The sequence below is a fragment of the Saccharopolyspora sp. MMCC62 genome (assembly GCF_057736575.1).
Genome location: NZ_JBYKCM010000011.1, coordinates 113,460 through 209,180 on the forward strand (window position 1 = coordinate 113,460; position 95,721 = coordinate 209,180).

The 95,721-nt window shown below is 72.8% G+C and carries 96 protein-coding genes (1 of these 96 cut by a window edge); 60 read left to right on the plus strand and 36 right to left on the minus strand.

Annotation, left to right across the window (positions count from 1 at the left end):
- Positions 1 to 294 carry the 3' portion of a MarR family winged helix-turn-helix transcriptional regulator gene (locus tag AC29IT_RS24050; protein ID WP_488220176.1) on the plus strand. 210 nt of this gene lie to the left of the window's left edge, so the window shows 294 of its 504 coding nt (coding positions 211–504); its start codon lies off the left edge, out of view; it ends in the stop codon at positions 292 to 294.
- 277 nt (positions 295 to 571) lie between these two features.
- Here AC29IT_RS24050 and cobM read toward each other — a convergent pair whose 3' ends face one another.
- Together cobM and cbiE are read right to left on the minus strand one after the other, a co-directional pair.
- A complete protein-coding gene (cobM, locus tag AC29IT_RS24055; protein ID WP_358438540.1) occupies positions 572 to 1,315 on the minus strand; it encodes a precorrin-4 C(11)-methyltransferase in 744 nt (247 codons plus the stop codon).
- The gene (gene cbiE, locus AC29IT_RS24060) at positions 1,312 to 2,526 is read right to left on the minus strand and encodes a precorrin-6y C5,15-methyltransferase (decarboxylating) subunit CbiE (protein WP_488220177.1); all 1,215 of its coding nucleotides are present in this window, start codon (positions 2,524 to 2,526) and stop codon (positions 1,312 to 1,314) included. Before cbiE ends, cobM begins: the two co-directional genes overlap by 4 nt.
- Before the next feature lie 116 nt (positions 2,527 to 2,642).
- Here cbiE and AC29IT_RS24065 point away from each other — a divergent pair, with 116 nt between their 5' ends.
- Positions 2,643 to 3,644: a zinc-binding dehydrogenase gene (locus AC29IT_RS24065; RefSeq protein ID WP_488220178.1), complete on the plus strand. Its 1,002-nt coding sequence runs from the start codon at positions 2,643 to 2,645 to the stop codon at positions 3,642 to 3,644.
- A gap of 37 nt (positions 3,645 to 3,681) precedes the next feature.
- Complete coding sequence (locus AC29IT_RS24070; RefSeq protein WP_488220179.1) at positions 3,682 to 4,083, plus strand: MerR family transcriptional regulator; 402 nt, start codon at positions 3,682 to 3,684, stop codon at positions 4,081 to 4,083.
- Positions 4,084 to 4,509: 426 nt separating this feature from the next.
- On the opposite strand, the gene AC29IT_RS24075 is transcribed toward AC29IT_RS24070, so the two are convergent.
- The 3 genes from AC29IT_RS24075 to yaaA all read right to left on the minus strand — a co-directional run bounded on the left by AC29IT_RS24075 (position 4,510) and on the right by yaaA (position 7,540).
- Entirely contained in the window at positions 4,510 to 4,926 is a 417-nt protein-coding gene (locus AC29IT_RS24075) for a pyridoxamine 5'-phosphate oxidase family protein (RefSeq protein WP_358438530.1), read from the minus strand.
- A 2-nt stretch (positions 4,927 to 4,928) separates the two neighbouring features.
- The gene (locus tag AC29IT_RS24080) at positions 4,929 to 6,482 is read right to left on the minus strand and encodes a DEAD/DEAH box helicase (RefSeq protein WP_488220180.1); all 1,554 of its coding nucleotides are present in this window, start codon (positions 6,480 to 6,482) and stop codon (positions 4,929 to 4,931) included.
- A 314-nt stretch (positions 6,483 to 6,796) separates the two neighbouring features.
- Complete coding sequence (yaaA, locus tag AC29IT_RS24085) at positions 6,797 to 7,540, minus strand: peroxide stress protein YaaA (RefSeq protein WP_488220181.1); 744 nt, start codon at positions 7,538 to 7,540, stop codon at positions 6,797 to 6,799.
- Between the two features lie 137 nt (positions 7,541 to 7,677).
- Between yaaA and AC29IT_RS24090 the strand changes: the two genes are divergently transcribed.
- Positions 7,678 to 9,426 carry a proline--tRNA ligase gene (locus tag AC29IT_RS24090; RefSeq protein WP_488220182.1) on the plus strand — a complete coding sequence of 583 codons (1,749 nt, stop codon included), beginning with the start codon at positions 7,678 to 7,680 and terminating at the stop codon, positions 9,424 to 9,426.
- Positions 9,427 to 9,472: 46 nt separating this feature from the next.
- Here AC29IT_RS24090 and AC29IT_RS24095 read toward each other — a convergent pair whose 3' ends face one another.
- The 3 genes from AC29IT_RS24095 to AC29IT_RS24105 form a co-directional block, all read right to left on the minus strand.
- The gene (locus tag AC29IT_RS24095; RefSeq protein WP_488220183.1) at positions 9,473 to 12,328 is read right to left on the minus strand and encodes a hypothetical protein; all 2,856 of its coding nucleotides are present in this window, start codon (positions 12,326 to 12,328) and stop codon (positions 9,473 to 9,475) included.
- 99 nt (positions 12,329 to 12,427) lie between these two features.
- Positions 12,428 to 13,120: a haloacid dehalogenase-like hydrolase gene (locus AC29IT_RS24100; RefSeq protein WP_488220184.1), complete on the minus strand. Its 693-nt coding sequence runs from the start codon at positions 13,118 to 13,120 to the stop codon at positions 12,428 to 12,430.
- A gap of 85 nt (positions 13,121 to 13,205) precedes the next feature.
- Entirely contained in the window at positions 13,206 to 13,616 is a 411-nt protein-coding gene (locus AC29IT_RS24105) for a YjbQ family protein (RefSeq protein WP_358438517.1), read from the minus strand.
- A gap of 309 nt (positions 13,617 to 13,925) precedes the next feature.
- On the opposite strand from AC29IT_RS24105, the gene AC29IT_RS24110 reads away from it, so the two are divergent.
- Positions 13,926 to 14,951, plus strand: coding sequence for an aminotransferase class V-fold PLP-dependent enzyme (locus AC29IT_RS24110; RefSeq protein WP_488220185.1), 1,026 nt, complete (start codon positions 13,926 to 13,928; stop codon positions 14,949 to 14,951).
- 165 nt (positions 14,952 to 15,116) lie between these two features.
- The gene (locus AC29IT_RS24115) at positions 15,117 to 16,301 is read left to right on the plus strand and encodes a hypothetical protein (protein ID WP_488220186.1); all 1,185 of its coding nucleotides are present in this window, start codon (positions 15,117 to 15,119) and stop codon (positions 16,299 to 16,301) included.
- Positions 16,302 to 16,460: 159 nt separating this feature from the next.
- Here AC29IT_RS24115 and AC29IT_RS24120 read toward each other — a convergent pair whose 3' ends face one another.
- Both AC29IT_RS24120 and AC29IT_RS24125 read right to left on the minus strand, forming a co-directional pair.
- Positions 16,461 to 16,922 (minus strand): DUF4439 domain-containing protein, encoded by a 462-nt coding sequence (locus tag AC29IT_RS24120; RefSeq protein ID WP_488220187.1) that lies wholly within the window; start codon positions 16,920 to 16,922, stop codon positions 16,461 to 16,463.
- Positions 16,919 to 17,356, minus strand: coding sequence for a hypothetical protein (locus AC29IT_RS24125; protein ID WP_488220188.1), 438 nt, complete (start codon positions 17,354 to 17,356; stop codon positions 16,919 to 16,921). The genes AC29IT_RS24120 and AC29IT_RS24125 overlap by 4 nt, the downstream gene beginning before the upstream one ends.
- Before the next feature lie 298 nt (positions 17,357 to 17,654).
- Between AC29IT_RS24125 and rimP the strand changes: the two genes are divergently transcribed.
- The 7 genes from rimP to AC29IT_RS24160 all read left to right on the plus strand — a co-directional run bounded on the left by rimP (position 17,655) and on the right by AC29IT_RS24160 (position 25,089).
- The gene (rimP, locus tag AC29IT_RS24130) at positions 17,655 to 18,206 is read left to right on the plus strand and encodes a ribosome maturation factor RimP (protein WP_358438504.1); all 552 of its coding nucleotides are present in this window, start codon (positions 17,655 to 17,657) and stop codon (positions 18,204 to 18,206) included.
- Positions 18,203 to 19,273 (plus strand): transcription termination factor NusA, encoded by a 1,071-nt coding sequence (gene nusA / locus AC29IT_RS24135; RefSeq protein ID WP_488220189.1) that lies wholly within the window; start codon positions 18,203 to 18,205, stop codon positions 19,271 to 19,273. The genes rimP and nusA overlap by 4 nt, the downstream gene beginning before the upstream one ends.
- 227 nt (positions 19,274 to 19,500) lie before the next feature.
- Entirely contained in the window at positions 19,501 to 19,767 is a 267-nt protein-coding gene (locus tag AC29IT_RS24140) for a YlxR family protein (RefSeq protein WP_488220244.1), read from the plus strand.
- 115 nt (positions 19,768 to 19,882) lie between these two features.
- A complete protein-coding gene (infB, locus tag AC29IT_RS24145; RefSeq protein WP_488220190.1) occupies positions 19,883 to 22,963 on the plus strand; it encodes a translation initiation factor IF-2 in 3,081 nt (1,026 codons plus the stop codon).
- Between the two features lie 76 nt (positions 22,964 to 23,039).
- Positions 23,040 to 23,333: a DUF503 domain-containing protein gene (locus AC29IT_RS24150; RefSeq protein ID WP_358441244.1), complete on the plus strand. Its 294-nt coding sequence runs from the start codon at positions 23,040 to 23,042 to the stop codon at positions 23,331 to 23,333.
- Between the two features lie 142 nt (positions 23,334 to 23,475).
- Positions 23,476 to 23,985, plus strand: a complete 510-nt coding sequence (gene rbfA, locus AC29IT_RS24155; protein WP_358441247.1) for a 30S ribosome-binding factor RbfA — start codon at positions 23,476 to 23,478, stop codon at positions 23,983 to 23,985.
- Between the two features lie 75 nt (positions 23,986 to 24,060).
- Positions 24,061 to 25,089, plus strand: a complete 1,029-nt coding sequence (locus AC29IT_RS24160; protein ID WP_488220191.1) for a DHH family phosphoesterase — start codon at positions 24,061 to 24,063, stop codon at positions 25,087 to 25,089.
- 17 nt (positions 25,090 to 25,106) lie between these two features.
- On the opposite strand, the gene AC29IT_RS24165 is transcribed toward AC29IT_RS24160, so the two are convergent.
- Entirely contained in the window at positions 25,107 to 25,619 is a 513-nt protein-coding gene (locus AC29IT_RS24165) for a CGNR zinc finger domain-containing protein (RefSeq protein WP_488220192.1), read from the minus strand.
- Between the two features lie 67 nt (positions 25,620 to 25,686).
- Between AC29IT_RS24165 and AC29IT_RS24170 the strand changes: the two genes are divergently transcribed.
- The 16 genes from AC29IT_RS24170 to AC29IT_RS24245 all read left to right on the plus strand — a co-directional run bounded on the left by AC29IT_RS24170 (position 25,687) and on the right by AC29IT_RS24245 (position 43,269).
- Complete coding sequence (locus AC29IT_RS24170) at positions 25,687 to 27,000, plus strand: MATE family efflux transporter (RefSeq protein WP_358441253.1); 1,314 nt, start codon at positions 25,687 to 25,689, stop codon at positions 26,998 to 27,000.
- Between the two features lie 298 nt (positions 27,001 to 27,298).
- Positions 27,299 to 28,240: a tRNA pseudouridine(55) synthase TruB gene (gene truB, locus AC29IT_RS24175; RefSeq protein WP_488220193.1), complete on the plus strand. Its 942-nt coding sequence runs from the start codon at positions 27,299 to 27,301 to the stop codon at positions 28,238 to 28,240.
- Between the two features lie 37 nt (positions 28,241 to 28,277).
- The gene (locus AC29IT_RS24180) at positions 28,278 to 29,264 is read left to right on the plus strand and encodes a bifunctional riboflavin kinase/FAD synthetase (protein WP_488220194.1); all 987 of its coding nucleotides are present in this window, start codon (positions 28,278 to 28,280) and stop codon (positions 29,262 to 29,264) included.
- Between the two features lie 131 nt (positions 29,265 to 29,395).
- Positions 29,396 to 29,881, plus strand: a complete 486-nt coding sequence (locus AC29IT_RS24185; RefSeq protein WP_358441260.1) for a helix-turn-helix domain-containing protein — start codon at positions 29,396 to 29,398, stop codon at positions 29,879 to 29,881.
- 43 nt (positions 29,882 to 29,924) lie between these two features.
- Positions 29,925 to 30,659, plus strand: a complete 735-nt coding sequence (locus AC29IT_RS24190; RefSeq protein WP_488220195.1) for a 2'-5' RNA ligase family protein — start codon at positions 29,925 to 29,927, stop codon at positions 30,657 to 30,659.
- A 434-nt stretch (positions 30,660 to 31,093) separates the two neighbouring features.
- Positions 31,094 to 31,363, plus strand: coding sequence for a 30S ribosomal protein S15 (gene rpsO / locus AC29IT_RS24195; RefSeq protein ID WP_358441265.1), 270 nt, complete (start codon positions 31,094 to 31,096; stop codon positions 31,361 to 31,363).
- Positions 31,364 to 31,597: 234 nt separating this feature from the next.
- Positions 31,598 to 33,859: a polyribonucleotide nucleotidyltransferase gene (locus AC29IT_RS24200; RefSeq protein ID WP_488220196.1), complete on the plus strand. Its 2,262-nt coding sequence runs from the start codon at positions 31,598 to 31,600 to the stop codon at positions 33,857 to 33,859.
- 122 nt (positions 33,860 to 33,981) lie between these two features.
- A complete protein-coding gene (locus AC29IT_RS24205) occupies positions 33,982 to 35,358 on the plus strand; it encodes a M16 family metallopeptidase (protein ID WP_488220197.1) in 1,377 nt (458 codons plus the stop codon).
- Positions 35,355 to 36,128 (plus strand): 4-hydroxy-tetrahydrodipicolinate reductase, encoded by a 774-nt coding sequence (gene dapB, locus AC29IT_RS24210; protein ID WP_488220198.1) that lies wholly within the window; start codon positions 35,355 to 35,357, stop codon positions 36,126 to 36,128. Before AC29IT_RS24205 ends, dapB begins: the two co-directional genes overlap by 4 nt.
- Positions 36,129 to 36,614 carry a hypothetical protein gene (locus AC29IT_RS24215; protein WP_488220199.1) on the plus strand — a complete coding sequence of 162 codons (486 nt, stop codon included), beginning with the start codon at positions 36,129 to 36,131 and terminating at the stop codon, positions 36,612 to 36,614. It abuts the gene before it with no gap.
- Positions 36,615 to 37,230: 616 nt separating this feature from the next.
- Complete coding sequence (locus tag AC29IT_RS24220; RefSeq protein ID WP_488220200.1) at positions 37,231 to 39,063, plus strand: hypothetical protein; 1,833 nt, start codon at positions 37,231 to 37,233, stop codon at positions 39,061 to 39,063.
- A 100-nt stretch (positions 39,064 to 39,163) separates the two neighbouring features.
- Entirely contained in the window at positions 39,164 to 40,909 is a 1,746-nt protein-coding gene (locus AC29IT_RS24225) for a DUF6239 family natural product biosynthesis protein (protein ID WP_488220201.1), read from the plus strand.
- Positions 40,910 to 40,944: 35 nt separating this feature from the next.
- Positions 40,945 to 42,192 (plus strand): YeeE/YedE family protein, encoded by a 1,248-nt coding sequence (locus AC29IT_RS24230; RefSeq protein ID WP_488220202.1) that lies wholly within the window; start codon positions 40,945 to 40,947, stop codon positions 42,190 to 42,192.
- Between the two features lie 83 nt (positions 42,193 to 42,275).
- The gene (locus AC29IT_RS24235; protein WP_488220203.1) at positions 42,276 to 42,479 is read left to right on the plus strand and encodes a hypothetical protein; all 204 of its coding nucleotides are present in this window, start codon (positions 42,276 to 42,278) and stop codon (positions 42,477 to 42,479) included.
- A gap of 272 nt (positions 42,480 to 42,751) precedes the next feature.
- Positions 42,752 to 42,991 (plus strand): hypothetical protein, encoded by a 240-nt coding sequence (locus AC29IT_RS24240; protein WP_488220204.1) that lies wholly within the window; start codon positions 42,752 to 42,754, stop codon positions 42,989 to 42,991.
- A 23-nt stretch (positions 42,992 to 43,014) separates the two neighbouring features.
- Entirely contained in the window at positions 43,015 to 43,269 is a 255-nt protein-coding gene (locus tag AC29IT_RS24245; RefSeq protein ID WP_488220205.1) for a hypothetical protein, read from the plus strand.
- A 293-nt stretch (positions 43,270 to 43,562) separates the two neighbouring features.
- Here the strand turns inward: AC29IT_RS24245 and AC29IT_RS24250 are convergent, their stop codons facing one another.
- Both AC29IT_RS24250 and AC29IT_RS24255 read right to left on the minus strand, forming a co-directional pair.
- Positions 43,563 to 44,054, minus strand: a complete 492-nt coding sequence (locus AC29IT_RS24250) for a hypothetical protein (protein WP_358441288.1) — start codon at positions 44,052 to 44,054, stop codon at positions 43,563 to 43,565.
- A 434-nt stretch (positions 44,055 to 44,488) separates the two neighbouring features.
- Positions 44,489 to 45,046 (minus strand): N-acetyltransferase family protein, encoded by a 558-nt coding sequence (locus tag AC29IT_RS24255; protein WP_488220206.1) that lies wholly within the window; start codon positions 45,044 to 45,046, stop codon positions 44,489 to 44,491.
- A gap of 415 nt (positions 45,047 to 45,461) precedes the next feature.
- On the opposite strand from AC29IT_RS24255, the gene AC29IT_RS24260 reads away from it, so the two are divergent.
- Positions 45,462 to 46,691 (plus strand): winged helix-turn-helix domain-containing protein, encoded by a 1,230-nt coding sequence (locus AC29IT_RS24260; protein ID WP_358441294.1) that lies wholly within the window; start codon positions 45,462 to 45,464, stop codon positions 46,689 to 46,691.
- Here AC29IT_RS24260 and AC29IT_RS24265 read toward each other — a convergent pair.
- Both AC29IT_RS24265 and AC29IT_RS24270 read right to left on the minus strand, forming a co-directional pair.
- Positions 46,675 to 47,748: a DUF4097 family beta strand repeat-containing protein gene (locus AC29IT_RS24265; RefSeq protein WP_488220207.1), complete on the minus strand. Its 1,074-nt coding sequence runs from the start codon at positions 47,746 to 47,748 to the stop codon at positions 46,675 to 46,677. The two genes, AC29IT_RS24260 and AC29IT_RS24265, sit on opposite strands and share 17 nt — an antisense overlap.
- A gap of 25 nt (positions 47,749 to 47,773) precedes the next feature.
- Complete coding sequence (locus tag AC29IT_RS24270) at positions 47,774 to 48,367, minus strand: toxin-antitoxin system HicB family antitoxin (protein WP_358441300.1); 594 nt, start codon at positions 48,365 to 48,367, stop codon at positions 47,774 to 47,776.
- A gap of 197 nt (positions 48,368 to 48,564) precedes the next feature.
- Here AC29IT_RS24270 and thyX point away from each other — a divergent pair, with 197 nt between their 5' ends.
- The 7 genes from thyX to AC29IT_RS24305 all read left to right on the plus strand — a co-directional run bounded on the left by thyX (position 48,565) and on the right by AC29IT_RS24305 (position 56,236).
- Entirely contained in the window at positions 48,565 to 49,317 is a 753-nt protein-coding gene (gene thyX / locus AC29IT_RS24275; protein ID WP_358441303.1) for an FAD-dependent thymidylate synthase, read from the plus strand.
- Between the two features lie 73 nt (positions 49,318 to 49,390).
- Positions 49,391 to 50,812, plus strand: coding sequence for a serine/threonine-protein kinase (locus AC29IT_RS24280; protein WP_488220208.1), 1,422 nt, complete (start codon positions 49,391 to 49,393; stop codon positions 50,810 to 50,812).
- Between the two features lie 80 nt (positions 50,813 to 50,892).
- Positions 50,893 to 52,296: a serine/threonine-protein kinase gene (locus AC29IT_RS24285; RefSeq protein WP_358441309.1), complete on the plus strand. Its 1,404-nt coding sequence runs from the start codon at positions 50,893 to 50,895 to the stop codon at positions 52,294 to 52,296.
- Between the two features lie 19 nt (positions 52,297 to 52,315).
- Positions 52,316 to 52,942, plus strand: coding sequence for a TIGR03085 family metal-binding protein (locus AC29IT_RS24290; RefSeq protein ID WP_358441312.1), 627 nt, complete (start codon positions 52,316 to 52,318; stop codon positions 52,940 to 52,942).
- A 225-nt stretch (positions 52,943 to 53,167) separates the two neighbouring features.
- Positions 53,168 to 54,109 carry a 4-hydroxy-tetrahydrodipicolinate synthase gene (gene dapA / locus AC29IT_RS24295; RefSeq protein ID WP_358441314.1) on the plus strand — a complete coding sequence of 314 codons (942 nt, stop codon included), beginning with the start codon at positions 53,168 to 53,170 and terminating at the stop codon, positions 54,107 to 54,109.
- The gene (locus tag AC29IT_RS24300) at positions 54,106 to 55,830 is read left to right on the plus strand and encodes a ribonuclease J (RefSeq protein WP_358441317.1); all 1,725 of its coding nucleotides are present in this window, start codon (positions 54,106 to 54,108) and stop codon (positions 55,828 to 55,830) included. Before dapA ends, AC29IT_RS24300 begins: the two co-directional genes overlap by 4 nt.
- A gap of 148 nt (positions 55,831 to 55,978) precedes the next feature.
- Positions 55,979 to 56,236, plus strand: a complete 258-nt coding sequence (locus tag AC29IT_RS24305; RefSeq protein ID WP_358441320.1) for a hypothetical protein — start codon at positions 55,979 to 55,981, stop codon at positions 56,234 to 56,236.
- 99 nt (positions 56,237 to 56,335) lie between these two features.
- Here the strand turns inward: AC29IT_RS24305 and AC29IT_RS24310 are convergent, their stop codons facing one another.
- The gene (locus AC29IT_RS24310; protein WP_488220209.1) at positions 56,336 to 57,001 is read right to left on the minus strand and encodes a hypothetical protein; all 666 of its coding nucleotides are present in this window, start codon (positions 56,999 to 57,001) and stop codon (positions 56,336 to 56,338) included.
- Positions 57,002 to 57,095: 94 nt separating this feature from the next.
- Between AC29IT_RS24310 and AC29IT_RS24315 the strand changes: the two genes are divergently transcribed.
- The 4 genes from AC29IT_RS24315 (at position 57,096) to AC29IT_RS24330 (ending at position 60,334) form a co-directional block, all read left to right on the plus strand.
- Positions 57,096 to 57,707, plus strand: coding sequence for a TetR/AcrR family transcriptional regulator (locus tag AC29IT_RS24315; protein ID WP_488220210.1), 612 nt, complete (start codon positions 57,096 to 57,098; stop codon positions 57,705 to 57,707).
- A 315-nt stretch (positions 57,708 to 58,022) separates the two neighbouring features.
- Positions 58,023 to 58,286: a hypothetical protein gene (locus AC29IT_RS24320; RefSeq protein ID WP_358441328.1), complete on the plus strand. Its 264-nt coding sequence runs from the start codon at positions 58,023 to 58,025 to the stop codon at positions 58,284 to 58,286.
- A 258-nt stretch (positions 58,287 to 58,544) separates the two neighbouring features.
- Entirely contained in the window at positions 58,545 to 60,020 is a 1,476-nt protein-coding gene (locus tag AC29IT_RS24325) for an alpha/beta hydrolase (protein ID WP_488220211.1), read from the plus strand.
- Positions 60,017 to 60,334, plus strand: coding sequence for a hypothetical protein (locus AC29IT_RS24330; RefSeq protein WP_358441333.1), 318 nt, complete (start codon positions 60,017 to 60,019; stop codon positions 60,332 to 60,334). Before AC29IT_RS24325 ends, AC29IT_RS24330 begins: the two co-directional genes overlap by 4 nt.
- 45 nt (positions 60,335 to 60,379) lie before the next feature.
- On the opposite strand, the gene AC29IT_RS24335 is transcribed toward AC29IT_RS24330, so the two are convergent.
- The 10 genes from AC29IT_RS24335 to AC29IT_RS24380 all read right to left on the minus strand — a co-directional run bounded on the left by AC29IT_RS24335 (position 60,380) and on the right by AC29IT_RS24380 (position 66,416).
- A complete protein-coding gene (locus AC29IT_RS24335; RefSeq protein WP_488220212.1) occupies positions 60,380 to 61,120 on the minus strand; it encodes a DUF4190 domain-containing protein in 741 nt (246 codons plus the stop codon).
- Between the two features lie 438 nt (positions 61,121 to 61,558).
- A complete protein-coding gene (locus AC29IT_RS24340; RefSeq protein ID WP_488220213.1) occupies positions 61,559 to 61,993 on the minus strand; it encodes a hypothetical protein in 435 nt (144 codons plus the stop codon).
- Positions 61,994 to 62,172: 179 nt separating this feature from the next.
- On the minus strand, positions 62,173 to 62,706 hold the full coding sequence (locus AC29IT_RS24345) for a hypothetical protein (RefSeq protein WP_488220214.1): 534 nt from the start codon (positions 62,704 to 62,706) through the stop codon (positions 62,173 to 62,175).
- A 101-nt stretch (positions 62,707 to 62,807) separates the two neighbouring features.
- The gene (locus AC29IT_RS24350) at positions 62,808 to 63,953 is read right to left on the minus strand and encodes a hypothetical protein (RefSeq protein WP_488220215.1); all 1,146 of its coding nucleotides are present in this window, start codon (positions 63,951 to 63,953) and stop codon (positions 62,808 to 62,810) included.
- 2 nt (positions 63,954 to 63,955) lie between these two features.
- Complete coding sequence (locus AC29IT_RS24355; protein WP_488220216.1) at positions 63,956 to 64,237, minus strand: hypothetical protein; 282 nt, start codon at positions 64,235 to 64,237, stop codon at positions 63,956 to 63,958.
- Positions 64,237 to 64,605 (minus strand): SAV_915 family protein, encoded by a 369-nt coding sequence (locus AC29IT_RS24360; protein ID WP_488220217.1) that lies wholly within the window; start codon positions 64,603 to 64,605, stop codon positions 64,237 to 64,239. Before AC29IT_RS24360 ends, AC29IT_RS24355 begins: the two co-directional genes overlap by 1 nt.
- 170 nt (positions 64,606 to 64,775) lie before the next feature.
- Entirely contained in the window at positions 64,776 to 64,964 is a 189-nt protein-coding gene (locus tag AC29IT_RS24365) for a DUF397 domain-containing protein (protein ID WP_488220218.1), read from the minus strand.
- A 99-nt stretch (positions 64,965 to 65,063) separates the two neighbouring features.
- Positions 65,064 to 65,252 (minus strand): DUF397 domain-containing protein, encoded by a 189-nt coding sequence (locus AC29IT_RS24370; RefSeq protein WP_488220219.1) that lies wholly within the window; start codon positions 65,250 to 65,252, stop codon positions 65,064 to 65,066.
- A gap of 97 nt (positions 65,253 to 65,349) precedes the next feature.
- A complete protein-coding gene (locus AC29IT_RS24375; RefSeq protein ID WP_488220220.1) occupies positions 65,350 to 65,538 on the minus strand; it encodes a DUF397 domain-containing protein in 189 nt (62 codons plus the stop codon).
- Between the two features lie 17 nt (positions 65,539 to 65,555).
- Positions 65,556 to 66,416, minus strand: a complete 861-nt coding sequence (locus AC29IT_RS24380; protein ID WP_488220221.1) for a helix-turn-helix domain-containing protein — start codon at positions 66,414 to 66,416, stop codon at positions 65,556 to 65,558.
- Positions 66,417 to 66,555: 139 nt separating this feature from the next.
- Between AC29IT_RS24380 and AC29IT_RS24385 the strand changes: the two genes are divergently transcribed.
- The 5 genes from AC29IT_RS24385 to AC29IT_RS24405 all read left to right on the plus strand — a co-directional run bounded on the left by AC29IT_RS24385 (position 66,556) and on the right by AC29IT_RS24405 (position 69,656).
- Positions 66,556 to 67,083 carry a hypothetical protein gene (locus AC29IT_RS24385; RefSeq protein ID WP_488220222.1) on the plus strand — a complete coding sequence of 176 codons (528 nt, stop codon included), beginning with the start codon at positions 66,556 to 66,558 and terminating at the stop codon, positions 67,081 to 67,083.
- Positions 67,080 to 67,301 carry a hypothetical protein gene (locus AC29IT_RS24390; RefSeq protein WP_358441365.1) on the plus strand — a complete coding sequence of 74 codons (222 nt, stop codon included), beginning with the start codon at positions 67,080 to 67,082 and terminating at the stop codon, positions 67,299 to 67,301. The genes AC29IT_RS24385 and AC29IT_RS24390 overlap by 4 nt, the downstream gene beginning before the upstream one ends.
- A gap of 264 nt (positions 67,302 to 67,565) precedes the next feature.
- Positions 67,566 to 68,219, plus strand: a complete 654-nt coding sequence (locus tag AC29IT_RS24395) for an SAM-dependent methyltransferase (protein WP_488220223.1) — start codon at positions 67,566 to 67,568, stop codon at positions 68,217 to 68,219.
- 18 nt (positions 68,220 to 68,237) lie between these two features.
- Positions 68,238 to 68,702, plus strand: a complete 465-nt coding sequence (locus AC29IT_RS24400) for a DinB family protein (protein ID WP_488220224.1) — start codon at positions 68,238 to 68,240, stop codon at positions 68,700 to 68,702.
- Between the two features lie 213 nt (positions 68,703 to 68,915).
- On the plus strand, positions 68,916 to 69,656 hold the full coding sequence (locus AC29IT_RS24405) for a hypothetical protein (RefSeq protein WP_488220225.1): 741 nt from the start codon (positions 68,916 to 68,918) through the stop codon (positions 69,654 to 69,656).
- Positions 69,657 to 69,712: 56 nt separating this feature from the next.
- Here AC29IT_RS24405 and AC29IT_RS24410 read toward each other — a convergent pair whose 3' ends face one another.
- Positions 69,713 to 71,296 carry an alpha/beta hydrolase gene (locus tag AC29IT_RS24410; protein ID WP_488220226.1) on the minus strand — a complete coding sequence of 528 codons (1,584 nt, stop codon included), beginning with the start codon at positions 71,294 to 71,296 and terminating at the stop codon, positions 69,713 to 69,715.
- A gap of 183 nt (positions 71,297 to 71,479) precedes the next feature.
- Here AC29IT_RS24410 and AC29IT_RS24415 point away from each other — a divergent pair, with 183 nt between their 5' ends.
- Both AC29IT_RS24415 and AC29IT_RS24420 read left to right on the plus strand, forming a co-directional pair.
- On the plus strand, positions 71,480 to 71,785 hold the full coding sequence (locus AC29IT_RS24415; RefSeq protein WP_488220227.1) for a hypothetical protein: 306 nt from the start codon (positions 71,480 to 71,482) through the stop codon (positions 71,783 to 71,785).
- The gene (locus AC29IT_RS24420; protein WP_358441381.1) at positions 71,764 to 71,928 is read left to right on the plus strand and encodes a hypothetical protein; all 165 of its coding nucleotides are present in this window, start codon (positions 71,764 to 71,766) and stop codon (positions 71,926 to 71,928) included. The genes AC29IT_RS24415 and AC29IT_RS24420 overlap by 22 nt, the downstream gene beginning before the upstream one ends.
- A gap of 16 nt (positions 71,929 to 71,944) precedes the next feature.
- Here the strand turns inward: AC29IT_RS24420 and AC29IT_RS24425 are convergent, their stop codons facing one another.
- On the minus strand, positions 71,945 to 72,799 hold the full coding sequence (locus AC29IT_RS24425; protein ID WP_488220228.1) for a lysophospholipid acyltransferase family protein: 855 nt from the start codon (positions 72,797 to 72,799) through the stop codon (positions 71,945 to 71,947).
- A gap of 125 nt (positions 72,800 to 72,924) precedes the next feature.
- Between AC29IT_RS24425 and AC29IT_RS24430 the strand changes: the two genes are divergently transcribed.
- The gene (locus AC29IT_RS24430) at positions 72,925 to 75,426 is read left to right on the plus strand and encodes a DNA translocase FtsK (protein ID WP_488220229.1); all 2,502 of its coding nucleotides are present in this window, start codon (positions 72,925 to 72,927) and stop codon (positions 75,424 to 75,426) included.
- A 144-nt stretch (positions 75,427 to 75,570) separates the two neighbouring features.
- The gene (locus AC29IT_RS24435) at positions 75,571 to 76,908 is read left to right on the plus strand and encodes a sialidase family protein (protein ID WP_488220230.1); all 1,338 of its coding nucleotides are present in this window, start codon (positions 75,571 to 75,573) and stop codon (positions 76,906 to 76,908) included.
- 73 nt (positions 76,909 to 76,981) lie between these two features.
- Here the strand turns inward: AC29IT_RS24435 and AC29IT_RS24440 are convergent, their stop codons facing one another.
- Both AC29IT_RS24440 and AC29IT_RS24445 read right to left on the minus strand, forming a co-directional pair.
- Positions 76,982 to 78,196, minus strand: a complete 1,215-nt coding sequence (locus tag AC29IT_RS24440; protein WP_488220231.1) for an alpha-hydroxy acid oxidase — start codon at positions 78,194 to 78,196, stop codon at positions 76,982 to 76,984.
- A 137-nt stretch (positions 78,197 to 78,333) separates the two neighbouring features.
- On the minus strand, positions 78,334 to 78,900 hold the full coding sequence (locus tag AC29IT_RS24445; protein WP_358435916.1) for a phospholipase: 567 nt from the start codon (positions 78,898 to 78,900) through the stop codon (positions 78,334 to 78,336).
- A gap of 157 nt (positions 78,901 to 79,057) precedes the next feature.
- Here AC29IT_RS24445 and AC29IT_RS24450 point away from each other — a divergent pair, with 157 nt between their 5' ends.
- Positions 79,058 to 79,786: an alpha/beta fold hydrolase gene (locus AC29IT_RS24450; RefSeq protein ID WP_488220232.1), complete on the plus strand. Its 729-nt coding sequence runs from the start codon at positions 79,058 to 79,060 to the stop codon at positions 79,784 to 79,786.
- Positions 79,787 to 79,792: 6 nt separating this feature from the next.
- Here the strand turns inward: AC29IT_RS24450 and AC29IT_RS24455 are convergent, their stop codons facing one another.
- Positions 79,793 to 80,326: an amino-acid N-acetyltransferase gene (locus AC29IT_RS24455; protein WP_358435924.1), complete on the minus strand. Its 534-nt coding sequence runs from the start codon at positions 80,324 to 80,326 to the stop codon at positions 79,793 to 79,795.
- 192 nt (positions 80,327 to 80,518) lie between these two features.
- Between AC29IT_RS24455 and rimO the strand changes: the two genes are divergently transcribed.
- From rimO to AC29IT_RS24490, 7 genes are all read left to right on the plus strand, one after another.
- Positions 80,519 to 81,961, plus strand: a complete 1,443-nt coding sequence (gene rimO / locus AC29IT_RS24460; RefSeq protein WP_488220233.1) for a 30S ribosomal protein S12 methylthiotransferase RimO — start codon at positions 80,519 to 80,521, stop codon at positions 81,959 to 81,961.
- Entirely contained in the window at positions 81,958 to 82,575 is a 618-nt protein-coding gene (pgsA, locus tag AC29IT_RS24465; protein ID WP_488220234.1) for a CDP-diacylglycerol--glycerol-3-phosphate 3-phosphatidyltransferase, read from the plus strand. The genes rimO and pgsA overlap by 4 nt, the downstream gene beginning before the upstream one ends.
- Positions 82,572 to 83,036 (plus strand): CinA family protein, encoded by a 465-nt coding sequence (locus tag AC29IT_RS24470; RefSeq protein WP_488220235.1) that lies wholly within the window; start codon positions 82,572 to 82,574, stop codon positions 83,034 to 83,036. The genes pgsA and AC29IT_RS24470 overlap by 4 nt, the downstream gene beginning before the upstream one ends.
- A gap of 190 nt (positions 83,037 to 83,226) precedes the next feature.
- Positions 83,227 to 83,724, plus strand: coding sequence for a helix-turn-helix domain-containing protein (locus AC29IT_RS24475; RefSeq protein WP_488220236.1), 498 nt, complete (start codon positions 83,227 to 83,229; stop codon positions 83,722 to 83,724).
- Between the two features lie 360 nt (positions 83,725 to 84,084).
- Positions 84,085 to 84,903, plus strand: a complete 819-nt coding sequence (locus AC29IT_RS24480; protein ID WP_358435938.1) for a PspA/IM30 family protein — start codon at positions 84,085 to 84,087, stop codon at positions 84,901 to 84,903.
- Between the two features lie 12 nt (positions 84,904 to 84,915).
- On the plus strand, positions 84,916 to 85,755 hold the full coding sequence (gene pspM, locus AC29IT_RS24485; protein WP_488220237.1) for a phage shock envelope stress response protein PspM: 840 nt from the start codon (positions 84,916 to 84,918) through the stop codon (positions 85,753 to 85,755).
- Between the two features lie 180 nt (positions 85,756 to 85,935).
- Positions 85,936 to 87,213 carry a uracil-xanthine permease family protein gene (locus AC29IT_RS24490; RefSeq protein WP_488220238.1) on the plus strand — a complete coding sequence of 426 codons (1,278 nt, stop codon included), beginning with the start codon at positions 85,936 to 85,938 and terminating at the stop codon, positions 87,211 to 87,213.
- A gap of 191 nt (positions 87,214 to 87,404) precedes the next feature.
- Here AC29IT_RS24490 and AC29IT_RS24495 read toward each other — a convergent pair whose 3' ends face one another.
- The gene (locus AC29IT_RS24495) at positions 87,405 to 88,178 is read right to left on the minus strand and encodes an Fpg/Nei family DNA glycosylase (RefSeq protein WP_488220239.1); all 774 of its coding nucleotides are present in this window, start codon (positions 88,176 to 88,178) and stop codon (positions 87,405 to 87,407) included.
- Entirely contained in the window at positions 88,178 to 89,056 is an 879-nt protein-coding gene (locus tag AC29IT_RS24500) for a ParA family protein (protein WP_358435950.1), read from the minus strand. Before AC29IT_RS24500 ends, AC29IT_RS24495 begins: the two co-directional genes overlap by 1 nt.
- Positions 89,057 to 89,158: 102 nt before the next feature.
- Between AC29IT_RS24500 and AC29IT_RS24505 the strand changes: the two genes are divergently transcribed.
- Together AC29IT_RS24505 and AC29IT_RS24510 are read left to right on the plus strand one after the other, a co-directional pair.
- On the plus strand, positions 89,159 to 89,884 hold the full coding sequence (locus AC29IT_RS24505; protein WP_358435953.1) for a class I SAM-dependent methyltransferase: 726 nt from the start codon (positions 89,159 to 89,161) through the stop codon (positions 89,882 to 89,884).
- Between the two features lie 221 nt (positions 89,885 to 90,105).
- Positions 90,106 to 90,525, plus strand: a complete 420-nt coding sequence (locus tag AC29IT_RS24510; RefSeq protein WP_358435956.1) for a DUF3040 domain-containing protein — start codon at positions 90,106 to 90,108, stop codon at positions 90,523 to 90,525.
- Positions 90,526 to 90,768: 243 nt separating this feature from the next.
- On the opposite strand, the gene AC29IT_RS24515 is transcribed toward AC29IT_RS24510, so the two are convergent.
- The 3 genes from AC29IT_RS24515 to AC29IT_RS24525 are packed head-to-tail and all read right to left on the minus strand — an operon-like array spanning position 90,769 to position 95,346.
- The gene (locus AC29IT_RS24515; protein WP_488220240.1) at positions 90,769 to 93,030 is read right to left on the minus strand and encodes a transglutaminase TgpA family protein; all 2,262 of its coding nucleotides are present in this window, start codon (positions 93,028 to 93,030) and stop codon (positions 90,769 to 90,771) included.
- Positions 93,027 to 94,277: a DUF58 domain-containing protein gene (locus tag AC29IT_RS24520; RefSeq protein WP_358435962.1), complete on the minus strand. Its 1,251-nt coding sequence runs from the start codon at positions 94,275 to 94,277 to the stop codon at positions 93,027 to 93,029. Before AC29IT_RS24520 ends, AC29IT_RS24515 begins: the two co-directional genes overlap by 4 nt.
- Before the next feature lie 4 nt (positions 94,278 to 94,281).
- Positions 94,282 to 95,346 (minus strand): AAA family ATPase, encoded by a 1,065-nt coding sequence (locus tag AC29IT_RS24525; protein ID WP_488220241.1) that lies wholly within the window; start codon positions 95,344 to 95,346, stop codon positions 94,282 to 94,284.
- Positions 95,347 to 95,721: the final 375 nt, after the last annotated feature.

The following is a 95,721-nucleotide window of genomic DNA, read 5'->3' on the forward strand; positions in this document are numbered from 1 at the left end:
GGCTCCGACTCCGCGACCATGACCCGCACCGTGCAGCGGCTGGAGCGCGCCGGATTCGTGCGCCGCACCCGCAGCGAGCAGGACCGCCGCGCGGTGCTCGTCGAACCCACCGCCGTCGGGCTCGCGCTGCGCGACCGGGTGGAGCGGATGTGGGAGGAGCTCGAACGCGCCACCTGCGGCGAGCTCACCGCCGCCGAGCAGGCCGGGGCCCTCGGCGTGCTGGAACGCCTCGAACGCAACGTCACCGACGTCGCCTGCCCGCTCGCCGCCGAAGAACAAGCCATCGGCACCTGAGCGGCCGTCCCCGCTGCTTCTGCTGCCCAGTGCTGGGGTGGCGGAACCTCGCGGACCGTCTTCGAACCTGCCCGGCGGGTCTTGGCCGTTTCCTGTCAGCGGCGAAGCCGATGAGCAGCGACCACCCGAGCAACCGGCACCGCAGCGGGTTCTCAGCGGCCCCCTCGCGAGGACAGCGTTGTCGCATGTGGCGGAGCCACCTGCGAAAACGATCCCGCAGCGAGGGAGCCGCTGAGGTTCCGCCACCCGATCACCACGCAGAACGAGCCGAGAGAGCTCAACTCCGGCAGCGCGTCGTCGAGTACAGGTGGCTGTCCGGGAAGGACGACGCCGTCAGCACCTCGCCGACCACCACCACCGCGGTCCGGGTGATCCCCGCAGCCCGCACCGCCGCCGCGATGTCGCCGAGCGTGCCGCGCAGCACGACCTCGTCGGCGCGGCTCGCCGCGGCCACCACCGCCACCGGGCAGTCCGCGCCGTAGTTCGGCACCAGCTCCGCCACCAGCGACTCGATCCGGTTCACCGCCAGGTGCAGCACCATCGTCGCCCGGCTGAGCCCCAGCGTCGCCAGGTCCTCGCCCACGGGCATCGGCGTCGCCTGCGCGGACGTGCGGGTCAGCACCACGGTCTGGCCGACGCCCGGCACGGTGAACTCGCGCCGCAACGCGGCCGCCGCGGCCGCGAACGCGGGCACCCCGGGCACCACGTCGTAGGGCACCCCGGCCGCGTCCAGGCGGCGCATCTGCTCGGCGACGGCGCTGAACACCGACGGATCACCGGAGTGCAGCCGCGCCACGTCCAGCCCGGCCTCGTGCGCGGCGACGAGCTCGGCGAGGATCGCGTCCAGGTCCAGGTTCGCGGTGTCCACCAGCCGCGCGCCGTCCGGGCAGTGCTCCAGCAGCTCCACCGGCACCAGGCTGCCCGCGTACAGGCACACCGGGGACGCGGCGAGCACGTCCCGGCCGCGCACCGTGATCAGGTCGGCGGCACCCGGACCGGCGCCGATGAAGTGCACCGTCATGCCGTCACCGTCCACTGGGTGATGCGCATCGCGGGCCGCCAGCCGGTGAACCCGCCCACGGGGGAGGCGTGCTCCGCCGCGATCCGCACCAGCTCTCCGCCGCAGCGGGCGTACCAGTCCGCCACCAGGACCTCCGATTCGATCGTCACCGCGTTCACCACGAGCCTGCCGCCCGGTCGCAGCGCGTCCCAGCACCGCTGCAGCACTCCCGGGACCGTCGCGCCGCCGCCGACGAACACCGCGTCGGGTGCTTCCAGGTCGTCCAGCGCGTCGGGCGCGGCACCGACGACCACGTCCAGGCCGGGCACGCCGAGGGTCATCGCGTTCGTCGTGATGCGAGCCGCCCGGTCTTCGCGGTGCTCGACGGCGATCGCGCGGTTCGCCGGGTCGCAGCGCATCCACTCGATCGCGATGCTACCGGCGCCCGCACCCACGTCCCACAGCAGTTCACCGGGCGTCGGGGCCAGCCGGGACACGGTGAGGGCGCGCACGTCCCGCTTCGTCAGCTGCCCGTCGTGCTGGAACGCCTCGTCCGGCAGGCCGGGCGTGCGGGGCCTGCGCTCCGCGTCGTCGTCGGGGGAGCAGTGCACGGCGATCACGTTCAACGCCGCCACGTCCGGGTGCGGCCAGCGCGCCGCCGTCGCCGCCACCCGCGACTCGCCGGGCCCGCCGAGATCGCCCAGCACCGCCATCGAGCTACCGCCGAAACCGCGCGCCACCAGCAGCGCCGCCACCCGCGCCGGGGTCTGCGCGTCCGAGCTGAGCACCACCAGCCGGCGACCCGGCTGGATCTCCGGGTGCAGCAGTTCGGCGTGCCTGCCCACCAGGCTCACCACCGACACGTCCTGCTGCGCCCAGCCCATCCGGGCGCAGGCCAGCGCCACCGACGACACCTGCGGCAGCACCCGCAGCCGCTCCGCGCCCAGCACCCGCGCCAGGGTGGCGCCGATGCCGTGGAACATCGGGTCGCCGCTGGCGAGCACGCAGATCGCGCGGCCCGCGTGCTCCTCGAACAGGCCGGGCAGCGCGGGCAGCATCGGCGACGGCCAGGCCACGAGCTCCGCGGTGCCCGACGGCAGCAGGTCCAGCTGGCGGCCGCTGCCGAACACGACGTCGGCGGCGGAGATCCGCTGCCGCGCCACCTCGGTCAGGCCGTCCCAGCCGTCCGCTCCGATGCCCACCACGTCGACCGGTTCCCGCTGCTCGTTCACCCCACCACCTCACCACGCGCGGCCGCGGCGAGCGCGATCAGGTGCGCGAGCTTGACCTTGACGCGCGGGTCAGGGGTTAGCGTCCGCGCGCTCCAGCCACGACCGGGAGGAACCCGATGTCCCGCACGTCCCGCGAGGTCCGCCTCGCCGCCCCGCCCGCAGGCCTGCCCACCGCGCAGGACTTCACCGTCGTCGAGACCGACGTCCCCGAACCGGGACCGGGGGAGGTGCTGGTGCGCAACCTCGGCTTCCAGGTGTTCGGCGCGGCCGTCACCACCGCGCTCGGGCAGGACGTGGCGAACTTCCCCGGCCTGCACCCGGGCGGCGTGCCGTTCGGCCCGGCCGTCGGCGAGGTCGTCGCGGGCGGCGGCGCGTTCGCCCCCGGCGACCTGGTCGCGCACGGCGCGGGCTGGCGCGAGTTCGCGGTGCTGCCCGCCGACCGGTGCGCGCCGCTCGGCGACGCGCTGCCCGACCCGCTGCTGCACCTCTCGCACGGCTGGACCGCCTACACCGCGCTGACCCGCGTCGCACCGGTGCGGCCCGGGGACGTGGTGTTCGTCAGCAATGCCGCCGGGGCCATCGGCTCGCTGGCCGGGCAGGTCGCGCGGCTGCTCGGCGCCGGACGGGTGGTGGGCAGCGTCGGATCCGCGGCGAAGGCCCGGCGGCTCGTCGCCGAACTCGGCTACGACGCCGCCGTGCTGCGCGGAGAGCCGCTGGACGCGCAGCTCGCGGCGGCCGCACCGGACGGGCTCGACGTGGTCGTGGACCTCGTCGGCGGCGAGCAGCTGCGGGCCGCCGTCCGGGCCGCACGCCCGCACGCCCGCATCGCCCTCACCGGCGCGCTCACCGCGCAGTACGACGCAGGCGGGCCCGCGCTGCACGCGCCGGTGGAGCTCGACCTCGCCGAGCTGATCCTCAAGAGCGTCCGCGTCGCCGGGTTCCGCGCCGACGACCACCCGGACGCCCTGCCGGAGTGGAACGAGCGGTTCGCCACCTGGCTGCGCACCGGGCGGATCGATTTCCCGCACACCCGGATCAGCGGAATCGCCCGGGCGCCGCAGGCGTTGGAGGACGTGCTGGCCGGGCGGCACGTGGGCGCCGTGCTGGTGGAACCCTAGGCCGGGTGGCGCAGTACGACGAGCACGAGGAGCGCGGATGCGGATCGGCGACGCGGCGGCAGCGGCGGGCACCACCCCGCGCACCCTCCGGTTCTACGAGCAGCGCGGCCTGCTCGACCCGCCCGAGCGCACCGCCACCGGGCAGCGCACCTACCGGGAGCGGGACGTGGCGCGGGTGCGGATCATCCGGCAGCTGCTCGCGCTCGGCCTCACCGTCGAGGACGTGGTCACGATGGCGGACCACCTGCACCTGATCGAGGGGGATTCGCTGCCGGAGCGCGGAATTCCGCTGGACCTGCCCGGTCAGGAACAGCTGCTGCGTGACGCGACCCGCGTCGCGGGTGACCGCCTCACCGCGCTGGACGCGGAGATCGCCCGCCTCAGCCGCTTCCGCGATCTCCTCGCGGCCTGCCACACCCACGTCGCTCGAACCGGTTGATCGTTCGCCCGCTCGCCTCGCTCCGGGGCGGAACCTCACTGCCTGTTCTCGCTGCTTCTGCCGCGTAGTGGTCAGGTGGCGGAACCTCAGCGGCTTCCTCGCTGCGGGATCGTTTTCACCGGTGACTCCGCCACAGGCGACAACGCCGTCCTCGCGAGGAAGCCGCTGAGAACCCGCTGCGGTGCGAGTTGCTCAGGTGGTCGTCGGCTCAGCGGCTTCGCCGCTGACGGGAAACCGGCCCGCCGGGCAGGTTCAGCGACGGGCGGTCAGCGGTGTTCTCGCCGCGGGAGCCGTGCTCGGTCGGCGGCGACGACGTTCGCGGGAATCCAGCTGCGGAACCGCGGGTGACCGGGCCGCGGCGTGGACGCCGTCGGAAGGAAGAGGACGTGCGGCCGCGAAGACCGGTGGTGCGATCGGGACGCCGCGTCAGAGGTTGCTGAGCGCCCTCGTGACGGTGATGTCGAGGACGACCCGGTTCGGGTTGGGGCGGGGCGGGCGGCCGTAGCGGGCCTCGGCGCGGGCTTCGGCGTCGGCGCGGAACTCGGGGTCGTCCCGGACCACCGCGACACCCTCCACGGTCGCCCAGCGACGACCGTCCACCTGGCACAGCGCCACCCGGGCACCGGCGGCCCCGGCGGCCCGGACGCGGCGCGCCTTGTGCGAACCGGCCGAGCACAGCACCCGGGCGGTGCCCGCCGCGAGGTCCAGCGTGGAGTTCACCGGCACCACGTGCGGCGTGCCGTCCGGGCGCACCGTCGTCAACGTGGCCACGTGCGGTTCTTCCCAGAACGAACGGAAGTCAGCGCTCGCGGTGGCGAGGTCGACGGTGCGCGAGGACGCCACGATCAGCCCGCCCAGGACTGCCGGGAGCGCTGCGGGCGCTGCCCGCCGCGGCCGTTCGGGCCGCCGCGCCTGCTTCGGTCGCCGCCGCGCTGCTCGTCGAACGACGGGCGGCCGCGCTGGTCGCCGCGGGCCGGGCGGTCCTCGCGGGCCGGACGTCCCTGGCCCTCGCGGCCGCGGCCCTGGCCGTCACCACGCGGCGGGCGCGGCCCGCCCTGCCTGCGGCCGCCGCCCTTCGGGCCGCCGCTGCGCGGGGTGTCCTTGCGCGGTTCGACGACCGCGACACCGCTGGGTTCGCGGGCGCCGGTCAGCCGCACCAGTTCCGCGTCCTGCGGGGAGATCTTCGTGGTCGTCGCGTTCACCCCGGCCTTCGAGGCCATCTGCTGGAAGGCGCGCTTCTGGTCGTCGGTCACGATCGTCACCACGGTGCCGGTGGCGCCCGCCCGGGCGGTGCGGCCCGCGCGGTGCAGGTAGTCCTTCGGGTCCGCGGGCGGTTCCACGTGCACGACGAGGCTCACGTCGTCGACGTGGATGCCGCGGGCCGCGACGTTGGTGGCGACCAGCGTTTCGGTGGTGCCCGCGCGGAACTCGTCGAGGATGCGGGTCCGCGCGTTCTGCGCCTTGCCGCCGTGCAGCGCGCCCGCGCGCACCCCGGAGGCGCGCAGCTTCTTCGTCAGCCGGTCGGCGTGGTGCTTGGTCCGCACGAACATGATGGTGCGGCCGTCGCGGGCGGCGATGCGGGAGAGCACCGAGAGCTTCTCCTCCGCGGACACCAGGAACTGGTGGTGGTCCATGCTGTCCACGCTGGCCGCGGGCGGCGCCAGCGAGTGCACCACCGGGTCGCTCATGTACTCGCGCACCAGCTTGTCCACGTCCCCGTCGAGCGTCGCGGAGAACAGCAGCCGCTGGCCGTCGGCCGGGATCAGGTCGAGGATCTCGCGGACCTGCGGTAGGAAGCCCATGTCGGCCATCTGGTCGGCCTCGTCCAGCGCGGTGCGCTCCACCTCGGACAGCACGCAGGTGCCCTGCCGCACGTGGTCGGACAACCGGCCGGGGGTGGCGACGAGCACGTCGACGCCGCGGCGCAGCGTGTCGGCCTGGCGGTTGAACGGCATGCCGCCGACGACCTCGCGCACGTACAGGCCCAGCGACTTCGCCAGCGGCTTGAGCGCGGTGGTGACCTGCGTCGCGAGTTCGCGGGTGGGCACCAGCACCAGGCCGCGCGGGTGCAGCGGGCGGGCGCTGCCGCGCTGCAGCGCCAGCAGCGGCAGGCCGAACGCGAGGGTCTTGCCGGACCCGGTCTGGCCGCGGCCGAGCACGTCGCGGCCGCTGAGCGCGTCCGGGATGGTGGCCGCCTGGATCGGGAACGCCTCTTCCAGCCCGGCCTCGGCGAGGGCGGCCACCAGCTTCTGCGGCAGGCCCAGCGAGTCGAACGGCGCCGGGTCGACCGCGGTCACGCCGACCTGGTCGAACAGGCTCGGCGCGGGTGCCGCGGCGGGCTTGGAGCCGCGACGGCGGGGGCGCCGGGAGCGGGCGGCGGGGGACGAGTCAGGACGCACTGCGAACCTCCGGGAACTGGCACGTCTCGGGGAGGTAGCGCGGTCGTGCGCTGATCACAAGGACGAGCCCGGCGCAACGACGGCGCCGCTGGTGGATGGCGGAGCACCGGAACCGGGGAGGACCGATCGGTTGCGAGGTCCTGCTTCACCCGCCGGGATCGTCCCGTGCGAGCGGTTGTCCAGTGCGGTCGCAGTCTACCCGATGTGGTCATGGAACCGGCCGAGCGGGGCGCCCTTTCAAGATCAACTAGCGTCGCGGGGCGTGCCGGTGCGGCAGCGCTCGGTGAGCGCCCCGGTGGCCGGCGGACGGGTGATCAGGCGGGGACGACCACGCACAGCGCCCGCTCGGACTCCTGCTCCACCCGCATCCCGGCGCCGCGGGCCAGCCGCAGCACGCCGTCCACATCGGCCGGTTCGTCCGCGGCGGCCGCCAGCACCCGCGCCAGCCGTCCCTTGTGGGACTTGTTGTGGTGGCTGACGACCTTGCGCGTCCCGTCCGCCGATTCCGACAGCACCCGCACCGACACCGCGCCCGGCACCCGCGCCAGCTCCGCGTACGCGCCCGAGCGCAGGTCCACCACGAACTCGTCCGAGCCCTGCAGCACCGGTTCGAGCACCGGCCGCCACACCGTGCGCAGCCCGCCGAAACCCGGCAGCGCGCTCCCGCCCGACAACCGGTACGCGGGAATCCGGTCCGCGCCGCGCACCAGCCCGAACAGCGCCGAGGCCACCGCCAGCCGCGCGTCCGCCCGGGACCGCTCCGGCGCGGCCAGCGACCGCACGTCCAGCGCGTCGAACAGCACTCCGGTGTAGCGCTCCAGGCCCGGCGCCGTCGGCGAGTCGAACAGCGCCGCGTTGCGCTCCACCTCGCCGGTCTGCCGGGCGGAGATGCCCAGCGCCGACAGGCTCGCGGGCACGTCCGCCGCCAGCGAGCGCAGCGCCTCCGCCAGCTTCCGCCGCGTCGGCGTCAGCTCCGGGTGCGCGAGCGCGTCCAGCTCCAGCGGCGGCCCGTCGCCGCCGGCGGCCTTGGTCTCGGAAGGGGGCAGCAGCACCAGCACGGTCGGCCAGCGTAGTGAACCCGCGCCCGGCGCCGAGCACCGCACCGCACCGGTAATCCGCTGGCAGCACCCCCGGTAGCTGCCGATACCCTCGACGGATCGCCGCACCCCACCGACCAGCACGAGGAGCCCCCGCCGTGATCACGAGGATGTCGACGTTGTTCTTGCGAACCCTTCGCGAGGATCCGGCCGACGCCGAGGTGCCGAGCCACAAGCTGCTCGTGCGCGCCGGGTACGTGCGCCGCGCCGCCCCGGGCGTCTACTCGTGGCTGCCGCTGGGCCTGCGGGTGCTGCGCAGCGTCGAAGAGGTCGTGCGCCAGGAGATGGACGCCATCGGCGCGCAGGAGATCCACTTCCCCGCGCTGCTGCCGCGGGAGCCCTACGAGCAGTCGAACCGGTGGACCGAGTACGGCCCGCTGCTGTTCCGCCTCAAGGACCGCAAGGGCGCCGACTACCTGCTGGGGCCGACGCACGAGGAGCTGTTCACCCTCACCGTCAAGGGCGAGTACAACTCGTACAAGGACTACCCGGTCATGCTGTACCAAGTGCAGACCAAGTACCGGGACGAGGAGCGTCCCCGGGCGGGCATCCTGCGCGGGCGCGAGTTCGTCATGAAGGACTCGTACTCCTTCGACCTCGACGACGAGGGCCTGGAGAACTCGTACCGGCTGCACCGGGACGCCTACGTCCGGATCTTCGACCGGCTCGGCCTGCGCTACGTGATCGTCGCCGCCACCTCCGGCGCGATGGGCGGCTCCGCCTCCGAGGAGTTCCTCGCGGAGAGCCCCACCGGCGAGGACACCTTCGTGCGCAGCACCGAATCCGGCTACGCCGCGAACGTCGAGGCCGTCGTCACCCCGGTTCCCGAGGCCGAGTCCATCGAGGACAAGCCCGCCGCGCAGGTGCATCACACGCCCGGCACGCCGACCATCGAGACCCTCGTCGACCACCTCAACGGCGCCGGGCTCGGCCGCGAGTTCACCGCCGCCGACACCCTGAAGAACGTGCTGGTCAAGACCCGCGAACCGGGTGCCGAGAAGTGGCAGCTGCTGGCCATCGCGGTCCCCGGCGACCGCGAGGTCGACTTCAAGCGCCTCGAAGCCGCCGTGGAACCCGCCGAGGTCGCGCTGCTCGACGAGGCCGACTTCGCCGCGAACCCGTTCCTGGTGAAGGGCTACATCGGCCCGAAGGCGTTGCAGGACAACGGGATCCGCTTCCTCGCCGACCCGCGCATCGTGCCCGGCACCGCGTGGGTGACCGGCGCCGACCAGGCCGACCACCACGTGGTGGACCTGGTGTGCGGCCGCGACTTCACCCCGGACGGCACCATCGAGGCCGCCGAGGTCCGCGAAGGCGACCTCGCCCCCGACGGTGGCGGCACCCTCGTCGCGGCCCGCGGCATCGAGATCGGGCACATCTTCCAGCTGGGCCGCAAGTACGCGGACGCGTTCGGGCTGGACGCGCTCGGCCAGGACGGCAAGCCGAAGCGGATCACGATGGGCTCGTACGGCATCGGCGTGTCCCGCCTCGTCGCCGCCATCGCCGAGCAGAGCCACGACGAGCTCGGCCTGGTGTGGCCGCGCGTGATCGCCCCCGCCGACGTGCACGTGGTCATCGCGGGCAAGGACGAGACCGTTCGCGAAGGCGGCGAGCGGCTGGCCGCGGAGCTCGACCAGGCCGGGGTGCGGGTGCTGCTGGACGACCGCACCTCCTCGCCGGGCGTGAAGTTCGCGGACGCCGAACTCGTCGGCGTGCCCACGATCCTCGTCGTCGGCAAGGGGCTCGCGAAGGGCGTCGTCGAGGTCAAGGACCGCGCCACCGGCGAGCGCGAGGAGATCGACGTGGACAAGGCCGTCGAGCACCTCGTCACCCTCGTCCGCAGCTGATACCCGCCAGATGAACGGCCCACCAGCCCGCGGGCAGGTGGGCCGTTCACCTGCGGCGGAGCTTCCGGAACGCGACGAGCAGAGGCGGCGCGAGCACCGCGGGGATGACCAGCGCCGGGTGCGCGGTGAACTCCCGCAGCACCGCGGCCACGTAGCCGAGCACGGCGGCGAGCAGCAGGAGATCCGCCCACCGCAGCCACGCCGGTAGCGGAACCGCGGTGCCGCGGAGGACGCCGCGCGCCGCGTTGAGCAGCAGCAGCGGTACCGCCACCGACCAGCACGCCCACCCCGCCGCCGAACCGTGCCCGTAGCGGGCCAGCACCGGCTGGACGACGAGCAGCACCAGCAGCGCCAGCGCCGGGGCGGGCAGGAACTTCAGGGCCGCGCGCAGCCGGGGTCTCGGCGCGGAGGCCACCGGGAACTCGGCTGCCTCGCGGTCGCGGGCCGACTCGCGGTCTCGGGCTGCCCCGCCTTCCTGGGCTGCCTCGCGGTCGCGGACCGATTCGCGTCCCCGGGCTGATCCCTGGTCTGGGGCTGCCCCGCGTTCTCGGGCTGATTCGCGGTCTTCGGCTCCGCGTTCCTGAGCCGATCCGCGTTCCCGAGCGAGTTCGCGTTCCTGGGTCGGCTCGGTTTCCGGGGCCGTTTCGGAACTCCGAGCCAGCTCAGGTCCGGGAACCGACTCGGGTGCCCGGTCCGGTTCGGGCTCGGGGACAGGCCCGGGTTCCCGCGCCGACCCCGTTTCCGGCACCGCCCCGGGCCCTGCGGCGGCCCGCTCCGCCGCCCCGTCGCGCAGCCGCGCGGCCAGTTGCTCGGCCCGCCGGTGGTCGCCCGCGTCCCGGTACAGCCGCGCGCACCGCTCGTAGTCCCGCCGGGCCGCCGCGGCATCGCCGTTCGCGGCATGCAGGTCCGCCAGGTGGTGCAGCGCGGTCGCGGCACGGTGCGGGAACCCGTGCTGCCGGGCCGAATCCAGCGCCGCCCGGTGCTGCCGCGCGGCGCCCTCGACGTCGCCGCGCCGCGCCAGCACCGCGCCCAGCTCGTTCGCGGCGAGCTCGACCTGCTCCGCGCACCCGTGCTCGGCCGCCAGTTCGCGCGCCGACCCGTACCGGCGCGCCGCCTCGTCGAGGTCGCCGCCGAGCAGCGCGACCCGCCCCAGCCCGCGCCGCGCCGCGCACTGCCCGGGCACGTCCCCGTCGCGGCGGGCCCGGTCCAGCAACCACCGGTACTGCTCCACCGCCGCCTCGTGCTCGCCCGCTTCGGCCGCGAGCCGCGCGAAGGTCGCGAGGAACGGCACCGGGAGCTCGTCGAGCGCGCGGGCCAGCTTGCCCGCTTCCCGGAGGGACCGGGCCGCCGCGGCGTGCCGACCGGCCGCGAGGTGCGCTTCGCACAGCACCAGCAGCGCCCGCAGCTCCGCGTCCCGGTCACCGAGGACCTGGGCCGCGCGCACCATCGGCACCGCCACCCGCACCGCTTCGGCCGCGCGCCCGGTCCGCTCGCAGCGGGCGACGAGCGCGGCGGCGATGCGCAGCGCAGCCCGGGCCGTCCGCACTTCCTCGGTGCCCGTTTCCGCTGCTCCCGAGCCCGCCGCGCCCATGCCTGCGCCTGCCGCGCCCGGGCCCGGGCCCACCTCCGGGGAGCCGGGCTCGGCCGACCCCGCACCGGCCGCGGCCCGCAGCCCCGCCAGCAGCGCCTCGTGCTCGTCGTGCAGCGTCCGCAGCGCCGCGCCGATCCGCGCCGCGCTCGCGTCCGCACCCGGCAGCAGCGGCGCCACCGCCGCGTCGGCGATCTCGGCGCAGCGCTCGGCGAACCGCAGCGCGAGCGACCGGCGCCGCGCGGCGGGCAGCGCCGTGAAGGACTCGGCCGCGCACTCGCCGGTGAGGTCGTGGAACGCGCCCCCGTGCGTGCGCGGCTCCAGCAGGTGCGCGGACCCCAACCGGTCCAGCAGCAGCCGCGCGAGCCGCGGATCGGGCTCGTCCAGCAGCGGCGCCACCCGGTCCGCGGTGAACGTGAGCCGCGGCAGCATCCCGAGCCGGTCGAACAGCTCCGCCGCCCGCTGGTCCACCCGCTCCGGCGACCGCCGCAGCGCCGCCACCGACAGCGCCACCGCCGAGCGCACCCTCTCCAGCACCGACAACCGGTGCGGCGAGTCCAGGTCGGCGGCGACCACCCGCGGTTCCCGCCGCGGATCACCCCGCAGCACGTCGCCGACGACCCGCAGCGCCAGCGGCAGGTGCCCGCAGCGCTCCGCGACCTGCCGCAGCTCGTCCCGCCGCCGCGCGCGCGGATCCGCGGGATCGCCCCGGACGATCTCGCGCCGCAGCAGTTCCACCGAGGCCGCCGCGGGCAGCGCGGCCAACCGGACCACCGCCGCGTCCACGTCGAGCTGGTCCCGCGAGGTGAGCAGCACCCCGTGCACCGCGTCGGTCGGCAGCAGCTCGCGCACGTCCCACCGCGGCCCCACGTCGTCCAGCACCAGCAGCAGCGGCAGCTCCGCGCGGGCGAACTCGGCGAACCGGCGGCGGACCAGCTCCGGTCCGCCCGTCGGCCCGCCCGGCACCTGCAGCAGCGCTTGCAGTTCCGCCGCGGCCTCCCGGAGCCCGAACTCGCCGTGCGCCGCGTAGCCGTGGCAGGCCAGGAACACGACCCCGCCGGGATGGGCGTCGCGCAGCCGGTCCGCCGCCGCGATCGCGAGCGCGCTCTTGCCGCAGCCGCCCATGCCCACCAGCAGCCGCACCGGGTTCGCCGCGCCGAGCACCGCGTCGAGCTCCGCTTCCCGCCCGGTCAGCGGCCCGGCCGCGCGCGGCAGCGTGGAACCCAGCGGCCGCGGCGCCGGGGTGGGATCGGAGAAGTGCACGTCGCCGAAGATCTGCCCGGCCTGCACCACGATGCCCTCGTTGCCCCGCACGGTGTTCTCCGCCCGGACCCCGTGCCGATGCCGCTCCCCGCCCATCACCCACGTATAGCGCAGGAGATCACCCGCGGACACCGCATCCGCGCGGATCGATCAGCCCTGGACGGCCTTGAGGACGGCGGCGGTGTCGGTGAGGTCGGGGAGGACGACGTGGGCGCCCGCGTCCCGCAGCTCCCGCTCGTCGCTGCGGCCGGTGGCCACACCGATCGCGATCGCGCCGTGGTGCAGCGCGCCGGCCACGTCGCGCGGGGTGTCGCCGACGACGACCACCGACTGCGGGGCGAACTCGGCGCCGTGCTTGGCGGCGGCCTTGCCGACGGCCGCGCTGATCAGGTCGTGCCGGTGCGGGGAGTCGGCGCCGAACCCGCCGATGTCGAAGTCCACGTGCCGGTGCAGCCCGAACGCGTCGAGCTTGTGGAAGGCGACCTCGGGGAGGTTGCCGGTGACGAGGCTCTGCACCACGCCGGGCGCCTCGGCCAAGGCCGCCAGCGCCTCCGCGGCCCCGGGCATCGCGCTGCCGCGCAGCGACAGCGAGTCCAGATCGGCCAGCACCACCTCGGTGAGCGTGCGGAACATGGCGCGCACGGTGTCGTCCGCGGCGTCGATGCCGTGCGCGGCCAGCACCTCGCCGGTGATCGCCAGCTCGGTCTTGCCCGCCATGTCCGGCACGTGCCGCAGCGACGTCCCGGTCACCTCGGCGAGGGTGCGCCGGTACCAGTCGACGCCGATGCCGCGGGCGTCGATCAGCGTCAGGTCCACGTCCCACAGCACGAGTCGGGCGGTCATCGCACCATCGTGGCACGCGGACCCGCGACCATGATCAAGATGTGAGCCATTTCCGCACGATCCGATTTCACCCGAAGAGATGGCATCAGCCTGCGAGGAAGCTCAGCCGGACCCGCCGCACCGGGTTGTCCACGTTCGTGTCCACCAGGCACACCGACTGCCAGGTGCCCAGCGCCATCCGCCCGTCCAGCACCGGCACCGTCGCGTACGGCGGCACCAGCGCGGGCAGCACGTGATCGCGCCCGTGCCCCGGCGAACCGTGCCGGTGCCGCCACCTGCGGTCCGCGGGCAGCAGCTCCCGCAGCTGGGCCAGCAGGTCGTCGTCGCTGCCCGCGCCGGTCTCGATCACCGCGAGGCCCGCCGTCGCGTGCGGCACCCACACGTTCAGCAGCCCGTCCCCGGCACCCGCCGACCGCAGGAACCGGTCGCACTCGGCGCCCAGGTCGTAGACCACCTCGACGGACCCGGTCCGGATCTCCACTTCCTCACTCCACATACCGCCACCGTAGAGCTCACTGGTTCGGCTGCTCGGCTCCTGTTGCTCAGAACTCGGGTGGCGGAACCTCAGCGGGATTCTCGCTGCGGGATCGATTTCACCGGTGGCTCCGCCACAGGAGAAATCGCTGTCCTCGCGAGAATCCCGCTGAGAACCCGCTGCGGTGCCGGGTGCATTGGTGGTCGCTGCTCAGCGGCTGCGCCGCTGACCGGAGAACGGCATGGCGGGGCGGGGTGGGCTGGCGCGGGTTCTCGTGCGGGCCTGGTCCGGTGGTGGCGCGGGCGGGGTGCCGTGGACGAGGATCGGGGGATGCGCACCGCCTTCGGCCTCCGGTTCGACGTTCCCGACGGATACCTGAACACCGCGAGCATCGGGGTTCCGTCCACCGGCACCGTCGACGCCGTCACCGCCGCCGTCGCCACCTGGGGAGCGGGCGGTGCCCGCCCCACCGACTTCGACGCCGACACCGACGCCGGCCGGGACCTGTTCGCCCGGCTCGTCGGCGTGCCCGCCGACCGGGTCGCCGTCGGCGCCACCGTTTCCCAGCTCGTCGGCATCATCGCCGCCGACCTGCCGGACCGGGCGCGCGTGCTGGTCGCGGAGGACGAGTTCACCAGCGTCAGCTTCCCGTTCGCCGCGCAAGCCGACCGCGGCGTGCAGGTCGACGAGGTCCCGCTCGCAGCGATCCCGGACAAGGCCGCCGACTACGACCTGGTGGCGGTGAGCGTCGTGCAGTCCGCCGACGGCGCCGTCGTCGACCTCGACGCGCTCCGCGAAGCCGTGCAGGGCCGCTCGACCCGGGTGCTGCTGGACACCACCCAGGCCGCGGGCTGGCTGCCGATGCGGCTCGACTGGGCCGACCACGTCGTCGGCACCGGCTACAAGTGGCTGCTCGCGCCGCGCGGATCGTCCTGGCTCGCCCAGCACCCGGACGCGCCCGCGCCGCGGGCGAGCCACGCCAACTGGTACGCCGGTGGTGGCATGGACAGCATCTACGGGCTCCCGCTGAAGCAGGCCCCGGGCGGGCGCGGGCTCGACCTGTCGCCGGTGTGGCTGGCCCAGGTCGGTGCCGCCGCCTCGATGCGGGAACTCGCCGCCCTCGACCTCGAACAGGTGCGGGACCACTGCACCGGCCTGGCGAACCGGGTGCGCGCCGAACTCGGAATCGCCCCCGCGGGCTCGCCGATCGTCGCGGTGCCCGGCGACGATGTCGCCCGCAAGCTCGCCGACGCGGGCATCGCGTCCGCCGCCCGCGCGGGCAAGGCCCGGCTCGCGTTCCACCTGTACAACACCGACGCCGACGTCGACCTGGTGCTCGGTGCGCTGCGCGGCTGAGCAGCCCGAACGTCTTCGCTGCGCACGTGCTGTTCTGCGCGCGATCCGCAACCGCTACCGTTAGTGCCCGTGCCGGACCCCCAAGGTGCACCCGAAGAGATGACAGGCTCGCCGCAGAACGCGCAGCGAGCTGACACTGCGCCACTCCAGCGCGACAACTCCCTGGTGAACCAAGAGCACCGCAGCGCCAGCCCCGCCGACTTCAGCCCGGACACCCTGGGCGGACCCGGCGAGACGACCCGCCCCGCGTTCCAGCAGCCGTCGGCCCAGCAGCCGCACGGCCAGCCGCCCGCGCAGCAGCCCGGCGGTGGTCCCAGCACGCCCGGCTACGGCCAGCCCCAGCAGAACCAGGCGCAGCAGAGTCAGCCGCAGCAGGGCCAGAACCAGGCGGCGCAGACCCAGATCGCGCACCAGCAGGCCTACCCGCAGCACTACCAGGGCTGGGGCGGGCAGCAGCAGTACGCGCAGCACCCCGGCCAGCAGCAGTACCCGCAGCAGGGCTACGGCCAGCAGAACCCGGGCCAGCAGAGCGCCGGACACCAGAACCCGGGCCAGCAGCACCCCGGACAGCAGAGCGCTCCGCAGCAGAGCGCCGCGCAGCACAACCCCGGGCAGCACAACCCCGCGCAGCAGAACCCGGCCTACCCCGGGCCGCAGGGCGGCGACATCAACCAGCGCGCCTACCCCTCCACCAGCAGGCAGGAAGCCGTCCGGCCCGAACCGGCGGCGCGCGCGGGAGGCGGCCTCCTCGCAGGCACCTCCATCACGCCCTCCGGCTGGCTGCTGCGCGGCCTCGTGCTGTTCGGCGTCGCCGTCGTCTCCGGCCTGCTCTGGCTGCTGATCAAGCCGTCCTCCGGCGACGACCAGGCGGCCGACCCGCCCGCGCCCGTCCCGCAGACCCAGAACCCGTTCCACCTCGAACTCCGCGAAGAGGGCCAGCAGGGCTGCGCCAACGTCTCCACCGGCCGGATCAAGGCGTTCTTCAACGAGCACAGCTGCGAACACCTCACCCGGGCGCTCTACACCACCGACCTCCCGGACGGGCAGCGCGTCCTGACCTCCGTGGTCACCGTGCGGCTCGCCGACGCCGCCAGCGCCGCGCAGCTCAACCAGCTCGTCACCCAGGACAACACCGGCAACGTGATGGACCTGGTCTCCGCGGGCCGCGACCTGCCCGACGACTTCCCCGGGCTCAGCAGCGACGTCGGCTACCACTCCGAGCAGCAGGACCGGCTCGTCGTCGTCGGCGAATCCGGGTACTTCGGCAAGCCCGACAACTTCGAGGACCAGCAGCTCACCGACGTGACCAAGGACGCGGTCCGGTTGGGCTGGCCGCAGGACAGCGGCTGATCCGTCCCGCTCCGGTGGTGGAACCTCGGCCGCCCCTCGCCGCGGGATCGTCGTCGCCGGTGGCTTCCGCCACCCGTGCCGGCGCCGTCCTCGCGAGGGGACCGCTGAGAACCCGGGGGGTCGGCCCAGCGGCTGCCGGGATCGCCGGCCCCGCCCTCGTCAGGGCTTGCCGGGCTGGGCTTCCGCGGCGGGGTTCTGGCCGATGGTGATGCGCCAGCGGGTGGCGCGGGTGGCTGCCGTGGTCAGGGCGGTGAGCGCCAGCCGCCGCACCGCCGGGTCCAACTCGTCCGGCTCGGTGTTCTCCAGCACCGAGCGCCAGCCGATCTGGCACTCCCGCTCGGCCACGACGAGCGCGCGGATCGCCGAGCCCTCGTCGGACACCCGCTCCGGCAGCGAATAGGCGGGCGCGGCGGCCGGGGGAGTGGCGCCGGTGGCCCTGATCAGGCGCTGCGCCTCGTCCCGGTGCCCCTCGTGCACCCCGGTGGCCTCCGCGACGGCCGCCTGCACCTGCGGGCGGGTCACGAACGCGGTCACCAGCTCGTAGGTCCACACCGCGGCGTTCTCCGCGTCCAACGCCGCGTCCACGGCGGTCTTGGCCTCGTCGGTCAGTTCTCGGCTCATGCCAGCACCTCCGCCAGGCTCGCGCAGCTCGCCGAGATCGATCCGGTCAGCCCCGCCCGGTAGCCGGGCAGGGTCGGGCACAGCTTCCCCGCGGCCTGCTCCGCCGCGGCCAGCGCCTGCTTCAGCGCCGCCTGCGCCTCGGGAGCCGAGGCGGGCACCTGCGGGGTCGGGGTCTGGTGCTCGCGGGGCTCGTCCGGCGGGTCGAGGCGGTCGATCTCCTGCTGCAGCAGCCGCGCGTGCTCGGCGCGGATCTCCGCCATCGCGCCCGCCTCCGCCCCCAGGGCGGGATGGCTGCGCGCGACGCCCTGCGCCAGCGCCGCGTCCGACCGGGCGCCGTCCGCCAGCGCCGCCAGCGGATCCGGCGCGTCCTCGCCGCCGGCGCACGCGGTGGTCACCGCGGCCACCGCGGGCAAGGCCGCCAGCAGCCGCAACACCGCGCGCCGTCCGACACGCGCTGGCCCGTTCGAGTGACGGGAGGGGAGGGGTGCTCGCACGCTGATCCATCCTGCCAGGCAGGCCCCCGACCGCCGCGCTGGGCCGGACGGAGGCCACGCCGCGCCGTGCCTGGAACCGACCAGATAAGCTGGACGACCGCGGCCCGCGCGCCCAGCGCCGGACGTGGGTTTCGCGAGTCCGGCCGAAGGCGGCGCCGCCCGAACCGGGCGTCGCCGGACCGCCCGGCCCGATCACCTCCGAAGTGACCCGATCATCCCCGAATCTAGGAGTGCCAACGTGTCCAGCCCGCCGCGCGATGAGTCCGTCGCGCTGCTGGAGCCCGTCGTCGCCGACGCCGTGTCCCAAGCCGGTTTCGACCTCGAGGAGCTCGACGTGCAGCAGGCTGGCAGACGCCGCCTGGTGAAGGTCGTCGTGGACTCCGACGACGGGGTGGGTCTCGACGAGATCTCCGAGCTGAGCCGAGCCGTCTCGCAAGTGCTGGACGCGCACGAGCACGTGCTCGCCGGGGCGTACACCTTGGAGGTGACCTCGCCCGGCACCGACCGGCCGTTGACCAGGCCCCGGCACTGGCGCCGCGCCCGGCACCGGCTGGTCAAGATCAAGCTCTCCGGCGGCGGCGACCTGACCGCGCGCGTCGGAGCCGCCGACGACGAAAGCGTGCAGGTGCTGGCCGACCAGCAGATCCGCACGCTGGCCTACCGCGACATCGAGCGCGCGGTGGTCGAGGTGGAATTCCAGCAGCCACCGGCGCAGGACCTCGTCCTGCTCAAGCGGGCGGCCGACGGCCCGGAAGGCGACGACCGGGAAGACACGGAGGAGTCGAGGTGAACGTCGACATCGCCGCGCTGCGCGCGATCGAACGCGACAAGGACATCCCGTTCGAGACGGTCCTGGAAGCGATCGAATCAGCGCTGCTGACGGCATACCGGCACACCGAGGGGCACCAGCAGCACGCCCGGGTGGAAGTGGACCGCAAGACCGGCGTGGTGCGGGTGCTCGCGCACACCCTCGACGCCGAGGGCGGGGTCGAGGAGGAGTGGGACGACACGCCCGAAGGCTTCGGGCGGATCGCGGCGACCACCGCGCGCCAGGTCATCCTGCAGCGGCTGCGCGACGCCGAGCACGAGCGCACCTTCGGCGAGTTCTCCACCAAGGAGGGCGAGATCCTCGGCGGCGTCGTGCAGCGCGACGCGAAGGCCAACTCGCGCGGCATGGTCGTCGTGCAGGTCGGGGACAGCGAAGGCGTCATCCCCGCCGCCGAGCAGGTGCCGGGTGAGCGCTACGAGCACGGCATGCGCGTCAAGTGCTACGTCGTCGGCGTCTCCCGCAGCGCCCGCGGCCCGCAGATCACCCTTTCCCGCACCCACCCGAACCTGGTGCGCAGGCTGTTCGCGCTGGAGGTCCCGGAGATCGCCGACGGCACCGTCGAGATCCCCGCGGTCGCCCGCGAAGCCGGGCACCGCTCCAAGATCGCGGTGCGCTCCTCGGTCGGCGGCGTCAACGCCAAGGGCGCCTGCATCGGCCCGATGGGGGCCCGGGTGCGCAACGTGATGAGCGAGCTGGGCGGCGAGAAGATCGACATCATCGACTTCTCCGAGGACCCGGCGACGTTCGTCGGCAACGCGCTGTCCCCGGCGAAGGTGATCTCGGTCGAGGTCGTCGACGAGCGGGCCAAGACCGCGCGCGTCGTCGTGCCCGACTTCCAGCTGTCGCTGGCCATCGGCAAGGAGGGCCAGAACGCCCGCCTCGCCGCGCGGCTCACCGGCTGGCGGATCGACATCCGCAGCGATGCCGACCCGGCCTCGCCGACCACCTCGGCGGGACAGGCCGTGGCCCCGCCGCCCGGTGGCGCGGCGGGCGCCGACGAACTGCCCGCGGTCGGCTCCGCGGAGTGACCGCACCGCCCCGGTGACGCCCGGTGCCGGGTCCGCCGCCACCTCGGTGGCGGACTCGGATACGAGCGCTGGCGGCGGCGGGTTAGAATCATTGGTGGCTCGACGCGAGGGGAGCGAGAATCCGCACACGAACGTCCGGTACGCACGGCGATCGCCGTGATCAAGGACCGGTTCGCACCTGTGTGGGGTGTCGCATCCGGACGTCGGCCGCCGAGCTGCTGCGAGTGGTGGCCGAGGACGGTTCCGCGGGTTCCGCGGTCGTCCCCGATCCGCGAAGCAGGCGGTCGGGTCGGGGCGCGTGGTTGCACCCCGATCCCCGTTGCCTGCGACTCGCCGAGCGACGTCGGGCGTTCCCCCGCGCACTTCGAGTGCCGGGGCCGCTGGACCTCTCCGCCGTGCAGGGACACCTGGACTCCACTCCGGATTCCGGGTCACTAGCGGCGAGCGGCTCATCACCAGACCGACGCGGGAACCTCCCGCGCGGACGCAGTTGAAGGAAGCAGGTCGACCCGTCATGAATCAGCCGTGAAGCTGAAGACATGAACGCGCATCGGCGATAGGACGAGGTCGAGCGGGACTGCCGCCCGGCCTCACCAGATGAGGAGAGCAGTGGCAGGCAAGGCCCGCGTGCACGAGCTCGCGAAAGAGCTCGGTGTGACCAGCAAGGAAGTTCTCAACAAGCTCGCCGAACAGGGCGAGTACGTCAAGTCCGCGTCGTCCACCGTGGAAGCCCCGGTGGCGCGCCGACTCCGCGACGCATACCCCAAGTCGGGCAAGCCCGGCGGCCGTGCCGGCGGGGCGAAGCCCGCGCCGCCGCGCAAGCCCGAAGGCCAGCCCGGTGCCGCCGGTGACGGTGCGCCCAAGCCCGGCCCGAAGCCCGGTCCGCGGCCGCAGGCACCCGCCCCGCAACCGGCGGAGCAGCAGTCCGCAGGCCAGCCGGCCGAGACCAGCGCGCCCAAGCCCGGACCGAAGCCGGGCCCCAAGCCCGGTCCGAAGTCCCCGGCCCCGGAGACCGCTCCGTTCGAGCAGGCTCCCGCCGCGCAGGCACCGGCCGCACCGGCCGAGGCCCCGCAGCAGGGCGGCGAGCAGCGTGCCGCCGCGCCGCGTCCCGGTGGCCCGAAGCCCGGCCCCCGGCCCGGCCCGAAGCAGGACTCGAAGCAAGGCGGCGACGCCGGCGACGGCACCGTCCCGCCGAAGCCGCAGGGCGCCAAGCCCAAGCCCAAGCCCGGCCCGCGTTCGCCGCGCGTCGGCAACAACCCGTTCGGCGTCGGCTCCGGTTCCCCGGCGCCGCGCCCGCAGCGTCCCGGCGGTGCCGGTGGCGGGCAGCAGCGCCAGGGCGGTCAGGGCGGCCCCGGTCGCGGCGGTCAGCAGGGGCAGCGCCCCGACCGCGGTGGTCAGGGCGGTGCCGGTACCGCTCCGGCGTCCGGTACTCCCGCCCCGCGCGGCGGCGGTGAGGGCGGCGGCAACCGTCCGAACCCGGGCATGATGCCCCCGCGTCCGAACCCCGGCATGATGCCGTCCCGCCCGGCCCGCTCCGGCGGTCCCGGTGGACCCGGCGGTGGCCGCGGTGGCGGTCGTCCCGGTGGCGGCGGTGGCGGTCGTCCCGGCGGCGGTGGCGGCGGTGGCCGTCCCGGTGGCGGTGGCGGCGGTTTCCGCGGCGGCCCCGGTGGTGGCGGCGGTGCTCCGGCCGGTGGGCCTCCCGCCGGTGGTGGCTTCCGCGGTCGTCCGGGCGGCGGTGGCCGTCCCGGTGGTGGCGGTCGCGGTGGCGCGGCCGGTGCCTTCGGCCGTCCCGGTGGTCCGGCGCGTCGTGGCCGCAAGTCCAAGCGGCAGAAGCGCCAGGAGTACATGGACAACATGCAGGCGCCGTCGGTGGGCGGTGTCCGGCTGCCGCGCGGTAGCGGCGAAGTCCTCCGCCTGCGCCGCGGTGCTTCGCTGACCGACTTCGCCGAGAAGATCAACGCCAACCCGGCTTCGCTGGTGCAGGCGATGTTCCACCTCGGTGAGATGGTCACCGCGACCCAGTCCGTCTCGGACGAGGTCCTGGAGCTGCTCGGCCAGGAGATGAACTACCGGGTCGAGATGGTCAGCCCGGAGGACGAGGACCGCGAGCTGCTGGAGTCGTTCGACATCAGCTTCGGCGACCCGGACAGCAGCGAAGAGCAGCTGGCCGCGCGGCCGCCGGTGGTCACCGTCATGGGTCACGTCGACCACGGCAAGACGCGCCTGCTGGACACCATCCGAAAGGCGAACGTGCAGGCCGGCGAGGCCGGTGGCATCACCCAGCACATCGGTGCCTACCAGGTCGTGACCGAGCTCGAGGGCAACGAGCGCCCGATCACCTTCATCGACACCCCGGGTCACGAGGCGTTCACCGCCATGCGTGCCCGAGGCGCGAAGTCCACGGACATCGCCGTGCTGGTGGTCGCCGCCGACGACGGCGTCATGCCGCAGACGGTGGAGGCGATCAACCACTCGCAGGCCGCGGGTGTGCCGATCGTGGTGGCGGTCAACAAGATCGACGTCGAGGGTGCGAACCCGGACAAGATCCGCCAGCAGCTCACCGAGTACAACCTGGTGGCCGAGGAGTACGGCGGCGACACCATGTTCGTCGAGATCTCCGCCAAGCAGGGCACCAACATCGACGGTCTGCTGGAGGCGATCCTGCTGACCGCGGACGCCTCGCTCGACCTGCGGGCCAACCCCGAGATGGAGGCCCAGGGCGTCGCGATCGAGGCGCACCTGGACCGCGGTCGCGGTCCGGTGGCCACGGTGCTGGTGCAGCGCGGTTCGCTGCGCGTCGGTGACTCGATCGTCGCGGGCAACGCGCACGGCCGAGTCCGCCGGATGATCAACGAGCACGACGAGGACGTCACGGTGGCCATGCCGGCCCGTCCGGTCCAGGTCATCGGGTTCACCTCGGTGCCCGGCGCCGGTGACACCTTCCTCGTCGTCGACGAGGACCGGGTCGCTCGGCAGATCGCCGACCGGCGCGGGGCGCGCATCCGCGAGGCGCAGAACGCCGCCAAGCGCAAGCGCGTCAGCCTCGAGGACCTGGACAAGGTGCTCAAGGAGACCAACCAGCTCAACCTGATCATCAAGGGTGACAACTCCGGTACCGTCGAGGCGCTGGAAGAATCGCTCATGAAGATCGAGGTGGGCGACGAGGTCGAGCTCCGGGTCATCCACCGCGGCGTCGGTGGCATCAACGAGTCCGACATCAACCTGGCCACCGCGGAGAACACCATCGTCCTGGGCTTCAACGTCCGGGCCGAGGGCAAGGCGGCCGAGGTCGCCAACCGCGAGGGCGTGGAGATCCGGTACTACTCGGTGATCTACCGGGCGATCGAGGAGATCGAGCAGGCGCTCAAGGGCATGCTCAAGCCCGAGTACGAAGAGGTCGAGCTCGGCAAGGCGCAGGTCCGCGAGGTCTTCAAGTCCTCGAAGGTCGGCACCATCGCCGGTTGCATGGTCACCGAGGGCATCATGCGCCGGAACGCCAAGGCCCGGCTGCTGCGCGACAGCGTGGTCGTCGCCGAGAACCTCAGCCTCAACTCGCTGAAGCGGTTCAAGGACGACGCCACCGAGGTCCGCGACGGGTTCGAGTGCGGTCTGACGCTCGGTTCCTACTCCGACATCAAGGTCGACGACATGATCGAGACCTACGAGATGCGGGAGAAGCCGCGCAACTGATCCACTTCCGCCGGGGGTCGTCCTTGCTGGGCGGCCCCCGGCGGTCGTGCGGGCGCACGATCCGAGGAGCGAGCTGATGTACGTCGGTGCGCTGGAACTGGACGTGCTGCTCGGTGACGTCCACTCGTTGAAGCAGAAGCGCGCCGTGGTGCGGCCCGTCGTGGCCGACCTGCGGAAGCGCTTCGACGTGGCCGTGGCGGAAGCAGGCGATCAGGACCTGCACCGCCGGGCCCTGATCGGGGTGAGTGCGGTCTCCGGCGACGCCGCGCACGTGCGCGACGTGCTCGACGCGTGCGAGCGCGCGGTCGCCGCGCGCCCCGAACTGGAACTCCTGTCGGCCCGGCAGCGGATGCTGGGTCCGGAAGACTGACGGCCCCGGGCGGGTTCTCCCGGTGACGGGGCCCGCCCGCGGCGGCAGCCCGGGAGCCGTGCCGTGGCGGCTCGACCGCCGGTGACACGGACACTGTTCACGCCCGGACCACCGGGCGCAGGATCGACGGAGGAGGTGCGCCGTGGCCGATACGGCGCGCGCCCGCAGGCTCGCGAAGCGCATCGCGCAGATCGTGGCCTCGGGACTGGAATACGAGGTCAAGGACCCGCGGCTGGCGATGGTGACGATCACCGACGCCCGCGTCACCCCGGACCTGCGGGACGCCACGGTCTACTACACCGTGTTCGGCGACGACAGCGACTACGCGTCGACGGCCGCCGCCCTGTCCAGCGCCACCGGCGTGCTGCGGTCCCGGGTGGGGGCGCAGACCGGTGTGCGGTTCACCCCGACGCTCACGTTCGTCGCGGACACCGTGCCGGACGACGCCCGTCGGATGGACGAGCTGGTCGCCCGGGCCAAGGAAGCCGACGCGGAGGTCGCCCGGCTGGCTTCGGGAGCGGAGCACGCCGGGGAGGCGGACCCTTACCGTGCGGCACCGGAGGACACCGCGGATGACGACGCGGAAACCGCAGGTGACGAGCCGTCGAACGGCGAAGATGCCGATCTGCGGCATCGGCCACAGAGTGGTTGAACCGCCCGCGCGGATGCGGTGCGTTGAAGGCGGCACCGCGGTCGTGCGGTGCCGTTCGGCGTGGAGGTGAAGCCTGTGGACGGGCATTCCGGAACCGCCGGTGCGGCGGTACCCACGCCGGATGAGGTGGTGGCCGCCGCGCGGCTGCTCGCCGACGCCTCCGACGTGACGCTGCTCGCGCACGTCAACCCGGACGCGGACGCGTTGGGCAGCGCACTGGCGCTGGGCCGGGCGTTGCGCGCCCGGGGTGCCCGGGTCCGGGTGTCGTTCGGCCACCCCGCCGAGGTACCCGCGTCGCTGCGGATCCTCGACACCGACGGGCTGATCGTGCCCGCCGCCGACGTGCCCGCCGCGGGCCCGCTGCTGGTGGTGTGCGACGCGGGCAGCCTGCAGCGGCTGGGCGCGCTCGCCGACCGGGTCCGGAGCACCATCGACGCGGGCGGCTCGGTCCTCGTCATCGACCACCACGTGGCGAACCCGCGGTTCGGCACCCACCACGTGATCGACGAGACGGCCGTGGCGACGGTCGTGCTGGTGCTGCGGCTGCTCGACGAGCTCGGTGCCCCGCTGGACCTGCCGATGGCGCGCTGCCTGTACGCGGGGCTGGTCACCGACAGCGGCCGGTTCCGGCGGGCCACCCCGGCCACCCACCTGATGGCGGCGCGGCTGCTGGAAGCCGGGGTCGACCCGGACGCGCTGACCCGCTCGCTGATGGACACCCACCCGTTCGCCTGGCTGCCGATGCTCTCGGACGTGCTGGGCCGGGCCGCGCTGGAACCGGCGGCGGCGCAGGGGCTGGGGCTGGTGCACGCGGAGGTGCGGCTCGCGCAGTCCGCGGAGGTGCGCAGCGAGGAGCTCGACGGCGTGATCGACATCGTGCGCACCACGGCGGAGGCCGAGGTGTCGGTGGTGCTCAAGGAACTCGCCGCGGACCGCTGGTCGGTGTCGCTGCGCGCGGACAGCCGGGTGGACGTCGGCGCGGCCGCGAACCTCTGCGGCGGTGGCGGGCACCGGCTGGCGGCCGGGTTCACCGCCGACGGTTCGGCGGACGACGTGCTCGACTCGGTGCGCGCGGCGCTGGAGAAGGCTCCGCTGCTCGGCTGAGCCGCCGTCAGCCGCCGTCAGCCGCGGCGGCGGGCGCGGAACGCGGCGACGTGCACACGGTTCGCGCAGCGCGCCGAGCAGAACCGCTTCGCCCGGTTGGTCGACGTGTCCAGGAAGTACGTGCCGCACCCCGCGGCTTCGCACCGGCCCCACCGGTCCATGCCGTGCAGCACCACGCCCTGCGCCAGGCCCCAGGCGGCCGCGGCGGCGACCTCGGTGGCGGGCGGGGCGTCCGGTCCCGCGACGTGCACGTGCCACTGCGGGCCGTGCCCGGACAGCCGCGGTCGCGGCGGGTGCCGCTCCAGCAGGGAGTTCACCGCGTCCTGCGCCTGGTCCGCGGCCCCGGCCAGCAGCGCGTCCAGCGCGTCCCGCAGGCCCGCCGCGACCGTGCGCAGCACCGCCAGGTCCTGCTCGTGCACCCGCTCGGACCACCACGGCTCGTCGTGCAGCGCCGCCCGCAGCCGGTCCAGATCGGTGAGGTCGGCGTTCGCGAGCCGCAGCGCCAGCTCCGCGTAATCGGTGCTGTCCATCCGGGCTCCTCGCGGCTAGCCTGCGTCAGGGTCGAAATGCGGTTTCACAGCTTACCGGGAGGGTGTCGTGAGCGAGGTCGCCGAACGGGTTCCGGTGCGGACGGTGCTCGGGCTCGCCGTGCCCGCGCTGGGCGTGCTGGCCGCCGAGCCGCTGTACGTGCTGGTGGACACCGCCGTGATCGGTCACCTCGGCGCGGTGCCGCTGGCCGGGCTCGCCCTCGGCGGAACCCTGTTCACGCTGGTGTCCAGCCAGCTCACGTTCCTGTCCTACGGCACCACCGCCCGCACGGCCCGGCTGCACGGCGCCGGCCGGCGCGCGGACGCCGTCGCCGAAGGGGTGCAGGCCACCTGGCTCGGCATCGCCGTCGGCGTGCTGCTGCTGGTGCTGGCGCAGCTGTTCGCGGTGCCGATCGCGGAGCTGCTCGCCGGGGAAGGGCCCATCGCGGACGCGGCGGCGAGCTGGCTGCGGATCGCACTGCTCGGCGCGCCGCTGGTGCTGATCACGATGGCGGGCAACGGATGGATGCGCGGGGTGCAGGACACCCGGCGCCCGCTGTGGTTCGTGCTCGCGGGCAACGGGACCTCGGCGGTGCTGTGCCCGCTGTTCGTGTACCCGCTCGGCTGGGGGCTGGAGGGCTCGGCGATCGCGAACCTGATCGGCCAGAGCATCGCGGCGGCGCTGTTCCTGCGCGCGCTCGTGGTGGAGCGGGCCGGGATGCGGCCCGATCCGGCGACGATGCGCGCCCAGCTGGGGATGGGGCGGGACCTGGTGCTGCGCACCCTCGCGTTCCAGGCGTGCTTCCTGTCGGCGACCTCGGTCGCCGCCCGCACCGGAGCCGACGCGGCCGCCGCGCACCAGGTGGTGTGGCAGCTGTGGTCGTTCCTGTCGCTGGTGCTGGATTCGCTGGCGATCGCGGCCCAGTCGCTGGTCGGTGCGGCCCTCGGCGGTGGGGCGGCGCAGCGGGCGAAGGGCGTGGCGCGGCAGGTCAGCTGGTACGGGCTCGGGTTCGGGGTGCTGCTGGCCCTGGTGTTCGCGGCGCTCGCCGCGGTGCTGCCGCGGGTGTTCACCAGCGATGCGGCGGTGCTGGCGCAGCTGCCGAACGCGTGGTGGTTCTTCGTGCTCCAGCAGCCGGTGGCCGGAGTGGTGTTCGCGTTGGACGGGGTGTTCCTCGGCGCGGGCGACGCGCGCTACCTGCGCACCGCGACGATGCTCAGCGCCGCCGTCGGCTACCTGCCGCTGATCTGGTTGTCGCTGGCCTTCGGCTGGGGGCTCGCCGGGATCTGGACGGGCCTCAGCCTGTTCATGGTGCTGCGGCTGATCACGTTGCTGCTGCGCGCCAGGTCGGGGAAGTGGGCGGTAATCGGCACGTCACCTGCTTGACGGGTTGCTACCCGCCTCGTTCTGCGGAGGAGTGCGGGTGGCGGAACCTCAGCTGCTTCCTCGCTGCGGGATCGTTTTCACCGGTGGCTCCGCCACAGGAGAAAACGCTGTCCTCGCGAGGAAGCAGCTGAGAACCCGCGGCGGTGCGAGTTGCTCGGGTGGTCGTCTGCTCAGCGGCTTCGCCGCTGACGGGAAAACTGCGCGGCTCATGGCGCGGAGCGGTGATCGGGCGCAGGCGGACTGGGGTGGGCGGGGTCGATGTGGGAGCGGGGGGAGCGGTCGTGGAGTATTGCCAGCCGTGTCCGAGCACTCCCGTACAGCGCGCAACCGTCCCACCGTCCCGCCCGGCCTGCTCGTGGTGGACAAGCCCTCCGGCATGACCTCGCACGACGTGGTGTCCCGCGTCCGCCGCATCATGGGCACCCGCAAGGTCGGCCACGCGGGCACCCTCGACCCGATGGCCACCGGCGTGCTGGTGCTCGGACTGGAACGGGCCACCAAGCTGCTCGGGCACCTGGCGCTGGACACCAAGGCGTACCTGGCGACGATCCGGCTCGGCGCCACCACCAGCACCGATGACGCCGAAGGCGAGATGTGGTCGCGGACCGACCCGTCCGGGGTGACCGAGCAGGCCGTGCGGGACGGCATCGCCGAGCTCACCGGGGACATCCAGCAGGTGCCGAGCTCGGTGAGCGCGGTGAAGGTCAACGGCAAGCGCGCCTACGAACTGGCCCGCGAGGGCAAGGAGGTGGAGCTGGCCGCCCGGCCGGTCACCGTCTCCCGGTTCGACCTGCTCGCGCTGCGCGCACCGGCCGAGCCCGCCGATGAGCCGGACGAGGAGCGGTTCGTCGAGCTGGACGTGCTCGTCGAGTGCTCCTCCGGCACCTACGTGCGCGCGCTGGCCCGCGATCTCGGCGCCCGGCTCGGCGTCGGCGGCCACCTCGGCGAGCTGCGCCGCACCCGGGTCGGCCCGTTCGGCCTGGCCACCGCCCGCACCCTCGACCAGCTGGAAGCGGAGCCGGGCCTGTCGATGGACCTGGACCGGGCGATCGCCACCGCCTTCGCCCGGCACGACACCGACGCGGTCACCGTCCGCGCCCTCATGCACGGCCAGACCATCCCGGCGACCGGCGTCGCGGGCACCTGCGGCGTGTTCGGACCCGACGGCCGGGCGGTAGCGCTGGTGCAGGACCAGGGGCGGACCGCGCGACCCGTGCTGGTGCTGACCCCGGCGGGCTGAACGGCCGATCCGGAGGCAACCAGTAGGCTTGCCAGCCGTGCAGCGTTGGCGCGGTTTGGAGCAGCTCCCGGGCGGTTGGGGCCGGTGCGTCGTCACCATCGGCGTCTTCGACGGGATCCACCAGGGACACCAGCAGTTGATCACGCACGCGGTGCGGGCGGCGCGCGAGCGCGGCATCCCCTGCGTGCTGATGACCTTCGACCCGCACCCCGCGGAGGTGGTGCGGCCCGGCAGCCATCCCGCCCAGCTGACCACGCTGCGGCGGCGCGCGGAACTGGCCGAGCAGCTCGGCGTGGACGTGTTCTGCGTGCTGCCGTTCACCGCGGAGCTGTCCCGGATGCCCGCCGACGAGTTCGTGCACGAGCTGCTGGTGGACCGGCTGCACGCGGCCGTGGTCGTGGTGGGGGAGAACTTCACGTTCGGCCACCGCGCCGCCGGGAACATCGCGCTGCTCGCGCAGCTGGGGGAGCGGTTCGGGTTCGAGGTGGCCTCGGACCGGCTGCTCAGCGGCACCACCGAGCGCGCCGACGGGCCCTCGGACGCGCCGGTGACGTTCTCCTCGACCTACATCCGCTCCTGCATCGACGCCGGGGACGTGGTGGCCGCGGCGTCCGCGCTGGGCCGCTATCACCGGCTGGAGGGCATCGTGGTGCGCGGCGCCGGGCGCGGCGGCAGCGAGCTCGGCTTCCCGACCGCGAACCTGTCCAGCCCGGAGCACTCCGCGATCCCCGCCGACGGCGTGTACGCGTGTTGGTTCACCCACCGGCGCCGCGGCTCCACCGGCCCGGGCGAGACGCTGCCTGCGGCGGTGTCGGTGGGCAGCAACCCGACGTTCTCCGGTACGGAGCGGACGGTGGAGGCGTTCGTGCTCGATGTGGACGCCGACTTCTACGGGGAACACGTGGGGCTGGACTTCGTGCGCAGGCTGCGCGGGATGGAGCGCTACGACTCGGTGGAAGCGCTGATCGAGCAGATGGATCAGGACGTCGTGGACACTCGTGAGATCCTCGGTGCTCGTGGCTGATCGACCCGCTGGGGGCGGGCGAAATCACCGAACCGGTCCGGTGCGGCGCGATGGCCTGGCAGTATTCAGTACCGCCCGCTCGGGGGAACGTTCCGGCGGCGGCGATCTACTGTGGTACCTGGGGAGCTGAGGTGGCGGAGCACAAGAGCGTCCAGCGCAATCTGGCGCTGCAACGCGAGTGGTACGGCGAGCCGTTGGGCGATCGGGTTCGGCGGCTCGTGGTGGCGTTCCGGATCTCGCAGGCCCAACTCGCCGAGGTCCTCGGCATCAGCGCGCCGATGCTCAGCCAGGTGATGAGCGGCCGCCGCGCCAAGATCGGGAACCCGTCGGTGCTGGCCAGGCTGGTGATGCTGGAGCGCAAGGTGCTCGTGCCGGGCGTGGCCGCGGGCGAGTCGGAGGCGATCCAGGCGGCGCTGGCGGACGTGCGCGATTCCAAGCCGTCGGTCGGCCGGGACACGCTGCCGGTGATGGCGGTGAACGGCGAAGAAGTGGCCTGGCCGGTGCTGCGCGGTGCGGCGAAGCCGAGCGAGCTGGAGGCCGCGGCCGCCCTGATCGACGGCCGCTACCCGGAGCTGGCCGGCCTGCTGCGCCGCGCGGCCACCGGCGAACCGGCCTGACCGGCCGCTCCCGCGCTCGCGGGATCGCTGCGACACTGCGCCGGTGAGCGAAGACCTGGCGCGGCGAGGACCGGAGCGCGAAGCCCCGGGCGGCGGAGGTGCCGAACCGGCGGCCCGAGCTCCGGCGGCCGATGGCACCGAATCGATGGCCCGAGCTCCGGCGGCGGACGGCACCGAGCCGGTGGACGAGGTCGGTGCGGAGCACCCGCCGCCGCGGCTGTTCACCGCGGTGTGGCCGCCCGCGGCGGCGGTCGAGCACCTCGCCGCCGCGCTCGGCGAGCTCCCGTCCCGGCAGGTGGAGCGGCTGCGGCGCTTCCGCCGCACGCCTCCCCGGCAGTGGCACGTGACGCTGCGCTTCCACGGGCCCGCCGATCCGGCGCCACTCGCGGCCGAGCTGGACCGGCGGGTGCCCGCCGCGGGCCCGGCTCCCCGGCTGCGGCTGGCCGGCGCGGGCACCTTCCGCGGGGTGCTGTGGATCGGAGTCGAGACCGCCACCGATGCCGACACGCGCGGGCTGCACGAGCTGGTGCGGATCGCGGGCGGGGACCCCGGCGGGTTCCGGGCACACCTCACCGTCGCCCGGTGGAACGCGGGACTGCCGGACCCGGCACGGCTGATCGGGCCGCTCAGCGGCTATGCCGGACCGTGGTGGGACGTCGCGGAGGTCGCGCTGGTGCGCAGCGACCCCGGGCCGTCCGGGGCGCGGTACCGCGCGCTGCACGCGGTCCCGGTGCCACGCCGGGCGGCGGGGGACCAGGGTGGACCGCTCGGCTCCTGATATCCTGAACGCGGATCCGGCTGTAGTCCGTGGCGGCCGGATCCGGTGTGCCGTTACCCGGCGTGCACGCGAACCGCGTGCCCGTGCCCAGCGCGACCGCGTCCAGCGTGACCGCGACCAGTGACCGTGACCAGCCCGCACCTCGTGGGGGCACCGGTCCGGGACTCCGGCCGGCGCAGCCGCTCCGGCGGCCGCGCGATCGGTCCGGAACCGGGGGAGCGGAACTCGGGGACAGCTCCCGGCGACCTGGTTTCCAGGTCGCGTCCGGGATTCGGGGTGACGATCTCCGGTGTGGACCGCCCGGGGCGCGCGACGTGGCGATGGCCGTGAGTCGTGTCCGGAGCGTTCCGCGCCCGGTGCTCATCCCGGCTCCGAGCCCGCGACCGGCGCACCAGCAGCACTTGACACGGCACGCGAAACAAGGAGAGTCAGTCGTGGCGCTGTCCACCGCGCAGAAGAAGCAGATCCTGGCCGACTACGGTCTGCACGAGTCCGACACCGGTTCGGCGGAGGCCCAGGTGGCCCTGCTGACCAACCGGATCTCGGGCCTGACCGAGCACCTCAAGCAGCACAAGCACGACCACCACTCGCGTCGTGGCCTGCTGCTGATGGTCGGTCGTCGCCGCCGGCTGCTGAACTACCTGACCAAGGTCGACATCGAGCGCTACCGCTCGCTGATCCAGCGGCTCGGTCTGCGTCGTTGACCTACGTCGGGGGAGCGTTCCACAGTGGAGCGCTCCCCCGATGCACAACCGAACGCATCAAGACGGGCCGCTAGGCCCGCGCACGATCCGGGTCCACGCCCACGGCGGGTCATCATCCGCCGGTCCTCGGTAGTGGCCCCCGGGCGCACCCCGCCCGGTGGCTTCGATCGATGACCGGCCTCGTCGGAAAGATTCCCCCGCACGACCGTGGACCCCTGAAACTAGGAGTTCCACTTGACACAGGCCCACAACGTCGACGAAGGCGTCTACGAAGCGACCGCGGTGCTGGACAACGGTGCCTTCGGCACCCGCGAGGTCCGGTTCGAGACCGGTCGGCTGGCCAAGCAGGCCGCGGGCAGCGTCGTCGCCTACCTGGACGACGACACCATGCTGCTGTCGGCCACCACGGCCTCGAAGCACCCCAAGGACAACCTCGACTTCTTCCCGCTGACGGTGGACGTCGAGGAGCGGATGTACGCCGCGGGCCGCATCCCCGGCTCGTTCTTCCGCCGCGAGGGTCGTCCCTCCACCGACGCGATCCTGACCTGCCGGTTGATCGACCGGCCGCTGCGCCCGTCCTTCGTGGACGGCCTGCGCAACGAGATCCAGGTCGTGGTCACGGTGATGAGCCTGGACCCGAAGGACCCGTACGACGTGCTCGCCATCAACGGCGCGTCCGCCTCCACCCAGCTGTCCGGCCTGCCGTTCTCCGGCCCGGTCGGCGGCACCCGGATGGCGCTGATCGACGGGCAGTGGGTGGCCTTCCCCACCTACGAGCAGCTCGAGCGCGCGGTGTTCGACATGGTCGTCGCCGGTCGCATCGTCGGTGACGACGTCGCGATCATGATGGTCGAGGCCGAGGCCACCGACAAGACGATCGACCTGGTCGGCCAGGGCGCCCAGGCGCCCACCGAAGAGGTCGTCGCCGCCGGTCTGGAGGCCGCGAAGCCGTTCATCCGCACCCTGTGCCAGGCCCAGCAGGCGCTGGCCCAGGCCGCGGGCAAGGCGACCGCCGAGTACCCGCTGTTCCCCGCCTACCAGGACGACGCCTACAGCGCCGTCGAGGGCGCCGTCTCCGCCGACCTGGCACAGGCGCTGTCCATCGCGGGCAAGCAGGAGCGCGAGAGCCGGCTCGACGAGATCAAGCAGGTCGCGCTGGAGAAGGTCGGCATCGAGGAGGGGCAGCCCTTCGCCGGCCGCGAGAAGGAGATCGGCGCGGCGTTCCGCTCGCTGACGAAGAAGCTGGTCCGCCAGCGGATCATCACCGAGAAGGTCCGCATCGACGGCCGCGGCCTCACCGACATCCGCAGCCTCTCCGCCGAGGTCGGCGTGGTGCCGCGGGCGCACGGCTCGGCCCTGTTCGAGCGCGGCGAGACCCAGATCATGGGCGTCTCCACGCTGAACATGCTGCGGCTGGAGCAGACGATCGACTCGCTCGGTCCGGAGACCAGCAAGCGGTACATGCACCACTACAACTTCCCGCCGTTCTCCACCGGTGAGACCGGTCGCGTCGGCAGCCCGAAGCGCCGCGAGATCGGCCACGGCGCGCTGGCCGAGCGGGCGCTGCTGCCGGTGCTGCCCACGCGCGAGGAGTTCCCCTACGCGCTGCGGCAGGTCTCCGAGGCGCTGGGCTCCAACGGCTCCACCTCGATGGGCTCGGTCTGCGCCTCGACGCTGTCGCTGCTCAACGCCGGTGTGCCGCTGAAGGCGCCGGTCGCGGGCATCGCGATGGGCCTCGTCTCCGACGACGTCGACGGCAAGACGCACTACGTGGCGCTGACCGACATCCTCGGTGCCGAGGACGCCTTCGGCGACATGGACTTCAAGGTCGCGGGCACCAAGGAGTTCGTGACCGCGCTGCAGCTGGACACCAAGCTGGACGGCATCCCGTCCGAGGTGCTGGCGCAGGCGCTGGGCCAGGCCAGGGACGCCCGGTTCACCATCCTGGAGGTCATGGCCGAGGCCATCGGCACCCCGGACGAGATGAGCCCGCACGCTCCGCGCGTCACCTCGGTCTCGATCCCGGTCGACAAGATCGGCGAGGTCATCGGGCCGAAGGGCAAGATGATCAACTCGATCACCGAGGAGACCGGCGCCGAGATCACCATCGAGGACGACGGCACCATCTACGTCGGTGCGGCCGACGGCCCGTCCGCGGAGGCCGCGATCGACAAGATCAACGCCATCGCGAACCCGCAGCTGCCGAAGGTCGGCGAGCGCTTCCTGGGCACCGTGGTCAAGACCGCGGCGTTCGGCGCGTTCGTCTCGCTGCTGCCGGGCAAGGACGGCCTGGTGCACATCTCCAAGCTGGGCCAGGGCAAGCGCATCGGCAAGGTCGAGGACGTCGTCAACGTCGGCGACAAGCTGCGCGTCGAGATCGCCGACATCGACAACCGCGGCAAGATCAGCCTGATCGTCGTCGACGAGGAGGCCGACAAGGCCGGCTCGGACGAGCAGGCCGACGCCGAGGCCCCGGCGGAAGCCCCCGCCGAGTGACCTCATGACGCGATGAGATCGGGTCCGCCCGATCATCGGCAGCGAAGCGGCCCGCCCCGGAGAGCACGTCCGGGGCGGGCCGTATCGTGTGGCAGGGCGAACGGCGACGAGACCCGGGGACGATGAAGCAGAACCAGACGCGAGCGGGACATCTCCAGCGGCCCGGAACCACCCGGGTGCTGGCCACCAGCGGAGCCGAATCGGTGCGGCGCACCGTGCTCCCCGGCGGGCTGCGAGTGGTGACCGAGGAGATCCCGGGCGTCCGGTCCGCCTCCGTCGGCATCTGGGTCGGCGTCGGCTCGCGCGACGAGACCAGGCCGCAGGCCGGGGCCGCGCACTACCTGGAGCACCTGCTGTTCAAGGGCACCGCCCGGCGCACCGCCGTGGACATCGCCCAGGAGATCGACGCGGTGGGCGGGGAGCTCAACGCGTTCACCTCCAAGGAGCACACCTGCTACTACGCGCACGTCCTCGACGAGGACCTGCCGCTGGCCGTGGACATGCTCTGCGACGTCGTGTTCGACGCGGTCAACGCCGCCGCCGACGTCGAAGTGGAACGCAGCGTCGTGCTCGAGGAGATCGCGATGCGCGACGACGACCCCGAAGACCTGCTGCACGAGCTGTTCGCCGAAGCGGTGCTCGGCGACCACCCGCTGGGCCGCTCGGTGCTGGGCACCGAGGAATCCATCACCGAGATGACCCGCGGCCGGGTGCACGGGTTCTACCGCCGCAGCTACGCGCTGCCGAAGATGGTGATCGCCGTCGCGGGCAACGTCGAGCACGGCAAGGTGCTGCGGCTGCTGCGCAAGGCCGTCGGGGACCGGTTGCAGGGCGAGGACGCGCCCGCGCCGCCGCGCACCGGCCGCACCCGGCTGCCCAAGCAGCAGCCGCTCGTGCTGGAGCACGACGACACCGAACAGGCCCACCTGCTGCTGGGCTGCCGCGCGCTGCACCGGCACGACGACCGCCGGTTCGTGCTCGGCGTGCTCAACGCCGCGCTGGGCGGCGGCATGAGCTCCCGGCTGTTCCAGGAGGTGCGCGAGCAGCGCGGCCTCGCCTACTCCGTCTACTCGGCGGCGACCTCGTACGCCGACGCGGGCACCTTCTCGGTGTACGCGGGCTGCCAGCCGGACCGGCTCGGCGAGGTCACCATCGTGATCCGGGACGTGCTCGAATCGGTCGCCGCCGACGGGCTCAGCGCCGACGAGGTCGCGCGCGGGCGCGGGCAGCTGCGCGGCGGGCTGGTGCTCGGCCTGGAGGACACCGCGTCCCGGATGAGCCGCATCGGCAAGAGCGAGTTGAACTACGGGCGGCACCTCAGCGTCGAGGACACCCTCGCCCGCATCGACGCGGTCACCGCCGAGGACGTGGCGGAGCTCGCCGCGGACCTGTTGCGCCGCCCGCTGACCACCGTCGTCGTCGGGCCGTACGAGAACGTCGAGGACCTGCCGGAATCCGTTCGCCGGCCGGAGCACACCAGAAAGGCGGCACGTTCGTGACTTCCCTGGAAACCCCCGTCGCATCCCCGGTGCGGGTCGGCGTGCTCGGTGCCCGCGGCCGGATGGGCTCCGAGGCGGTGCGCGCGGTCGGCGAGGACCCCAGCACCGAACTGGTCGCCTCGATCAACCGGGAAGACCCGCTGCAGCTGCTCGTCGACTCCGGCGCGCAGGTCGCCGTGGACCTCACGCACCCCGACTCGGTGCTGGCGAACGTGCGGTTCTGCGTGGAGAACGGCATCCACGTCGTCGTCGGCACCAGCGGGCTCGGCACGGCTGAGCTGCAGAACATCGGCTCGCTGCTCGCCGAACACCCGCAGGTGGGGGTGCTGGTGGCGCCGAACTTCGCGCTCGGCGCGGTGCTGTCGATGAAGTTCGCCGAGGTTGCCGCCCGGTTCTTCGAATCGGTGGAGATCGTCGAGCTGCACCACCCGAAGAAGGCCGACGCGCCGTCCGGGACCGCCGCCCGCACCGCCGAGGTCATCGCGCAGGCCCGCGAGTCCGCGGAGCTGGACCCGGCGCCGGACGCCACCACCAAGGAGCTCGACGGCGCGCGCGGCGCGAAGGTCGACGGCGTCCCGGTGCACTCGATCCGGATGGCCGGGCTCGTCGCCCACCAGGAGGTGCTGTTCGGCACCGAAGGGGAGACGTTGACCATCCGGCACGACTCCTACGACCGGCGCTCGTTCATGCCCGGCGTGCTGCTGGCGGTCCGCGAGGTCGGCGGGCGGCCGGGGCTGACCGTGGGCCTCGAATCCGTGCTGGGGCTGTGAATGTCCGAGGGTGAGCGGCGGCGCGGGCTCGGGCCGCGCACGGCGGCGTTCGTGCTGGCCGCGGTGCTGCTGGTGTACCTGGTGCTGATGGGCGGCCGGGCGGTCACGATGATCGTCACGGGGCGCCCGGTGTTCGTGGTGCTCGGCGTGGCGGTCTTCGTGCTGCCGGTGCTGGGCGCGCTGCTGGTGGTGGACCAGCTGCGCTTCGGCGCCGGCACCGAACGGCTCGCGCGGCAGCTGCACGACGAGGGCGCGCTGCCGGACGTCTCGCACCTGCCGCGCCGTCCTTCCGGACGCGTCGAGCGGGAGGCCGCCGACGCCTGGTTCGACGAGAAGCAGGCCGAGCTGGAGGCCTCCCCGGGCGATTGGCGGTGCTGGTTCGCCGTGGCGCAGGCCTACGACTTGGCGGGCGACCGCAACCGGGGGCGCAAGGCGATGCGCCGGGCGATCGAACTGCAGCGCGGGGATGCGGACGCGGAACGGTAGATCGTCCGGACCAGCCGCGGTACCTGCTTTCGGGTGATCGTCGGGTTCCTCCGTTGAATTCCGCAGGTCCGAACCGCGTGGATCTCACGGTTTGGGCGCTTAGTTGACACCGCGTACAGTTGCGCCGCATGATCTAGCGCATGTCCAGGTTCGCCTCTCTGGTGGTCCGCTTGCACGTGGATTTGCAGCACCAGTCCAGCGCCCTCTGTCGTAGTCTCTGATCGGCCGCACCGCCGCCGCGAAGACAATGCGCGCATCGAATTCCGCTCGCTCGCGCCTGCGCTGAGCAGTGAATTCCGCTGGTGCCCGCCCGGCCGCTGCGACGGCCTCCGGGGTCGAAGCAATTCCCCCCCCCGAATTCCCCGTTCCATTCCTCCCGCGGGCGATGCCGCCTGTCGTGCACCGGATCGCGCGATGTCGAATCCGGCGACCGGGTGTGCCCTGAATCGGTTTCGGCTCGCGCCGAATTCCGGAAAACCGGTTCTGGGGACACGCGTGTCCGAAACCGATCGCATTCGAATCCAGCACCAGAACGACATCCAGCGCCAGAACGAATCCGCACGAGAAGAACGGTTGCCGAGACCTTGGTGGAACCGAGATGGAGACCGGAGAGAAGATGAGAACCCCCTCGCGCGCATGGCGGAAGGGACTGACCGGAGCGGCCGCTGCGCTGCTCGCGGTCGGCGCCATCACGCTGCCCGTCGGTGGAACCGACGCCTACGCCGACGTGCAGGTCACCACGCAGCAGGTGCCCGGAGCCGACGGCAAGAACTACACCGTCACCAACCACGTCGTCAGCAGGACCGCCACGAAGGCCGCCGACGGCAAGCGCAAGGAATGGCTGCTGGTGTGGGCCGGTGACGAGAACATCGCCGACACCGCCGTCAAGGACGTCAAGGGCCTGCCCGGATCGCTCGGCGACGGCCTCGGCAAGGTGAAGAACGCCCTGCCCGGACCGGACTTCCTCGCCGTCATCGACGCCACCAAGGGCTCCGAGACCTACGGCGAGGTCGTCAACACCGCCACCGTCGGGCCGCTGGTGGAGAACGAGCCGCACCACATGCAGTACGTGTGGCACAAGGGCGACACCATCTTCGCCGGTGCGCTGTTCCTCGGCGCCACCTACGCGTTCGACGTCACGAAGCTGCCGAACCTGGAGCTCAAGGGCGTCAGCCTGCCCACCCAGACCCTCGGCGGCTCCGTCCCCGACGCGTACTGGACGCTGTCCGACGGCACCTCCTACGGGACCTACATGGGCGGTCCCGTCGTGCCCGGCCCGTACCGCTACGACGACGGATCGGTGCACGTCGGCAACGGGTTCGCCGGCAGCCCCGGGGAGGTCGTCCGGTTCGACCCGAACGGCAAGGTGCTGTCCCAATCGCCCGCGGCGACCCCGCAGGGCGACGACCCGAAGCTGTGCGACAACCTCCCGCAGCTCGGGAAGCCCACCTGCGCCAACCCGCACGGCATCCAGGCCCGCGAGGACCTGAACACGCTGATCACCAGTGACTACGCGGAACCGCGCAACATCATCCTGGACCCGGTCAAGCAGCCCTCGCCGTACCTGCGGCGGCCGACCGTGCGCACCTGGGACATCTCCGACCGCAACCACCCGAAGCTGCGGGCCGTGTCCTACCTGCCGGACGGGCCGCGCGCCGATCCCGCGGACCCGCTGCACTCCGAGAGCCGCGCCGTGATGGAGACGACCGTCACCAACCTGCCCGGCCACAAGGGAGCGTTCGCCGAGACCATGCAGGGCGGCGCGGTGTTCTACACGCCGGACATCACCGCGCCCGCGCCCCGCTGGACGCAGGTCTTCGACGACGGGCAGGCGCTCAAGGCCATCGACCCGGCCAACAACGACGCCCGCGGCGGCAGCTCCAACGGCGGCTGGATCCAGACCAGCCCCGACGACAAGTTCCTGTACCGCGCGGTGCAGGGGCGGCAGAAGGGCGCGCTCGGCCCTGACGACCCCGGCTCCACCGGCGGCGTCTACACCCTCGACATCTCCAAGATCGTGGCCGCCGGGAACGACTTCCAGTGCACCATCGACACCGTCGAGAAGGCCGAGAACGGCGGCGGGCAGGACTGCCCGACGCTGGCCGGCGCGGCCCCCATCAACCCCGGGCAGCCGGGCGCGGGACCGCACTGGGGCGCCTACGACAACTTCACCGAAGGCGCCGACGGACGTTACGAGGAGACCAAGCAGCCCAGCAGGCTCGCGGTGTCCAACTACTTCGTCGCCCGCTCCGGGCTCGACGGCGACCACAAGGTCAACATGGTCGACCTCGCGCCCGACGGGAAGGTCGCCGTGGACGAGTCCTTCAAGGACGAGGTGACCGGTGAGACCGGGATCAACTTCAACCGGGAGCGCTGGCCGCACGGGCCGTTCGGCAACGCGAAACCGCACTCCGAACTGTTCGTCGTCGCCGACGAGGACCTGAAGTAACCCCGCGCCGCCGGGCGGATCCCCCGCGGACCCGCCCGGCGGCTCCTCCCGGAATCCCGGGACCCTCCCGCATTCGTTCGTAGTGAGGATCGCGATGGACATGAGCGGTATGCACCCCGGCACCGGAGTGACCGGAGTGGACGCCGCGGGGCTCGTGCTGCGGGTGCTGCTGCTCGGCGGCACCGTCGTCGCCGCCGGGCTCGGGCTGCTGCGCCCCGCCGTGCGCGGCACCGGACGCGCCACCACGTGGACCGCGTGGGCGGCCGCCGCGGTGGGCGCGGTCGCCGCGGTGCTGTCGATCCCGCTGCTCGACATCAACGCGCCCGTCGCCGTCGTGCACGCGGTGCTGCTGCTCGCGCTGCCGATCGCGCTGCGCGCGCCCACTCCCGCCGCCTACCTCGGGTTCGCGCTCACCGCGCTCGTCGTCGTGGAGAGCGCGCTCGGGCACTCGCCCGCCGAATTCCTCATCACCACCCTCGTCACCGCCACCGCCGTCACCTGGCTCGGGCTCGCCGGATTCGCGCTCACCCTGCCCGCCGAGCGGCGGCCCGAAGGCGGGCTGCGGCTGCGGCCGCTGGCGATCGTGCTCGCCGTGGTGCTGCTCGCCGCCGCGGTGGCGCAGCTGGTGCTCACCGGCATCGCGGACCGGCGGCTGTTCGGCGGGCTCGGTGCCGTGCTGCTGCTGATCGCGCTGTCCGCGCTCGCCGCGGGCGGTGTCGTGCTGCTGCTGCGGCGCGGTGATCCGTGGCGGACCTACCGGATCGGGGCGGTCGCCGTCGCCGCCGCCTTCGCCGCCTGGACCGTGCTGCCCGGCATCCCGGCGCCCGGCGAACTCCCGCTGCCGGGCGTGCCGCGGCTCGCGCACGCCACCGTCGGCGCGCAGGACGTGCCGGTGCTCGTCACCCCGCACCGGCCCGGCAAGAACCTGGTGCACCTGCCCGAGAGCGCGGGCGACGACTTCACCGTCGACGCGGGTGGTGGCCCGGTGCGCGCCGTCGCCCGGCCCGGCACCTCCGGCACCTGGGCCGAAGTGGACCTGCCCGCCGGGCGCGGCGAACTCGCGCTGCACGGGTCCGGTGACGCCACCGGTGACGTCGAGGTGGACACCGGCAACGGGCCCGGGCTGCCCGCCGCCACCTCCGCCGACGGGCCGGAATGCGCGAGCACCGCGCTCGCCGGACTCGTCGCCGAGCAGCGCGCGCCGCTCGACGGCTGCCCCGCCGACTCGCTGTCCGAGCAGGACGCGGCCGCGCTGCGCATCCTCGTCGGCTACGTCCAGCGCAACGGGGCGCCCGGCATCACCGTCCTCGGCGACGACTCGCCCCGATCCCGCGCCGCCGCCGACGTCGTCCGCGACGCCGCACGGCAGGCGGAGCTGCCCGTCGGCGACCGGCCGGCGCCCGACAACGCCCTCGTGCTCGTCGGCGGCTGGACCGACGCGGCCCGGCGCCTCGACACCGTCGCGGCGACCCAGCACACCGCGCCCACCTACGCCTACGGCGTGCACCTCGCGCCCTGGCTGCTGCACAGCCCCGTCACCACCGGCATCGCCAGTTCCGCAGTGCCGTTGCGGTTCGACCCCCGCGAATACCGCTCCCTGGAATACGGCATGGCCCTGGCCACGTCGTTCGGCGGCGAACCGCCGTCCGTCGCCGGATTCCACACCTGGCTCGCCGCCCGCGGGCAACGCGCGCACGACCCCGTCGTGATCTACGCCTCCGCGCAGGTCGACGCGATGCAGATGGACATGCCCGGCATGCGTGGCGGAATGCACGGTTCCGAACCCGCCGGTCAGTGGGTTCCGCATGGCACCGTGGTCGCGGTCTCCGGGCCGCTGGCCCCCTGAACCGCCACCGGCCCCCGAAACGAGGAGCGAACGACATGTCCATAGTGGACACCGCTGAAGAACCCAGAACACCCGCACCACCCGCACCGCAGGCACCGCCCGCCCGGCCCGGCGTCGTCACCATCGGCGTCCTGCTCGCCGCCGTCGTCGGCCTCGCCGTCATCAGCGCAGCCGGCTGGAAGCTCGCCGTGCTCTACGTCGTCGGCCTCGCCCTCGGCGGCGTGCTGTTCCACTCCCGGTTCGGGTTCACCTCCGCCTGGCGGCAGCTCGTCGCCGTCGGACAAGGACGTGCGCTGCGCGCGCACATGCTGATGCTCGCCATCGCCTGCGTGCTGTTCGCCGCCATCCTCGGCACCGGCGCCGGGCTCTCCGGTGCCCCGGAAGGGACCGTGGCGCCCGCGGGATTCGGCGTGGTCCTCGGCTCGTTCCTGTTCGGCGTCGGCATGCAGGTCGGCGGGTCCTGCGCCTCCGGCACCCTGTTCGCCGTCGGCAGCGGGCAGACCGCGATCCTCTACACCCTCGGCGGGTTCATCGCCGGATCCGTACTCAGCGCCTTCCTCACCCCGTGGATCAGCGCGTTGCAGAAGACCGGACCCACCGTGTCCTTCGCGGACACCCCGCTCGGCTACCCGGGCGCGCTGTTGATCTCGCTGCTCATCATCGGAGCGGTCGTCGGCGTGTCACTGCTCGTCGAACGACGCCGCACCCCGCCGCCGATCGAAGCGCCGCCCACCGCGCAGGGGCTGCTGCGGGTGCTGCGCGGGTCCTGGCCGCTGTGGGTCGGGGCGCTGCTGCTGGCCGGGCTGAACGCGCTCACCCTGTTCATCTCGGGCGGGCCGTGGGGCATCACCTCCGCGTTCGGGCTGTGGGGCGCGAAGTTCCTCGGCTGGATCGGCGTCGACATCTCCGGGGCGCCGTTCTGGGCCGTGCCGGAGAACGCCGCGAAGCTCGACGCGTCCGTGCTCGCCGACAAGATCTCGGTGATGGACTTCGGCATCATGATCGGCGCCCTCGTCGCCTCCGCCGCGGCCGGCGCGTTCGTGCTGCACCGGCGCATCCCGTGGCGGCTCGCCGTCGGCGCCGTGCTCGGCGGAATCCTGATGGGGCTCGGGGCGCGGCTCGCCGGTGGCTGCAACATCGGCGCCTACTTCTCCGGCATCGCTTCGTTCAGCCTGCACGGCTGGCTGTGGGGCGTCGTCGCCATCATCGGGACCTACGCGGGACTGCTGCTGCGGCCGCTGTTCGGGCTGGGCAACCCGAAGCCCACCGACTCGGTCTGCTGATCCGCCCGCGCGGTGGTGATTCGCCGCGGGGCGCTGGACTTCCCGCCGGAGCGGCGGGATGGAGAGAAACGAGGAGAAGCACCATGTCGAAGAACCTCGCCAGGCTGACGGCCGCGACCGTCACCAGCCTCGCCCTGCTCGGGCTCGGCGCCGGAGCCGCGCAGGCCGACCCGCCGTCGATCTGGGTGATCCCCGGCGTCGACGCGGGCGGGCTGCTCAGCCCCACCGTTGGGCTGCCCACCGCCGCGCTGAACCCGGTCGTGGGGTTGCTCGACGCGCTCAGCTGATCCGCAGGCCGAGTTTCGGCTGGTCGGGATGTGGCTGATTCGGCCTCGGTCGGTCCGGTTCGTGCTGGTCCGGCAGCAGGTGAATCAGCTCCAGCCGGTCCGGTTCGCCGGGCCGGTTCCAGGTGATCCGGCATCGGCCGATCCGGTACCAGCTGGTCCGGTTCCAGGTGATCGAGCTCCAGCCGGTCCAACACGAGCTGGTTCGGCACCGGCTGATCGTCGCCGGCTGATTCCGAGCCAACTGATCCGGCTCGTGCTGATCCGGCACCGAGTTGATCCAGCTCCAACTGATCCAGCTCCAACTGATCCAGCGCCAACTGATCCAGCGCCAGCCGATCCGGCTCGTGCCGATCCACCACCAGCTGATCCGGCGCCCGCCGATCCAGTGTCAGCTGATCCGGCGCCAGCTGATCCGGCTCGTGCTGATCCAGCACCAGGTGAATCAGCTCCCGCCGTCCAACACCAGCCGACAGCCCCAACCGATCCGGCACCCGCCGGATCGCCTCAACTGAACCACCGGAGAGGAACACCACTGATGAACAGCACCCTGCGCCGCGGCCTGGCCGCCACCGCGCTCGCCGGAACCGCTCTGCTCGGTTCCGCCACCGCCGCCACCGCCGCCACCGCCGCACCGCAGCCCGCGCCGGAACCGGGCGGCGTCATCATCGTCGACCAGCCCGACACCGGGGACCTGAACAACATCTGGACGTTCGCGCCGTTGGGCGTCCCGGTGCTGGGCCTGCTCGATTCGGTCGCCGCCGTGCCCGGGAAGCTGCTGCCGCAGCCCTGATCGCCATGAGCGCCGAACCGTGCTGTAGGCGAACAGCAGGCGCCGTCGCACCGGACCGACCGCGTGCGGCGGCGTCTGCGCAGTCACGACCGGGCGGTGATGACCGGGCGGTGATGACCGGGCGGTGATGACCGGGCGGTGATGACCGGGCGGTGATGACCGGGCGGTGATGACCGGGCGGTCACGACCGGGCAGTGACGACCAGGCAGTGACGACCGGGCAGTCAGAACCGGGCGGTGATGACCGGGCAGTCACGACCGGGCAGTGACGATCGGGCAGTGACGACCAGGCGGTCACAGCCAGGCGATCATGGCGCCCGGCGCCACCGCCAGCGCCGCGAACCGCACGAAGCGGCCCACCAGGCCGGTCACCAGGAAAGTGCTCAGCGGGACCCGCGCCCATCCGGCGGCCACGCACGTCGCCAGGAACGGCGGCAGGCTCGCCACCGCGCTCAGCAGCAGCACCCCGCCCGTCCACATCGGACGGGTCTGGCAGCCGACGCGGAACCGCTCCAGCCACGCCGCCCAGCGGCCGCGGTGCTCGCCCGGTTCGCTCTTGCGCTGCAGGAAGCGCGGCAACCGGATCACGCCCCGCGCCGCGTAGAAGTACAGCAACTTGCCGCCGATCTGGCCGATCGTCACCACCAGCGCCAGCAGCCACCAAGGCACTTCCGGGCTCTTCACGACCAGGCCGATCACGAAGATCTCCACGCTGATCACCGGGAGAAGTGCGGAAGCCACCGCCATGCCGAAAGCGGTCGCGATCAAGCCGATCGAGGTCAGCACAGGTCCACCCGAACGTCGGAGTGCGGTCCGCCACAGGCTAGCAATGCGTGACCGAGCGCTGACGCTGAACTCGACTTGCGCACCTCCGCTGACGGTGCCCCGCACATCCCGCAAGACCACACCAGGCCCGCACGACCACATCAGACCCGCAAGACCACATCAGGTGAGTGCCCCACCAGCCCTGCCAGCGTGGGCGAGTGGGCCACCCGCCTCCGGGGTCGTGCCGGGTGAGTGGCCCACTAGCCCCGTCGGCTTGGGCGAGTGGGCCATTCACCTTCCTGGTTTGGGCGGGTGAGTGGCCCGTTTGCCTCGTCGGCTCGGGTGAGTGGGCCGTTCACCTTGTTGGTCGAGTCGGGTGAGTGGGTCGCTCGCCCTGTCGGTTTGGGCGGGTGGGGCACTCACCTCGTTGGTCGGGTGAGGTTCGTGGCGGGTGGTCAGTGGAGGTGCAGGGCTAGGGGGCCGGTCAGGCGGAGTTCGCGCATCGGGCGCCCGCCCGCGTCCAAGGTGCGGACCGTGCCGTCCGGCAGCCAGTCTGCGTGTTCGAAGAACGCCAGCGACGCCGAATCGGCCTCCGGAACCCAGCTGATGCCGCGGGACGCACCGCCGTCCGCGAGGCGCTGCGCCATCGTCGCCAGCAGCCTGCCGCCGTGGCCGCGGCGACCCCACCGCGGTTCCACCAGCAGCGTGCTCACCCACGCCACCTCGGAGAGGTCCGGCGGCACCGCGCCGTCCGCGGCCGCCGCCTCCTGCTCGGGAGCGGTGCCCGCCGCGCAGAAACCGACGAGCTGGTCGCCTTCGGTGGCGACCAGCACCGCCACCGGCCCGTCGGCGATCGCCTCGGTCCACTGCCGCGTCGTCTCCGCCTCGTCCAAGCCCGCCAGCACTTCCGCGGGCAGCAGGTCCGCGTAGGCGCTGCGCCAGGTGGTGAGCTGCACGCGGGTGATCTCAGGGGCGTCGGCGGGCGTCGCGGCCCGCACCTCGGCATCGGCCATGCGCGCCAACCTAGCGTCCGGGTCCGGGAGATCCGGTGGCCCCGTCCGGAGGACAGGGGGCAAGCGGGAACCGGAGCGCCGTTCCCCGGAAAGGCGCGGGTCTCGGTCGGCACGATCAGGCGCGCCGTCGGCGTGAACGGATGCGTGGGCGGCGACGGGTGCGTGGGTGCGATGGGTGTGGGCGCGCCGTCGGCGTGAACGGATGCGTGGGCGCGACGGGTGTATGAGAGCGACGGGGTGCGTCGGTGCGGACGGGCGTGTCGGTGCGCAACGGCTGCGTTGGTGAAACGGCTGCGTTGGCGTGCAACGGATGCGTGGGCGCGAAACGGGCGCGTTGTCGTGAACGGGTGCGTGTGCGCGACGGGTGTATCGGTGCGAAACAGGGGTGTCGGTGCGGGGTGGCACCATGCGGCGGATGCAGACCATGAGCACCGCGGCGGCCCGGCGCACCGCGTTGGCCGCGCAAGGGTTCGCCGACAGCCGCCCCGCGGGACGGCCCACCCGCCAGCACCTGAACAGGGCGCTGGGGCGCACCAAGCTATTGCAGCTGGACTCGGTGAACGTGGCGGTGCGCGCCCACTACATGCCGCTGTTCAGCCGCCTCGGCGCCTACCCGGCCCGGCTCGTGGACGATGCGGCGTGGGCGCCGACCGCGGCGAAACCCCGGCTGCTCGTCGAGTACTGGGCGCACGAGGCCTCGCTGATCCCGGTGCGGGACTGGCCGTTGCTGCGCTGGCGGATGCGGGAGCACGGCGGTTCCTGGCGCAGCCGTTCCCGGGAGCTGCTGGAGCAATCGCCGGGGCTCGTCGACGACGTGCTCGCCGCGGTGAAGGACCTCGGACCGGTCGGCGCGGGCACCCTGGAACGCGAGCTCGGCGGCGGCGTCCGGCAGGGGCGCGGTCCGTGGTGGAACCGCACCGACACCAAGCGGGTGTGCGAGCTGCTGTTCGCGATGGGAGAGCTCACCACCGGCACCCGCAAGGGTTTCGAACGGCTCTACGACCTGCCGGAGCGGGTGCTGCCGCCCGAAGTGCTGGCCCAGGACCCGGCGGACGACGACGCGGTCCGCGAACTGGTGCGGCGGTCCGCGGAAGCTCACGGCGTGGCCACCGAGACCGATCTGCGCGACTACTACCGGCTGAGCCCGCAGCAGTCCCGGCAAGCGGTCGCCGAGCTCGTCGAGAGCGGTGAGCTGGAGCAGGTCGAGGTCGAGGGCTGGAGCAAGCCGGCGTACCTGCACCGCGATGCCCGCACTCCGCGCGCGATCCGCGGCCGCGCCCTGCTGTGCCCGTTCGACCCGCTGATCTGGGAGCGGTCCCGGGCGGAGCGGCTGTTCGGCTTCCGCTACCGCATCGAGATCTACGTGCCGGAACCGAAGCGGGTGTACGGCTACTACGTGTTCCCCTTCCTGCTCAACGGCGAACTGGTCGGCCGGGTGGATCTGAAGGCGGACCGGGCGGCGAAGGTCCTCCGGGTTCCGGGGGCCTTCGCCGAGCCCGGTCACGACCTCGGTGCGGCCGCCCCGGAACTCGCGGGCGCCCTGGTCGAGATGGCCGACTGGCTGGGGCTGGACGGCGTGGAGATCGGTTCGCGCGGCGACGCCCACCTCGTCGAGGCGTTGCGCGCGCTCACACCGCGGAGGTGAGCAGCACGTCGCCGCTGCCGCTGCGCCCGAAGATCCGCAGCGCCGGTTCCTGCGCGGTCGGTTCTCCGGACACGTCGAGCTCGCTGTCCACGGCGCCGGTGCTGGAGATCAGGTCGACCTCGGCGTCGGTGCCCTGCGGCAGCGCGATCCGCAGTCCACCGGAGCCGGTGATGAGCTCGACCTGACCGGAGCGGGCGTCGGCGATGCCGATGTCCCCGCTGCCGGAGCGCACCAGCACGTCGGACCCGACGGTGCCCAGCCACACGGCGCCGCTGCCGGTCACCACCGAGGACGTGGCGTGCACCGCGGCGATCTCCACGTCGCCGCTGCCGCTGCGCGCCTGCACCCCGCCGGCCATCTCGCCGAGCCGCAGCGCGCCGGAGCCGGTGCGGGCGACGGTGCTGCCGCCTGCTCGTTCGACGGACACCGCGCCGCCGCCGGACTGCACGTGCACCCGACCGGCCGCGCCGGTCACCCGGACTTCTCCGCTGCCCGCGCGGATCGCCAGCTGGGAGTCCGCGGGTGCTCGGACGAGGACGGACAGCGGGACGGCGCGCAGCGGTGCGGTGCTGGGCGTGCGCACCGCCAGCCGGTTGCCGGTGAGGTCGATGCGGGTCTGCCGCACCGCCTCGGCCACCGGCTCGCGCGGTCCGGTGCGGCCGAAGGGCCGGTCGCCGAACGGCCGGTCGCCCGCGCCGCGCTCACCGGGCTCACGACCACCGGGCCCACGACCGCCGGGGCCACGACCACCGGGACCTGGCTCGCCGGAACCGCGCTCACCGGGACCGCCGCGCGTCGCGGCCTCCCCGAACTGCTCGCTGACCCAGCTGAGCAGCCCGGTGAGCCCGCTGCGCCAATCCCCGCCGCCGGCCGCCGCGTCGTGGCGGACCTCGACGTGCGTGACCGCGGTGGCGCTCAGCTCGACCGTGATCGAGCCGAGGCTGTTGCCGATGTCCACCTCGATGGGCGCCGCCGTGTCGAAGTCCTGCGTGCGCACCAGCCCGCCCGGCTCCTCGGAGTTCCGGGAATCCTGCTCGTCCGTGCCGTTGTCGCTCATCACCAGTACCGCCTCTCCGCCGCGTTCAGCCGTGCACCCAGCCGTGCAGCCGCGATCCGGGACCGTCGTCGGGTCCGTCGGGGCGCCAGCGGCCCGCGCCGGGCGGGCCCCAGCCGCCGGGTCCGCGTCCCGAGCGATGGTGGTCCCACGGTCCGCGCGGCCGGCCGCCGTGCAGCGCGCCCTGCACCGCCTGCGCGACCCACGTGTTCAGCGAGACGCCCTGAGTGGACGCGGCCTGCTCGGCCTGCGACTTGATCTCGTCGAGCAGGCGCAGCGTGATCCGGCTGATGTCGCCGCCGTCGGCGCCCGGCGGGGGAGGCGGTGGTCGTTCCTCCTCGGTGGCCGCGGCGCGCGGGGTGCCGCCACCGCCGCCACCACCCCCGCCGCTGACGACGACGCGGAGGTCCCGGCCGTCGAGCCGGAGGTCGACGACCTCGCCGTCGAGGTGCGTGGTGACCTCGGCGGCGAGGTCGGAGAGCGCGTTCATGATGGCCAGGCGGGCGGCCGGTTCGATCGCGGCGGAGAGCGCCGCGGCGGTCTGCCGGGTCTGCTCGTCGCCCGCCGACGCGGCGGAACCGAGGTCTTCCCGGAGCTGTGCGATGTAAGGGCTGAGGTCCATGACGCCACTATGGCGTCAAGACTGACGCCGCGCAAGGGCACGATGGTGTCATCGGGGGTCGGGCGTGCCGCCACCGCCGTCCCCGGCCGGGTCCGGCCGCCGCGATCGCCGGATACGCTCGGGAAACCGCCGAAGCCCGACCGGGCGCGGCGGCACCATCCGGGTTCGTCCGCCAGGCAGAAGGGGATCCGCGCACCGTGACCGACATCGTGCCGCCGAAGGTCCAGCTCATCGGCAAGACCGAGTTCGTCCCGCCCGCCGACGTGGACTGGTCCACCGACGCGGACGGCGGCCAGGCGCTCGCGGAGTTCGCCGGCCGGGCCTGCTACCAGTCGTGGCACAAGCCGAACCCGGCCACGGCCACCAACGACGGCTACCTGCGGCACATCATGGAGGTCGGCCACCTCTCGGTGCTGGAGCACGGCTCGGTCACCTTCTACCTGACCGGGATGTCCCGGTCGCTGACCCACGAGCTGATCCGCCACCGGCACTTCTCCTACTCGCAGCTCTCCCAGCGCTACGTGCCCGAGCGGGACGCGGCCGTGGTCGAACCCGACGTGATCGCCGAGGACCCGGAGCTGCACGCGAAGTTCGTGCGGGCGACCGAGGCGAGCGTCGCCGCCTACACCGAGATCCTGGACGCGCTGCAGGAGAAGTTCGCCGACGAGCCGCAGGCGACGCTGCGCCGCAAGCAGGCCCGGCAAGCCGCGCGCGCGGTGCTGCCCAACGCCACCGAGACCCGGATCGTGGTCACCGGCAACTACCGCGCCTGGCGGCACTTCGTGGCGATGCGCGCCAGCGAGCACGCGGACGTGGAGATCCGGGCGCTGGCCGTGGAATGCCTGCGGCAGCTGCAGCGGGCCGCCCCGAACGTGTTCGGCGACTTCGAGATCACCGCCCTGCAGGACGGTTCCGAGGTCGCCTCCAGCCCCTTCGTCGCCGAGGGCTGATCGGCGGAACCGAGCGGAGCCCGCCCACGTCCGATGAGATGATCTCGACCAGGACTGACGTGGGGGAGGGTCCGTGGTGGAGCGGACGGACGCGCTGGCGCGCACCATCGGCGACCGCTACCGGGTGACCGGTGAGCTGGGGCGCGGTGGCATGGGCATCGTCTGGCGGGCGTGGGACCAGGTGATCGGCCGCGAGGTCGCGATCAAGCAGCTGCACGTGCCGGACGGGGTGCCGCCCGCCGACCGCGCCGTGTTCGAGGAGCGGGTGCTGCGGGAGGCCCGCACCGCCGGGCGGCTCAGCGATCCCGGCGTGGTCACCGTGCACGACGTGCTCAGCGAAGGCGGCGGCACGTTCATCGTGATGGAGCTGGTGCAGGCCGGGACGCTCAGCGACCTCGTCGCCCGGTGCGGGCCGCTGCCGCCGGATCGGGTCGCGGACCTCGCGCGGCGGCTGCTGTCCGCGCTGGAGGCGGCGCACGCGGCGGGGATCGTGCACCGTGACGTGAAGCCCAGCAACATCATGATCGCCGACGGGACCGTGAAGCTGGCCGATTTCGGCATCGCGCAGACCGGGGACGATCCGCGGCTGACCAGCAGCGGCAGCATCGTCGGCTCGCCGTCGTTCATGGCACCGGAGCGCATCCAGGGCGCCGACGCCACTCCGGCGGGTGATCTGTGGTCGCTCGGGGCGACGTTGTTCTTCGCCGCGGAGGGCTGGCTGCCGTTCGAGCGGCGGACCACGGCCGCGACGCTGCACGCGGTGCTGCACGAGACGCCTGCGCTGACCCGCACCCAGGGCCCGCTCGGCTCGTTGATCATGGGCTTGCTCATCGCGGACCCGCGCGCCCGGTTCACCCCGGCGCAGGCCCGCGCGCTGCTGGCGGGCGAGGTGGGGACCCGGGTGCAGGCCGCGCCGACCGCGCCGCTGCGCCCCGCGCGCCGGACGCCGTGGCGCGCCGCCGCGGTGGTGGCGGTGCTGCTGCTGGTGGCGGGCGTGCTGATCGGCCGGTTCGCGCTGGTGCCGGGCCGGCCGGAGGCGGAGCTGCCGACGTTGACCTACGGGGTGGACGGCGATCTGGCCACCTTCGAAGCCAGCAAGATCGAATCCTGCGGGACGGGCGTGCCCGCGGCGGGCGCGAGCGTGCCGGAGCAGCAGGTGGGCTTTTGCTCGGAGCCGCACGACTTCGAGGTCTACACCGACGGCTCCCCGTTCGGCAGCAGTGCGAGCAGCGACACCGCCTACCCCGGCGAGGACCGGTTGGCGCGGTTCGGCGAAGCGCTGTGCGGCGCCTACTTCGGCTCGGAGGAGATCGAGCTGCCGGGCAAGGACGCGGCGCTGCGCTACGGGGCGCTGGTGCCGACCGAGCAGGCGTGGGAGCTGAAGCGGCGGACCGCGGCGGACGACGACTCCGACACCGACGACGGCGCGCAGACCGTGCTCTGCTACCTGCGCAGCACCGACGGCACGAAGCTCACCCGATCGCTCGCGAACTGACCCGGATTCGGCCGGAACGGGTGGAATCCGGCACGCGCAGTGCGATGATCGCCACGCAGGGCGATCAGGGGGTGCGGAGCGTGTCGAACGAGCGGACCATCGCGGGTCGCTACCGGTTGCTGGACGAGCTCGGGCGCGGCGGCATGGGCGTCGTGTGGCGGGCGAGGGACGAGTGGATCCACCGCGAGGTCGCGATCAAGCAGCTGCACGTCCCGGCGGGCCTGCCGGTGGAGGAGCGGGGCGTCATCGAGGAGCGGCTGCTGCGCGAGGTCCGCGCGGCGGGCCGGCTCACCGTCCCGGGCGCCATCACCGTCCACGACGTGCTCCACGACGACGGAACCACGTTCATCGTGATGGAGCTGGTACCCGGCGCGGTCACCCTCGCCGACCGCGTCGCCCGGGACGGGCCGATGTCGACCTCCGAGGTGGCGGCGCTGGCGGATCGGTTGTTGTCCGCGCTGGAGGCGGCGCACGAGGCGGGGATCGTGCACCGGGACGTCAAGCCCGGCAACGTGCTGCTCACCGGTGCGGGCGCGAAGCTGGTCGACTTCGGCATCGCGCAGGCCGTGGACGATCCGCGGCTGACCGCGACCGGGGCGCTCATCGGCTCGCCCGCGTACCTGGCACCCGAGCGCATCCAGGGTTCGGTGGCGACTCCGGCCTCGGACCTGTGGGCGCTCGGCGCGACGTTGCTGTTCGCGGTGGAGGGCCGGTCGCCGTTCGAGCGGCAGTCCACGGCGGCGACGTTGCACGCGGTGCTGCACGAGACGCCCCGGCCGTCCCGGGAGCACGGCGCACTCGGCAGGCTGATCGCGGGCCTGCTCGTCGCGGACCCGCGCGCCCGGCTGACGGTGGACGGGGCCCGCGCGCTGCTGCCGGGCTCCGCGGCGGATCCGGTGCGGGCGGTGCGGTCCCGGACCTGGCCGGTGGCGGTGCCCGCGGCGGTGCTGCTGTTCGTGGCGGGCCTGCTGCTGGGCCGGGTCGCGGGCGAGGAGCCCGCGGACGTCCCGGCCGCGGTCGGCGGTCCGTCGGCGCGGCTGCCCACGCTGACCTACGGCGGGGGCGGCGACCTGGAACCGTTCGAGATGGGCGAGGAGCACCCGTGCGCCGACACGGGGCTGGAACCGGGCGCGTCGGTCACCTCGGCGCGGTTCCGGTCCTGCTCGGAACCGCACGAGATCGAGATCTACGCGGCGGCCGACGTGCTCGGCGGCCGGTCCGGCAGCGACGTCTCCCATCCCGGCGACGCGGCGCTGGCCCGGTTCGCGGAGGGCCTGTGCGGCGCCCACTTCGCGAGCGACGCGGTCCGGGACCCGGGCGGGCTGCGCTACGGCGCGGTGGTCCCCACCCGGACGGCGTGGGAGGCGAAGCGGGTCACCTCGTTGGACGGCGACCCGTCCAACGACCGGGGAGCGCAGGTCTCGTACTGCTACGTGCGCAGCGCCGACGGCACCCCGCTGACGACCTCGGTCACGCAGAGCTGAACCCCGGTAAGCTGTCCGCATGGGAGTGGCCAACGACGAACGCCGGGAACTCTGCGACCTGTTCGACCAGGTCGGACCGGATGCGCCGACGCTGTGCGGCGAGTGGACGACCAAGGACCTCGCGGTGCACCTGGTGCTGCGCGAACGCCGCCCGGACGCGCTGGCGGGCAAGTTCGTGAAGGCGCTCGCCGAGCGCGGCGACAAGGTCGAGCAGGAGCTGCGGGAGAAGCCGTGGCCGGAGCTGATCGGCACCGTCCGCGAAGGCGCGCCCAAGTGGAACCCGCTGGCGATCGGCGCCGTGGACGAGGCGGTCAACGCCGCCGAGTTCTTCGTGCACCACGAGGACGTGCGCCGCGCCCGGCCCGGCTGGCAGCCGCGCCCCGCCGACCCGGAGCGGGAGGAGGCGCTGTGGAAGTCGCTGGGCAGGGTCGCGAAGGTGTTCTACGGGCGCAGCCCGGTCGGCGTGGTGCTGCGCCGCCCGGACGGCACCGAGATCGCCGCGAAGCGCGGGCCGCGCACGGTGCGCTTCAGCGGTGAGTCGAGCGAGCTGCTGCTGCACGCGTTCGGGCGCAAGCAGTCGCGGGTGGACATCGACGGCAACGACGCGGACGTCCTCGCCGTGGAGGACCTGCGCCGCTCGTTCTGAGCGCCCGGCCCGGCGCGGAACCGCCCTCGGTGGTCCCGTGCCGGGCCGTTTTCGCGCGGTAGCACGGGAAATCCGCCTGCGGTTGCGCTGATCAGCAGGAATGCGGCCGGTGTCCGCCCGCCGCGACCGCCGGGTTTCCGCGATCTTCGGCGCGGGCCGGGCCCGGTACCGGTGGTGGCCGATGCGGCGCGCTGACCAGTGGGCTCACCAGGTAGCGTCAGGGCCATGACCGTCTGTCCCACCGCCACTGAAGGACGGCCGTTCGGCCGGGTCCTGACCGCCATGGTGACGCCGTTCGACGCGGACGGGAAGCTCGACCTGGCGCTGGCTCAGGAGCTCGCGACCTACCTCGTCGACCACGTCGGCAACGACGGCCTGGTCGTCAACGGCACCACGGGCGAGAGCCCGACGACCAGCGATGACGAGAAGGAGCGGTTGCTGCGCGCCGTCGCCGAAGCGGTGGGGGACCGCGCGACGGTGGTGGCGGGAGCGGGCACGAACGACACCGCGCATTCGGTGGAGTTGGCCCGCACCGCCGAGAAGGCCGGCGCGCACGGGCTGCTCGTGGTGACCCCGTACTACTCCCGCCCGCCGCAGGAGGGGCTGCTGTCGCACTTCACGACGGTGGCCGATGCGACGGAGCTGCCGGTGATGCTCTACGACATCCCGCCGCGCTCGGTGGTGCCCATTCACACGGACACGTTGAAGCGGCTCGCGGAACACCCGCAGATCAAGGCCGTCAAGGACTCCAAGCACGACCTGTGGGCGGGCAGCGAGGTGCTGTCCAACAGCGACCTGGCCTACTACTCGGGCGAGGATCCGCTGAACCTGCCGTGGCTGTCGGTGGGGGCCGTCGGCTTCGTCAGCGTCATCGGGCACGTGGTCGGCGACCGGCTGCGCAAGATGCTCGACGCGTTCGAGGCGGGCGACATCGCCGCCGCGCGCGAGGTGCACGTCGGGCTGATGCCGGTGTACCGGTCGATGAACTTCGTCGGCGGCGTGGTGTTCTCGAAGACGGCGATGCGGTTGTGCGGCTACGAGACGGGGCATCCCCGGCTGCCGCTGCCGCAGGCCACCGACGAGCAGGTGCGGGTGATCACGAGTGATCTGTGGGACGCCGGTCTGGTCCTGGTCAATCCCGACGCCGCAGCAGAGGTGACGCGTTGAGCGCTCGCGCAACAGCTTCCGAACACCAGCCCGTGACCCCGACGGCCTCGGCGCCGCCACCTGCGCTGCCCGAGGGCGGCCTGCGGGTGACCGCCCTGGGCGGCATCGGCGAGGTCGGCCGGAACATGACCGTGTTCGAACACGAGGGCAAGCTGCTCATCGTCGACTGCGGTGTGCTGTTCCCGGAGGACGACTCGCCCGGTGTGGACTTGATCCTGCCCGACTTCGGGGCGATCGAGAACCGGCTGGACGACGTCGAGGCCCTGGTGCTCACGCACGGCCACGAGGACCACATCGGCGCGGTGCCGTTCCTGCTGCGCCTGCGGCCGGACCTGCCGGTGGTGGGTTCGAAGTTCACGCTGGCGCTGCTGGCCGCCAAGTGCAAGGAGCACCGGCAGGACCCGGTGCTGGTCGAGGTCACCGAGGGCCAGCACAGCAAGCACGGCGTGTTCGACCTGGAGTTCTTCGCGGTCAACCACTCGATCCCGGACGCGCTGGCGGTCGCGATCCGCACGTCCGCGGGCGTGGTGCTGCACACCGGGGACATCAAGCTGGACCAGTTGCCGCTGGACGGCAGGCTCACCGACCTGGCCGGGTTCTCCCGGCTGGGCGACGAGGGCGTGGACCTGTTCCTGGTGGACTCGACGAACGCCGAGGTCCCCGGGTTCGTGACGCCGGAGCGCGAGATCGGCCCGGTGCTGGACCGGGTGATCGGGAAGGCGACGCAGCGGCTGATCGTGGCCTGCTTCGCCAGCCACGTGCACCGCGTGCAGCAGGTGCTGGACGTCGCCGAGCAGCACGGCCGCAAGGTGTGCTTCGTGGGCCGGTCGATGGTGCGCAACATGGGCATCGCGAACGACCTGGGCATCCTGCGGGTGCCGCCGGGCCTGCTGGTGGAGCTGGACGAGGCGCTGGCGATGCCGGAGCACCTGGTGCTGTTCGTCTCGACCGGTTCGCAGGGCGAGCCGCTGTCGGCGCTGTCCCGGATGGCGCGCGGCGAGCACAAGCAGATCCGGATCCGCGCCGGGGACACGGTGGTGCTGGCGTCCTCGCTGATCCCGGGCAACGAGACCGCGGTGTTCGGCGTGGTGAACGGCCTGGTGCGGCTGGGCGCGGACGTGGTGCACCAGGGCGGGGCGAAGGTCCACGTCTCGGGGCACGCGTCCGCCGGTGAGCTGCTGTACCTGTACAACGCCGTGCGCCCGAGCAACGTGATGCCGGTGCACGGCGAGTGGCGGCACCTGCGCGCGAACGCCGAGCTGGCCCGGTTGACGGGGGTTCCGGCGGAGCGCGTGGTGATCGCGGAGGACGGCGTGGTCGTCGACATGGTCGACGGCATCGCGAAGGTCTCCGGCCGCGTCGAGGTCGGGCACGTCTACGTGGACGGCCTGTCGGTGGGCGACGTGGGCGAGTCGACGCTGTCGGACCGCCTGGTGCTGGGCGAGGGCGGTTTCATCTCGATCACCGTGGCGGTCGAGGCCGCGACGGGACGGGCGGTGTCCAGCCCGACGATCTCCGGGCGTGGTTTCTCCGACGATCCGAAGGCGCTGGACGACGTGGTGCCGCTGGTGGAGATGGAGCTGGCCCGCACCGAGTCGGAGGGCATCACCGATACGCACCGGATCGCGCAGGCCGTGCGCCGGGTGGTCGGCAAGTGGGTGGCGGACAAGTACCGCCGCCGCCCGATGATCGTCCCGAACGTGCTCCCGGTCGATTCCTAATCGGCTCCCGCACCCCGGTCCCGGCTCTGGTGCCGGAACCGGGTGCGGGGTATCCCCGCGGGCAGCGGCCCGCGGTCCGCGGCGACCGCTGTGCCCTGCACTTTTCCGCATCCTGATCCGGGCAGGTTCCCGGAAAGGGGTCGACATCATGATGAAGAGGTTCACCACGGCCGCGGTCTTCGCGGCAGCGGCGCTGCTGGCCGCGCCCACTGCGGCTTCGGCCGTGGCCGCGCCGGTGTCGCAGGTGCTGGACGCACCGGCGGGGGTCGGGGTGCTGGGCGACGACAAGGGCGACGGCGGCTGCGATCCGGAGTCCTCGAAGGAGCCCTGCGGCGGCGACACCTGCGACCCGAGTTCGTCGAAGGAACCGTGCGGACGGGTTTTCGTCCTGGGGCGGGTCGGTTGATCGCTCGACCGTAGTGCGCGACGCCTCGAGCCGTTCCCGGCTCGGGGCGTTCGTCGTTGCGGGGAACGCCCCGAGCCGGGAACGCCCGCCTGCGCGGGGTCAGCTGCCCGCGCCGTCGAGCAGCCAGTGGTGGCGCATCCGGAGCGCGCGTTCGGTGCTGGCCAGCGCAGCGCCGATGGTGAGGGCGGTGTTGAGCCACACCGGCAGGTGCACCGGCGAGACGAAGATCCCGATGTTCTCGGCGATGGGCGGGATGCGGGAGATCGGTTCGGCGACCTGGAGCGCGAGCAGCACGACGCCGATGACCAGCAGCAGCACCGAGAGGTGGCCGAGCGCGCGGCTGGTGGCGGGGTGATCGCGTTCGAGCCGGGCGCGGCGTCCTTCGGCGGATTTCGGGTCGGGGAAGAGCGGCTGTTCGGCGCCGGCGGCCGTGACGTAGTGGCAGCGCTTGAGGCCTGCGCGGCTGACCGCGACTTCGATGGTGCCGCCTTCGACGGGGAAGGCCGCGGGAACCTTGGAAGTGGCGTGGTGTCGACCGTCGCGGTACAGCTTCGCCTTGATCTCGCCGGTGTTCACGTCCCCGCCGAGCCGGACGTCGACGGCGTACTCGGTCCGGTCGTCGAGCCGGTGGTAGCGCAGTGAGCGGCTGAACTGCTGCCACCAGCGGTAGGGCTTCAAGGGGTGCCCGTCCCCGTCCTCGATCCGCTTCGCCGCGCGTTGCCGCCGCCACTCCTCGAACATGCCCGCCCCTTCACCTGGAAACACCTGTAACACGCTGTACTAGAATGTGTGGACGGACGCTAGCACAGTGTGTTAGAAATGGGCTAGCACGGTGTATCAGTACAGTGCGGGAGTGGGCATGGACGAGGGGAACGACCCGGTGCTGAGCACCCGGCACCGCATCCTGGTGGCCGCGGCGACGATGCTCGGCGAGGACGCGGCGGTTCGGCTGAGCGTGCGGGCGGTCGCGGCGCGGGCCGGGGTGAGCACGGGCTCGCTGCGGTACCACTTCCCGACGCAGCGCGACCTGCGCGATGCGGTGCTCGCCGGGATTTACGGCCTGGTGGCCTCGGACGACGCGATCCACGACCGCTCGGTGCCGCCGCGGGACCGGCTGGTCGCCTGCCTGCGGCAGGTGCTCGCGCCGGTCGGGGCGGGGCAGGAGGCGCGGGCCGCGTTCGGGAAGGTCTACGAGGGCTTCATCGCCCCCGAGCCGGACGAGCACGTCCGGGCCGCGTACCTCGGCATGGAGCGCGAGGGTCGGCGGCGCACCGAGTACTGGTTGTCCGTCCTGGTCGATGAAGGGGTGCTCGCGGCGGGCGACGACGAGCGGCGCGCGAGATTCCTGATGACGGTCCTCAACGGCCTGTCGATGGAGCGCGCGCTCCCCGCCGAGGACTCGCTGCCGCAGACCGAGACGGACGCCTTGTACCTGGCCGTCGATGCGGTCCTGGATCCCCGGAGCGCGTGAGTCGCCGATCGATGGCTAGAATATTCCTGGATTTCTTTCCGGTTGTGCTATTCCGAGTGGAATTCGGTTCAGGTAGATATTCCGGCGAGATGGGCGAGATCCTCCGTTCGTGGTCGGGTGTGCGAATCGGTTGCCCTGATCGACGGATTGACCGACGTGGTGGATCGACCGCGCGTAGTGCCGAACGCTGATCAATTGATCTGCGGAGTCAGCGGTACCGGCTGATCGTGTGATGAGTAGATATCCGCTATGGTGAAATCCGGCGCTTCGCTACCTTCGAATCCAATGGCTCTCCGGCTTGTCGAGGGGTGCACCATGGGATTTCGAGTCGACCCGGACGTGATCGACCGGTTGGCGTTCGACCTGCACGGCTCCACCGCGGGAATGGTGATGACGAGTCCGCCGCCGGAAGCGGATGCGGGTCCGTCCTCCGCTGCGGTGACCGCGCTGATCGCAGAGCTCGTCCGTGCCGCGGCCGGAGCGCTGGAGGTCGCGGAGCGGACCTCGGCGGGGCTGCACGCGAACGGCTCCGCTTACGCCGCGGTCGACGCGGACAACGAGCGGTTGTTCCACCGCTGAGGATTCGAGCGATCGTTCGGGGGAACGATGAGCCTCAACATTTTCACCGCAGGTGACCCGGAGTCGCTTCGCCGAGTGGCCGAATCCATGGGGCGGTACGCGGCCGGTGTCGACGATGTCGCTTCCGGATGGTTCCGGACCCGTTCCGAATCCGAATCGGAATGGGAAGGGGCCGCGTCGGAGGCGTTCCGCTCGGCCGCGACCCGCAACGGGCGGGACATCGTCGAATTGGCCGAGCTCTGCGCGAACCTGTCGCGCGTGTTGCACGTCTTCGCCGATGATCTCGACACGGTCCGGGCGCGGATGCGGCAGGCGGAGGGGATCGCGCACGAGGCCGGGTTGATCGTGTTGAACGCGACGATCCACCCGCCTGGCGCGTCGGTGGGGCTCCCGGAGTCGAGCCTGCCGGGCACATCGCCACCCGTGGATCCGCGGAAGCAGGCGGCTTACGCGGAAGCCGCCCAGACCGTCGCCGACGCACGTCGGCTGGAAACCACCGCCCACGAGAGGCTGCTGGCGGGACTGCGCGCGAACGGCGCGGGGCTGGAAGCCATCGGCTTGCACGCGGAGTGGGGCGAAGCCGCGGCGACGGCGACCAGCCCGGCGGCGATCGGCCTCGCGGGGATGGCGAGGGCGCTGGACGACTGGGCGGCGGGCGCCACCCGCGCGTTGGTGGAGAAGGCGGTGCTCGGTGGTCCGCACGCGGTGCACGGGATGTGGTCGGCACTGACCTCCGCGCAGCGCACCGATCTGCTCGACCGCTTCCCGGAGCTGGTCGGACGCACCGACGGGGTTCCGGTGGTGGCGCGGGATTCGGCGAACCGGGCGTTGCTGGCCGGGCGACGAGCTGATCTGCTCGGCAAGGTGGGCGAGTTGCGGGCGCTGGTCGAGACGACGCGGTCCGCGCCCGGCGGCAGGCCCGCCGCGCAACTGGCGCGAATCCGGGAGCTGCGGGAGACGGTGCACTTCCTCGACATGATCGACGACCGGTTGACGGGCCCACCGGAGAAGTACCTGCTGGGCGTCGACACCACCGCGCACGGCCGAGGGACGTTGATCATCGCCAGCGGGAACCCGGACACCGCCCGGCACGTCGTCACGAGCGTTCCCGGAACCTACTCGGACCTCGACGGGGCGAAGGACGCCCTGGAGCGCGATGAACGCCTGCGCCTGCTGGCCGAACGGCACGCGGGCGGTGCACCTGTGGCCGCGGTGACCTGGGTGGGGTACGAATCGCCGAACGATCTCGGTTCCGCCGGGCAGGACGGGTTCGCGGTCGAGGCGAAGGGTGAGCTGGCCCGGTTCCAGGAGGGCCTGCGCGCCACGCATGAGGGGGAACCCGGCCACAACACCGTGCTCGGGCATTCCTACGGCTCGACGGTGGTCGGTTACGCGGCGCGGGACCACGGGTTGGCGACCGACGAGATCGTGTTCCTCGGTTCGCCGGGCGTCGGCGTGGAGCACGCGCGGGAACTCGGCGTGCCGCCCGAGCACGTCTGGTCCGGCACGTCCGGCCGGGACGCGATCGACTCGTGGACGCCGTCGCTGGATCCGCGGGACTTCTTCGACGGCGAGGACGACCACTGGTTCGGGATGAACCCCTCCGATCCGCACTTCGGCGCGCGCTCGCTGGAGACCGATCCGGGCGGGGGTCACACGGACTACTGGGACAGGCGGACGTCGCTCGAATCAATGGCTCGCGTCGTCGCGGGTGTGGAGGAGGGACGTCCGTGAAGACCACGAGAGCTGAGCGGTTGCGGATCCTCGGCGCGGTGTTCGGGCACGTGGTCGGCTGGGCGCTGTTCGCGCTGGGCGTCGCGGCGTGGTGCGTGGTCTTCCCGGTCACCGTGCGCGGCTTCGGCGGCAGCGAGATCGAGCGGAACCTGGCGACCCTCTGGGTGTCGATGTACGCGGTGCTGGCGGGAGCGGGCACGGCGGTGCTGATCGGGGTCCTCACGTGGCGGCGGGTGCTCGCGCGGATCGTGCTCGGCGTCTGGGCCGTGCTGTTGTGCGCCGCCGTGCTCGGGGTGGCGTTCGGCGGCCGGTGATCACCCCGCCCGATAGGGGCAGGGCGAGGTGATCGGTGGTGCGGCTCAGAAGTCGCCGTGGAAGTAGGCGGTGTCCGCTGCGTAGTGGCTGGGCGCGACGGAGATCCGCAGGTCGCCCTGCTCCGGCGCGACGTCGAAGATCCGGGTGATGGTGAGCGTCCCGCCGGGCGCGATCTCGGCGTTGATGAACGCGCGGTCCTCCAGCGAGTAGCGGGCGGGCCGTCCGGCGTGCGTGGCGGTGATGTCCCAGGACAGCGGGTTGATCTCGTCGGTCGTGCCGTTGGTGATGGTCAGGTCGACCGCGACGGCGCGGGAGCCGGAGTCGTGCAGGTACGGGTTGCCCTGGTGCTCCTTCGGTTCGGCGACCTGCACGGATTCGCCGCCGCGCCAGGTGTGGGTCTGGCCGAAGCCGAGTTCGATGACCTCCGGGGCCGAGTCGTCGGCGGCGGGCACGGCGTCCTGCTGCGCCGCGACGCCCGCGGACTCGGACTGCTTCGCGGCCTCGTTCACGGCGGAGCCGAACAGGCCCACCCAGGCGAAGCAGATCACCAGCCCGATCCCGGCGAGCACGGTGCCGGTGATCGCCATGCCCTGGTTGTTTGCCAGGCCGTTGCGCGCCCGGATGATGCCGATGACGCCGAACACGAGCCCGAGGATGCCCAGCGGCCAGGCGATCAGGCCGATGATCGGGATGAACGAGAACAGCAGGGCGAGCAGACCAAGGACGAACCCGGCGGTGCCGAGCCCGTTCTTCGGGGTCGTCGGCGGCGGGACCACTGCGGACATGGGATTTCCTCCGGGGAGAACGTGCGGAACGAGTGACGCCGGCGCGCACGCCGGAACGTCGAGTCCGCAAGATCGTTCCCACCCGGAGACCGCGCTGTCCGCGCTTCTGCGAAAGGTCACCCGGAGGTGTGGTTCTCGCCTGAACTGCGTGCTCGGTGTCGTCCGGCATTTCCGCCGTGGATGCGCCGACCGCGGACGGGAGATCAGAATCGGCCGCTGAAGTACGCGGTATCGGTGGCGTACGAACGCGGTGCGACGGAGATCCGCAGCTCACCCGGCTCGGGTGCGACGTCGAAGATCCGGGTGAAGGTGAGGGGGCCGCCGGGTGGGATCTCGACGTTGAGGTAGAGAGGGCTCTCGTTCGACGCGGGGCAGACGTTGCCGGAGCGACACGCAGGACGCGCTCGATCTGGGGCTGTGACCGTCTGCTCGCGGCGATCACCGGAGCTTCAGCAGGTCCAGGGCGCGGCCGGTGGCGGTGGCGGGGCCTCGGTGCACGGAGTGCGCGATCCCGTTGTAGACGAGGTCCCACAGCGCGCGTTTGCGCTGGATCCGGTGCAGCGGAGCGCGGGCGGAGCCGCCCCACCCGTCGGTCAGTACGAGCCACGGCTCGGAGTCTTCGGCACGGGTCTCGATGTCGATCCGCAGCAGCTTGTAGAGCCGGACGTACGTGGTGCGGTTGCTCGCGAACCAGTCGGCTCCGGCCGAGTACCCCGCGCTGCGGCCACGGAGGTAGAACGGGACGGCAGCGGCGGCGGGGATCAGCCACAGCCACCAGGTCCGCGCCCATTCGAATCCCCAGTCGAGCCAGCAGTAGCGGAGCACGCCGAGCACGCTCAGGAACAAGCCGGCTTTGAGCAGGGTGGCGTCCATGCCGTGGCACCACTCCAAGATCGGGCCTTCGCCCGGCGGCGCGGGCGGGAAGCGTGCGAAGGCGCGTCGAGTGCGTCCCTCGGTCCGCCAGGTGACGAGCACCGGCGCTTGCGGCGGGCGCGGCAGTCCGGTGGCTGGATCGGGTTTGCGCGCGGGGGAGTGCGGGCGGGCTTGTTCTGTCACCGCAGCTGCAGCTTGTCGAGCGCGAGTTCGTTCGCGGTGGCGGTGCCGCTGTTCACCGAGTGGACGATGCCGTTGTAGACGAGGTCCCACAGTGCTCGGTTCTGCTGCGCTTCGCGCAGTTTGACTCCGGCGAAACCACCGCGCCGATCGGTGAGTTCGAGCACCCATGTGTCTACGCCCGCAGGGTTCGTGATGGTGACCTTCGTCAGCTCGTAGAGCTGCACGTGACGTCTGCGGCTGGTCGCGAACCAGTCAGCCCCGGCCGAGAGACCCCCACCGCGGCTGTAGAGGTAGAAGATCGGGACGGGGGCGAGGACGAATGCCCACAGGCCCCAGCTGGTGATCCAGTCGAATCCCCAGTCTTTAAACGACAGGAATGCGGCGATCAGGAAGCCGACGAACAACCCGGACTTGATGCCGTTCGAGCTCGACTCTTGGAACCATTCGAGAACCGGGCCCGAACCGCGTGGTGCGGGCGGGAAGCGCGCCCGTGCCGGATCCCGTTCGCCGGACTCTTGCGGGCTGATCACCACGGGTGCGCGAGGTGGTCGTGGGGTTCCGGTCGTCACATCCGGTCGAGGCGCTGCTTGTGGCACTGGGCCGTTGTCCTTTCTGAGCGGGCGAACGGACATCAGTCGAGCAGATTCCATCCTTCGTCCACGATGATGCCAACCCCGATGCCGATGATCGCTCCACCGACCGCTCCCACCGGGCCACCGATCATGGCGCCCGCGACGGCGCCGGAGACCAAGGAGGCTCCGCCGGAAGCGATCGCCTGCGTCGGATCTTTCCCGTTGTCGATGTCGTAGTACACGCCCGCACCTGTGAAGAGGACGCCCGCGACGGGGATGCTCTTGCCGAGCTTGGTCGATCCTTTGAGCAGCCAGTTGCTCGGAGTCGGAACCCGCTCCGGGATGACCTTCTGGTCCAGGCTCGAACTCAGCCAACGGGGTACGTGCTTCTCGATGGACGCCGCGATCCGAGTCGGGTATGCCTCAGCCAGTGCGCTGGCGTGAGCCGTGCTCCGTTCAGCGGCTATTTGGGCTGCGGTGAAGCGGCCGGTCGCGCTCATGCTGGTGTTCTGAGCCAACTTGGAGGCGACCTCGGCGGCAGGCTTGACCTGCTTGGCGACCTGCGTCCACGTCGAGGTTCGGGCTGCGATCGCAGCGGTGAGCCCCGTCGACACATCCCCCAAGCTCAGGCCGAGCTTGACCGGGTCGATGATGCCCGCGATGGAGCGGACGATGAGGTTCTGGGAGTTGGTCTCGGTCTTCTTGGCCTGGGTGACGGTGTCGGCGGCTTCGCGGTAGGCCGTGATCTTGCGCTGATAGTCGGCCACGGCTGCCAGGGCGACTTCGTGGCGTTGTGCTTGCCGCTGGGTGGCGGAGCCGTCGGGTGGGAGCGGCGTCGGTTCGGGCGGTGCCTCACCGGGCGGCTGGATCTTGAAGCCGTGGATCGTGAGGCCGCCGTCGAGGGCGGCGTCGCGGGCGCGCTGCATCTGGGCGCGTGCGGTGCGGAGGTCGTCGGCGTGGATCTCCATCGCGGTGCACACCTCGGAGACGGCCTGGACGGTGTCGCCCGCCATCCGCGCTCCCTGGAAGGCGACGTCGCGGAACGCGTCGCCCGCCGCGCCGGCCCAGCCCGCTTCGGAGGAACCGCGCGCCCGGAGGTAGTCCTGCTCGGCGTGCTCGATGTTCGCCGAGGTGTCGCGCAGCCACTGGCACGTCGCGGTGAAGCTCTCCGGGTCGCCCTTGATCTCGGTGTCGAGTTCGTCCACGGTCAGCCCCCGGAGTGCGCGCGCTTCAGGTTGAGCGCCTGGTCGTAGTCGATCGTCTGGTAGTCCGCGCGGCCTTCGGTGACGGCCTGGCCGAGCCCGCCCGCACCGGCGGCGACGTTGCCGATGCCTTCGCACAGCAGCTCCAGCGTCGCGGACAGCAGCTCGGTGATGTCTCCGGCCTGGGGTTGTGGCGGGGCAGTGGCGCCCGCGTCGAGATCGGTCTCCGCGTTGCGCAGGGTCGTGGCGACCTGTTCCAGAACCTGGGGATCGGCTTCGACACCCATCAGTGGGACACCTCGTCGCGGCGCTGCTCGGTGGGCACCGACACGTCCCAGAGGATCTGCCCGGCGCCGCAGCGCCGCTGGAGATCGGGCACCGTGGTGCCCTCGACCGCGATCCACGGCTGAGCTTCGCCGCATCCCGTGACCAGCGCCTCAAGCGTGGTGAACGCGAGCATCGCCGTCGTGCCGTCGGTGAGCGCGCGCAGTTCGAGGGTGACCGGCTGGTTTCGGTCGGTGATCCGCTCGGCGGGGAGGAACGCCTGCCGTGGTGGCTGGTCGTCTTCCGCGTCGTCCGGGAGCTGTTCCGCTCCGAAGACGGCCGGGGCCTCGTTCTCGTGCTCGCGGAGGACGTGCGCGTCGCCGTACACCATTCGTCACCTTCGCCGTTGTCCATCGATCACGTCCGGCGGGACGGTACCGAACGGGCGAGAAGGTGGAGAGAGGGAAACTACTCACCGTCTGATCGGAGCAGTTCGGGGTGGGGAAGCGGGCCGTCCCGCCGTGTGGGTGGTGGGACGGCCCGCAGGTCTTTCCGGAGCGGTCAGGCCTTGAGGGTGTTGCGGAAGGCCGACCAGGTGGTGCGGTTGAAGGTGAGGGTTCCGCCGTTGCGGTCCTTGGTGTCGCGGACCCCGGCGCCGCCGGGAGCTAAGGCCACTTCAACACATTCGTTCTGCGAATTGCTATAGCTGCTCGTGAACCAGGTGGCGCCGGTCAGGTCGCGGTCGTTCATGGTGGCCTCTCGTTCTGCACGAGCTCGGCGGGTCGAAACTGCAGTGGTGGGGCGGGCCGTCCACCCGCACGAGGAAGGGGCGGCCCACGGCTCCGGGGATCAGGCCTTGAGGGTGCTGAGGAAGGTCGACCAGGTGGTGTTGGTGAAGGTGAGGGTTCCGCCGTTGCGGTCCTTGGTGTCGCGGACCCCGGCGCCGCCGGGGATCAGAGCCACTTCGACGCATTCGTTCTGGGTCGGGCTGTAGCTGCTCTTGAACCAGGTGGCACCGGTGAGGTTCTGCTCGGACATGCTGGCCTCTCGTTCAATGCGAGCTCGGCGTGCTGGACCTGACATCGGAGGCGGGCCGCCCATCCTCGCGAGGTAGGCGTCCCGCCTCCCGGGGAGGTCAGTCCTTCAGCGTGCCGAGGAAGGCCGACCAGGTGGTGCTGGTGAAGGTGAGGGTTCCGCCGTCGCGGTCCTTGGTGTCGCGGACCCCGGCGCCGCCGGGGACTAAGGCGACCTCGACGCATTCGTCCTGCGAATTGCTGTAGCTGCTCTTGAACCAGGTGGCACCGGTCAGGTCGCGAGCGATCATGGTGGGCCTCTCGTCGGCTACGAGTACTGCTTGCCCACCGATCGTATGAGGTCGAGAGACTCGCTCGGGCCGAGCGCGGCGGCGGAGAGACGGTGCCACTGGCGCGTGTAGGCGGACACCGCGTCCTTGTCGTCGAGGTAGCGCGCGTCGTCGAACGATTCGACGTAGACGAACTCCAGCGCGGAGGAGATGTCCGAGGACGGGATCTGCAGCAACGTGAAGTCGTAGGAGATCCCGCCGACCGGTGTCGCGGCCTGGAACGGCATCACCTGCAGGTCGATGTTCGGGCGTGCCGCGATCTCTTCCAGGTAGCCGAGCTGATCCCGCATGACCGCGTCGGTGCCGACTTGGCGGCGAAGGCACGATTCCGAGAGGACGAAGGCCATCGTCGGTGGGTCGCCTTCTCGGGCAACGGAAACCTGTCGCTCTTGGCGTGCGAGCACGCTCTCGTCGGCGCTTTCGCCGTCCGTGCGGACCGGTGCCTCGTGCAGCGCCCGGATGTAGCCCTCGGTCTGCAGGATGCCCGGCACGATCTCCGTCTTGGTCTGCCGGATGCTCTCCGCGTCCGTCTCCAGATCCACGTACATCCGGAACCATTCCGGGAACACGGCCCGGTATCCGGTCCAGCGGCCGCGGGTGCTGCGGGTGCGGGCGAGCTCGAACATCCACTGCATGTCGGCGGGGTCCACGCCGTAGAACTCCAGCAGCAGTTTGAGATCGCCCTTGGTGATGCCGCCCTGGCCGAGTTCCAGCCGGGAGATCTTGCTGTCCGCGCAGTCGAGCTCCTTCGCGGCTTCGTGCTGCTCGAATCCGGCTTTCTGCCGTGCGTGGCGCAGCTCGTTGCCGAGCTGGAGCCGCCGCACCGTCGGTGTCGCCATCCCGCCTCCGTCGTGATCTTCACTGGCCGGATCAGTCTCCCGCGATCAGCAATCGCAGCGGAACTACACGATCAGGCGACTAGCTAAACCGCATTTGCGGAAATAGTGTTGCGTCAACATTGATCGACAGGGGGTTCGGATGTCCTCGACGCAAGGCCCGCTCGTGCTGGTGCTGATGGGAGCCACGGCCGCGGCGCCGTGGCTGGCGTTCGCCCTCGACTCGCCAGCCGTCCGCGCGAGGCTCGCCCGCCGCAAGGCTCGGCGCACCCTGCACGCCGCCGGATTCCGCGCCGTGCCGGGGAGAACCGCATCGATCACCGAACTCCCGGCGGGGCGTGCACCGGCGCGACCGGGCTCGGCCGGCAGCGGGGGTGCGTCCTCCGGCAGGAGCGCGGTCGCGGCCACCAGCGGAGGTGCGTCCTTCGACGGGAGTGCGGCCGGCCGGGACTCGGCCACCCGCGGGGGCGTGGTCGTCCGGCGCGCCTCGGCCATCGGGCGGCGCTCGGTGCTCGGGCGCGCCACCGCGGTCACGCCGCTGTTCTCCTCCACAGTGGACGGAGGGGGTCCGGGTGGCCGAGTCCCCGTCGTCGCCCCGCCCGACGAGGTCCTCGTCAGCGTCGGCGCCGTCATCGCGCTCGCCGACGAACCACCGGGGCTCGCCGCGTGAGCCACGAACGGCAACCCGAACGCCACTTCTGGCTGCCCGTCCCGGATTCCGGCGACCTCGTGCGGCACGCGTTCCGCGGCCGGCGCTGGGAGAACCAGCCCGCCGAGGACTCGGTGTGCGGGCGGCGGCTCGCGATGGCCCAGCCCTGCGAACTCGACTGGTGCCGCGCGCCCACCTGCCCCGACTGCAACGACACCCTGAAGAGCGAGCGGCCCTGACCGCTCCCGCGCACTCCCGGGGCGAGATCCCCTCTCCGACCCCTCGCCCCGGGACGCCCGGCCGGTGCGGCGACCTCCCCGACAGCCCACCGGCCGGGCCCCCAGGTGAATGGCCCATCCGCCCAGTCCCGCTAGGCGAATGGGTCATTCACCTGGCGGGCCGACGGGGCTCTTCGGGGTGGGGTTTTTGCCGGGGCGGCAAGGAATCGTGCGGTGAGTGCACCGCCGCGGTGAGACTGGCGTCCACCGATGAGAGGGACACCGATGAGCAGCACCGACGCGCACGAGTTCTGGGACGGCGTGTACGCCGCGCGGGCCGAGCGGCCGCAGCCGCAGCCGAACCTCCGGCTCACCGAGATCGTCCCCGGACCCGTCCCCGGACCCGGACCCGGCCCGGGATCCGGCGACGCGCTCGACCTCGGGTGCGGAGGCGGCGGCGACGCGCTGTGGCTCGCCGAGCAGGGCTGGCGGGTCACCGCCGTGGACATCTCCGCCGTCGCCGCCGACCGGCTCACCGCGCTGGCGCACGACCGCGGGCTCGGCGACCGGCTCACCGCCGCGCGGCACGACCTCGGCGGCGGGTTCCCGGCGGGCGAGTACGACCTGATCTCCGCGCACTACCTGCACACCCCGTTCGACCTGGACCGGGCGAGCGTGCTGCGCGCCGCCGCGCACGCGCTGCGCCCCGGCGGGCTGCTGCTGGTCGTCGACCACGGGTCGACCGCGCCGTGGTCCTGGGACCAGAGCCCGGACCTGCGCTACCCGCCGCCGCAGGAGGTCGCCGACGGCATCGGCCTCGACCCGCGGACCTGGACGGTCGAGCGCGCCGACTCACCGCGGCGCACCGCCACCGGACCGGACGGCAGCACCGCCGAACTCACCGACCACGTGCTGGTGATCCGCCGCGCCGACGGCTGAACCGGGAGGACCGACCGCATGTCCCGCGACACCCCGCCACCCCGGACCGGTGCCGGTGAAGCCGAAGTCCTGCGCGGATTCCTCGGCTACCTGCGGACTTCGCTCGCCGCGAAGGTCGACGGTGCCCCCGAACCGCAGGTCCGCACCGCGGCCGTGCCCAGCGGCACCAACCTGCTGGGGTTGCTGAACCACCTCACCCACGTGGAGGCCGCGACGTTCCTCGGCGAACGCGTCCACGACTGGCAGGCCACGTTCCACGCCGCGCCCGCCGACGACGTGCCCACCGTCCTCGCCCGCTACCGGGACACCGTGCGGCGCGCCGACGACGTCCTCGACGGGTGCGAGGACCTCGCCGCACCCCTCCCGGGGCGCTCCGGGCCCAGCGTCCGCTGGGCGCTCACCCACCTCATCGAGGAAACGGGGCGGCACGCCGGCCACGTCGACATCATCCGCGAACAGCTCGACGGCAGCACCGGACGCTGAGCACGGAGCAGCGCACTGGGCCGAACGCGGCGGAACCGATCCGCCGGACAGTCCTGTGCGCTGCTCTTTTCGTGTCATGACGGGGAAAAGTGGTGATCTTCGCGGCCGGTCCCGGAACAGTGAGCGCCGCGCTCCCGCGATCATGGCGCGGGAGCACCGGATCTCGTCGACGCCGCCCGGAGATCCGCGCGGACGGCACACCGAGGGGTGCTCATGTTCCGACTCGGCAGGGCGCTGCCCGCACTCGCGGCAGCCGGACTGCTCGCCGCCACCGCGTGCGGCGACGTCGATGTACCACCGCGCGACCGGGACGGCCTGCTGCTGCGGGTCCGCGCCGAACCACCGCAACCCGTCCGCGGGGCCATCCCCGACTACAGCCTCTACGGCGACGGCACCGTGATCACGCCGGGTGCGCCGGTCGGCTCGCTGCACCCCTTCGTGGCGAGCCACCTCCAGGACGCCGAAGTGGACGCGCAGTACCGGGCCGCGCACGAAGCCGGGCTCGCCGCGGACGAGAGGCACGGCGACGCCGCGGTGCTCGGCAGCACCAGCGTGCACGTCGACCTGCGCTCCGGCGGCGCCGTGCACCGCACCGAGCTGGTGTTCACCGACCGGCCGTCCGGGCCACCGGAACTCGTCGAGTTCGTGCAGGAGCTGCGCGACACCCGGCCCGCCACCCCGGTTCCGGCAGTGGACCGGCTGGCCGTCATCGCCTTCGACGCAGACGGCAGGCCCGGTGGACGACCCTGGCCGTTCCCGCCACCCGTGCACGGATCGCGCGTGCCCGGCGGCCGCTGCACCGTGCTCACCGGCGGCGACGCGACCACCGCGGCCGCCTGGGCGCGGGAGGTCGATCCCAGCACCCGGTGGGGCAGCGGTGGCATCGGCTTCCGGCTGCTGTTCCGGCCGCTGCTGCCCGACGAGATCGGCTGCACCGACCTCGACCCGAGCTGACCCGGAGGCGGACGTGCCCTCCGCCCGGCGCGGGCGGAGGGCACGCGGTCACCGGATCAGCGCCAGCGGTGCAGGGCTTCCTGCAGGATCCGCGGCTGCTCCGGGCGCTTCGGCCCGGCCGTCGCCGCGTCCTCCGGCGTCGGCTGGGGCAGCGGCTCGCAGGTGACGTCCGGCCCCGCGCCGGGCTTGCGCTCCGGGAGCGCGCCCGTCGTCAGGTACTCGGCGATCCGGTCGTCCACGCAGGCGTTGCCGGACAGCGAACCCGAATGCGTCGTGCCACCCGGCAGGCTGATCAGGCTCGCGCCGGGGAAGCGCTTCCGGGCCTCCAGCGCGCCGGGGAACGGGGTCGCCGCGTCCAGCTCCTCGCTGATCAGCAGCGCGCCGTCGACCTGCCCGCCGTCCACGTCCACCGGCTGCCCCGCGGGCGCCGCCCAGTTCCGGCAGGACGCGTTGTACCAGGCGTTCGCCCAGGTCTCGAACGGTGCCTTCGCGTGCGTCGCCCAGTTGTCCGCCTGCCAGCGGGCCCACTCCCGCGGCCACTGCACGTCCGTGCACTGCACCGCGTTGTACACCGCGAAACCGTTGTCGTCGCCGGGTGTGTTCGCCGCGTCGTAGATGTCCACCAGCGGCCGCCAGTCCCCGTCGTGCACCCAGCCCGCGAACGCCTTCGCCCGCTTGTCCCAACCGGTCTGGCCGTAGCCCGCCGCCAGGAACAGGTCCGTCCACTCCGACGAACCGATCTCGCCGCCCGCGGGCTGCGCCTCCAGCTTCGCGCGCTCCGCGTAGAACAGCCGCTCGACCTGATCGCCCGTGGTGCCCAGGTGGTACACCGAGTCGTAGCGGGCCACCCAGTCGAAGAAGATGCCGATGTTGCGGTCGAACGCCACGTCCTGGTTCAGGTTCGCCTGGTACCAGACGTCCGCCGCGTTCACCACGCCGTCCAGCACCACGCGGCGCAACCGCTCCGGGTGCAGCGTGCCGTACACCTGCGCCAGGTAGGTGCCGTAGGAGAAGCCGTAGTAGTTCAGCCGGTCCTGGCCGAGCGCCTTGCGGATGCTCTCCATGTCCTCGACGGAATCCGTCGTGCGCATGTGGTCCAGCAGCTCACCGCCGGTGTTCCCGCACGCAGCCGCGTAGCCGTCGGTGCGGGTCAGCCACGCCCGCTCCTTCTCCGGTGTCGTCGGCAGGTAGTCCGGCCTGTTGTGCGCGAAGTAGCCCGGATCGCAGGACAGCGCCGGAACGCTCGACCCGACGCCGCGCGGATCGAAACCGACCCAGTCGTAGGCCGCGCCCGCGCCGTGCGGAACCGATTCGCCCAAGCCCGCCAGGTACAGGCCGGAACCACCGGGACCACCCGGGTTCAGCAACATCACGCCCTGGTACTGGTCTTCGGGCACGGTGTGCCGCACCCGGGACACCGCCAGCGAGATGTGCTCCCCGCCGGGATTCGCGTAATCCAGCGGGACGTCGAGCATTCCGCATTCCGCGCCCGCCTCCTGCAAGGATTCGTCCTCGCACGGACCCCAGGAAACGGGGGCGGGTTCGAAAGAGGGATTCGGTGCGGCGGAAGCCGCCGGTGCGCACAGCAGGCTCGCGGCCAGCAGGCCGGTCACCGCGGTCGCGGTCGCTGATTTCTGCACTTCGGTCCTCGATGTCCGTTTCCGGCGTCCGCCGTGGATCGCCGACCGAGCCAGTCTGCTCAGCGGACTCGCATTCCACCAGCCGTTCCGTGAAACAGCCCGATCACGTCCATTCCCAGTGAACGCGCCGCGGACCGGAACCGAGTGGAAATGCGCTCCCGCGGTCCGATCCCGGTGAATACCGTGCTCGCGAACCGAGCTGGAGGAGGAACCGCGCCGGAGCCGGTCGCGCCCGAACACCCCGGACGAGCGATGCTCGCCCGCTGGAAGTCCGCGCCCGCGCCGGTGTGGCCGGCACAGGTGATCCGGCTGGTGGGGGTGGCGGTGCCCGCGGGTTTCTTCCTGATCGCGTTGATCGTGGATCCGCACCCGATGGTCGTGGTCTTCTCGATCCCGGTGCTGCTGCACGCCGCGCTGGTCGTCCCGCCCGCGATCATGCTGGGGACCGGTGCCGCTGGGCGCGGATCATGCTCATCGTGCTGGGCGTGATCAACCTGGCGAGCACCGGCTTCGGCAACGCGACCGTCATGCTCGGCCGGTTCTGGGGGCTGCCGCTGGTTCTCGCGGCGACCACCGTGCTGCTGGTGCTGCCCTCGACCCGCGAGTTCTGCAGGCGACCGGTCGGCGCGTGACGGCGGGGGCCGCGAACTACGGCCGCCAGGGGCTGCGCTGGTCGGTGACCGGGCGGGTGGGGTCCTCGTGGCTCGGGACGTCCGGCTCGTCCGCGCGCAGCGGGACCAGTCCCGCGGTGATCGCGCGCATGATGCGGTCGCGGGCGCGGCGGGCGTCGCCGGGGCGGTGCGCGGACAGGTCGCTCAGGTCCACCGGGTCCCCGAAGTGCACCTGCAGCACCGGGCGCCGCCGGATCGCCGCGAACCACGAGGACAGCAGCACCCGCACGTCCCGGGCGCTCTCGACGCGCAACATCCCGTAGCACATGGCCTCGTGCGCACCCCACTGGCTGACCGGGATCACCGGCGCCGACGAGGCCAGCGCCATCCGCGCCACGCCCGTCTTGCCGCGCTCCGGCCACAGGCCGGGCTCCAGGCTCAACCGGCCCTCCGGGTACACCAGCACCGGGCGGTGGTCCGCTTCCAGGGAACGCACCACGTCGTCCAGCGCCTCCGCCGCGTTCGCCTTGCCGCGGTTCGCCCGGATGTGCCCGCACCGCCGCAGCATCGGTCCCAGCACCGGCGCTTCGAACAGGCCGCCCGTCGCCAGGAACCGCAGCGCCAGCCGCCGGTGCCCGCACGCGGCCATCAGCACCAGCGCGTCGATGTTGCCGATGTGGTTCGCCGCCAGCAGCAGCGGCCCGCCGCGCAGCTCGTCCGGCACGTCCCCGGTGACCCGCAGCCTCCCCGTCAGCAGGACCAGCGCCCGGTCGATCCGCAGCAGCACCCGCCACAGCAGCGGTGCCTGCGCGAACGAGCGGGCGCGGGACCGCCGGGACGCGCGCGCGGAACGCGGGCTCGGCTCCAGGGGACCAACGGGCTGGGCGACCATGACGACAGAGGATGGCACAAGCACCGACCGAAGGAACGCGGGACGGGAACATCCGAGGCAGATCGCCCGTGTGGCCGCTGTGCCGCCTGTGACGGGAGGTGCCCCGTCGAGATAACGTGAGACCCATGGCGGGCCGGACCACGAGCGGTGCCCAGCGCAAGAACCAGTCACAACCAGGTTCGAGGAGCCGGGCCCAGAGCTCACGACGAAGCTCAAGCGGCACCACGGGTGCGAAGAGCGGCAAGACCACCTCCGGCGGAGGTGGCGGCCGCGGCTCCACCCACGCGCCGCGCCGCGCCCCGGCGAAGAAGAGCACCCCGCAGCGCGGTCAGCCCCGCGTCGGCGGCGTGCTCAGCCGCGCCAAGGACATCGACCCGGCGCACGGCCGCACCGGGCTCGCGATCATCGCGCTCGCCGCCGCCGTCATCACCGCCGCGGGCATCTGGTGGCACGCGGGCGGACCCGTCGGGCAGTGGCTCGACTGGGGGCTGCGCTTCGTCATCGGCGACGCCGTGCTGGTGCTGCCGGTCGTCGTCGCCGGGGTGGCGGTGTTCTTCGCGAGCACCGACCACAACCCGGAGGCGCGGCCGCGCGTGGTGCTCGGATCCGTGCTGCTCGCCCTGAGCGCGCTCGGCGTGCTGCACATCGCCGAAGGCGCGCCCGGCGACTGGCTGGTCTGGCCGGAAGCCGGGGGAGTGCTCGGCTTCCTCGCGGGCGGGCCGCTCGCGCAGGGCCTCACCGGCTGGGTCGCGGTGCCGGTGCTGGTGCTCGTCGGCCTGTTCGGGTTGATGCTGCTCACCGACACCACGCTCGCCACCCTGCGCACCAAGCTCCTCGGCAGGCCCGTCGAGGACGGCGAACCGCTCACCGAAGAGGTCGAGCCGGAGACGGTGAAGCTGCGCCGCCCCTCCCGCCGCCGCCAGAGCTCCACGCCCGTCGAGGACGAGGACACCGGCGCCGCGCCCAAGAAGGGCAAGGGCGGCACCAAGAAGATGCAGCAGCTCTCCCTCGACGACGTGCCCGAGGAAGCGCCCACGAAACCGCGCGGCAAGAAGGCCGCCGAAGTCCCCGCCGCCGCCGAAGCACCCGAGGAACCGCCCGCCGACAGCGGCAAGCTCACCATCAGCCGCGCCGTCGAAGGCGACTACAAGCTGCCGCCGCTCGACGCGCTCACCGGCGGCGACGCGCCCAAGACCCGCAGCAAGGCCAACGACTCCATGATCGAGGCCATCACCGCGGTCCTGGAGCAGTTCAACATCGACGCGCAGGTCACCGGCTTCGTCCGCGGCCCCACCGTCACCCGCTACGAGGTCGAGCTCGGGCCCGGCGTGAAGGTCGAGAAGATCACCGCGCTGACCAAGAACATCGCCTACGCCGCCGCCACCGACAACGTGCGGCTGCTCGCCCCCATCCCCGGCAAGTCCGCCGTCGGCATCGAAGTGCCCAACAGCGACCGGGAGATGGTGCGGCTCGGCGACGTGCTGCGCTCCACCACCGCCTCCGGTGACCAGCACCCGCTGGTGATGGGCCTCGGCAAGGACATCGAAGGCCACATGGTCACCGCGAACCTGGCCAAGATGCCGCACCTGCTGTGCGCGGGTTCGACCGGTTCCGGTAAGTCCAGCTTCGTGAACTCGATGCTGGTGTCGCTGCTGGCGCGGGCCACGCCGCAAGAGGTCCGGATGATCCTGATCGACCCCAAGATGGTCGAGCTCACTCCGTACGAGGGCATCCCGCACCTGATCACGCCCATCATCACCCAGCCGAAGAAGGCCGCGGCCGCGCTCGGCTGGCTGGTGGACGAGATGGAACAGCGCTACCAGGACATGCAGGCCAACCGGGTGCGCCACATCGACGACTTCAACGCGAAGGTCCGCTCCGGTGACATCACCGCCCCGCCCGGCAGCGAACGCGAGTACCGGCCGTACCCGTACATCCTCGCCATCGTCGACGAGCTCGCCGACCTGATGATGACCGCGCCGCGCGACGTGGAGGACGCGATCGTGCGGATCACGCAGAAGGCGCGCGCCGCGGGCATCCACCTGGTGCTGGCCACCCAGCGGCCCTCGGTGGACGTCGTCACCGGCCTGATCAAGACGAACGTGCCCTCGCGGCTCGCGTTCGCGACGTCCTCGCTCACCGACTCGCGGGTCATCCTCGACCAGCCGGGCGCGGAGAAGCTGATCGGCATGGGCGACGCGCTGTACCTGCCGATGGGCGCCGGGCGGCCGCAGCGCGTGCAGGGCTCCTTCGTCAGCGACGAGGAGATCCACCGCGTCGTCTCCTACACCAAGGAACAGGCCGAACCGGACTACACCGACGGCGTCACCGCGGCGAAGCCGGGCGAGCAGAAGGAGGTCGACTCCGACATCGGCGACGACCTCGACGTGCTGCTGCAGGCCACCGAACTCGTCGTCACCAGCCAGTTCGGCTCCACCTCCATGCTGCAGCGCAAGCTGCGCGTCGGGTTCGCCAAGGCCGGGCGGCTGATGGACCTGCTCGAATCGCGCAACGTCGTCGGACCGTCCGAAGGATCCAAGGCGCGCGACGTGCTCGTGAAACCCGACGAACTCGAGAACGCGCTGTACTCGATTCGTGGCGGACCGCCACCGGATTCCGAGGAGTGAGCTGACGGCCCCGCCGAATTCCGGCGGGGCCGTCGTCGTTCTCGCGGTGATCTTCCTCTCCGAAACGGTCTCGACAGGTGCTTTTCACCAGCACGACACCGCCGTTCAGGGGAGTGGTGGAAATGTGCCAACAGGGTTCACGCCGTGATCACCGTCGGATATGTTCTGCGCCGCTCCTCGATCGAAGGGTTCGCGATGAACGGCAAGAAAGCACGAGCCGGTGCCGCCACCGCGCTGTCGGTGCTGCTGCTCGCCGGCTGGTACCAGGCGAGCGCCTGGGCCGATCCGCCGGCGACCGACCCGGTGCCGATGGACATCTCGAAGGGCGAGATGTTCCGCCAGGGCGGCAGCAGCTACCCGAGACTGGTCCGGCTGGAGAACGGCGGCCTGGCGAACGGCCGCGTCCTGGCCAGCATGACGACCTACGTGGACAACGCCGGACGTGCGGTGATCTACGAGAGCACCGACGACGGGAAGTCCTTCCAGCCCGTCGGCGAGATCCGCGACCCGGCGGGCGAGAACGCCAAGGGCATGTGCTGCTCCACCCTCTACGAGCTGCCCCGCCAGGTCGGCGACATGCCCGCGGGCACCCTGCTGTGGGCGGGCACCGCCGGCGTCGGCGACGACGAAGAGACCCGCACCAGCAGCGTCCGGCTGTGGCGCAGCGACGACCACGGCCGGAACTGGACCTTCATGTCCGACGTCGTCGCCAAACCGCCGGGTCCGGGAATCTGGGAACCGGAGTTCACCGTCTCCGCGGAAGGTGATCTGGTCGCGTTCTACTCGGACGACATGGACCCGGCGCACGATCAGAAAATGGTGCAGATCCGGTCGAAGGACGGGATCACCTGGACCGACGAACGCGATGCGATCAAGCAGGACGAATTCCGGGTCCGGCCGGGCATGGCGGGGGTTCGCCAATTGCCGGACGGCACCTATGTGATGACCTACGAAATGTGCAACTTCGACCCGGTGCACACCTGCACGGTGTGGATGCGGACCTCGCCGGACGGCTGGGACTGGGGCGACCCCTACGACCCCGGAACCGAGATCGTCTCGGACACGGGCGGGCAGCCGCTCGGCACGCCGACGATCACCTGGGCGCCCGGCGACGACCCGAACGGCAGGCTCGTCCTCGCCTACCAGATGCTCGCGGGCGACGAAGGCGGCTGGGCGCCCGGCAACGGCCGCACCCTGATGGTCAACGACCACCCGTCCGACCTGTCCACCGGCTGGCGCGAGATCGACGCCCCGGTGCACATCGACCACAACCAGGGCAGCACCTGCCGCGGGTTCAGCCCGTCCGTCGTCCCCACCGAGGACGGGAAGTCGCTGATCCACGTCGTCACGGACTTCGAGAAGTACATCGGCGGGCCGTGCGAGGCGTTCTTCGGCACCGGCCCGATCGACGGCGACGGCGACGGCGACGCGGCGACCGCGGACACCGGCCGCACCCCGCTCGACCCGCGCCCCGGGCGCTGAGCGGGACACCCGTCCGACGAGAGGTGAACGGCCCGCTCGCCCCGCCACGCAGGGCGGACGGGCCGTTCGGGCGTCAGGTGCGCAGCGTCGCGTGCGACCCGTCCAGCTCGGCGAGCGACGTCACGCCGAGCAGCCGCATCGTGCGCTCCACCTCGGTGCGCAGGATGTCCACCGCCCGCTGCGCGCCGCGCTCCCCGCCTGCCATCAACCCGTACAGGTAGGCCCGCCCCACCAGGCAGGAATCCGCGCCGCGCGCCACCGCGGCGACCACGTCCGCGCCGCTGAGGATGCCGGTGTCCAGCAGGATCTCCGCGCGGTCCCCGACGGCCTCGCGCACCCGGGGCAGCAGCTCCAGCATCGTCGGTGCCCGGTCCAGCTGGCGGCCGCCGTGGTTGGACAGCACCACCGCGTCCGCGCCCAGCTCCACGACCTTCGCCGCGTCGGCCGCGTTCTGCAGGCCCTTGATGACCAGCGGACCGTCCCACGCCTCCCGCAGCCATTCGACGTCCGCGAAGCTCAACGAGGGGTCGAACATCTCGTTGATGAGTTCGGCGACGGTGCCCTCCCAGCGGTGGAAGGAGGCGAACGACAGCGGCTCGGTGGTGAGCAGGTTGATCCACCACGCCGGGTGCAGCGCCCCGTCCGCGATCGTCTTCACCGTCAGCGACGGCGGGATCGTGAGCCCGTTGCGCACGTCCCGCAGCCGCGCGCCCGCCACCGCGGTGTCCACGGTGAGCATCAGCGCCTCGTACCCGGCTTCCTGCGCCCGCTGCACCAGGTCGCGGCTCGCGGCGCGGTCCCGCCACACGTACAGCTGGAACCACTTGCGGGCGTGCGGCGCGGCGACGGCGAGGTCCTCCACGGACGTGGTGCCCATCGTCGACAGGGCGTACGGGATGCCCGCGCGCTCGGCGACCCGCGCCACCGCGGGCTCGCCCTCGTGGTTCATCATCCGGGTGAAACCGGTGGGGGCCAGTGAGAACGGCAGCTCGGAGCGCTCGCCCAGCACCGTCGTGCTCGTGTCCACTTCGGACACGTCGCGGAGCACGGAGGGGTGGAACTCGATGTCGTGGAACGCGCGCCGGGCCCGCCGCAGGCTCGTCTCGCTCTCCGCGGCGCCGTCGGTGTAGTCGAAGACCGCGCGCGGGGTGCGGCGGCGTGCGATGGCGCGCAGGTCCGCGATGGTGTGCGCGTTCGACAGCCGCCGCTCGGTGGGGTTCAGCTTCGGCGGTTCCACCCGCAGCATTGGGCGCAGCTCGGACCAGCGGGGGATCTGACGCCGCACCATCGGGCACCGTCCTTCCACGTCGTCGTGATCGACGCGGCCGACCCTATCCGGCGGGAGCGGGCGCGGGCACCGCCGAAGACGGGCGGGCGCGGCCACCCGGTGACCGCGCCCGCCCGGATCCTGCACGCTCCTGCCGATCAGCCCTGGAACACGACCGTCCCGCCGCTGCGCGTCTTCGACGCGAAACCGACGATGCGGCCGGAGTCCGCCTGCACCGGGGTGATGTCGGCCTGCTCGACCGCGTCCGCGGTGGAGGTGCCCGCACCGCCGAACTGGCGCACCGCCGCGTAGTAGACGTTCGCGGCCGCCTTGCACAGCCCGTCGTCGTCGCAGATCGAGTACATGTCGGCCTTGAAGTTGTCGTCGACGCGCAGCCGGCCGTCGTCGGTGAACCGGTCCTGCGCCTTGTAGTTGCGGTAGCCGAAGTCGTGCCGGTCGCAGCTGGTGGAGAAGTCGAAGCCCAGCGGCTGGTCCGGCGAGTACGAGCAGCTGTCGGAGGACCAGTCCAGCTGGTCGGCGTGCGGCTGCTCGGACCGCAGCTCGACGAAGTCGTCCAGCGAGGTCTCGAACAGGTAGCGGTCGGTGATCTGCCGCAGCTCGCCGTCGGACAGGTCCGCGTGCGCGGTACCTGCGGACAGCAGCAGCGCGGCGCCCGCGGCGACGGAGGCGACGAGGCCGCGGCGGATTCGTGCGGAACGGAACACGGGATCTCCTCGGGATCAGGGTGGGGCCTGCACGGATCACCCAGTGTTATAGCGGTTGCACGCGGTGCGCGCGGGACTGATCGGGTTTTCGCCAGGTGAACCGGGGGTGTCGCGGCACGTGGCTAGGCTGGTGATCACGACGAGCGGAGGGGGTCGGGTGCGGCTCAGCACGACGGTCTTCGGCGACGGCCCGCGCACGGTCGGCCTGGTGCACGGGCTCGGCCAGTCCGGGGCGCTGTGGGAGGACTTCGCGGCACCGCCGGCCGCGAGCGGGTGCACGGTGCTAGCGGTGGACCTGCGCGGCCACGGCGACAGCCCGCGCGGTTCGTCCTACCTGCTCGACGACTTCGCCGCGGACCTGGTGGACACGCTGCCGACCGGGCTGGACGTGCTGGCCTGCCACTCGCTGGGCGGCGCGATCGTGCCGCGTGCGATCGGTGAGCTCGCGCCGAAGCGCGCGCTGTACCTGGATCCCGGGTTCCGGCTGGCGCTGCCGACGAGTGGGTTGCGCGCCCGGCTGTTCTGGGCGGCGCCGCTGGTGAGCCTGCTGATCAGCGCGTCGGGCCGCCGTGACCAGCGCCGCCGCGCCGCGGCCGCGCACACCCCGCGCACCCGCGAGCTCACCGCGCGGGCGAAGCGGGACTTCGACCGGCGCATGATCGGCGAGGTGTACCGGGACATCGCCCACCACCCGTTCTCGGCCGCCGCACCCGAGGTGCCCAGCACCGTCGTGCTCTCCGGCGAAGCCGAGGCGGTCGTGCCCGCCGACCTCGCCGCCGACCTGGCCCGGCACGGCTGGGACGTCCGCCGCCTGCCCGACCTCACCCACGAGTTCTGGCTGGAGAACGCCCCCAAGACCACCGAAGCCGTCGCCGACCTCTTCTGACCCCGCTCAGCGGGGGAGTTCGAGGAGCATTCGGGTGTTGCCGAGGGTGTTGGGCTTGACGTACGGGAGGTCGAGGAACTCGGCGACGCCTTCGTCGGCGGAGCGGCGCATCTCGTCGTAGACGTCGGGGGAGACCGGGGCGCCGTCGATGGGGCGGAAGCCGTGGCGGCCGAAGAACGAGGTCTCGAAGGTGAGCACGAAGACCCGGGCCAGCCCGAGCTCGCGCGCCAGCCCGACCAGCCTGCCGACGACCTGGTGGCCGACGCCGCGGCCGCGGGCCGCCGGGTCGACGGCGACGGTGCGGATCTCGGCGAGGTCCTCCCACAGCACGTGCAGCGCCCCGCAGCCCACCAGCCGCGGCGCCCCGTCCTCGTCGGTCAGCTCGGCGACCCAGAACTCCTGGACGTGCTCGTAGAGCGTCACGAGTTCCTTGGCCAGCAGCACCTTGCCCGCGTACGAGTCGACCAGGGCTTTCATCCCCCGGACGTCGTCGACCCGAGCACGCCGAATCGATATCGCCCCAGTCGCATAGTCATGCATGGCTCGAATGCTACCTTTTCCGCCTCCCGCAGGTCGACGCTCGTCGGAGAACCCGCGGTGACCGGATGGCCCGTCCGCGAGACGAGATCGGCACCCGGCGCGGGGTCGCCGTCCGCCGGTGCGCTCGGGGATCGCGGGCCGCTCACCGGGCGCGCGCGCAGGGCCGCCGGACGCGACGGCTAACCTCGGGTCATGCCAGCAGGGTCCACATCGCGCCGAGTGTCCATGGTCACTCTGGGTTGCGCGCGCAACGAAGTCGATTCCGAAGAGCTCGCGGGAACCCTGCACGAGCGCGGCTGGGACCTCGTCGACGGTGCCGACTCCGCGGACGTCGTGGTCGTCAACACCTGCGGATTCGTCGAATCCGCCAAGAAGGACTCGGTGGACACGCTGCTGGCCGCCTCCGACACCGGCGCGAAGGTCGTCGCCGTCGGCTGCATGGCCGAGCGCTACGGCCAGGAGCTCGCCGAGCAGATGCCGGAAGCCGACGCCGTGCTCGGCTTCGACCACTACGGGCAGCTCGCCGAACGGCTCGACGACGTGCTCGACGGCAAGCCCCTCGCGTCCCACCAGCCCCGGGACCGCCGCACCATGCTGCCCATCACCCCGGTCGAGCGGCCCGCCGCCGCCACCGAGGTCGCGGTGCCCGGCCACGGCTGGGTGCCCTCGACCCGGGTGAGCAGGCGCAGGCTGGACAACGCCCCGGTCGCCTCGCTCAAGCTCGCCTCCGGCTGCGACCGGCGCTGCACGTTCTGCGCGATCCCCGCCTTCCGCGGCTCGTTCCTGTCCCGCAAGCCCGACGAGATCCTCGGCGAAGCGGCCTGGCTGGCCACCCAGGGCGTGCGGGAGCTGTTCCTGGTCAGCGAGAACTCCACCTCCTACGGCAAGGACCTCGCCGACCCGCGCGCGCTGGAGACCCTGCTGCCGCGGCTCGCCGGGATCGAGGGCATCGACCGGGTGCGGGTCTCCTACCTGCAGCCCGCCGAGACCCGGCCCGGGCTGGTCCGCGCCATCGCCGCCACGCCCGGCGTCGCCCCCTACTTCGACCTGTCCTTCCAGCACTCCAGCGAGACCGTGCTGCGGCGGATGCGGCGCTTCGGCTCCACCGAGTCCTTCCTGGGCCTCATCGAGCAGATCCGGGACCTCGCGCCCGAAGCCGGCATCCGCAGCAACGTGATCGTCGGGTTCCCCGGCGAGACCGAGGAGGACTACGCCGAGCTGCGCGACTTCCTCACCAGGGCTCGGCTGGATGCCGTCGGCGTGTTCGGCTACTCCGACGAGGACGGCACCGAGGCCGAGGGCTTCGACGGCAAGCTCGACGAGGACGTCGTCGCCGAACGCGTCACCGAGCTGTCCGCGCTCGTCGACGAGCTCACCGACCAGCGCGCCGAAGACCGCATCGGCGAGACCGTGCGGGTCCTCGTCGAACGCGGCGCCGACCACGAGGACGGCTGCGCGGGCCGCGCGGAACACCAGGGGCCCGAGGTGGACGGCGAATGCCTCCTCGTCGATCCTGGGAACGTCGTCGTCGGCGACGTGCTGCGCTGCGAAGTGGTCGGCAGCGAAGGCGTGGACCTCGTGGTCCGGCCGACCGGCGACGAGCTCGAACGGCAACGTTCCGGGGAGACGACATGAGCGCCGAAGGCGCGGCTTCGGGAGCGGCGCCCGACACCCGTCCGGTGCCGCTGCTCAACATCGCCAACGTGCTCACCGTGTCCCGGCTGCTGCTGGTCCCGGTGTTCCTCGTGGCGCTGCTGTGGGAGGACGGCCACCAGCCGCTGTGGCGGTGGGTGGCGCTGCTGGTGTTCCTGGTCGCGGCCATCACCGACCGCATCGACGGGGAGCTCGCCCGCAGGCGCGGCCTCATCACCGACTTCGGCAAGATCGCCGACCCGATCGCGGACAAGGCGCTGACCGGTGCCGCCCTCGTCGGGCTCAGCCTCGTCGGCGACCTGCCGTGGTGGGTCACGGTGTTGATCATCGCACGTGAGCTGTTCGTCACACTGCTGCGGTTCTGGGTGATCCGGCACGGCGTGATCCCCGCCAGCCGCGGCGGCAAGCTCAAGACGCTGCTGCAGGCCATCGCGATCGTCGCCTACCTGCTGCCGTTCGGTGCGCTGATCGATCCGCTGCGCTGGGCCATCATGGGGGCCGCGGTGCTGGTCACGGTCGTGACCGGGCTCGACTACGCGGTGCGGGCCTGGCGGCTGCGGGCTGCGGGCAGGCGCGCCGAGGGCGCGGGATCGTGACCGCCGCCGCCGAACTGCTCGGCCTGCTGCGCGACCGCGGGGAGACCGTCGCCACCGCCGAATCGCTCACCGCGGGCCTGCTCGCGGTGACGCTCACCGACGTGCCCGGCGCCAGCGACGTCGTGCGCGGCGGGCTGATCGTCTACGCCACCGACCTCAAGGACCGGCTCGCCGGGGTGGACGCGGAACTGCTGTCCCGCGGCGGCGCCGTGCAGCCCGCCGTCGCCGAACAGCTGGCCGTCGGCGCCCGCGAGCGCTGCGCCGCGACCTGGGGCGTCGGGCTCACCGGAGTCGCCGGTCCCGACCCGCAGGACGGCGCCGAACCCGGCACCGTGCACCTCGGATTCGCCGGTCCGCGCGGGACGAACGTGCTGTCCACCAAACTCGACGGTGATCGCGCCGAGGTGCGGGCGGCGGCCGTTCGAGTGGCGTTGGAACACTTCGCGGCACTGCTGCGTTGAACGTTCCGGAAGTGTCCGCGCGCCCCAGCGCTGCGGAATCGTCGCCGAACCGCGCACGCGCGGCGGTGCCGAGGACGTTCGCCCTCGGCGGATTAGCGGATGATCGCTCTCGTAACGGCGTTGCGATGAGTAACGTAGGGGGCGTTGACGCGTAGCGCACGATGTAAGCGACGAAGGAGGGAGGCGCGCGATGACCGTGTTGTTGCGGGAAGCAGTCGGTGAAAGGCTGCGCCGCGCCCGGACCGCTCAATCTCGTACGCTGCGAGATGTCTCGCGCGCCGCCCGGGTGAGCCTCGGCTACCTCTCGGAGGTGGAGCGAGGACGCAAGGAGGCTTCGAGCGAACTGCTGGCCTCGATCTGCGGCGCATTGGACCTGCCACTGCCCGAACTGCTCGTCACGGTCGCGGGCGACCTCGACGGGTCGGGCTCCGTGCTCACCCCGGCGATGGTCGAGCAGCGCGGTGCCACCGATTTCGACGGTGGCCGCCTGGTGCCCAGCCTGATGGGCGCCGACCTCGCCGACACCGAGCTGTCCGGTGCCGACTTCGCCGGTGCCGAAGCGGCGGGCGTCGACGCGCAGCTCTCCAGCGAGGACCTCACCGAGGAGCAGCACCGCCTGCAGCCGGTGCTCAGCCAGCGGATCAGCGCACCGCTGCGCAGCTCCGGTGGCGTCGTCGTCGCAGCCTGAAACCCGCCGTTCCGCGGAGTGGTGCGCCCGCATCGCTCCGCGGAACCTCGCGGCGCCCTCGTGCGTTGATCGGGTGGACCGTGCGGAACCGCGGCCACCACCCGGGCGCGGGCCCGGTCGGCGGTGCTGGTTCGATCATGGCGTGACCGCTCGGGGGTCGCTGGGGGCAAAATCCCGGAGATCTTCGCATCCTGGTGGAACCGGACACCGCGCCCTGACACGATGGGTGCGGCGGATCCAGGAGAATGGGACGCGACACGGCTGGCACCGGCACGCGCCGGACCTTCGGCATCGGGTCCAGGTCCACGGTCGCGACACGCGCACGGGCAGCACCGGCAGGAGAGAAGGCAGGCGGAGGAGATGGCCAATCCGTTCGTGAAGTTCTGGAAGTACCTGATGGCGTCGTTCTCGTCGAAGATCGACGAGAACGCCGACCCGAAGGTGCAGATCCAGCAGGCCATCGAGGATGCGCAGCGCCAACACCAGGCACTCTCCCAGCAGGCGGCCTCGGTGATCGGCAACCAGCGGCAGCTCGAGATGAAGCTCAACCGCCAGCTCGGCGAAGTCGAGAAGCTGCAGTCCTCGGCCAAGCAGGCCCTGGTCATGGCGGACCAGGCGCGCGCCGAAGGCGACACCGCCAAGGCGCAGAAGTACGAGGAGACCGCCACCCAGCTGGCGAGCCAGCTCGTCACCGCGGAACAGGGCGTGGAGGACCTCAAGACGCTGCACGACCAGTCCCTGCAGGCGGCCGAGCAGGCCAAGCAGGCGGTGGACCGCAACTCCCAGATGCTCCAGCAGAAGATCGCCGAGCGCACCAAGCTGCTCAGCCAGCTGGAGCAGGCCAAGATGCAGGAGCAGGCGTCCAACTCGCTCAAGCAGATGAGCGACCTCGCCGCCCCCGGCAACACGCCGTCGCTGGACGAGGTGCGGGACAAGATCGAACGCCGCTACACCACGGCGCTCGGCGAAGCCGAACTGGCGCAGAACAGCGTGCAGGGCCGGATGATGGAGGTCCAGCAGGCCTCCCTCGACGCCGCGGGCTCCAACCGGCTCGAACAGCTCCGCGCCACCATGGGCGGCGGCCAGCAGCAGGTCACCGGCGGTCAGCAGGCGAGCGGTCAGACGGCGGAACCCGCCACCCGGCCGCAGCAGCAGAACCCGCAGACCGGCCAGGCCTGATCGAGCCGGACGATGCCACCGCGGAGGAACGAACTCGCGGCATGGGGCGAGGCCGCGCTGCGCGAGCTGCGCGGCCCCGTCGCCGGTGAAGTGCGCCGCACCCTCGCGCGGTGGCGCGATCCTCGCGCCCGCCTACTGCGCAAGCGCAAGCGGGCGCGGCGGCAGGCCACCGCCGGAACCGTCGGGACCGGGGTGCTCGGCGTCGGCACCTACGGGGCGTTCGCGCCCGAGACGCTCGGCATCCCGGTCGGCGAGGGCGTGCTGGAGACGATGTTCGACGTCGCCGGATTCGGCATCGGTGCCGTCGCGCTCGCCGCCGCCGCGGGCACGGCCGTCGGCTGGCGCCGCTACCGCAGGCTGCTGAAGGCACCGCTGCCCGCGGCCGCGCCGGAACCGGTGGAACTGCCCGCGCACGGATCGCAGGCCAGGGAACCGATGCGGCTGCTGCGCGACGCCGAGCAGAGCCTGCACGAATCGTTGGCGCAGCTCGGCGACGGCGGTTTCGGCGAAGCCACCGAAGCACGGGCCACCGCCGACCGCGCCGCCACCGCGCTGCGCGAAATCGCCTCCCGGCTGCAGGCCGTCGAACGCGCACTGCCGCACGTGCCCGGCACCGAGCAGGGCGCGCTGCGCTCGGACGCGCAGCGGCTGCGCACCGAGCTCGACGAAGGCGTCGAGGGCTACCGCCACCTGGTCGCCGCCGCGGGCCGGGCCGTCGCCGCGAGCGGCGCCCCCGAACAGCGCCACGCCGTGCAGGACGCCGCCGACCGGCTGGGCGGTCTCGCCGCCGCGCTGGACGAACTCGACCGGGGCAGCGGAACCGCCGGATCGGCGGACCAACCTCGCGCGTGAGTCGCGGAACAGCAGGTCGGCGACCTCGCGAGCTGACTCCACGTCGACCTGGGTGACTCATCTCTTCACCCGGATGACCCCGTTACGGGTTGATTATGTGATGCCGAATAGTAATCTTCCCAGCGTCGCTACGTTACGTGGTGGCGATCCCCGCAGGTGGGGACAGTCGGGGAGGGCGATGTGGCGTTGTGGACCGTGCACGGCAACGGTCGTCAGCTGGTGGACGACGCGGTCGTGGGGTCCGGCGAACGGCTCAGCTGGCCGCTGACGTTCGGGTTCGGGTTCCAGCACCTGATCGCCATGTTCGGCACCACCACCCTCGTCCCGCTGCTCACCGGATTCCCCGCCTCCACCACGCTGCTGCTGTCCGGGCTCGGCACGCTGCTGTTCCTGCTCGTCACCCGCAACCGGGTGCCCGCCTACCTCGGCGCCTCCGCCGCCTTCGTCGTCCCGATGGGAGCCGCCGTCGACCACGGCGGCGCCACTCCGGGAGCGCTGCTCGGCGCGATCATGATCGTGGGCCTGGTGGTGTTCACCTTCGGGGTCGCGGTCAAAGCGCTCGGCGTGCGGCTCCTCGAATCCGCGATGCCCCCGGTCGTCACCGGGGGCATCGTGCTGCTGATCGGGCTCAGCCTCGCGCCGCAGACCGTGCGCTCCTTCAGCGTGCAACCGGTGCCCGCCGTGATCACCCTCGCGGTCGTCGTGCTCGCCACCGTGCTCAGCCGCGGCATGCTGCGGCGGCTCGCCGTGCTGCTCGGAGTGCTCGCCGGCTGGACCTGCGCGGCACTGCTCGGCCAGGTCGACCCGGCGCGGCTCGACGCCGTCGCCCGCGCCCCCTGGTTCGGGGCGCCGGAATTCGTCACCCCGCAGATGCACCTGTCCGCGGTGCCGTTCGTGGCGCCGATGGTGCTCGTGGTGCTCGCCGAACTCGTCGGCAACGTGAAAGCCGTCGGAGCCATGAGCGGGCGCAACCTGGACGGCCAGGTCGGGGATGCGCTCATCGGCGGCGGGCTCGCCACGGCGCTCTCCGGCGCCGGCGGCGGCTCCGCGCTCAGCAGCAGCGCCCCGAACGTGGGAGTGATGGCCGCGGCCCGGGTGTACTCCACCGCCGCGTGCATGATCGCCGCCGTCGCGGCCGTGGTCCTCGCGTTCTGCCCCAAGCTCGGCGCGCTGCTCGGCACCATCCCGGTGGGGGTGCTCGGCGGGGCGCTGCTCGTCGTCGTCGGCGTGCTCGCGCTCGTCGGAGTGCGGATCTGGAGCGAGGCGGGCGTGGATTTCGCCGACCCGGTGAACCTCGCGGTGCTGGGCACCGCCCTCGTCGCCGGGGTCGGCGACCTGACCCTGTCGCTGGGCGCGCTGCGGTTCACCGGGCTGGTGTGGGGATCCGTCGGGATCGTGCTCGTCTACCCGGCGCTGCGGAGCCTCGCCGACGCGGTCTCCGCCCGGCGGGATGCTTAGCGGGCTCGTGCGGGGCGGTGGGTGCGGCTCCCGCTGCGGGATCGCTCCTCGTAGGCGGCAACGCCGTGCTCCCGGTGGGGATCGCTGCGGACTCGCCGAGGTGCCGGTTGATCAAGGTGGTCGCCGCTCATCGGCTCCGCCGCCGGCAAGCGGACCGGCGGGCGATTCGCGCGGTGCGGTGGCGGGGGAGTTCAGGGGCCGGGTTGGCAGCGGGGGCAGTGGTAGGTGACGCGGTCCGCTTCGGCGTCGCGGTGGACCGGGCCGCCGCAGCGCAGGCAGGTACGGCGGCCGTACACCCAGTACCGGGCGTCCCGGCGGAGATCACCGGTGGTGGACCGGTCCGCCCGCAACGCGTTGCGCAGCAGCAGATCCCGGCACAGCCGCACCGCCCGCTCCGCGTCGACCTCCGCCACCGGGGCGTGCGGGGAGCGGCGCAGCAGGAAGCACACCTCGGTCCGGTAGATGTTGCCGACGCCGGCCAGCACCGACTGGTCCAGCAGCGCGGCGCCGATCTCGCGCTTCGGATCCGCGGTGAGCCGCCGCACCGCCTCCGCCGCCGACTCCGGGCCCCACTCCGGCGACAGCAGGTCCGGGCCCAGGTGCCCGATCAGCTCGCCCTCGTCGGCGGTGCGCACCCAGCGCAGCCGGCGCAGGTCGAAGCCCACCGCGGTCCGGTCCGGCACCTCCAGCACCGCCCGTGCCCGGTGCGCCGCCCGGCGCCACCGGCCGCCCGGCGCGTACAGGTGCCACGCGCCGTCCATGCCCAGGTGGCTGTGCAGCGTCCGGCCGTCGGTGAAGCGGATCAGCAGGTGCTTGCCCGCCGGGCGCACCTCGCGCACCACCCGGCCGCGCAGCGGCACCTCGGCCAGCCGTGGATGGCGCAGCTCGCCGCGCACCAGCTCCGCCCCCGCCAGCGCCTCGTCGAGGCGCCGGCAGGTGAGGAACACGGTGTCGCCCTCCGGCATCAGGCTCCCGGCGCGTCGCCGTCGAACTCGTCCAGGTCCTGATCGCCCGGATCGTCCTCGAACGAGTCGTCCGGCAGCGGATCCCGGCGGCGGCCCGCGCGCAACGTGCGGGCCAACAGCAGGTTGAAGCCCAACGCGACCTCGCGAGCGCCCGGCGTTCCCCACTGGTGGATCGGCATGCACGCGCCCTGCGCCTGCTGCACCGCCAGCCGGTCCGGCAGCGCCACCGGCATCACCAGCGGGCCGAAGATCTCCCGCAGCTCCTCGATGCGGAACTGGTGCTCGTGCGACCGCGGCCGCACCCGGTTCACCACCACGCCCAGCGGTTGCAGCCGCGGGTTGTTCTCGGCCCGCTCCGCCTGCACCGCCTCGAACGCGCGCTGCACCCCGGACACCGCGAAGATCGTCGGCTCGGTCACCAGCAGCGCCCGGTCCGCCGCGATCAGCGCCGACCGGGTCAACCGGCCCAGCGACGGCGGGCAGTCCAGCAGCACCAGCTGGTACGGCAGCTCGCCGTCCGCGATCAGCGCGTCCAACGTCGACAGCGCCGTGGTCAGCTTCGCCAGATCTCCCTCGCCGTCGTGCGGGCCGCCGTTGTACAGCTCGGCGTCCTCCGACCCGACGAGGACATCGACCTCCGCACCCCACCCGCTCGGCGCCACCGCCGCGCGCAGCACCTCCGCACGCGGATCGGACAGCACATCGCTGAGACCCAGCCGGGTCTCGTCCGGCTCCAGCGCGGCCGTCGCGTTGCACTGCGGATCCAGGTCCACCACCAGCGTCCGAGCGCCGCGGCGCATGGCCGCCGAAGCGAGCCCGAGCACCACGGTCGTCTTCCCGACACCGCCCTTGAGGCTGAGCACTGCCACCGTTTGCACGCCCGTAGCCTACGGAACCGGACCGATCACGTGTGCCGCTGCGCCCGCCGTCCCGCCCCGCCGGTGCGTCGCCCGGTCTGACCCGCCATTACGCTGCTGGCCATGAGATCCGACGCCGTCCACCGGGTGCTGGAAGAAGAGATCACCGAAGCCCGAACGCGCCGCGACGGCCGCCCGCCCCGAGTCCTGGACGTGGGCGGCGGCAGCGGGGTCTGGGCGGTGCCGCTGGCCAGCGCGGGCTGCGAGGTCACCGTCGTCGACCCCAGTCCCAACGCGCTCGCCACCCTGCAGCGCCGGGCCGCCGACGCCGGCGTCGACCGGCTCATCACCGCGCTGCAGGGCGACACCGAGGCGCTGCACGCGTTCGCGCCGCCCGGCGGGGCGGACCTGGTGCTCGGCCACGGGCTGCTGGAGTACGTCGACGACGTCGCCGGATCGCTGGCCTCGCTCACCGCGGCCACCGCGCCCGGCGGGGCCGTGTCCGTGCTCGTGTCCAACCGGTACGCGGCCGTGCTCGCCAGCGCGCTCGCCGGGCGGCCCGCCGACGCGCTGCACGTGCTCCGCGATGCCGACGGCCGGTACCGGGGCGGCGGGGACACCGTGCTGCGCCGCTTCGACGGCGACGAGCTCGCCCGGCGGATGCGGGAGGCGGGGCTCGACGTGGAACTCGTCCAGGGCCAAGGGGTGTTCACCGACCTCGTGCCCGGGTCCGTCGCCGAAGGCCAGGGGGCCGACGCGCTCGCCGAACTGGAGCGCGCCGCCGCGGCGACTCCACCGCTGCGGGACGTCGCCACCCGGCTGCACGCCATCGGCAGGCTCCGCGGCTGACCCGAAATCCCACGTCGCGCCCGGGGATTGCGCCGATCGGTTGATCCGACGGGATGATGTCGGCAACCTCGCGGGCGCGACCTGACCCCTGCGGGTAGTCGGGACGTCGCCGGAACCGTATCCTCGACGGTGACGCCCCCAAGCGTTCGCCGGGTTCCCACTCCGGAGGTGTGCCCTCCGGGTTCCGGCGCCACTGAGTTACCTGTGCCGGAGGAGGAGCCATGCCACTCTCCGAGCACGAGCAGCGACTGCTCGACCAGATCGAGCGCGCGCTCTACGCCGAGGATCCGAAGTTCGTCTCCACCGTGCGTGGCGGCCGGTTGCACCGACCGTCCCGGCGGCGCCGCCTGCAAGGCATCGCCGTGTTCGTGCTGGGGTTGATCCTGCTGGTGCTCGGCGTGGTGATACCGGTCAAGCCGGCCGATATCCCCGTGGTGAGCGTGGTCGGCTTCCTCGTGATGTTCGGCGGAGCAGTTCTGGTGCTGTCCGCGATGCGTGGTGGCAGCCAGGAAGCTGAATCCGAGGGGGAGGGGAGCGCAGGCCCGGCGTCCGGTGGAGACCGGAAGAAGCCCGAGCCGCGAGCGCGCGGTTCCTTCGCCCAGCGGATGGAAGAACGCTTCCGGAAGCGGTTCGAGCAGTAGTCCCGACAGGGACGGCGGAGGCCGGAGATCGTCGACCCCACGGGTCGGCGATCCGTCCTCATCACCTGGCCCGATGGTCTGATGACCGTCGGGCTGGTTCTTTTTCCGGGGGTCTTCCCCTGATGCCCGCGACCACCCGACCGGTGCCGGTCGCCGCCCGGACGGTTTCCGGGACCGGCGGCCTGGCTGACCCGGCTGGTCAGGACTCGGATCGACGACCGGCGGCCGGGCCGACCCGGCTGATCAGGACTCGGATCGACCGTGCCGGGCCGCCGCCGGGAACACCGAGCGTGGGAACAGGCGGTGCCGCCACGGCAGCGGTGCACCGGCGCGCAGGCCCGCCAGCGCCCGCGGGAGCGCCTCGGCGGGCGCGGTGATCTCGGTGGACACCGGATGGCCCGACGGGGCGTACCAGTCGTGCTCCACCGCCGCGACCAGGTCGTGGACCGAGCGCACCGCATCCTCCGGCAGCTCGGCGGACTCGACGATCGTGGTCGCGGTCGTGCGGACCGTGCCCGCGGCGTCCGGACGGTGGCCACCCCGATCGGTGTGTTCGTCGAGCAGTTCCTGCCACGCCGCGCTCGCCGCGCCACGGCCACCGGCGCGCACCACGGCCGACCGCCGCCTGCGGCGGAACTCCCGCAGCGCCAGCGGGGCCGCGCCCAGCGCCAGCGCCGCCGGCAGCACCAGGCCCACCGCGAGCCACGCGCCCGAGCCGCCGGGCTGCCCGGCCTCCGGGGCCTGCGGCTGCTCGGCGTCCCCGGGAACGGGGGTCTGCGACGGGATCGTCGAGGGCTCCGGCGACGGCTGCTGCGACTGGCCGGGCGCCGGGGCCGGGGTCGGCGCGGGCGCCGGCGGGCTCAGGTAGTCCGGCAGCGAGGTGCGGCCGTCGGCCAGCGGCGTCGGATCGAACGTCACCCAGCCGTAGCGCGGGAAGAACGCCTCCACCCACGCGTGCGCGTCGTTCGTGGTGATCACGCGCTCGTCGCCGTCCTGCTCGCCGGGAGTGAAGCCCACGGCGACCCGGGCGGGCACGCCCACCGACCGCAGCAGCACACCCATCGACGAGGCGTACTGCTCGCAGAAGCCGCGCTTGCCGCGGAACAGGAAGTCCTCCAGGGCGTTCCCGCTCGTCGACGGCGCCGTGGTCAGGTCGTAGCGGAAGCCGTTCGACCGGTCCGTGAAGAACCGCTGCAGCGCCACGGCCTTGTCGAAGTCGGTCGGCGCGTCCGCGGTGATCTGCCGGGCCAGGTCCGCGATGCGCGGCGACACCCCGCTCGCGTCCGTGTAGGCCGGGTCGACCTCGGCCGGGCCGCTCGTCGCGCGCAGCTGCTGCGGCGTCGGTGACGGCAGCGCCACGTCCTCCACGTAGGGCCTGCTCTCCTGCCGGACCTGGGTGAACATCACGCCGCTGGTCGGGTCGTAGTTCCACTGCTCGCCCATGCCGGTCACCCCGCGCGGCACCCCGAAGACCGGCAGCCACGGGTCGCGGTAGCCCACCGGGTCGATCCGCACCGTCGCCGTCGGGCCCGGCGCCAGCTCCTCGGTGCCGTTCGGCAACGGCAGCGGGTGCTGCCGGGCGTCCACGCCCGAGGTCAGCTTGCCCAGCTCCCAGCCGCGGCCCGGGTCGAAGTGCTGCAAGGTCATGGCCCGCAAGTAGGCGCGCTGCGGCAGCCCGCTCACCCGGAACAGGTCCACCGGGTCGTCCCGGTCCAGCTGGCCGCGCAGCGAGGTGAACGGCCGCAGGCCGATGCCACCGTTCGCCGAGCCGTAGCCCGTGGACGCGCCACCCGGCAACCGGCCCTCGGTGCCGACCCCGGTGAACACCACCCCGCTCAGCACCGCCAGCACCCCGGCGGCCGCCACCAGCGCCACGCCCCGATGGTCGAACCGGGCCAGCGGGGAGGAACCCGACGCGGCCTGCCGGTGCCTGCCCGAACACGCCAGCAGCAGCGCGAACCCCGCCGCGCCCGCCGCGAACGTCCACCACGGCAGCATGTTCGGCGCCAGCGACGCCGGGATCGCCACCACGCACAGCAGCACCAGGCCGGCGACCGCGGGCACCGCGGCGGCCACCGCGATCACGTCGACCAGCAGCGCGACCACGCCGATGCCGAGGCACAGCAGCACCTGCAACGGGGGCTCCGCCGGGACCGGCGGCACGCCCTCCCGGGCCACCTGCATCGCCTGCCCCAGCAGACCGGACAGCTCGCCGAACGCCGCCGGGCCGGGCAGGAAACCGAGCACCGCCTGGCCGGTGAACAACGTCGAGAGCAGCACCGCCGAGGCGCACAGCTGCGCGAGCACCACCAGCGGCGGCCACCAGCGCAGCGTGCGGCCGAGCAGTCCGACCCCGGCCACCACGAACACCGCCAGCGCCACCGGCGGCACCCAGCGCGCATCGCTCACGATCCCGGTGAACGAGGTCGACACCGCCAGCGAGGCGATCGCGGCGGCCGCCGTGGCCGCAGCCGTCGTCTCCGCCGGGCGCACCCGGGTGCTCACGAGACCACCCCCGGTGCCGCCGACGCGACCTGGCACAACCGGCCCCACGAGCCCGCCAGCGACGCCCGCGGTCCGTCGACCACCACCACCGACCAGCCGGAGGCGCGCAGCCGGTCCGCGGTGCGCTGCGGGGAGAAGGAGCCGTCCGCCGGATCGCCCGCCCACGCCCGCACGTCCAGCAGCAGCGCGAGGCTGCGCGCCCGTTCGGGGCGCAGCCGGGACAGCTCCTGCACCCCGGCGGTGCTGGTGGCGCCCAAGATCGCGATCAGTTCCTGGCCGCTGCCCGGGTCCTGCGGGCACACCAGGTCGCGCTGCGCGGACGGGCGCACCGCCGCCAGCGCGTCCAGCATCGCCGCGTCGTCGTGCCCCCCGTCGAAGGGACCCGGACCGCCGCTGAGCGTCGCCGCGTCCTCGGTGACCAGCCGCACCTGCTGGCCGTGCGCGTGCAGGTGCGAGCAGACGCTGGCCGCCGCCGACACCGCCCACTCCAGGCTCGCCGCCGCGCCGGTGCCGCGGTGCGCCGCGGACCGCCGGTCCAGCAGCACCGTCACGCCGCCGTGCCACGGCCGTTCCTCGACGCGCACCATCAGCTCGTCCCGCTTCGCGGTGCTCTTCCAGTGCACGCGGCGGATGTCGTCGCCGTGCCGGTACTCGCGGACCATCGTGTCGTCGTCGCCGTGCCCGGCCCGCAGCCGCGTCGAACCGTCCTCGCCGGTGCCGAGCCCGGAACCGGCGGGCAGCCCGCCCAGCGGCACCACCTTCGGCACCGCGACCAGCCTGCTGCGGCCGGCGAGCTCGTGCTCGAACTCGGTGAGCCCGAACGGGTCGCCGATCCGGGTCTTCAGCGGCCCGATCTGGTGGATGCCGCGCAGCCCGGGGCTCGCCGGGTACTCCAGCACCGCGCCCGCCCTGGGCACCGTTTCGAGGCGGAACCGCGGTCGGCCGCCCAGCGCGTGCGGCACCCCGTCCTCCAGCCGCAGTCCGCCCATCGGCACCGCGGACGAGCCGGTCAGGTGCAGGCGCACCGAAGCGCTCCCGCCCACCGGTACCCGGCCCGGCAGCACCTCGCGGCGCGCCCGGATCCCGTGCTTCACCCGGCCCGCCAGCAGCAGCGCCAGCAGCGGCAGCACCACGACGAACGCCGCGATCCGCAGGAGATCCCGTTCGTCGAGCACCACCGAGCACACCGCCGCGGCCACGCCCGCCGCCAGCAGGCAGCGGCCGCGCACCGTCAGGCCGGAGAGCACGCGACTACCGCCGTTGCCCGGAGTCGCCGCGCGGCACGTCGACCCGGCGCAGCAGCGAGCGCACCAGGTCGGAGGCGGAGCGGCGGGTCGCACGGGCCTCGCTGGTCAGCACCAGGCGGTGCGCCAGCACCGGCACCGCCACGTCCTGCACGTCGTCCGGCACCACGTACTCGCGGCCGGACAACGCCGCCTGGGCGCGGGCCGCGCGCACCAGCTGCAGGGTGGATCGCGGCGAGGCGCCCAGCCGCAGCTCCGGCAGCGTGCGCGTCGCGGTGACCAGTTCGATCACGTAGCGGCGCAGCTCGGTGCTGACGTGCACGTCGCGCACCGCCCGCAGCAGCGCGCGCACCTGGTCGGCGTCGGTGACCGGGCGCAGCTGGTCCATCGGGTCCCGGCCCGCGTGGTCGTCGACCATCGCCAGCTCGGCCTGCTGGTCGGGGTAGCCGATGGACACCCGCGCGGTGAACCGGTCGCGCTGCGCCTCCGGCAGCGCGTAGGTGCCTTCCATCTCGATCGGGTTCTGGGTGGCGATGACCATGAACGGCGCGTGCAGCTCGTAGGTCTCGCCGTCGACCGTGACCTGGTCCTCCTCCATGCATTCGAGCAGGGCGGACTGGGTCTTCGGGGAGGCGCGGTTGATCTCGTCGCCGACCACGATGTTCGCGAACACCGGGCCGGGCCGGAACTCGAAGGCCTCCGCCTGCCGGTTGTACAGCGAGACGCCGGTGATGTCGCTGGGCAGCAGGTCGGGGGTGAACTGGATGCGGTTCACCGTGCAGTCGATGGAGCGGGCGAGGGCCTTGGCCAGCGAGGTCTTGCCGACACCGGGCACGTCCTCCACCAGGAGGTGGCCTTCGGCGAGCATGGTCACCAGCGCGATCCGGACCACTTCGGGCTTGCCGACGAGCACCTGCTCGACGTTGACGGCGATGCGCTGCACGGTGTCGTGCAGCGCGGCGATCGTCGCGGGTTCGGACTCCCGCACGTACCCGCCGCTGCCGCGGGATGCCGCGTCGGCGTGCCCGCCACCGGCGAACGCGGTGCCGGACGTGGGCATGTTGGGCGTCACGAAACCTCCAGGTGTTCGCTGAGCGCCGCGGTGAACCGCCGTCCGCGTCGACGAGGGCCGCCTGCTCCGTCGACCGGTGACGGGTGCTCGGCGGTCGCGCGCTCAGGTGCCTCCGCAGTGTGCCAAACCGGAGGTGGCCGCCGTACCGGTGCCGGTGGCCTGGGGCGTTCCCCACGTTCCCCCACCGGAGCCCCCGGGATCACCGCCGGAAGCGGGTCGATCTCGGTTCCGGCTCGGTCGGCGGTCCTCCGGAGGGGGTGCCGGCTCGTGCTCCCCCCCCCGCCCCCCCCCCCGGGCGGGGGTGGGTGGGGGGGGCGCGGGGGGGGGGCACGGGCGGGGCCCCCGGGGGGGGGGGGCGGGGGGGGGCGGGGGGGG

Bases quoted from the DNA above. Each gene is read 5' to 3' on its own strand.
- AC29IT_RS24320 (WP_358441328.1), top strand. From the start codon at position 58,023: ATGGGATTTCGAGTCGACCCGGACGTGATCGACCGGTTGGCGTTCGAC.
- AC29IT_RS24375 (WP_488220220.1), bottom strand. From the start codon at position 65,538: ATGATCGCTCGCGACCTGACCGGTGCCACCTGGTTCAAGAGCAGCTAC.
- AC29IT_RS24455 (WP_358435924.1), bottom strand. From the start codon at position 80,326: ATGCATGACTATGCGACTGGGGCGATATCGATTCGGCGTGCTCGGGTC.
- AC29IT_RS24065 (WP_488220178.1), top strand. From the start codon at position 2,643: ATGTCCCGCACGTCCCGCGAGGTCCGCCTCGCCGCCCCGCCCGCAGGC.
- AC29IT_RS24305 (WP_358441320.1), top strand. From the start codon at position 55,979: ATGATGAAGAGGTTCACCACGGCCGCGGTCTTCGCGGCAGCGGCGCTG.
- AC29IT_RS24385 (WP_488220222.1), top strand. From the start codon at position 66,556: ATGTCCTCGACGCAAGGCCCGCTCGTGCTGGTGCTGATGGGAGCCACG.
- AC29IT_RS24430 (WP_488220229.1), top strand. From the start codon at position 72,925: ATGGCGGGCCGGACCACGAGCGGTGCCCAGCGCAAGAACCAGTCACAA.
- rimO (WP_488220233.1), top strand. From the start codon at position 80,519: ATGCCAGCAGGGTCCACATCGCGCCGAGTGTCCATGGTCACTCTGGGT.
- AC29IT_RS24420 (WP_358441381.1), top strand. From the start codon at position 71,764: ATGCTCATCGTGCTGGGCGTGATCAACCTGGCGAGCACCGGCTTCGGC.
- dapA (WP_358441314.1), top strand. From the start codon at position 53,168: ATGACCGTCTGTCCCACCGCCACTGAAGGACGGCCGTTCGGCCGGGTC.
- AC29IT_RS24230 (WP_488220202.1), top strand. From the start codon at position 40,945: ATGTCCATAGTGGACACCGCTGAAGAACCCAGAACACCCGCACCACCC.
- AC29IT_RS24265 (WP_488220207.1), bottom strand. From the start codon at position 47,748: ATGAGCGACAACGGCACGGACGAGCAGGATTCCCGGAACTCCGAGGAG.
- pspM (WP_488220237.1), top strand. From the start codon at position 84,916: ATGCCACCGCGGAGGAACGAACTCGCGGCATGGGGCGAGGCCGCGCTG.
- AC29IT_RS24405 (WP_488220225.1), top strand. From the start codon at position 68,916: ATGTTCCGACTCGGCAGGGCGCTGCCCGCACTCGCGGCAGCCGGACTG.
- AC29IT_RS24270 (WP_358441300.1), bottom strand. From the start codon at position 48,367: ATGGACCTCAGCCCTTACATCGCACAGCTCCGGGAAGACCTCGGTTCC.
- AC29IT_RS24110 (WP_488220185.1), top strand. From the start codon at position 13,926: ATGCGCACCGCCTTCGGCCTCCGGTTCGACGTTCCCGACGGATACCTG.
- AC29IT_RS24495 (WP_488220239.1), bottom strand. From the start codon at position 88,178: ATGCCGGAGGGCGACACCGTGTTCCTCACCTGCCGGCGCCTCGACGAG.
- AC29IT_RS24235 (WP_488220203.1), top strand. From the start codon at position 42,276: ATGTCGAAGAACCTCGCCAGGCTGACGGCCGCGACCGTCACCAGCCTC.
- AC29IT_RS24255 (WP_488220206.1), bottom strand. From the start codon at position 45,046: ATGGCCGATGCCGAGGTGCGGGCCGCGACGCCCGCCGACGCCCCTGAG.
- pgsA (WP_488220234.1), top strand. From the start codon at position 81,958: ATGAGCGCCGAAGGCGCGGCTTCGGGAGCGGCGCCCGACACCCGTCCG.
- AC29IT_RS24340 (WP_488220213.1), bottom strand. From the start codon at position 61,993: ATGGACGCCACCCTGCTCAAAGCCGGCTTGTTCCTGAGCGTGCTCGGC.
- AC29IT_RS24220 (WP_488220200.1), top strand. From the start codon at position 37,231: ATGAGAACCCCCTCGCGCGCATGGCGGAAGGGACTGACCGGAGCGGCC.
- AC29IT_RS24215 (WP_488220199.1), top strand. From the start codon at position 36,129: ATGTCCGAGGGTGAGCGGCGGCGCGGGCTCGGGCCGCGCACGGCGGCG.
- AC29IT_RS24120 (WP_488220187.1), bottom strand. From the start codon at position 16,922: ATGAGCCGAGAACTGACCGACGAGGCCAAGACCGCCGTGGACGCGGCG.
- AC29IT_RS24370 (WP_488220219.1), bottom strand. From the start codon at position 65,252: ATGTCCGAGCAGAACCTCACCGGTGCCACCTGGTTCAAGAGCAGCTAC.
- AC29IT_RS24165 (WP_488220192.1), bottom strand. From the start codon at position 25,619: ATGGACAGCACCGATTACGCGGAGCTGGCGCTGCGGCTCGCGAACGCC.
- AC29IT_RS24475 (WP_488220236.1), top strand. From the start codon at position 83,227: ATGACCGTGTTGTTGCGGGAAGCAGTCGGTGAAAGGCTGCGCCGCGCC.
- AC29IT_RS24360 (WP_488220217.1), bottom strand. From the start codon at position 64,605: ATGGTGTACGGCGACGCGCACGTCCTCCGCGAGCACGAGAACGAGGCC.
- AC29IT_RS24380 (WP_488220221.1), bottom strand. From the start codon at position 66,416: ATGGCGACACCGACGGTGCGGCGGCTCCAGCTCGGCAACGAGCTGCGC.
- AC29IT_RS24440 (WP_488220231.1), bottom strand. From the start codon at position 78,196: ATGGTGCGGCGTCAGATCCCCCGCTGGTCCGAGCTGCGCCCAATGCTG.
- AC29IT_RS24225 (WP_488220201.1), top strand. From the start codon at position 39,164: ATGAGCGGTATGCACCCCGGCACCGGAGTGACCGGAGTGGACGCCGCG.
- AC29IT_RS24395 (WP_488220223.1), top strand. From the start codon at position 67,566: ATGAGCAGCACCGACGCGCACGAGTTCTGGGACGGCGTGTACGCCGCG.
- AC29IT_RS24315 (WP_488220210.1), top strand. From the start codon at position 57,096: ATGGACGAGGGGAACGACCCGGTGCTGAGCACCCGGCACCGCATCCTG.
- AC29IT_RS24260 (WP_358441294.1), top strand. From the start codon at position 45,462: ATGCAGACCATGAGCACCGCGGCGGCCCGGCGCACCGCGTTGGCCGCG.
- AC29IT_RS24335 (WP_488220212.1), bottom strand. From the start codon at position 61,120: ATGTCCGCAGTGGTCCCGCCGCCGACGACCCCGAAGAACGGGCTCGGC.
- AC29IT_RS24245 (WP_488220205.1), top strand. From the start codon at position 43,015: ATGAACAGCACCCTGCGCCGCGGCCTGGCCGCCACCGCGCTCGCCGGA.
- cobM (WP_358438540.1), bottom strand. From the start codon at position 1,315: ATGACGGTGCACTTCATCGGCGCCGGTCCGGGTGCCGCCGACCTGATC.
- AC29IT_RS24205 (WP_488220197.1), top strand. From the start codon at position 33,982: ATGAAGCAGAACCAGACGCGAGCGGGACATCTCCAGCGGCCCGGAACC.
- AC29IT_RS24425 (WP_488220228.1), bottom strand. From the start codon at position 72,799: ATGGTCGCCCAGCCCGTTGGTCCCCTGGAGCCGAGCCCGCGTTCCGCG.
- AC29IT_RS24100 (WP_488220184.1), bottom strand. From the start codon at position 13,120: ATGACCGCCCGACTCGTGCTGTGGGACGTGGACCTGACGCTGATCGAC.
- AC29IT_RS24355 (WP_488220216.1), bottom strand. From the start codon at position 64,237: ATGGGTGTCGAAGCCGATCCCCAGGTTCTGGAACAGGTCGCCACGACC.
- AC29IT_RS24290 (WP_358441312.1), top strand. From the start codon at position 52,316: ATGGGAGTGGCCAACGACGAACGCCGGGAACTCTGCGACCTGTTCGAC.
- AC29IT_RS24365 (WP_488220218.1), bottom strand. From the start codon at position 64,964: ATGAACGACCGCGACCTGACCGGCGCCACCTGGTTCACGAGCAGCTAT.
- AC29IT_RS24505 (WP_358435953.1), top strand. From the start codon at position 89,159: ATGAGATCCGACGCCGTCCACCGGGTGCTGGAAGAAGAGATCACCGAA.
- AC29IT_RS24105 (WP_358438517.1), bottom strand. From the start codon at position 13,616: ATGTGGAGTGAGGAAGTGGAGATCCGGACCGGGTCCGTCGAGGTGGTC.
- AC29IT_RS24070 (WP_488220179.1), top strand. From the start codon at position 3,682: ATGCGGATCGGCGACGCGGCGGCAGCGGCGGGCACCACCCCGCGCACC.
- AC29IT_RS24400 (WP_488220224.1), top strand. From the start codon at position 68,238: ATGTCCCGCGACACCCCGCCACCCCGGACCGGTGCCGGTGAAGCCGAA.
- AC29IT_RS24510 (WP_358435956.1), top strand. From the start codon at position 90,106: ATGCCACTCTCCGAGCACGAGCAGCGACTGCTCGACCAGATCGAGCGC.
- AC29IT_RS24150 (WP_358441244.1), top strand. From the start codon at position 23,040: ATGTACGTCGGTGCGCTGGAACTGGACGTGCTGCTCGGTGACGTCCAC.
- AC29IT_RS24480 (WP_358435938.1), top strand. From the start codon at position 84,085: ATGGCCAATCCGTTCGTGAAGTTCTGGAAGTACCTGATGGCGTCGTTC.